The 93,843-nt window shown below is 61.3% G+C and carries 91 protein-coding genes and 4 tRNA genes (1 of these 95 only partly in view); 54 read left to right on the plus strand and 41 right to left on the minus strand.

The window, feature by feature from the left end:
* Together AC1Q80_RS23780 and AC1Q80_RS23785 are read left to right on the plus strand one after the other, a co-directional pair.
* Nucleotides 1-2,630 carry the 3' portion of an ATP-binding protein gene (locus tag AC1Q80_RS23780; protein ID WP_492362042.1) on the plus strand. The gene continues 832 nt to the left of window position 1, outside the view, so the window shows 2,630 of its 3,462 coding nt (coding positions 833-3,462); the start codon falls outside the window, past its left edge; its stop codon occupies nt 2,628-2,630.
* A 62-nt stretch (nt 2,631-2,692) separates the two neighbouring features.
* Nucleotides 2,693-3,091, plus strand: a complete 399-nt coding sequence (locus AC1Q80_RS23785; RefSeq protein WP_173419673.1) for a (R)-mandelonitrile lyase — start codon at nt 2,693-2,695, stop codon at nt 3,089-3,091.
* A 294-nt stretch (nt 3,092-3,385) separates the two neighbouring features.
* On the opposite strand, the gene AC1Q80_RS23790 is transcribed toward AC1Q80_RS23785, so the two are convergent.
* Nucleotides 3,386-3,461 (minus strand) — tRNA-Val (locus tag AC1Q80_RS23790).
* 727 nt (nt 3,462-4,188) lie between these two features.
* Here AC1Q80_RS23790 and AC1Q80_RS23795 point away from each other — a divergent pair.
* The 25 genes from AC1Q80_RS23795 (at nt 4,189) to AC1Q80_RS23915 (ending at nt 28,250) form a co-directional block, all read left to right on the plus strand.
* Nucleotides 4,189-4,265 (plus strand) — tRNA-Asp (locus tag AC1Q80_RS23795).
* 75 nt (nt 4,266-4,340) lie between these two features.
* A tRNA-Asp gene (locus AC1Q80_RS23800) sits at nt 4,341-4,417 on the plus strand.
* Nucleotides 4,418-4,712: 295 nt separating this feature from the next.
* Nucleotides 4,713-5,078, plus strand: a complete 366-nt coding sequence (locus AC1Q80_RS23805) for an NADH-quinone oxidoreductase subunit A (protein ID WP_112809915.1) — start codon at nt 4,713-4,715, stop codon at nt 5,076-5,078.
* A complete protein-coding gene (locus AC1Q80_RS23810) occupies nt 5,069-5,647 on the plus strand; it encodes a NuoB/complex I 20 kDa subunit family protein (protein ID WP_077498495.1) in 579 nt (192 codons plus the stop codon). Before AC1Q80_RS23805 ends, AC1Q80_RS23810 begins: the two co-directional genes overlap by 10 nt.
* 18 nt (nt 5,648-5,665) lie before the next feature.
* The gene (locus AC1Q80_RS23815) at nt 5,666-6,271 is read left to right on the plus strand and encodes an NADH-quinone oxidoreductase subunit C (RefSeq protein WP_173419674.1); all 606 of its coding nucleotides are present in this window, start codon (nt 5,666-5,668) and stop codon (nt 6,269-6,271) included.
* Between the two features lie 57 nt (nt 6,272-6,328).
* Nucleotides 6,329-7,519 (plus strand): NADH-quinone oxidoreductase subunit D, encoded by a 1,191-nt coding sequence (locus tag AC1Q80_RS23820; RefSeq protein WP_112809913.1) that lies wholly within the window; start codon nt 6,329-6,331, stop codon nt 7,517-7,519.
* Nucleotides 7,519-7,773 (plus strand): hypothetical protein, encoded by a 255-nt coding sequence (locus tag AC1Q80_RS23825; RefSeq protein WP_492362043.1) that lies wholly within the window; start codon nt 7,519-7,521, stop codon nt 7,771-7,773. Before AC1Q80_RS23820 ends, AC1Q80_RS23825 begins: the two co-directional genes overlap by 1 nt.
* A gap of 16 nt (nt 7,774-7,789) precedes the next feature.
* A complete protein-coding gene (locus tag AC1Q80_RS23830; RefSeq protein ID WP_173419676.1) occupies nt 7,790-8,917 on the plus strand; it encodes an NADH-quinone oxidoreductase subunit E in 1,128 nt (375 codons plus the stop codon).
* 11 nt (nt 8,918-8,928) lie between these two features.
* Nucleotides 8,929-10,233, plus strand: coding sequence for an NADH-quinone oxidoreductase subunit NuoF (gene nuoF / locus AC1Q80_RS23835; protein ID WP_173419677.1), 1,305 nt, complete (start codon nt 8,929-8,931; stop codon nt 10,231-10,233).
* Between the two features lie 5 nt (nt 10,234-10,238).
* Nucleotides 10,239-10,913: a helix-hairpin-helix domain-containing protein gene (locus AC1Q80_RS23840; RefSeq protein WP_173419678.1), complete on the plus strand. Its 675-nt coding sequence runs from the start codon at nt 10,239-10,241 to the stop codon at nt 10,911-10,913.
* 104 nt (nt 10,914-11,017) lie between these two features.
* Nucleotides 11,018-13,096, plus strand: a complete 2,079-nt coding sequence (gene nuoG, locus AC1Q80_RS23845) for an NADH-quinone oxidoreductase subunit NuoG (protein WP_173421003.1) — start codon at nt 11,018-11,020, stop codon at nt 13,094-13,096.
* A gap of 20 nt (nt 13,097-13,116) precedes the next feature.
* Nucleotides 13,117-14,160 carry an NADH-quinone oxidoreductase subunit NuoH gene (gene nuoH, locus AC1Q80_RS23850; protein ID WP_077498487.1) on the plus strand — a complete coding sequence of 348 codons (1,044 nt, stop codon included), beginning with the start codon at nt 13,117-13,119 and terminating at the stop codon, nt 14,158-14,160.
* Nucleotides 14,161-14,224: 64 nt separating this feature from the next.
* Nucleotides 14,225-14,716 (plus strand): NADH-quinone oxidoreductase subunit NuoI, encoded by a 492-nt coding sequence (gene nuoI / locus AC1Q80_RS23855; RefSeq protein ID WP_112809906.1) that lies wholly within the window; start codon nt 14,225-14,227, stop codon nt 14,714-14,716.
* A 137-nt stretch (nt 14,717-14,853) separates the two neighbouring features.
* Nucleotides 14,854-15,468, plus strand: coding sequence for an NADH-quinone oxidoreductase subunit J (locus AC1Q80_RS23860; RefSeq protein ID WP_173419679.1), 615 nt, complete (start codon nt 14,854-14,856; stop codon nt 15,466-15,468).
* Between the two features lie 28 nt (nt 15,469-15,496).
* Complete coding sequence (gene nuoK / locus AC1Q80_RS23865) at nt 15,497-15,805, plus strand: NADH-quinone oxidoreductase subunit NuoK (RefSeq protein WP_025426592.1); 309 nt, start codon at nt 15,497-15,499, stop codon at nt 15,803-15,805.
* A 7-nt stretch (nt 15,806-15,812) separates the two neighbouring features.
* Nucleotides 15,813-17,807 (plus strand): NADH-quinone oxidoreductase subunit L, encoded by a 1,995-nt coding sequence (nuoL, locus tag AC1Q80_RS23870; protein WP_173419680.1) that lies wholly within the window; start codon nt 15,813-15,815, stop codon nt 17,805-17,807.
* Nucleotides 17,807-19,318, plus strand: coding sequence for an NADH-quinone oxidoreductase subunit M (locus AC1Q80_RS23875; RefSeq protein WP_173419681.1), 1,512 nt, complete (start codon nt 17,807-17,809; stop codon nt 19,316-19,318). Before nuoL ends, AC1Q80_RS23875 begins: the two co-directional genes overlap by 1 nt.
* 19 nt (nt 19,319-19,337) lie before the next feature.
* Nucleotides 19,338-20,783 (plus strand): NADH-quinone oxidoreductase subunit NuoN, encoded by a 1,446-nt coding sequence (gene nuoN, locus AC1Q80_RS23880; protein ID WP_173419682.1) that lies wholly within the window; start codon nt 19,338-19,340, stop codon nt 20,781-20,783.
* Complete coding sequence (locus AC1Q80_RS23885; RefSeq protein ID WP_209791296.1) at nt 20,783-21,547, plus strand: biotin--[acetyl-CoA-carboxylase] ligase; 765 nt, start codon at nt 20,783-20,785, stop codon at nt 21,545-21,547. Before nuoN ends, AC1Q80_RS23885 begins: the two co-directional genes overlap by 1 nt.
* 23 nt (nt 21,548-21,570) lie before the next feature.
* Entirely contained in the window at nt 21,571-23,238 is a 1,668-nt protein-coding gene (locus tag AC1Q80_RS23890; protein ID WP_173419683.1) for a ribonuclease J, read from the plus strand.
* 68 nt (nt 23,239-23,306) lie between these two features.
* Complete coding sequence (mce, locus tag AC1Q80_RS23895) at nt 23,307-23,711, plus strand: methylmalonyl-CoA epimerase (protein ID WP_209791255.1); 405 nt, start codon at nt 23,307-23,309, stop codon at nt 23,709-23,711.
* A 127-nt stretch (nt 23,712-23,838) separates the two neighbouring features.
* Nucleotides 23,839-24,108: a DUF1467 family protein gene (locus AC1Q80_RS23900; RefSeq protein WP_025426599.1), complete on the plus strand. Its 270-nt coding sequence runs from the start codon at nt 23,839-23,841 to the stop codon at nt 24,106-24,108.
* Between the two features lie 779 nt (nt 24,109-24,887).
* Nucleotides 24,888-26,216: a proline--tRNA ligase gene (gene proS, locus AC1Q80_RS23905; RefSeq protein ID WP_209791256.1), complete on the plus strand. Its 1,329-nt coding sequence runs from the start codon at nt 24,888-24,890 to the stop codon at nt 26,214-26,216.
* Between the two features lie 20 nt (nt 26,217-26,236).
* Nucleotides 26,237-27,547, plus strand: a complete 1,311-nt coding sequence (locus AC1Q80_RS23910; RefSeq protein WP_492362044.1) for a lipoprotein-releasing ABC transporter permease subunit — start codon at nt 26,237-26,239, stop codon at nt 27,545-27,547.
* A 16-nt stretch (nt 27,548-27,563) separates the two neighbouring features.
* Nucleotides 27,564-28,250 (plus strand): ABC transporter ATP-binding protein, encoded by a 687-nt coding sequence (locus AC1Q80_RS23915; protein ID WP_077498476.1) that lies wholly within the window; start codon nt 27,564-27,566, stop codon nt 28,248-28,250.
* 267 nt (nt 28,251-28,517) lie between these two features.
* Here AC1Q80_RS23915 and AC1Q80_RS23920 read toward each other — a convergent pair whose 3' ends face one another.
* The 3 genes from AC1Q80_RS23920 to AC1Q80_RS23930 form a co-directional block, all read right to left on the minus strand.
* Nucleotides 28,518-28,985, minus strand: a complete 468-nt coding sequence (locus AC1Q80_RS23920; RefSeq protein ID WP_173419687.1) for a DUF5680 domain-containing protein — start codon at nt 28,983-28,985, stop codon at nt 28,518-28,520.
* Nucleotides 28,986-29,065: 80 nt separating this feature from the next.
* Complete coding sequence (locus tag AC1Q80_RS23925) at nt 29,066-29,638, minus strand: hypothetical protein (protein ID WP_209791257.1); 573 nt, start codon at nt 29,636-29,638, stop codon at nt 29,066-29,068.
* Between the two features lie 65 nt (nt 29,639-29,703).
* Nucleotides 29,704-30,159: a hypothetical protein gene (locus AC1Q80_RS23930; protein ID WP_492362095.1), complete on the minus strand. Its 456-nt coding sequence runs from the start codon at nt 30,157-30,159 to the stop codon at nt 29,704-29,706.
* Here AC1Q80_RS23930 and dnaE point away from each other — a divergent pair.
* Nucleotides 30,085-33,582, plus strand: coding sequence for a DNA polymerase III subunit alpha (gene dnaE / locus AC1Q80_RS23935; protein WP_492362045.1), 3,498 nt, complete (start codon nt 30,085-30,087; stop codon nt 33,580-33,582). The genes AC1Q80_RS23930 and dnaE overlap by 75 nt on opposite strands.
* A gap of 93 nt (nt 33,583-33,675) precedes the next feature.
* On the opposite strand, the gene AC1Q80_RS23940 is transcribed toward dnaE, so the two are convergent.
* From AC1Q80_RS23940 to AC1Q80_RS23955, 4 genes are all read right to left on the minus strand, one after another.
* Nucleotides 33,676-34,914: a L,D-transpeptidase family protein gene (locus AC1Q80_RS23940; protein ID WP_209791259.1), complete on the minus strand. Its 1,239-nt coding sequence runs from the start codon at nt 34,912-34,914 to the stop codon at nt 33,676-33,678.
* Nucleotides 34,915-35,018: 104 nt separating this feature from the next.
* Complete coding sequence (locus tag AC1Q80_RS23945; RefSeq protein ID WP_492362046.1) at nt 35,019-36,311, minus strand: DNA polymerase IV; 1,293 nt, start codon at nt 36,309-36,311, stop codon at nt 35,019-35,021.
* Between the two features lie 162 nt (nt 36,312-36,473).
* A complete protein-coding gene (locus AC1Q80_RS23950) occupies nt 36,474-37,115 on the minus strand; it encodes a hypothetical protein (RefSeq protein ID WP_492362047.1) in 642 nt (213 codons plus the stop codon).
* A gap of 2 nt (nt 37,116-37,117) precedes the next feature.
* Nucleotides 37,118-37,390 (minus strand): DUF3572 domain-containing protein, encoded by a 273-nt coding sequence (locus tag AC1Q80_RS23955; protein ID WP_492362048.1) that lies wholly within the window; start codon nt 37,388-37,390, stop codon nt 37,118-37,120.
* Between the two features lie 156 nt (nt 37,391-37,546).
* On the opposite strand from AC1Q80_RS23955, the gene AC1Q80_RS23960 reads away from it, so the two are divergent.
* Both AC1Q80_RS23960 and AC1Q80_RS23965 read left to right on the plus strand, forming a co-directional pair.
* Nucleotides 37,547-37,918: a response regulator gene (locus AC1Q80_RS23960; protein WP_025426610.1), complete on the plus strand. Its 372-nt coding sequence runs from the start codon at nt 37,547-37,549 to the stop codon at nt 37,916-37,918.
* 17 nt (nt 37,919-37,935) lie between these two features.
* Nucleotides 37,936-39,303, plus strand: a complete 1,368-nt coding sequence (locus AC1Q80_RS23965; RefSeq protein ID WP_209791262.1) for a PleD family two-component system response regulator — start codon at nt 37,936-37,938, stop codon at nt 39,301-39,303.
* Nucleotides 39,304-39,850: 547 nt separating this feature from the next.
* Here AC1Q80_RS23965 and rpmG read toward each other — a convergent pair.
* From rpmG to AC1Q80_RS24015, 10 genes are all read right to left on the minus strand, one after another.
* Nucleotides 39,851-40,018: a 50S ribosomal protein L33 gene (rpmG, locus tag AC1Q80_RS23970; protein ID WP_007626161.1), complete on the minus strand. Its 168-nt coding sequence runs from the start codon at nt 40,016-40,018 to the stop codon at nt 39,851-39,853.
* Nucleotides 40,019-40,111: 93 nt separating this feature from the next.
* Nucleotides 40,112-41,296 carry an MFS transporter gene (locus AC1Q80_RS23975; RefSeq protein WP_173419695.1) on the minus strand — a complete coding sequence of 395 codons (1,185 nt, stop codon included), beginning with the start codon at nt 41,294-41,296 and terminating at the stop codon, nt 40,112-40,114.
* Nucleotides 41,297-41,309: 13 nt separating this feature from the next.
* Nucleotides 41,310-42,014 (minus strand): NUDIX hydrolase, encoded by a 705-nt coding sequence (locus AC1Q80_RS23980; protein ID WP_173419696.1) that lies wholly within the window; start codon nt 42,012-42,014, stop codon nt 41,310-41,312.
* Complete coding sequence (locus AC1Q80_RS23985; protein WP_492362049.1) at nt 42,011-42,472, minus strand: DUF983 domain-containing protein; 462 nt, start codon at nt 42,470-42,472, stop codon at nt 42,011-42,013. Before AC1Q80_RS23985 ends, AC1Q80_RS23980 begins: the two co-directional genes overlap by 4 nt.
* A 32-nt stretch (nt 42,473-42,504) precedes the next feature.
* Nucleotides 42,505-44,874, minus strand: a complete 2,370-nt coding sequence (rnr, locus tag AC1Q80_RS23990; protein ID WP_492362050.1) for a ribonuclease R — start codon at nt 44,872-44,874, stop codon at nt 42,505-42,507.
* 2 nt (nt 44,875-44,876) lie between these two features.
* A complete protein-coding gene (gene topA / locus AC1Q80_RS23995) occupies nt 44,877-47,558 on the minus strand; it encodes a type I DNA topoisomerase (RefSeq protein WP_492362051.1) in 2,682 nt (893 codons plus the stop codon).
* Nucleotides 47,559-47,824: 266 nt separating this feature from the next.
* Nucleotides 47,825-48,976 carry a DNA-processing protein DprA gene (gene dprA, locus AC1Q80_RS24000; RefSeq protein ID WP_492362052.1) on the minus strand — a complete coding sequence of 384 codons (1,152 nt, stop codon included), beginning with the start codon at nt 48,974-48,976 and terminating at the stop codon, nt 47,825-47,827.
* Nucleotides 48,976-49,587 (minus strand): glycerol-3-phosphate 1-O-acyltransferase PlsY, encoded by a 612-nt coding sequence (gene plsY / locus AC1Q80_RS24005; RefSeq protein ID WP_492362053.1) that lies wholly within the window; start codon nt 49,585-49,587, stop codon nt 48,976-48,978. The genes dprA and plsY overlap by 1 nt, the downstream gene beginning before the upstream one ends.
* A gap of 27 nt (nt 49,588-49,614) precedes the next feature.
* Nucleotides 49,615-50,904, minus strand: a complete 1,290-nt coding sequence (locus AC1Q80_RS24010; protein WP_492362054.1) for a dihydroorotase — start codon at nt 50,902-50,904, stop codon at nt 49,615-49,617.
* Nucleotides 50,901-51,842: an aspartate carbamoyltransferase catalytic subunit gene (locus AC1Q80_RS24015; RefSeq protein ID WP_173419703.1), complete on the minus strand. Its 942-nt coding sequence runs from the start codon at nt 51,840-51,842 to the stop codon at nt 50,901-50,903. Before AC1Q80_RS24015 ends, AC1Q80_RS24010 begins: the two co-directional genes overlap by 4 nt.
* A 157-nt stretch (nt 51,843-51,999) precedes the next feature.
* Here AC1Q80_RS24015 and AC1Q80_RS24020 point away from each other — a divergent pair, with 157 nt between their 5' ends.
* Complete coding sequence (locus AC1Q80_RS24020) at nt 52,000-53,652, plus strand: acyl-CoA dehydrogenase family protein (RefSeq protein ID WP_173419704.1); 1,653 nt, start codon at nt 52,000-52,002, stop codon at nt 53,650-53,652.
* Here the strand turns inward: AC1Q80_RS24020 and AC1Q80_RS24025 are convergent.
* Nucleotides 53,634-54,569, minus strand: a complete 936-nt coding sequence (locus AC1Q80_RS24025) for an AEC family transporter (protein WP_492362055.1) — start codon at nt 54,567-54,569, stop codon at nt 53,634-53,636. The two genes, AC1Q80_RS24020 and AC1Q80_RS24025, sit on opposite strands and share 19 nt — an antisense overlap.
* A gap of 380 nt (nt 54,570-54,949) precedes the next feature.
* Here AC1Q80_RS24025 and AC1Q80_RS24030 point away from each other — a divergent pair, with 380 nt between their 5' ends.
* Complete coding sequence (locus AC1Q80_RS24030; RefSeq protein WP_173419706.1) at nt 54,950-55,288, plus strand: DUF6105 family protein; 339 nt, start codon at nt 54,950-54,952, stop codon at nt 55,286-55,288.
* Here AC1Q80_RS24030 and ruvX read toward each other — a convergent pair.
* Nucleotides 55,231-55,719, minus strand: a complete 489-nt coding sequence (ruvX, locus tag AC1Q80_RS24035) for a Holliday junction resolvase RuvX (protein ID WP_173419707.1) — start codon at nt 55,717-55,719, stop codon at nt 55,231-55,233. The two genes, AC1Q80_RS24030 and ruvX, sit on opposite strands and share 58 nt — an antisense overlap.
* A gap of 82 nt (nt 55,720-55,801) precedes the next feature.
* On the opposite strand from ruvX, the gene AC1Q80_RS24040 reads away from it, so the two are divergent.
* The 5 genes from AC1Q80_RS24040 (at nt 55,802) to AC1Q80_RS24060 (ending at nt 60,642) form a co-directional block, all read left to right on the plus strand.
* Nucleotides 55,802-56,506: a metal-dependent hydrolase gene (locus AC1Q80_RS24040; RefSeq protein ID WP_492362056.1), complete on the plus strand. Its 705-nt coding sequence runs from the start codon at nt 55,802-55,804 to the stop codon at nt 56,504-56,506.
* Nucleotides 56,507-56,616: 110 nt separating this feature from the next.
* The gene (gatC, locus tag AC1Q80_RS24045; protein WP_492362057.1) at nt 56,617-56,904 is read left to right on the plus strand and encodes an Asp-tRNA(Asn)/Glu-tRNA(Gln) amidotransferase subunit GatC; all 288 of its coding nucleotides are present in this window, start codon (nt 56,617-56,619) and stop codon (nt 56,902-56,904) included.
* Between the two features lie 52 nt (nt 56,905-56,956).
* Nucleotides 56,957-58,438: an Asp-tRNA(Asn)/Glu-tRNA(Gln) amidotransferase subunit GatA gene (gatA, locus tag AC1Q80_RS24050; RefSeq protein WP_429120449.1), complete on the plus strand. Its 1,482-nt coding sequence runs from the start codon at nt 56,957-56,959 to the stop codon at nt 58,436-58,438.
* Between the two features lie 113 nt (nt 58,439-58,551).
* Entirely contained in the window at nt 58,552-59,055 is a 504-nt protein-coding gene (locus AC1Q80_RS24055; RefSeq protein ID WP_492362058.1) for a GNAT family N-acetyltransferase, read from the plus strand.
* Nucleotides 59,056-59,175: 120 nt separating this feature from the next.
* Nucleotides 59,176-60,642: a GGDEF domain-containing protein gene (locus AC1Q80_RS24060; protein ID WP_492362059.1), complete on the plus strand. Its 1,467-nt coding sequence runs from the start codon at nt 59,176-59,178 to the stop codon at nt 60,640-60,642.
* A 39-nt stretch (nt 60,643-60,681) separates the two neighbouring features.
* Here the strand turns inward: AC1Q80_RS24060 and AC1Q80_RS24065 are convergent, their stop codons facing one another.
* Nucleotides 60,682-60,936: a YjhX family toxin gene (locus AC1Q80_RS24065; RefSeq protein ID WP_173419712.1), complete on the minus strand. Its 255-nt coding sequence runs from the start codon at nt 60,934-60,936 to the stop codon at nt 60,682-60,684.
* A 368-nt stretch (nt 60,937-61,304) separates the two neighbouring features.
* Nucleotides 61,305-63,293 (minus strand): DUF3857 domain-containing transglutaminase family protein, encoded by a 1,989-nt coding sequence (locus AC1Q80_RS24070; protein WP_492362060.1) that lies wholly within the window; start codon nt 63,291-63,293, stop codon nt 61,305-61,307.
* Nucleotides 63,294-63,697: 404 nt separating this feature from the next.
* Here AC1Q80_RS24070 and gatB point away from each other — a divergent pair, with 404 nt between their 5' ends.
* The 5 genes from gatB (at nt 63,698) to AC1Q80_RS24095 (ending at nt 67,403) form a co-directional block, all read left to right on the plus strand.
* Entirely contained in the window at nt 63,698-65,200 is a 1,503-nt protein-coding gene (gatB, locus tag AC1Q80_RS24075) for an Asp-tRNA(Asn)/Glu-tRNA(Gln) amidotransferase subunit GatB (protein ID WP_173419714.1), read from the plus strand.
* A 3-nt stretch (nt 65,201-65,203) separates the two neighbouring features.
* Nucleotides 65,204-65,701, plus strand: a complete 498-nt coding sequence (locus tag AC1Q80_RS24080; protein ID WP_492362061.1) for a GNAT family N-acetyltransferase — start codon at nt 65,204-65,206, stop codon at nt 65,699-65,701.
* 145 nt (nt 65,702-65,846) lie between these two features.
* A complete protein-coding gene (locus tag AC1Q80_RS24085; protein WP_209791274.1) occupies nt 65,847-66,317 on the plus strand; it encodes a GNAT family N-acetyltransferase in 471 nt (156 codons plus the stop codon).
* A 108-nt stretch (nt 66,318-66,425) separates the two neighbouring features.
* Complete coding sequence (locus AC1Q80_RS24090; RefSeq protein ID WP_492362062.1) at nt 66,426-66,821, plus strand: NADH:ubiquinone oxidoreductase subunit NDUFA12; 396 nt, start codon at nt 66,426-66,428, stop codon at nt 66,819-66,821.
* 129 nt (nt 66,822-66,950) lie between these two features.
* Nucleotides 66,951-67,403, plus strand: coding sequence for a DUF2155 domain-containing protein (locus AC1Q80_RS24095; protein ID WP_492362063.1), 453 nt, complete (start codon nt 66,951-66,953; stop codon nt 67,401-67,403).
* Between the two features lie 359 nt (nt 67,404-67,762).
* On the opposite strand, the gene aat is transcribed toward AC1Q80_RS24095, so the two are convergent.
* The 5 genes from aat to AC1Q80_RS24120 all read right to left on the minus strand — a co-directional run bounded on the left by aat (nt 67,763) and on the right by AC1Q80_RS24120 (nt 71,563).
* Nucleotides 67,763-68,377, minus strand: coding sequence for a leucyl/phenylalanyl-tRNA--protein transferase (aat, locus tag AC1Q80_RS24100; RefSeq protein WP_492362064.1), 615 nt, complete (start codon nt 68,375-68,377; stop codon nt 67,763-67,765).
* A gap of 9 nt (nt 68,378-68,386) precedes the next feature.
* Nucleotides 68,387-69,730, minus strand: a complete 1,344-nt coding sequence (gene accC / locus AC1Q80_RS24105; RefSeq protein WP_173419719.1) for an acetyl-CoA carboxylase biotin carboxylase subunit — start codon at nt 69,728-69,730, stop codon at nt 68,387-68,389.
* 12 nt (nt 69,731-69,742) lie between these two features.
* A complete protein-coding gene (gene accB / locus AC1Q80_RS24110; protein ID WP_173419720.1) occupies nt 69,743-70,207 on the minus strand; it encodes an acetyl-CoA carboxylase biotin carboxyl carrier protein in 465 nt (154 codons plus the stop codon).
* 23 nt (nt 70,208-70,230) lie between these two features.
* On the minus strand, nt 70,231-70,677 hold the full coding sequence (gene aroQ, locus AC1Q80_RS24115) for a type II 3-dehydroquinate dehydratase (RefSeq protein WP_173419721.1): 447 nt from the start codon (nt 70,675-70,677) through the stop codon (nt 70,231-70,233).
* A 118-nt stretch (nt 70,678-70,795) separates the two neighbouring features.
* The gene (locus AC1Q80_RS24120) at nt 70,796-71,563 is read right to left on the minus strand and encodes a DsbA family protein (RefSeq protein ID WP_492362065.1); all 768 of its coding nucleotides are present in this window, start codon (nt 71,561-71,563) and stop codon (nt 70,796-70,798) included.
* A gap of 300 nt (nt 71,564-71,863) precedes the next feature.
* On the opposite strand from AC1Q80_RS24120, the gene AC1Q80_RS24125 reads away from it, so the two are divergent.
* On the plus strand, nt 71,864-72,976 hold the full coding sequence (locus tag AC1Q80_RS24125) for a pyridoxal phosphate-dependent aminotransferase (RefSeq protein ID WP_492362094.1): 1,113 nt from the start codon (nt 71,864-71,866) through the stop codon (nt 72,974-72,976).
* 292 nt (nt 72,977-73,268) lie between these two features.
* On the opposite strand, the gene AC1Q80_RS24130 is transcribed toward AC1Q80_RS24125, so the two are convergent.
* Nucleotides 73,269-76,088, minus strand: coding sequence for an Rne/Rng family ribonuclease (locus AC1Q80_RS24130; protein WP_492362066.1), 2,820 nt, complete (start codon nt 76,086-76,088; stop codon nt 73,269-73,271).
* Nucleotides 76,089-76,927: 839 nt separating this feature from the next.
* On the opposite strand from AC1Q80_RS24130, the gene AC1Q80_RS24135 reads away from it, so the two are divergent.
* The 3 genes from AC1Q80_RS24135 (at nt 76,928) to prfB (ending at nt 82,131) form a co-directional block, all read left to right on the plus strand.
* The gene (locus AC1Q80_RS24135; RefSeq protein ID WP_412728392.1) at nt 76,928-78,091 is read left to right on the plus strand and encodes an N-acetylmuramoyl-L-alanine amidase; all 1,164 of its coding nucleotides are present in this window, start codon (nt 76,928-76,930) and stop codon (nt 78,089-78,091) included.
* A gap of 356 nt (nt 78,092-78,447) precedes the next feature.
* On the plus strand, nt 78,448-80,901 hold the full coding sequence (locus AC1Q80_RS24140; protein WP_173419725.1) for a penicillin-binding protein 1A: 2,454 nt from the start codon (nt 78,448-78,450) through the stop codon (nt 80,899-80,901).
* A gap of 98 nt (nt 80,902-80,999) precedes the next feature.
* Nucleotides 81,000-82,131 (plus strand): peptide chain release factor 2 gene (gene prfB / locus AC1Q80_RS24145; RefSeq protein ID WP_209791280.1). Its coding sequence is split into 2 segments (ribosomal slippage): nt 81,000-81,068 and nt 81,070-82,131, totalling 1,131 coding nucleotides; the frame shifts between segments, so codons are not numbered across the junction.
* Between the two features lie 193 nt (nt 82,132-82,324).
* On the opposite strand, the gene AC1Q80_RS24150 is transcribed toward prfB, so the two are convergent.
* Together AC1Q80_RS24150 and AC1Q80_RS24155 are read right to left on the minus strand one after the other, a co-directional pair.
* Nucleotides 82,325-82,834: a hypothetical protein gene (locus AC1Q80_RS24150; RefSeq protein ID WP_209791281.1), complete on the minus strand. Its 510-nt coding sequence runs from the start codon at nt 82,832-82,834 to the stop codon at nt 82,325-82,327.
* 106 nt (nt 82,835-82,940) lie between these two features.
* Nucleotides 82,941-83,714, minus strand: a complete 774-nt coding sequence (locus tag AC1Q80_RS24155; protein ID WP_173419728.1) for an NAD kinase — start codon at nt 83,712-83,714, stop codon at nt 82,941-82,943.
* A gap of 159 nt (nt 83,715-83,873) precedes the next feature.
* On the opposite strand from AC1Q80_RS24155, the gene AC1Q80_RS24160 reads away from it, so the two are divergent.
* A tRNA-Thr gene (locus AC1Q80_RS24160) sits at nt 83,874-83,949 on the plus strand.
* A 60-nt stretch (nt 83,950-84,009) separates the two neighbouring features.
* Here AC1Q80_RS24160 and AC1Q80_RS24165 read toward each other — a convergent pair.
* The 10 genes from AC1Q80_RS24165 to AC1Q80_RS24210 form a co-directional block, all read right to left on the minus strand.
* Complete coding sequence (locus AC1Q80_RS24165) at nt 84,010-84,270, minus strand: hypothetical protein (protein WP_492362067.1); 261 nt, start codon at nt 84,268-84,270, stop codon at nt 84,010-84,012.
* Entirely contained in the window at nt 84,263-84,700 is a 438-nt protein-coding gene (locus AC1Q80_RS24170) for an ASCH domain-containing protein (protein WP_492362068.1), read from the minus strand. Before AC1Q80_RS24170 ends, AC1Q80_RS24165 begins: the two co-directional genes overlap by 8 nt.
* Nucleotides 84,701-84,944: 244 nt before the next feature.
* Nucleotides 84,945-86,132: a tyrosine-type recombinase/integrase gene (locus AC1Q80_RS24175; RefSeq protein ID WP_492362069.1), complete on the minus strand. Its 1,188-nt coding sequence runs from the start codon at nt 86,130-86,132 to the stop codon at nt 84,945-84,947.
* A 116-nt stretch (nt 86,133-86,248) separates the two neighbouring features.
* Nucleotides 86,249-86,374 carry a hypothetical protein gene (locus tag AC1Q80_RS24180; protein ID WP_492362070.1) on the minus strand — a complete coding sequence of 42 codons (126 nt, stop codon included), beginning with the start codon at nt 86,372-86,374 and terminating at the stop codon, nt 86,249-86,251.
* Nucleotides 86,371-86,643, minus strand: a complete 273-nt coding sequence (locus AC1Q80_RS24185; protein ID WP_492362071.1) for a hypothetical protein — start codon at nt 86,641-86,643, stop codon at nt 86,371-86,373. The genes AC1Q80_RS24180 and AC1Q80_RS24185 overlap by 4 nt, the downstream gene beginning before the upstream one ends.
* On the minus strand, nt 86,640-86,939 hold the full coding sequence (locus AC1Q80_RS24190) for a hypothetical protein (RefSeq protein ID WP_492362072.1): 300 nt from the start codon (nt 86,937-86,939) through the stop codon (nt 86,640-86,642). The genes AC1Q80_RS24185 and AC1Q80_RS24190 overlap by 4 nt, the downstream gene beginning before the upstream one ends.
* A gap of 2 nt (nt 86,940-86,941) precedes the next feature.
* On the minus strand, nt 86,942-87,205 hold the full coding sequence (locus AC1Q80_RS24195) for a hypothetical protein (protein ID WP_492362073.1): 264 nt from the start codon (nt 87,203-87,205) through the stop codon (nt 86,942-86,944).
* Entirely contained in the window at nt 87,202-87,588 is a 387-nt protein-coding gene (locus AC1Q80_RS24200) for a hypothetical protein (protein WP_492362074.1), read from the minus strand. The genes AC1Q80_RS24195 and AC1Q80_RS24200 overlap by 4 nt, the downstream gene beginning before the upstream one ends.
* A complete protein-coding gene (locus AC1Q80_RS24205) occupies nt 87,585-87,884 on the minus strand; it encodes a hypothetical protein (protein WP_492362075.1) in 300 nt (99 codons plus the stop codon). Before AC1Q80_RS24205 ends, AC1Q80_RS24200 begins: the two co-directional genes overlap by 4 nt.
* Before the next feature lie 304 nt (nt 87,885-88,188).
* On the minus strand, nt 88,189-88,800 hold the full coding sequence (locus AC1Q80_RS24210; protein WP_492362076.1) for a helix-turn-helix domain-containing protein: 612 nt from the start codon (nt 88,798-88,800) through the stop codon (nt 88,189-88,191).
* Nucleotides 88,801-88,907: 107 nt separating this feature from the next.
* Between AC1Q80_RS24210 and AC1Q80_RS24215 the strand changes: the two genes are divergently transcribed.
* Genes AC1Q80_RS24215 through AC1Q80_RS24225 form a run of 3 tightly spaced genes read left to right on the plus strand, consistent with a single transcriptional unit; the run spans nt 88,908 to nt 90,576 of the window.
* On the plus strand, nt 88,908-89,135 hold the full coding sequence (locus AC1Q80_RS24215) for a helix-turn-helix domain-containing protein (protein WP_492362077.1): 228 nt from the start codon (nt 88,908-88,910) through the stop codon (nt 89,133-89,135).
* Nucleotides 89,135-89,965: a phage Gp37/Gp68 family protein gene (locus AC1Q80_RS24220; RefSeq protein ID WP_492362078.1), complete on the plus strand. Its 831-nt coding sequence runs from the start codon at nt 89,135-89,137 to the stop codon at nt 89,963-89,965. Before AC1Q80_RS24215 ends, AC1Q80_RS24220 begins: the two co-directional genes overlap by 1 nt.
* Before the next feature lie 59 nt (nt 89,966-90,024).
* Nucleotides 90,025-90,576 carry a hypothetical protein gene (locus AC1Q80_RS24225; RefSeq protein ID WP_492362079.1) on the plus strand — a complete coding sequence of 184 codons (552 nt, stop codon included), beginning with the start codon at nt 90,025-90,027 and terminating at the stop codon, nt 90,574-90,576.
* A 359-nt stretch (nt 90,577-90,935) separates the two neighbouring features.
* On the opposite strand, the gene AC1Q80_RS24230 is transcribed toward AC1Q80_RS24225, so the two are convergent.
* Entirely contained in the window at nt 90,936-91,574 is a 639-nt protein-coding gene (locus AC1Q80_RS24230) for a hypothetical protein (protein ID WP_492362080.1), read from the minus strand.
* A gap of 71 nt (nt 91,575-91,645) precedes the next feature.
* Here AC1Q80_RS24230 and AC1Q80_RS24235 point away from each other — a divergent pair, with 71 nt between their 5' ends.
* The 4 genes from AC1Q80_RS24235 to AC1Q80_RS24250 all read left to right on the plus strand — a co-directional run.
* Nucleotides 91,646-92,761 (plus strand): DUF7146 domain-containing protein, encoded by a 1,116-nt coding sequence (locus AC1Q80_RS24235; protein ID WP_492362081.1) that lies wholly within the window; start codon nt 91,646-91,648, stop codon nt 92,759-92,761.
* Between the two features lie 4 nt (nt 92,762-92,765).
* Nucleotides 92,766-93,161: a hypothetical protein gene (locus AC1Q80_RS24240; RefSeq protein WP_492362082.1), complete on the plus strand. Its 396-nt coding sequence runs from the start codon at nt 92,766-92,768 to the stop codon at nt 93,159-93,161.
* Nucleotides 93,158-93,445, plus strand: coding sequence for a DUF2312 domain-containing protein (locus AC1Q80_RS24245; protein ID WP_492362083.1), 288 nt, complete (start codon nt 93,158-93,160; stop codon nt 93,443-93,445). Before AC1Q80_RS24240 ends, AC1Q80_RS24245 begins: the two co-directional genes overlap by 4 nt.
* 6 nt (nt 93,446-93,451) lie before the next feature.
* The coding region (locus AC1Q80_RS24250) for a hypothetical protein (RefSeq protein ID WP_492362084.1) at nt 93,452-93,843 on the plus strand (392 nt) is incomplete at its 3' end.

A 93,843-nucleotide genomic window follows, 5' to 3' on the forward strand; every position in this document is an offset into this window, starting at 1 on the left:
CGTTGCGCCGACGCGACATCGAAATCGCGACCAGGCTGCGCCAGCTTGACGACGAAGCCCGGCGCAGGCAGGACGAACTGGAAGATCTGCCGCGAGACGAGGCGGCCCTCGTCCTGGCGGAACGTTTGAACGTGCTGCAGGAGACCGCGCTTGATGCACGGTATGTGACCGCGGCGCGCGACATGCCGGCACGGATCGACGAACTGTCGCGAACGAAAACCGAAATTGCCGCCTGCCTTGTCCGGCTCGGAGATCCCGGCGACCGGGATCCGGCGTCGCTGCTGCTGCCGGCGGCCACAAACACCCGGCTGCAGGAACTCTCCCGGCAACATTCGGCGCTGCAGGAGCGTGCGGCATCTGCCCGACAGGAGGCGGATGCGGCAAGGCGTGCGGAGCGGGAGGCAGCCGCCGAGCTTGTGCGGCTACAGGCCGAAGGCGGCCCGGGTGCTGATCCGACCATGCTTGTCGAGCGTCTTCGGCGCCTGCGGCAGGACGATTGCGGTCTGCGGCTGCATGCCGCAAGACAGTCGCTCGAGCGCCTGGATGCCGAGCTTGCCGATAAGCTCGAGGCTTTGAATCCGTTTTCCGGCAGCGCCGATGATCTGCTCGGTCTGCCTGTGCCGGCCGCTGGCACGATCGAGATCTGGCGACGAGAACTTGCGGCGCTGGACGAAAGGCGTCTGCGCCTTGCAGATCGCATCGGCAGCGAGACCGAGCAACTGGCTGGCGAGGCGGCCCGCCTCGACGCCCTGACGGCTTCGGGTGGGGCCATTGACGACAGGGCTTCCACCGAGCTTCGCCAGCATCGGCAGCATGCCTGGGAAAAGCACAAGGCTCGGCTGGATGCAACGACCGCCGTGATCTTTGAAGACGCCTTGCGGCGCGACGACGATGCAACGGCATTGCGGCTTGCCGAGGCGGCAAAGGTCGCAGATATGCACTCGCTCGCCTTGTCGATCGCCGAGCGCCGGGCGCGGCTCGATTCGCTTCGGGAACATCAGGTTTCCGTCGCCGGGGAATCGTCCGTGTTGCTGGAAGCCGTGCAGATGGCTGCGGCAGGCTGTGGATTACCTAGCGTCACGCAACTGACGCAGCTGGAGGCTTGGATTGCGGCTCGGCTTGCGGCGCTCGATGTTCGCACGCAGCAGCGCTCGACCCGGCTGGAGTTCGATCGCGCCCAGGCCGACGCGAAGGACGCGCGTGAAACACTCAAGGAATCACTCGCCGAGATCGGACTGACCGAACGTCTCCCGCCGCGGCTTGATGATCTCATGGCCTTTGCCGAAAATGCCATCGCGCAGGCACAGGCGGCCTTCGTTGCCGGCAAGGCGGCGCGCGAGGCCGCTCGACGTGCCGCCGACGGTCTGGAGCAGCGGCTGTCGACCTTGACGCAGGCCGAAGACGCCTTGTCGTCCTGGCAGGCGCAATGGGATGATCTGCTGTCGGGCACCTGGCTTGCTGGTCGGCCTGAGCGGCCGCTGCCGGATCAGATTGCGCCCATGCTCGCCGTCTTGCAGGATCTCGACAAGCTGGTGCAGCGCAAGGTGGATCTCGATCACCGCGTCACCGGCATGCGCAAGGACCAAGTGGCCTTTGAGACGGCGATCGCAGACCTTGCCGGCGCTTCGGCCGTCGACGATACGCTTGCGACCTTCGCCGCCATGAAGGCGCGCATCGCCGAGGCTGAAAAACACGAGGCTCGGCGCGCGGCGCTGTTGGCGGAATGTGTCCGGCTTGAAGAGGAGAAACGCAAGGTAGCTGCGGAGCAGGAGCTCCACGTTGCCCGCAAGCGCCTCGTGCTCGATTTTTTCGACTGCGAGACTTTGGATGAAGCAGGCTTGCGGCTCGACGCTTCCCGCGAACAGGAGAGGCTGTGCCAGCGCATCACCGAAGCGGAGGCCGACCTGGTGTCGCGCCTTGGCGTTGTCAGCATCGACGATGCGTTGGCGTTACTGGCCACGCTTGATGACGAGGCGGTAAGGCTGGAGTTGGTTCGCATCGAGGCGCTTCTTGAGGAAAGCGACCGCGATGTCAGCGAGTTGCATGCCGACATGCGAACGAAGGAAGCCGCGCTTGCAAATATCGCCGGCGATGACACCGTTGCAGCCCTCGAGCAGCGTCGCCGCACGCTGCTTTTGGAGATCGAGTCAAAGGCGCTCGGCTATCTCAAACTGAGGGCGGGTCTGATCGCTGCCGAACAGGCGCTCCGGCTCTTTCGCGAGCGCCACCGCAGCGCCATGATGCGGCGCGCCTCGGAAACCTTCAGCCGTATCAGTGGCGGAGAATATACGGGTCTGTCGGCACAGGCCGACAAGGGCCAGGAGTTCCTGATTGCCAACGCCGCTGCCGGCGGATCCAAGCTGGCACGCGATCTCTCCAAGGGCACGCGCTTCCAGCTCTATCTGTCACTCAGGATCGCGGGCTACCATGAAGTGGCCGCAGCGCGCGAAACCTTGCCCTTCATTGCTGACGACATCATGGAGACGTTTGACGACGGTCGTGCCGGTCGCGCCTTCGCGTTGATGGCGGATATGGCCCGCCTCGGGCAGGTGATCTATCTGACGCATCACGAGCATCTTTGCGACATCGCCCGGGCGGCGTGCCCGGAAGTGACCATCCACAGGCTTTGACGCTTGCTTAAATCGGCATGCTGTTGCCGAATGGTCGCCACGAAGAACTGGAGGAACGGCAGATGGATATCATACCCAGCGGTTCACGGCCCTCAACGCGGCCTCCGGCCGAGTATTTTACCGGAGCGGTCAGGCAGGACCCCGTGATCGAGGCGGCGGAGCCGGCTCGCGTGCGCGCCGTGAACGTGACGTTCGAGCCTGGGGCACGCACTGCGTGGCATACGCATCCGCTGGGCCAGACCCTGGTGGTCACCTCGGGCCGCGGGCTGGCACAGGTCTGGGGCGGGCCGGTGCGCGAGATAAAGACTGGGGACGTGGTTTGGTTTCCGCCGGGTGAAAAGCACTGGCACGGTGCCGCGCCGGATACCGCCATGGCTCACCTCGCCATTCAGGAAGCACTCGAAGGCAAGGCGGTCGATTGGCTCGAACATGTCAGCGAAGAGCAGTATCGCGGCGTCTAGCCGATTCTTTTGCGAATCGGCCGCGTTTGAGATGGGATGGCGAATCGGATTTGAGGAGTTCTTTCGCCGCGCGCCGCCAGAGCAAGGGCGCTTTCAAGAGAATCGGCTCCGCGACACGACTGAACGCCAAAGTGGTTTTCGCCGCTTGAGTTTGCCGGAAGCGCCAACAGCACGATGTTTTGATGCGTTGAGTCCGCGAGACGCTGGGCGTTCATCGCGCATTGCGGCATAAAGCACTGCGAGAGGCAGACACATGGCCTGAATTATCATCAACAATTACATGAGAAGAGAAAATGGTGGGCGATGACGGACTCGAACCGCCGACATCCTCGGTGTAAACGAGGCGCTCTACCAACTGAGCTAATCGCCCTTCAGCGTCCGGACCGGATGTGTCCGCCGCGTCGGTGGCCGTGATCTAGGCGTAACCGAAAAAAACCGCAAGAGCATTTCCGTCGTTTTTTCGATTTTTTTTGCACGACGCGACAGAAGTGCAGGAGTTGTCGGGTTCTCGCGTTGTGGAAAAAAACGGTGAACGGCGACTGTGGAAAACGACGATTGGTCTCACGGCGACTTTCGCTCGAATCCGTCGAGCAGGGACCAATACCAAGTCTCGATGATAGGAACCTATAGGATGGCTCACGGCTCATCGCCGGTCTCTGCCTCGGCGCGGTGCTGCATCGAGCAAGCATCGCATCGACGCCAGAGCCAGCCAGCATTACCTTCGGCAGGCTTCTCAAGCTTTCTGGCGGTGTCGAGATCCTTGACCGATGCACGAGCATCGCTCCGCGGATCTCTCCTTGCCAGAAAACCCGATCGAGCCTGTCCTATAGGTTCTTATCATCGAGACTTTGATGAACATCCGCGCACCGGCTCTCCTCATGGCGGGACGTCCGGCCGTGCAAAGGGAAGCGAGCCTCCTATGATAGGGGAGGGAAGAGCCGGCTTTGATCTTGCCTGTGGATCAAATTTGGCTCTGTCACGGATTTGTCTCCAAACACGCTTGACACCCAAATGCGAACCGCTTAGTTAGCCGCTCATCGAACGGGCAAGCCCGCTTCGGTGCCGGGGCGGAAACGCCCCAGCCACTTCAAGATGATGCGGGTGTAGCTCAGTCGGTTAGAGTGCCGGCCTGTCACGCCGGAGGTCGCGGGTTCGAGCCCCGTCACTCGCGCCATTCTTGACATGGTTTGACTTGAGGCATTTTCAGAAAATGCCGATGGTGGTAATACTGACCCCTTGGGTCATATGCGCGGGTGTAGCTCAGTCGGTTAGAGTGCCGGCCTGTCACGCCGGAGGTCGCGGGTTCGAGCCCCGTCACTCGCGCCATTTACCCCTTGATCCCTCCGATATAATATGATTGCGAATAGACTCTTTTGCAGTGCGGCAATCTGTCCTCCAAACTACGATTTTACCGTAAAGTCTGCCCATCCCTGCAAATCAGCGCTTTGCCGCGGCACGTCGTCCAATCCTGTGTCGCGAACCGGTTTAAATGCCCCTCGAAGGCTTGCGCGCAAGCGCGGGCTGCGCTAACCACTCTGGCGTTGCAACATATTTTTCGGCCTGCGAGATTTGTTGTTTGGCGCTCTCCCATGCGCCCTCCCGCAGGCAGGGACGGATAACAATGACTGAACTTCTCGGTTCCTATGTTCCGATCGCGATTTTCATTGGAATCGCACTTGTGATCGGTGTGGCACTTTTGATTGCCCCTTTCGCCGTGGCGTTCAAGGCGCCTGATTCGGAAAAGCTGTCGGCCTACGAATGCGGTTTCAATGCGTTCGACGACGCTCGCATGAAGTTCGACATTCGATTCTACCTTGTGTCGATCCTCTTCATCATCTTTGACCTGGAAGTCGCCTTCCTCTTCCCGTGGGCCGTTTCGTTCCATCAGCTCGGCTGGTTTGGATTCTGGTCCATGATGGTCTTCCTCGGTGTGCTGACGATCGGCTTTATCTATGAATGGAAGAAGGGAGCGCTGGAATGGAACTAGCATCCGGCACCACGCTCGTTGCGCCCAAGCCGAAGGGGATCATCGATCCCTCGACCGGCAAGCCGATCGGCAGCAATGATGCATTCTTCGGCGAGATCAACAACGAGCTCGCCGACAAGGGTTTTCTGGTTACCTCGACCGACGAGCTCATCACCTGGGCGCGCACCGGTTCGCTGATGTGGATGACCTTCGGTCTTGCCTGCTGCGCCGTCGAGATGATGCAGATGTCGATGCCGCGTTACGACGCTGAGCGCTTCGGCTTTGCGCCGCGCGCCTCACCGCGCCAGTCCGACGTGATGATCGTCGCCGGCACGCTGACCAACAAGATGGCGCCCGCACTCCGCAAGGTCTACGACCAGATGCCGGAGCCGCGTTACGTGATCTCGATGGGTTCGTGCGCCAATGGCGGCGGCTATTATCACTATTCCTATTCCGTCGTGCGTGGCTGCGACCGTGTCGTGCCCGTTGATATCTATGTGCCAGGCTGTCCTCCCACGGCAGAAGCGCTGCTTTACGGCGTGCTTCTGCTGCAGAAGAAGATCCGCCGGACCGGCACGATCGAACGCTAAGGGTAGGGGGTTCTGAACATGAGTGAAGCCCTGAACGAGCTTGCCTCCTATCTGCGCGAGACGCGCGGTCAGCTGATTTCGGACGCCGCGATCAATTACGGCGAACTGACGCTGACGACGACGGCTGCAAACCTGATCGAGCTGTTGACGTTCCTGCGTGATGACGTGCAGTGCGCCTTCATCAACTTCGTCGATGTTTGTGGCGTCGACTGGCCGCAGCGGCCGGATCGTTTCGACGTCGTCTATCACCTGCTGTCCCCGCGCCAGAATCTGCGCGTGCGCATCAAGGTTGCGACCGGCGAAGGCGAACCCGTGCCGTCGGCCACCAGCGTCTTTCCGGGCGCCGACTGGTTCGAGCGCGAAGCCTACGACATGTATGGCATCCTGTTTACCGGCCATCCGGACCTGCGTCGCATTCTGACGGATTACGGTTTTGAGGGGCATCCGCTGCGCAAGGACTTCCCGGTTACCGGGTTTGTCGAGGTTCGCTATGATGACGAAGCCAAGCGCGTCGTCTATGAGCCCGTCGAACTGAAGCAGGAATTCCGGAACTTCGACTTCCTCTCCCCGTGGGAAGGGACCGAATACGTCCTGCCCGGCGACGAGAAGGCGAAAGCACGGTGAGACTAAGTCGGCCCGCGGCGACCCCTAGAGGGCGCCGTCCGGCCTGGAGCAATCGGTATGACCGAACATAACGTCCGCAATTTCAACATCAACTTTGGTCCGCAGCATCCGGCGGCGCACGGCGTTCTGCGTCTGGTGCTCGAGCTTGATGGCGAAATCGTCGAGCGCGTCGACCCGCATATCGGCCTGCTGCATCGCGGCACCGAGAAGCTGATCGAAACCAAGACCTATCTGCAGGCTGTTCCCTATTTCGATCGGCTCGACTACGTCGCGCCGATGAACCAGGAGCACGCTTTTGCGCTTGCCGTCGAAAAGCTGACCGGAACAGAAGTGCCGATCCGCGGCCAGCTGATCCGCGTTCTCTACTCGGAAATTGGCCGTATCCTGTCGCATCTTCTGAACGTGACCACGCAGGCCATGGACGTCGGCGCGCTGACACCGCCGCTCTGGGGCTTCGAGGAGCGTGAAAAGCTGATGGTGTTCTACGAGCGTGCCTGCGGTGCGCGCATGCACTCGGCCTATTTCCGCCCCGGTGGCGTGCATCAGGATCTGCCGCACGAGTTGGTCGAAGACATTGGCAAGTGGATCGATCCGTTCCTGAAGACCGTCGACGATATCGATGAGCTTCTGACCGGCAACCGCATCTTCAAGCAGCGCAACGTCGACATCGGCGTCGTCAAGCTGGACGACGCCTGGGCCTGGGGTTTTTCGGGCGTGATGGTTCGTGGTTCCGGCGCTGCCTGGGACCTGCGCCGTTCGCAGCCCTACGAATGCTATTCCGACATGGAATTCGACATTCCGATCGGCAAGAATGGCGACTGCTTCGATCGTTACCTCATCCGCATGATCGAAATGCGCGAGTCGGCCAAGATCATGCGCCAATGCGTGAACCGCCTGCTCGGGGACGCCAAGGTTGGGCCGGTCTCGTCGATGGACGGCAAGATCGTTCCGCCGAAGCGCGGCGAGATGAAGCGCTCGATGGAAGCGCTGATCCACCACTTCAAGCTCTACACCGAAGGCTACCATGTGCCGGCAGGTGATGTTTACGCAGCCGTCGAAGCGCCGAAGGGCGAATTCGGCGTCTACCTCGTCTCCGACGGTAGCAACAAGCCCTATCGCTGCAAGATCCGTGCCCCAGGCTACGCGCATCTGCAGGCGATGGACTTCCTCTGTCGCGGACACCAGCTTGCCGACGTTTCGGCGGTGCTGGGCTCCCTCGATATCGTGTTCGGTGAGGTGGATCGCTGATGCGTTTCGCGCCCCTGGCAACGGCTGGATTTCTTGTGCTGGCAACGGCGGCATCCGCGCAGGAGTCCGCCAACAGCGAAGCGTCTGCCGGAATGCGTGGGGGCTCGATGGCCGAGCTCGTGGCCAACGGCTACGAGATCAAGGCAGCCGTGGCCAATGGCACGCGCTACATCGTATTTTTACAAAAAGACCAGTCGGCCTATGCCTGCGAGTTCGTTTCGGTGACGAAGTCGCGGTGTGGATCGATTAACTGATAAGGTGTCGTGAAGAATGTCTGTTCGTCGACTAGCCGAAGACAATGTCCAGCCGGCGGCTTTCGCGTTCAATCGCGAAAATGCCGCTTGGGCACAAATGACAATCCAGAAGTATCCGAAAGGCCGCGAGCAGTCCGCGGTCATTCCGCTGTTGATGCGGGCGCAGGAGCAGGACGGCTGGGTAACGAAGGCCGCGATCGAATCGATCGCCGACATGCTCGGCATGGCCTATATCCGCGCGCTCGAAGTTGCGACCTTCTATACCCAGTTCCAGCTGAAGCCGGTCGGCACGCGCGCTCACATCCAGGTCTGCGGCACGACGCCGTGCATGCTGCGTGGCGCTGAAGACCTGATCCGCGTCTGCAAGAGCAAGATCGCCCATGATCCCTTCACCCTCAACGAGAGCGGGACGCTGTCGTGGGAAGAAGTTGAATGTCAGGGCGCCTGCGTGAATGCGCCGATGGTCATGATCTTCAAGGATACCTATGAAGACCTGACGCCCGAGCAACTCGAGCAGATCATCGACCGCTTTGATGCAGGCAAGGGCGCCGAGGTTGCGACCGGCCCGCAGGTCGACCGCATCTTCTCGGCACCGGAAGGTGGCCCGACGACACTGGCGACTCCGGATGCACCGGTGAAGAAGGCTCCGGCTGCAGCCAAGAAGGCCGGCGAAGCGCCTGCCGTCAGCGTGCCGCCGTCGAATGCCGCACGCGTCAAGACCGATGCCATCGAAACCAGCGCCGCCGTGAAGACGCCGGCAACGGCAAAGGCGGCCGCGGCCGAAAATGCCAAGGTCGAAGGCGACACAGTCGACAAGTCGAAGCCCGCCAAGGCAGCCGAGATTTCCGGCAAGCCGTCGCTTGAAGACAAGAACCGCCCGGCAGGCATTTCGCGGCCCGGTTCCGTCGACGACCTCAAGCTGATCTCGGGCGTTGGCCCGAAGATCGAAGGCACGCTGCACGAACTCGGCATCTTCACCTTCGCGCAGGTCGCGTCGTGGAAGAAGGTCGAACGCGAATGGGTCGACAGCTATCTGAATTTCAAGGGCCGGATCGAACGTGACGATTGGGTCAAGCAGGCCAAGGCGCTCGCCAAGGGTGGCGAAGCCGAATACATCAAAGTTTTCGGCAAGAAGCCGCGGTAAAGAGGTGAACCATGCTCAGAGATGAAGATCGCATCTTTACCAACATCTACGGCCTCAAGGACAAGTCTCTCAAGGGCGCGATGAGCCGTGGCCATTGGGACGGCACCAAGCAGCTGCTCGAAAAGGGCCGCGACTGGATCGTCAACGAAGTGAAGGCATCCGGCCTTCGCGGCCGTGGCGGCGCCGGCTTCCCGACAGGCCTCAAGTGGTCCTTCATGCCGAAGGAAAGCGACGGCCGTCCGCACTATCTGGTCGTCAACGCCGACGAATCCGAACCAGGCACCTGCAAGGACCGTGACATCATGCGTCACGACCCGCACACGCTGATCGAAGGCTGTGTCATTGCCTCCTTCGCAATGGGTGCGCATGTGGCCTATATCTACGTGCGCGGCGAGTTCGTCCGCGAGCGCGAGGCGCTGCAGGCAGCCATCGACGAGTGCTACGCTTACGGCCTGCTCGGCAAGAACAACAAGCTCGGCTACGACATCGACATCTACGTGCACCATGGTGCCGGCGCCTACATCTGCGGCGAAGAGACGGCCCTGCTCGAAAGCCTTGAAGGCAAGAAGGGCCAGCCGCGCCTGAAGCCGCCGTTCCCTGCCAACATGGGTCTCTACGGCTGCCCGACGACCGTCAACAACGTCGAGTCGATCGCGGTTACGCCGACTATCCTGCGCCGCGGCGCCGGCTGGTACACGAGCTTTGGTCGTCCGAACAACCATGGCACAAAGCTCTATTCGGTTTCCGGGCACGTCAATCGTCCGTGCACGGTCGAAGACGCCATGTCGATCCCGTTCCATGAGCTCATCGAGAAGCACTGCGGCGGCATTCGCGGCGGCTGGGACAACCTGCTTGCCGTCATCCCCGGTGGATCGTCCGTCCCTTGCGTGCCCGGCGCGCAGATGAAGGACGCGATCATGGATTTCGACGGGCTGCGTGAGGTCGGCTCCAGTCTTGGCACCGCCGCCGTCATCGTCATGGACAAGTCCACCGACATCATCAAGGCGATCTGGCGTCTCTCGGCCTTCTACAAGCACGAGAGCTGCGGCCAGTGCACGCCGTGCCGCGAAGGAACGGGCTGGATGATGCGCGTGATGGAACGCATGGTTCAGGGTCGCGCCCAGAAGCGCGAAATCGACATGCTGTTCGATGTCACCAAGCAGGTGGAAGGCCACACGATCTGCGCGCTCGGCGACGCAGCCGCCTGGCCGATCCAGGGCCTGATCAAGCATTTCCGTCCGGAAATGGAAGCGCGCATCGACGAATACACGCGCAATGCGTCGTCGCATGGCGCGGTCCTGGAAGCGGCGGAGTAACGGTCATGGTCGGCGCACGCAAGGATGGACAGGTGAGGGGAGAGGCCGAGAGCGGCATTTCATCCGCACGTCCGCTTGGCGGCGATCCGGCCGATCCGTTCGGCATGGCCGAATGGATGAAGACCATGCCGCAGGTGCCGCTGCATCCGTTGATGGCGCATCCGGCAGGTGCTGTTGCGGCTGCAACCGCACTGGGTTTCGGTCTGTCGAGCCACATCGCTGGCGTCATGCTCGGTGCGATGCAGGGCGCGGTCGAAGCGTTGCAGAAGGGTTCGGCTTTGGCCGGCCAGATGCAGGCAGGCGTTCCGGCTGAAGTCGCTCCGATCAAGCCTGCTCCGGCCCAGGCGGAAGCAAGAGCGCAAGAGACCGTGAAGCCGACTGTGGCGAAGAAGAGCCCGGCCCCCAAGCCGAAGACAGAGAAGAAGTCGGTGGAGCCTGCAAAGGCTCAGGCTGCTTCGAAGCCGAGGGCTCGTACCTCCGACGATCTCAAGCGGATTTCCGGCGTCGGCCCGAAGCTCGAGCAGGTGCTGAACGGCAAGGGCATTCGGCGGTTCGCCGATATCGCCGCGTGGAGCGAAGCCGATGTCGCTCGCTTCGATGACGAACTGGGCTTTGGCGGGCGCATTCTGCGCGACGACTGGGTAAAGCAGGCTAAGGCGCTGAAAGGCGCGAAAGAATAAGAGGCGGTGACCTCAAGAGGTCACCACCGGCAAGCAGCATGGCTGTGTTGGAATTGTCCGTCGCCTCGAAGGTGGACGGATGGAAGACAGGATTGAGTACGAAGATGGCAAAGCTGAAAGTCGACGGAAAAGAGATCGAGGTCCCGGATCATTTCACGCTGCTTCAGGCGTGCGAAGAGGCCGGCGCCGAGGTTCCGCGCTTCTGTTTCCATGAGCGGCTGTCGGTCGCCGGTAACTGCCGCATGTGTCTGATCGAAGTGAAGGGAGGGCCGCCCAAGCCCGCCGCTTCCTGCGCCATGGGCGTGCGCGACCTGCGTCCCGGTCCGAACGGCGAGACGCCGGAAGTCTTCACGACCACGCCGATGGTCAAGAAGGCGCGCGAAGGCGTCATGGAATTCCTGCTGATCAACCATCCGCTCGATTGCCCGATCTGTGACCAGGGTGGCGAATGCGACCTGCAGGACCAGGCGATGGCCTTCGGCATCGACAGTTCGCGCTACCAGGAAAACAAGCGCGCCGTCGAAGACAAGTATATCGGCCCGCTGGTCAAGACGGTGATGAACCGCTGCATCCATTGCACGCGTTGCGTCCGTTTCACCACGGAAGTTGCTGGCATTGCCGAACTCGGCCTGATCGGTCGTGGCGAAGACGCCGAAATCACCACCTATCTCGAACAGGCGATGACCTCCGAGCTGCAAGGCAACGTCGTTGACCTCTGCCCGGTTGGCGCGCTGACCTCGAAGCCCTTCGCCTTTACGGCGCGTCCGTGGGAGCTGAACAAGACCGAATCCATCGACGTGATGGATGCGCTCGGTTCGGCCATCCGCGTCGATACCCGTGGCCGCGAAGTGATGCGCATCATGCCGCGCGTCAACGAGGACATCAACGAAGAGTGGATCTCCGACAAGAGCCGCTTCATCTGGGACGGCCTGAAGACCCAGCGTCTCGACCGTCCTTACGTCAAGAAGGATGGCCGCCTGCAGGCGGCCAGCTGGAGTGAGGCGTTCGAAGCGATCAAGGTCGCCGTTGCCGCGACGTCCGGCGACAAGATCGGCGCCATTGCCGGCGATCTCGCGTCCGTCGAAGAAATGTATGCGCTGAAGGAACTGCTGGCTTCGCTGGGTTCAGAGAACATCGACTGCCGCCAGGATGGCGCAGCACTCGATCCGTCGCTCGGCCGCGCCAGCTACATCTTCAACCCGACGATTCAGGGCATCGAAAGCGCAGACGCGCTGCTGATCATCGGCTCGAACCCGCGCTTCGAAGCATCCGTTCTCAACGCCCGCATCCGCAAGCGTTACCGGATGGGCAACTTCCCGATCGCCGTCATCGGCGAGCCGGGTGAACTGCGCTACGAATATGAATACCTCGGTGCAGGCACCGACACTTTGGCCGAACTCGTGTCCGGCAAGGGCAAGTTCGCAGCCACCTTGAAGGCGGCGCAGCGTCCGATGATCATCATCGGCCAGGGCGCCGTCGCAGGGGAGGGCGGTGCTGCCGTACTCGCTGCTGCGGCGAAGCTCGCAGGCGCCGTCGGTGCAGTGACGGCGGACTGGAACGGCTTTGCCGTTCTGCACACCGCAGCGTCGCGCGTCGGTGGTCTCGACCTCGGCTTCGTTCCGGGCAAGAACGGCAAGACGGCCGCCGAAATGGTGTCCGCCTCCGACGTTCTCTTCCTGCTCGGCGCCGATGAGATCGATCTGGCTGGCCGCAAGGGCTTCACGGTCTACATCGGCTCGCACGGCGACAACGGCGCGCACGCTGCCGACGTCATCCTGCCGGCCGCCACCTACACCGAAAAGTCCGGGACCTGGGTCAACACCGAAGGCCGCGTCCAGATCGGCAACCGCGCCGGATTCGCACCGGGCGACGCCCGCGAAGACTGGGCGATCATCCGTGCGCTTTCCGACGTTCTCGGCAAGAAGCTGCCCTTTGATTCGCTTGGCGAATTGCGCTCGAAGCTCTATGCGGCGCACCCGCATTTCGCCGATGTCGACGCAATCGTTGTCGGCAGTGGCGACGAAATTGCCGCACTTGCTCAAAAAGCCGGTGAGATGGGCAAATCCGTGTTTGCGTCTCCGGTCAAAGACTTCTATTTGACGAACCCGATAGCGCGCGCATCCGCCGTCATGGCCGAATGCTCGGCATTGGCACGCAACAACTTCAAAGCTGCGGCGGAATGAGCGCGAGGGAATAGAGTATCATGGACGCTTTCATTTCGACCTATGTCTGGCCTGCGATCATCATGGTCGCCCAGTCGCTGCTGCTGCTGGTCGCGCTGCTGCTTTTCATCGCCTACATTCTACTCGCCGACCGCAAGATCTGGGCTGCTGTCCAGCTTCGCCGTGGACCGAATGTGGTGGGCCCCTGGGGTCTTTTCCAGTCCTTCGCCGACCTTTTGAAGTTCGTCTTCAAGGAGCCGGTGATTCCGGCTGGCGCCAACAAGGCAATCTTCCTGCTCGCACCGCTCGTCTCCGTGACGCTGGCGCTGGCCGCTTGGGCGGTGATCCCGCTCAACGCCGGCTGGGTGATCGCGAACATCAACGTCGGCATCCTCTTCGTGTTCGCCATATCTTCTCTTGAAGTTTATGGCATCATCATGGGCGGCTGGGCGTCGAACTCGAAATATCCCTTCCTCGGCGCGCTCCGTTCCGCCGCACAGATGGTCTCTTACGAAGTCTCGATCGGTTTCGTCATCGTCACCGTTCTGCTCTGCGTCGGCTCGCTGAACCTGACGGATATCGTCAATGCGCAGAGCAACGGCATCGGCACGAACCTCGGTCTGCCCGCATCGTTCCTCGACTGGCACTGGCTGGCGCTGTTCCCGATGTTCGTGGTGTTCTTCATCTCGGCACTTGCCGAAACGAACCGTCCGCCCTTCGATCTGCCGGAAGCGGAATCCGAACTCGTCGCCGGCTTCATGGTCGAGTACGGCTCCACGCCCTACATGATGTTCATGCTCGGCGAGTACGCGGCCATCTGCCTGATGTGCGCGCTGACGACCATTCTCTTCCTTGGCGGCTGGCTGCCTCCGGTCGACGTCTGGTTCCTGAACTGGGTCCCGGGCATCATCTGGTTCGTTCTCAAGGCATCCTTCGTGTTCTTCATGTTCGCGATGGTGAAGGCTTTCGTTCCGCGTTACCGCTACGACCAGCTGATGCGTCTCGGCTGGAAGGTCTTCCTGCCGATCTCGCTCGCAATGGTCGTGATCACTGCATTCGTTCTCAAGCTGACGGGAGCCGCATGATGCTGGCTTTCGCTTGGTTGCATACCGCTGGCCGCTCTGAGGCCAGCAAGTCTGGAGGTAAATGATGGCCGGTCTTTCGCACGCCGTCAGCTCGCTGTTCCTCAAGGAATTCGTTGGCGCGTTCTTTCTGTCGATGCGCTACTTCTTCAAGCCGAAGGCGACGTTGAACTACCCCTTCGAAAAGGGGCCGGTCAGCCCGCGCTTCCGTGGCGAACATGCGCTGCGCCGTTATCCGAACGGCGAAGAGCGTTGCATCGCCTGCAAGCTCTGTGAGGCGATCTGTCCTGCCCAGGCCATCACCATCGAGGCCGGCCCGCGCCGCAACGACGGCACCCGCCGCACGGTGCGCTACGACATCGACATGGTGAAGTGCATCTATTGCGGTTTCTGCCAGGAAGCCTGTCCGGTCGATGCCATCGTCGAAGGTCCGAACTTCGAATTCGCCACCGAGACGCGCGAAGAGCTGTACTACGACAAGGACAAGCTCCTCGCCAACGGCGACCGTTGGGAACGGGAAATCGCACGCAACATCGCAATGGACTCGCCTTATCGCTGAGGCCGCTGCGTGGTGCCGCCCCTGAACGGCGGCACATGTGAAACAGTTTGGGGCAAAGGCCGGACACGCGTCCGGCTTTGCCAGTGGAGTGGGGCTGCAAGAGCCTCACGCCGTGCAAGACGAAAAAGGCACCGATCATGGGTCTGCAGGTTCTTTTTTTCTATCTCTTTGCCTTCATCGCGGTGGCATCGGCATTTATGGTCATTGCGGCCAGGAACCCCGTTTATTCGGTGCTGTTCCTGATCCTGACCTTCTTCAATTCGGCGGGCCTGTTCCTGCTGGCCGGCGCCGAGTTCCTGGCGATGATCCTGCTCGTGGTCTATGTCGGCGCGGTAGCGGTACTGTTCCTCTTCGTCGTCATGATGCTCGACATCGACTTCGCGGAGTTGCGCGCCGGCGTGCTTGAATATGCCCCGGTTGGTGCGCTGATCGGCCTGATCCTTGCTGCCGAGCTGATCATCGTTGTTGGCGGAGCGACCTTCTCACCGGAGATTGCCAAGGGCATTTCGATGCCGATCCCGGCGATTGCCGATCGGACGAACACGGCCGCGCTCGGCGACGTGCTCTATACCCACTATGTCTACTTCTTCCAGATCGCGGGCCTTGTGCTGCTGGTCGCCATGATCGGCGCCATCGTGCTCACGCTGCGCCATCGCACGAACATCAAGCGCCAGAGCATTCCGCAGCAGGTTGCCCGCACGCCCGAGACCGCCGTCGAGGTGGTCACGGTCAAGCCCGGGCAGGGCATTTAATTCGGACGCGAGGTCGAGGAACTAAAAAATGGAAATCGGAATTTCCCACTATCTCACCGTCAGCGCCATCCTGTTCACGCTTGGTGTCTTCGGCATCTTCCTGAACCGGAAGAACGTCATCGTCATCCTGATGTCGGTCGAACTGATCCTGCTTGCGGTCAACATCAACATGGTCGCCTTCTCGTCGTTCCTGAACGACATCACTGGCCAGGTGTTTGCCCTGTTCATTCTGACCGTCGCGGCCGCGGAAGCCGCCATCGGGCTTGCAATTCTCGTCGTCTTCTATCGCAACCGCGGCTCGATCGCTGTTGAAGACGTCAACATGATGAAGGGCTGATTGGGCTATGGATACCATCATCAAGGCTATCGTCTTCCTGCCTTTGATCGGCTTTCTGATCGCCGGCCTTTTCGGTAACTCGATCGGCGCCAAGGCTTCCGAATTTGTCACCAGCGGTTTGATGATCGTGACCGCCGCGTTGTCGTGGTTCGTCTTCTTCCACGTTGCGCTCGGCGAGCAGGAACTGATCAAGGTGTCGGTGCTGCGCTGGATCCAGTCCGGCAGCTTCGACGTCGAATGGGCGTTCCGTGTCGACACGCTGACATCGGTGATGTTCGTGGTCGTCAACACCGTGTCGACGCTCGTGCATGTCTACTCGATCGGCTACATGCACCACGATCCGCATCGTCCGCGCTTCTTCGCCTATCTGTCGCTGTTCACCTTCGCGATGTTGATGCTGATCACGTCTGACAACCTCGTGCAGATGTTCTTCGGCTGGGAAGGTGTGGGTCTCGCGTCCTACCTGCTGATCGGCTTCTGGTATAAGAAGCCGTCGGCGAACGCTGCCGCGATGAAGGCCTTCATCGTCAACCGCGTCGGCGACTTCGGCTTCGCGCTCGGCATCTTCCTCGTCTTCGTGCTCTTCGGCTCGGTCAACTTCGAGACGATCTTTGCTGCTGCCCAGACCTACCTGCCGGCCGAAGGTGCCGCAGCAGGGGAGGCGGTCATCACGCTGTTCGGCATGCACCTCGACAAGGCCGATGCGATCACCGCTGCCTGCCTGCTGCTCTTCATGGGCGCGATGGGCAAGTCGGCGCAGTTCCTGTTGCACACCTGGCTGCCGGACGCGATGGAAGGCCCAACCCCGGTTTCGGCCCTCATTCACGCCGCAACCATGGTCACCGCCGGCGTCTTCCTCGTCGCCCGCATGTCGCCGCTGTTCGAACTGTCGCCGGATGCGCTCACCGTCGTTACGCTGATCGGCGCGATCACGGCCTTCTTTGCCGCGACCGTCGGTCTCGTTCAGAACGACATCAAGCGCGTCATCGCCTATTCGACCTGCTCGCAGCTCGGCTACATGTTCGTGGCACTCGGCGTCGGCGCCTATGGCGCGGCCATCTTCCACCTGTTCACGCACGCCTTCTTCAAGGCGCTGCTGTTCTTGGGCGCAGGCTCGGTCATCCACGCCGTCGATGGCGAACAGGACATGCGCTACATGGGCGGCCTTCGGAAGCACATTCCGGTCACCTACTGGATGATGTTCATCGGCACGATCGCGCTCACCGGCGTCGGCATTCCCGGCACGGTCATCGGTACGGCCGGCTTCTTCTCCAAGGACGCGATCATCGAATCGGCGTTCGCAGCCCATAGCGCGGTTTCCGGCTTTGCCTTCTCGATGTTGGTCATTGCGGCTCTCTTCACCAGCTTCTATTCCTGGCGCCTGACCTTCATGACCTTCCATGGCAAGCCGCGCGCTTCCTCGGATGTCATGCACCACGTCCATGAATCGCCGCAGGTCATGCTGGTGCCGCTCTACATCCTGGCCATCGGTGCCCTGGTGGCAGGCTTCCTGTTCCACGACTATTTCTTCGGTCACCATTATGCCGAGTTCTGGCAGGGTGCCTTGTTCACCTCGGCCGAGAACGAGATCCTCGAGGAATACCACCACGTTCCGCTGTGGGTTAAGTGGAGCCCGTTCTGCGCCATGGCGCTTGGTCTGATCACCGCCTGGTACATGTATATCCGCCGTCCTGATGTGCCGAAGTACCTGGCAGAGCAGCATCGCGGCCTCTACCAGTTCCTGCTCAACAAGTGGTACTTCGACGAACTGTACGACTTCCTGTTCGTACGCTCGGCCAAGCGCCTCGGCGTCTTCCTGTGGAAGGAAGGCGACGGCCGGGTCATCGACGGCCTCGGCCCGAACGGGATTGCGGCACGCGTGCTTGATGTCACCGATCGTGTCGTCCGGCTGCAGACCGGTTACCTCTATCACTACGCGTTCGCCATGCTCATCGGCATCGCAGCGCTTGTTACATGGATGATGCTCGGGAGTTCCTTCTGATGACCGATTGGCCCGTACTTTCCGCGGTCACCTTCATGCCGCTCGTCGGCGTCCTGCTTCTCTTGCTGACAAGAGAAGACAGCGCCTACGGCCGCCGCAACATCCTGAATGTCTCGCTGCTGACGACGCTCTTCACCTTCGCCGTCTCGGTCTATATCTGGTACCAGTTCGACAGCTCGAATCCGGGCTTCCAGATGACCGAGAAGCACGACTGGCTCGGGACCGGGATTTCCTATCATCTCGGTGTCGACGGCATCTCGGTGCTCTTCGTCGTGCTCTCCGCGTTCCTGATGCCGTTCTGCGTGCTCGCAAGCTGGTTCTCCGTTGAGAAGCGGCTCAAGGAATACATGATCGCGTTCCTGATCCTGGAAACGTTCATGATCGGCGTGTTCGTGTCGCTCGACATCGTGCTGTTCTATGTGTTCTTCGAAGCCGGCCTCATTCCGATGTTCATCATCATCGGTGTGTGGGGCGGCAAGGACCGCGTCTACGCCAGCTACAAGTTCTTCCTCTACACGCTGCTCGGCTCGGTGCTGATGCTGCTCGCCATCATGGCGATGTACTGGCAGGCCGGCACGACCGACATCACCGAACTGCTTGCCTATAACTTCCCGCGTGAAATGCAGACTTGGTTATGGCTCGCCTTCTTCGCCTCCTTCGCGGTGAAGATGCCGATGTGGCCGGTACACACCTGGCTTCCCGACGCACACGTTCAGGCGCCGACGGCGGGTTCGGTCATCCTGGCCGGCATCCTTCTGAAGCTCGGTGGCTACGGCTTCCTGCGCTTCTCGCTGCCGATGTTCCCGCTGGCATCCGACTACTTTGCGCCGTTCGTCTTCACGCTGTCGGTCATCGCCATCGTCTACACCTCTCTGGTGGCGCTGATGCAGACCGACATCAAGAAGCTGATCGCCTATTCGTCGGTTGCCCACATGGGCTACGTGACGATGGGTATCTTCGCCGCCAACACACAGGGCGTCCAGGGTGCGATCTTCCAGATGCTGTCGCACGGTATCGTGTCGGGTGCGCTCTTCCTTTGCGTCGGCGTTGTCTATGACCGCCTGCACACCCGCGAGATCTCGGCCTATGGCGGTCTCGTCAACAACATGCCGAAGTATGCCGTCGCCTTCATGGTCTTCACCATGGCGAACGTCGGTCTTCCCGGCACCTCAGGCTTCGTCGGCGAAGTTCTGACCCTCGTCGGCGCTTTCCGCGCCAACACCTGGGTCGCGTTCTTTGCAACGAGTGGCGTGATCCTGTCGGCAGCCTATGCGCTCTGGCTTTACCGCCGTGTCGTGTTCGGCGCGCTGGAAAAGGAGAGCCTGAAGGCGCTGCTCGATCTCTCGGGACGTGAAAAGGCGATCCTTTATCCGCTGGTGATCCTGACGATCTTCTTCGGTGTCTATCCGGCACCAATCTTCGATGCGACCGCAGCCTCCGTGGATCTGCTCGTCAACAACTACTCCGCAGCCCTGCAGGCAGCGCAAAACGTTGCGCTTTCGGTGCAATGACCACAGGACGTGATTGGACATGACTGCTGAAACCCTCCTCGCTAGCCTGCAGCTCTCGATACCCGAGTTGATCCTCGCGGTCGGCGCGATGGCGCTCTTGATGATCGGCGTCTTCGCCGGTGAAAAGTCGACCTCGACCGTCACCGGCCTTGCGGTTGCCCTTCTCATCATCGCCGGCCTCTGGCTCGTCCTGAAGACGGGCGAGGGCGAAGCTTACGGCGGCGCCTTCCTGTCCGATCCCTTCGCCAAGTTCATGAAGGTGCTGGCGCTGATCGGCTCGATCACCGCCATGGTGATGACGGTCGGCCATGCCCGTTCGTCGCAGATCGACCGCTTCGAGTTCCCGGTGCTTCTGGTGCTCGCCACCCTCGGCATGCTCCTGATGATCTCGGCCAACGACCTGATGTCGCTGTACCTGTCGCTGGAACTGCAGTCGCTGGCGCTCTATGTCGTCGCGGCCATCAACCGCGACAGCATCCGCTCGACGGAAGCCGGCCTGAAGTATTTCGTCCTCGGTGCGCTGTCCTCGGGCATGCTGCTTTACGGCATGTCGCTGGTCTACGGCTTCACCGGTCATACCGGCTTTGACGAGATTGCGGCTGCCTTGACTTCGACCGGCACGCCGTCGCTCGGCCTCATCTTCGGTCTGGTCTTCATTCTGGCCGGCCTCGCTTTCAAGATCTCCGCCGTGCCGTTCCATATGTGGACGCCCGACGTCTATGAAGGCGCGCCGACGCCGGTGACCGCGTTCTTTGCCGCTGCTCCGAAGGTTGCCGCCATGGCCATCTTCGTTCGCATCGTCATCAACGCGTTCGAGCCTGTCGTCGTTCAGTGGCAGCAGATCGTCGTCTTCATCTCGATCGCCTCCATGCTGCTCGGCGCCTTCGCGGCGATTGGCCAGAAGAACATCAAGCGCCTGATGGCCTATTCCTCGATCGGCCACATGGGCTACGCGCTCGTCGGTCTTGCTGCCGGCTCGATGGCAGGTGTCCGTGGCGTCCTGCTTTACATGCTCATCTACATGGTCATGACGCTCGGCACGTTTGCCTGCATTCTCGCCATGCGCCGCAAGGACGGCGAGAATGTCGAAAGCGTCGACGATCTCGCGGGCCTATCGCAGACCAACCCCTTCATGGCCACTGTCCTGACGGTCCTGATGTTCTCGCTCGCCGGCATTCCGCCGATGGCAGGCTTCTTCGGGAAGTACTTCGTGTTCATGGCAGCGATCGAAGCGCACCTCTACGCGCTCGCGATCATTGGCGTGCTCGCATCGGTGGTCGGCGCCTATTACTACCTGCGCGTCATCAAGGTGATGTGGTTCGACGATGCCAAGGGCGAGTTTGCCCGCACGGCGGGCGAGCTTCGCCTGGTCTTCGGTCTCTCGGGCCTGTTCGTGCTTGGATACGTCCTGATCGGCGGTCCGCTCGGCGAAGCCGCTGAAGTCGCGGCTCGGACCTTCTTTTGATCGGCCTTGAAGGCGGCGGCCGGGGTTCGCTCGACGATTTCCGGCACGTCGCGCTCAATGAAGTCGGCTCTACAAACAGCGAATGCCTGACGAGGGCGCGCGAGGGAGACAGAGGAAACCTCTGGATCACCGCCGCCCGCCAGACAGGTGGACGCGGCCGACGTGGCCGGGCCTGGTTTTCAGAGCCCGGCAATCTCTATGCCTCGCTCCTCCTGATTGACCCGGCGCCGATCGAACTGCTGCACTCGCTGCCGCTGGCCGTGGCCGTGGCCGTTCACAGGGCCATCCGTCAGGTGATGCCGCTTGCCGGTGCGCCGGTCGAGATCAAGTGGCCGAACGATATTCTCATCGACGGCAAGAAGACCTGCGGCATCCTGCTTGAAGGCGAAAGCCTGGCAGACGGCCGTCGCGCGCTGGTTATCGGCTGCGGCATCAACATTGCTGTCACGCCGGACGAGGCGCTCTACCCGGTGACGTCGCTTCGCAACGAAGGCGCGTCGGTATCTCCGGACGAACTGTTTGCCCACCTGTTCCTGACTATGGCCGAAACGCTTTCCGTTTGGGACCAGGGCCGGGGTGTGGCACACATCATAGACCAATGGCGGGCGGCAGCGCGCGGCATCGGCGAGACCATTACGGTGAACCTGCCGGATAGGTCGCTTTCCGGCCGCTTTGCCGGTATTGATCAGGACGGCCGGTTGATGCTCGATACGGGCTCTAGCACGATGCAGACGATTGCCGCCGGCGACGTATTTTTCGGATAATCAAAACAAGGGCGCATCAAAACATGGCGCAAGAAGAAGAACTGGTGTTCTTGCCGCTCGGCGGCGTCGGCGAAATCGGGATGAACCTTGGCCTCTACGGCTACGGAAAACCCGGTAACCGGCAGTGGATAATGGTCGATTGCGGCGTCACTTTCCCGGGGCCTGAGCTTCCGGGCGTGGATCTGGTGCTGGCCGATATCAGCTTCCTGGCGGAAGAGCGCCGCAATCTCAAGGGCATCATCATTACCCATGCCCATGAGGATCACTATGGTGGTCTCAACGATCTCTGGCCGGGGTTGAATGTGCCGGTCTATGCCTCGCCTTTTACGGCGGGCATGCTGGAAGCCAAGCGCGACTTCGAAAAGAGCCGCGGCGAGATCCCGATTACGATCTTCAAGCAGGGCGACCGCATCAATGTCGGCCCGTTCGAAATCGAGGCGGTCGGCGTCAACCACTCGATCCCTGAGCCGATGTCGCTCATCATTCGCACGCCGCTTGGCGCGGTCGTTCATACCGGCGACTGGAAGATCGACCTTCAGCCGTCGCTCGGGCCGCTCACCGACGAGCAACGCTTCCGCAAGATCGGCGACGAAGGCGTGCTCGCGCTCGTCTGTGATTCAACCAATGCGCTTCGCGACGGCGTCTCGCCGTCCGAGCAGGAGGTTTCCGCCAGCCTGACCGAGATCATCTCCAAGGCCGAAGGGCGCGTGGCAATTACCACTTTCTCCTCGAATGTGGGACGTATCCGCTCGATCGCCGAAGCTGCGGAAGAGGCCGGCCGTGATGTGCTTCTTCTCGGTAGTTCGATGAAGCGCGTCGTCGCCGTCGCCCGTGATCTCGGCCTGATGGAAGGCATCAAGCCGTTCCTCGCCGAAGACGAGTTCGGCTATGTGCCGCGCGACAAGGTCGTCGTTATCCTGACGGGCAGCCAGGGCGAACCGCGCGCAGCACTTGCCAAGATCGCCCGCGATGAGATGCGCAACGTTGCCTTCTCGGCCGGCGATACCGTCGTGTTTTCGTCGCGCACCATTCCCGGTAACGAGAAGGCGATCAACGACATCAAGAACGGCCTGATTGAGCAGGGCATTCACATCATTACCGACAGCGAAGCGCTGGTGCATGTGTCGGGTCACCCGCGCCGCAGTGAATTGCAGCAGATGTACCAGTGGGTCCGTCCGCAGATCCTCGTGCCGGTGCACGGCGAAGCCGCACATCTGACGGCACACGGTGAGCTTGGGCGGCAATCGGGTATCGCCAGCGTCCCGCGTCTTCGCAACGGCGAGATGTTGCGGCTGGCACCCGGTCCGGCCGAGGTCATCGATACCGTGCCGCATGGCCGGATCTACAAGGATGGCTCGCTGATCGGCGACTTCGAGGAGATGGGCATCGGCGAACGGCGCAAGCTCTCCTTCGCCGGACATGTCTCCGTCAACGTTGTGCTCGACAATCGCTACGACTTCCTCGGCGATCCGGACCTTGTTGCCATCGGCCTGCCCGAGTTCGACGATGAGGGCGAAGACATGGAAGACACGCTCTATGACGCGGTGCTCGGTGCTGTCGAAAGCATTCCGCGTGCCAAGCGCAAGGATCTGGCCATGCTCCAGGAGGCTGTGCGCCGCGCCGTGCGCAGCACGACCAACCAGATCTGGGGCAAGAAGCCCGTGGTGACAGTGTTCGTCACCAAAGTCTGATTTTCTCTGAGCCCCGGGCGTTGTAAACGTCCGGGGCTCTCTCGTCGTCGGAAGGTTGGAGGATCGCGATGCTCGGACGGGTCAATCATGTGGCAATCGCCGTGCCGGATCTGGCATCCGCCACGCAAAGCTACCGCACCACGCTTGGCGCGACGGTGACTGAGCCACAGGCCTTGCCGGAGCACGGGGTTACCGTCGTTTTCGTGACGCTGCCCAACACCAAGGTCGAGCTGTTGGAACCGCTTGGCGACACTTCGCCGATTGCAGCGTTCCTGGCCAAAAACCCGTCCGGCGGCATGCATCACATCTGTTACGAGGTCGAGGACATCATTGCCGCTCGTGACGCATTGAAAGGGTCTGGCGCACGCGTCCTCGGTGACGGCGAGCCGAAGATCGGCGCCCATGGCAAGCCGGTGCTCTTTCTGCACCCCAAGGATTTTCAAGGCACCTTGATCGAACTTGAACAGGTGTGACAGTTGATCGCGCGATACCGGTTTGTGTGATCGCGCCCATGGCGTTATAAGCAGGCAGAATGTCGAGAGGATTGTTCCACAGAAGGCCAGTGTGCGCTTCGGGCGAGGTCCTCACCAGGAGCCGGAAATGCCGCTTTTCTCCACCTTTGCCATCTACTTCATTATCTGGTGGCTGACGCTGTTTGCCGTGCTGCCGCTTGGCGTGCGCACCCAGGCGGAGGAAAACGAGGTCGTTCCCGGCACCGTCGAAAGCGCACCGGCGCGGTTCCGTGCCAAGCGCGTTATCCTGTTGACGACGGCGATCGCGGCGGTCATCCAGCTCGCCTGGTACATCGTATCGGTGCGGCTCGGCTACGGCATCGACAGCATCCCGCGCTTCTATCCGAAGTTCTACTGAGGCAATCGCCCAGACGTGCGCGGTCGCGTAACGTCTGCGTTTTTCGGTCGATGCTGACCGCTCGCCAATAATCCCCAGTTAATTGTCCGGATTTTTCGACCGTGCAGGTCCAAGGAAGCCGCTCGGGCGGCCCGTCGGCTGAAACCCGGGCAATCCTACGATTGACCGCCCTGAAATTGACACAGTTCAAGAAGGTGTAGCTGCTTCGCTGTGGTCTCGCCTGGTGAAAGGCAAAAAAAAACAAGGCTGAAAGCCTTGTTTTTCAAGTATCGCGTGATCTCTAATCCGTTTCCGGCGGCAGCGACGAAGCGCGCCTAAGATCTTATCCTCCCAAGACTTGACCGCGAAAGTCGGCAAGAATTTAGACTTCATGCCTGTTTTGTGAGCCGAAATTAGCCCAAACATTGGGCGATGTCACCCTGTTTTTTTGCATTTTTGCTACAGTTGGATAAAATTTCTCCGTTGACAAGCATCGTCGCAATCCTGTTACTAGCGTGCTCTTTTGACGCAGCTTTTGGCCTGCGGTTTCTCCTTCAGATCTCTCTGCCCGCTCTGTGCTATTCCCACCGCAAGCAGGGTTTTCATCCGAGCGCGAAGCGGTTATGAACGCAGGGCTCGGATAGGTTCCAGCCGATTTGTCGGTGACGGAAATTTGAGAGCCGACCCCAAGAAGCAATGGTCGCCTTTGCCTGTTTTGGTGAGACCGGCGTGCCTGAGCTCAACGTCATTTCGCCCGAATCCGTCGATAGTGCGACGTTCATCAAGTTTTGGAACCCGTCATGCGCCTGTCCCGCTTTTTCATGCCCATCTTGAAGGAAAATCCGAAGGAAGCGGAAATCGTTTCCCACCGTCTTATGCTCCGGACGGGCATGATCCGGCAGCAGTCCTCGGGTATTTATACCTGGCTGCCACTCGGAAAGCGGGTTCTCGACAAAGTCAATGCGATCGTCCGCGAGGAACAGAACCGCACCGGCGCGAATGAGCTGCTGATGCCGACGCTGCAGTCCGCCGAGCTTTGGCAGGAAAGCGGCCGCTATGATGCCTACGGCAAGGAGATGCTGCGCATCAAGGATCGCCAGGACCGGCCGATGCTCTATGGGCCGACCAACGAGGAAATGATCACCGACGTCTTCCGTTCCTACGTGAAGTCCTATCGTAGCCTGCCGCTCAATCTGTACCATATTCAGCTGAAATTCCGCGACGAGATCCGCCCGCGTTTCGGCACCATGCGCTCGCGCGAATTCCTGATGAAGGACGCCTATTCCTTCGATCTCGACCGCGAAGGCGCCGAGCACGCCTATAACAAGATGTTTGCGGCCTACCTGCGCACTTTCTCGCGCATGGGATTGCGCGCCATTCCGATGCGGGCCGATACCGGTCCGATCGGCGGCAATCTCAGCCACGAATTCATCATTCTCGCCGAAACCGGTGAGTCCGAAGTGTTCTGCCACAAGGACTTCCTCGGCTTCGACATTCCCGGTGAAGACACCAATTTCGACGATGTCGCCGGCCTGAAGAAGATCTTCGACAAGTGGACGTCGCGTTACGCCGCCACCTCGGAAATGCATGACGAGGCTGCGTTCAACGAAGTCGCCGAAGGCGACCGCGTGTCGGCACGCGGCATCGAAGTCGGCCATATCTTTTACTTCGGCACAAAGTATTCCGAGGCGATGGGCGCCAAGGTTCTCGGACCTGATGGCAAGGAGCACACGGTCCACATGGGCTCCTACGGCATCGGCCCGACACGGCTGGTCCCGGCGATCATCGAGGCGTCGCATGACGACAACGGTATCATCTGGCCGAAGTCGATCTCGCCGTTCGATGGCGTGATCATCAACATGAAAGCGGGCGATGCCGCTTGCGACGCAGCCTGCGAGACGCTCTACTCGAAGCTCGGCGCTGCCGGATTCGACGCGCTGCTCGACGATACGGATGACCGCGCCGGCGCCAAGTTCGCGTCGGCCGATCTGATCGGCGTGCCGGTCCAGATCATCGTTGGGCCACGTTCGATCGCTAACGGCGAAGTCGAGCTCAAGGATCGCAAGACCGGTGAGCGCGAGACCATGACTGTCGAGGCGGCCCTCAACAAGCTGATCGCGACGAAGTAAGTGAGGCAAGGGGAGGCAGGATGACCGCCGTGACGGAAGATCAGGTGCAGGCTGCTGGCCAGTCCGCAAAGTCCGCCAGCCGCCCCTTTTCCGCCTTTGAGCGCATGGTCGCCTGGCGCTATCTGCGCTCGCGGCGCAAGGAAGCCTTCATTTCGGTGATCGCCGGCTTCTCGTTCATTGGCATCATGCTCGGCGTTGCGACGCTGATCATCGTCATGGCAGTGATGAACGGCTTCCGCACCGAACTCATCTCGCGCATCCTCGGCATCAACGGTCACATGATCGTCCAGCCGATTGATGGTCCGCTCAACAATTATGCCGATCTTGCCACGCGCTTCTCCGGCGTGAAGGGCGTGACCATGGCGATCCCGCTCATCGAGGGGCAGGTCCTGGCGCAGGGCGTCAGCGACAGTTCGACTGGCGCTCTCGTGCGCGGCATCCGCGCCGATGACCTCGGCAAGATGAAGTCGGTCTCCGAGCAGATCAAGTCCGGCGACCTCGTCGGCTTCGCGGCAGGCACCGGCGTTGCGATCGGCTCGCGCATGGCCGATCAGCTCGGCATCCAGGTGGGCGGCACCATCACTTTGACATCGCCGAACGGCGACGTGACGCCCATGGGCATGAACCCGCGGGTCAAGGCCTACACGGTTTCGGCGATCTTCGAGATCGGCATGTCGGAATACGATTCGTCGATCATCTTCATGCCGTTGGAGGAATCGCAGCTCTTCTTCAACGCCGAGGGGCTGGCACAGCAAATCGAAATCTTCGTCGAGCACCCGGATATGGTCGATGAGCTGCGCAAGCCGGTCGAAGATGCCGCCGGGCGGCAGATCTTCATCACCGACTGGCGCGACCGCAACAAGACGTTCTTTTCAGCGCTCGAGGTCGAGCGCAACGTGATGTTCATGATCCTGACGCTGATCGTTCTGGTCGCGGCATTGAACATCATCTCCGGCCTGATCATGCTGGTGAAGGACAAGGGAAGCGACATCGCCATCCTTCGCACCATGGGGGCGACGTCCGGGTCGGTCATGCGCATCTTCTTCATGACCGGGGCTGCGATCGGTGCTGCGGGAACCGTTGCCGGCGTGTTGCTTGGCGTCGTCGTCTGCCTCAACATCGAGTCCATCCGCCAGTTCTTCTCCTGGATTTCAGGGACGACGCTGTTTAGCCCGGAACTCTATTTCCTGAGCCAACTTCCGGCGGACATGAATGCTGATGAGACTATTCTCGTCATTGTCATGGCGCTCAGCCTGTCGTTCCTTGCCACCATCTTTCCGGCATGGCGCGCCTCGCGTCTCGATCCCGTGCAGGCCCTGCGGTATGAATGACAAGGACAACAACTGAATGAATGCGCGCGTGGCACTGCAGCTTTCGGGCATCGAGCGTACTTACGGGCAGGGGGACACCTTCCTGTCGATCCTCAAGGGGGCGGACTTCACGCTGAAAAGCGGCGAAACCGTCGCACTCGTGGCGCCGTCGGGCACCGGCAAGTCGACGCTGCTGCACGTCGCTGGCCTCTTGGAGCGCCCGGATGGCGGAAAGGTCGTCGTCAATGGCGTGACCTGCGATGGTCTCAACGATGACCGGCGGACGGCCATCCGCCGCAATGAGATCGGCTTCGTCTACCAGTTCCATCATCTGCTTCCGGAGTTTACCGCTCTCGAAAACATCATGATGCCGCAACTGATCGCCGGGCTCGGCAAGGCGGAGGCGGCCGAACGGGCAAGGGCGCTGCTCGATTACATGCGTATCGGTCATCGCGCCGATCATCGCCCGTCGGAGCTGTCGGGCGGCGAACAGCAGCGCGTGGCGATTGCCCGTGCCGTCGCCAACGCACCGCTGGTGTTGCTGGCCGACGAGCCGACCGGCAATCTCGATCCGGAAACCGCAGGCTATGTTTTCGAGGCACTCGAGGCCTTGGCGCGTCAGTCGGGTCTGGCGGCTCTGATCGCCACGCACAATCACGAGCTGGCATCGCTGATGGATCGGCGGGTGACCATCGAAGATGGCAAGGTCGTCGAACTGAAGTGATGCTGAGCGCGTTTGCGGCCCAGACGGGCCCGTGCAAACGCGCCATCGTTCTGCCTCGACGGATCTCCTAACGAAGCCGCGCTTTGCGCATTTTCCAAGGCGTGAAGCAGACAGCGTCAGCGTTTGATGCGACGGCCGAACTCCAGCATCCCGCTTTCACGTGGCTTCATGGAAGGCGGATAAGATGCCCCAGAATCAAAGTGTCGGTCCGTCCCTATTCCGTTCTTCAGCGTGCACGGCACTCTTTGCCAAGCGCCAGCTCACTGCCTACGGCACGATGAGGCCGCCGCGATAGTCGAGTTCATAGGCTTCGTCGCCGTCGACAAAGATAACCTCACGTCCGGAAAAGTGCTGCGTGTCGCCACGGCTGGTGTCGATGTAGGTGCCGTAGGCGTGGCGATATTGCATTCCACCGAGGAAATGCCGCTTTTCGCGATACATGGTTTCGAGCGCTGTCTTGATGACGATGCCGGCGCGCTCCGCATCGATCAGATCGGGCCGGACGACGTGACCGAAATAGTTCATGACCCAGCGGGTATCGTCCCCGAACCAAACCGTTTCCTGGCCGGCAAAATCCGTTCCACCGAAATAACTGTCGAGATACCTCCACCGGTCGCGCTGATAGCCGATATCGCGTGCGCCCGTGCGCGAAGGCGGCTGTGCGGTACCGCCGCCGACATACGCCTTCGATTTGGCTTCCACGATGAAGTCCTTGAGCTCGTCGATACTGGCCATGAGAACACCCTGTTTGTTCACACGCAGCATGCCGCGAGACATCCGTGATGTAAAGAACAAAAAGAGAACAAACGGCGCGATTACCGGATGCCGCAGGCGTGCTGTCCGCGGTCGTCGTTCCAGTCCTTGAGGAGCACCAATTCGCCCTTGGCGCTGACGGGCCTGTCGTTGGATTTGCCCTTGCCGGTCAGCACATTCAGGTCACACTGCGACGTGTTGCTGGGATCAAGGGTGTCGTAGGAGGCGTAGGTGTAACCGGCAACGACGAAATCGAAATTGCGGTAGGCAATCGTCAGCTTCTGTTCCCAGCGGTCGCGGCCGATCGCGTCGTTGTGCGTGGTAATCACCAGCGAGCCGTTCGGGAGCGCACTGACCGTCGGCGCCTGGCCGACCATGCCGTACTGCCCCCAGATCTTGTTTGGGATGGCTGACTTGAGCGTCAGCGGGCCATCTTCGCCAGCGAGATAGATGTAAATCGCATTGTCCTCGTCGGTCTCCTCGCCAGGTTTGACCAGCAGCGCCAGATCGCTCGTACCGTCCTTGTCCCAGTCGCCGGTCGCAGCCGACACGATGCGCCCGGGGTCGATCGCCTCTGCGGCGAAAGTGAGGGAAGGAAGCAGGAGGAAGAGGGGCAGGGTCAGGCGTGCAATCATGTCGCTGTTGCTCCGTGTGGTTGCTCTAGTCATAGGCGCGATGGGCGAAGTGCTCAAGCTTTCGGTTAATCACAGCGGACGACGATTGCCGGCGCGATTAACCATGCGCGGTGGAAAGCGGGCGCTCCGCTCAACAGTGATTGACGTGAGAACAAAAATGGAACAAAGTAAAAACATAACGGAAAAGGAGCCATGTTATGACTGATTTTGTTCGTGACCTCGCCGCCTTCACATCGATGGGCCTGTTCGTCGCAAGCATTGCCTTCATCGCTCTCGGGCTTTGATCCGAGGATATGTTTTCGAAGCGGCGTGACCCTGACGCGGGGTCGCGCGATACCATGCCGGCACTGCACCGTTGAAAAGAACGCCGGCCCATGTTGCAAAAACTGGACATGGCGGATGAGAAACGGGATATCCTGACGCCTGACAGGAATCAGGGTGTAAAGATGGCGGATCAAGGCGGCGCGGAACGGAACGAACAGACGGCTGCGGATCCACAGTTCGTGCATCTTCGTGTCCACTCGGCTTTCTCCCTGCTCGAAGGGGCGCTGCCCATCAAGAAGGTGATCGGCAAGGCCGTGGCTGACGCCCAGCCGGCAATCGGGATCGCCGACACTAACAATCTTTTCGCAGCGCTTGAATTTTCCCAAAAGGCGGCCGAAGACGGTCTGCAGCCGCTCACCGGTTGTCAGCTGTCGATCGACATGGAAGACGAGGCCGACGGCGACCGCCGCGGCCACGCGCAGCAACTGGCCAAGCTGCCGGCCATCGTGCTGATCGCTGCCACCGACGACGGCTACACGCGATTGGTCGATCTGGTCAGCCGCGCCTATCTCGGAGGCGAAGGCAGCCAGGTCACGAGAATAACGCGTTCGTGGCTGGTGGAGGCCGGCACGGATGGGCTGATCGCGCTTTCGGGCGCAAGCGGCGGCCCGATCGATATGGCAGTGAAATCCGGTTCGACGGCTTTGGCTGAGGCGCGTCTGGAAGCATTGCAGGAGCTCTTCGGCGATCGGCTCTATATCGAGTTGCAACGGCACGGCAATTTTGATCGCCGGCATGAGAGCCGGATGATCGACCTTGCTTACAAGTTCGATGTGCCTTTGGTTGCGACCAACGAGGCGTTCTTTCCCTCGCCGTCCGATTATGATGCGCACGACGCGCTGATGGCGGTTGCCCACAACGCCATGGTTTCGGACGACAGCCGTTTCCGGCTGACGCCGGATCACTATCTCAAGAGCCGGAAGGAAATGGCGGCACTTTTCGCCGACCTGCCCGAGGCGCTCGAAAACACCATCGAGATCGCGCGCCGATGCTCGTTCATGCTGAAGACGCGCGGGCCGATCCTGCCGCGCTTCACCGGTGCGTCCGACGACCCGGAGGAGGCCGAGCGCGCCGAATCGGGCGAACTGCGCCGGCAGGCGGAGGAGGGCCTCGACGACCGCTTGCACAAGCTCGGCATGGCGCCCGGCTATACTGAGGAAGAGTATCGCGAGCGGCTGGCATTTGAACTTAGCGTCATCGAGCGCATGAAGTTCCCGGGCTACTTCCTGATCGTTGCCGACTTCATCAAATGGGCAAAACAGCACGACATTCCCGTCGGCCCGGGCCGTGGTTCGGGCGCGGGCTCGCTGGTCGCCTATGCGCTGACCATCACCGACGTCGATCCCATGCGGTTCTCGCTGCTGTTCGAGCGCTTCCTCAACCCTGAACGCGTATCGATGCCCGACTTCGACATCGACTTCTGCCAGGACCGGCGCGAAGAGGTCATCCGCTACGTCCAGGCGAAGTATGGCCGCGAGCAGGTCGCCCAGATCATCACCTTCGGTTCTCTGCAGGCGCGCGCAGCGCTTCGCGACGTCGGTCGCGTGCTCGAGATGCCCTATGGCCAGGTCGACAAGATCTGTAAGCTCGTGCCCAACAACCCGGCCAACCCGACGCCATTGTCAAAGGCGATCGAGGAAGAGCCGCGCCTGCAGGAAGAAGCCGAGAAGGAGCCTGTCGTCGCGCGTCTGCTCGATATCGCGCAGAAGATCGAGGGCCTTTATCGCCACGCTTCGACCCACGCCGCCGGCATCGTCATCGGCGATCGGCCACTGTCGAAGCTGGTGCCGATGTACCGCGATCCGCGCTCCGACATGCCGGTGACCCAGTTCAACATGAAATGGGTCGAGCAGGCCGGCCTCGTAAAATTCGACTTCCTCGGCCTGAAGACGTTGACGGTGCTGAAAGTCGCCGTCGACTTCGTCAAATTGCGCGGCATTGAGGTCGACCTCGCCAGCATTCCGCTCGATGACGAGAAGACCTACGAGATGCTGTCGCGCGGCGAAACGGTCGGCGTGTTCCAGGTGGAAAGTGCCGGCATGCGCAAGGCGCTGATCGGCATGCGGCCCGACTGCATCGAGGACATCATCGCGCTGGTGGCGCTCTATCGCCCGGGCCCGATGGAGAACATTCCGGTCTACAACGCCCGCAAGCACGGCGAAGAAGAGATCGAATCGATCCATCCGAAGATCGATTATCTGCTCAAGGAAACGCAGGGCGTTATCGTCTACCAGGAGCAGGTGATGCAGATCGCCCAGGTCCTGTCGGGCTATTCGCTCGGCGAAGCCGACCTTCTGCGTCGCGCCATGGGTAAGAAGATCAAGGAGGAGATGGATAAGCAGCGTGCCCGTTTCGTCGACGGTGCGGTCAAGAACGAGGTGTCGAAACCGCAGGCCGATCTGATCTTCGATCTCCTCGCCAAGTTCGCAAATTACGGCTTCAACAAGTCGCACGCCGCCGCCTACGCCATCGTCTCCTACCAGACCGCCTATATGAAGGCGCACTACCCGGTCGAGTTCCTGGCAGCGTCGATGACGCTCGATATGGCCAACACCGAAAAGGTCAACGACTTCCGTCAGGATGCCGGACGCCTTGGCATCCAGGTGATTGCGCCGTCGGTCCAGTCCTCCTTCCGGCATTTTCAGACGGGCGAGAAGCGGATCTATTATTCATTGGCGGCCATCAAGGGCGTCGGCGAATCGGCGGTCGAGCACATCGTTGCCGTTCGCGGTGACCGCGAATTCGCGAGCCTTGAAGATTTCTGCCTGAGGATCGACCCGAAGCTGCTCAACCGGCGTGTGTTCGAAAGCCTGATTGCTGCCGGTGCCTTCGACTGCTTCGGCTACGACCGCGCCGAACTCGTCGGCGGCCTCGATCGAATTCTCGGCTTTGCCCAGCGTGCGCAGGAAAACAAGACCAGCGGACAGGGCGATATCTTCGGGGCAGGAGCTGCAACCGGACCGGAACGGATCTCGCTTCCTGCCTACACGCCGTGGCTCGCCTCGGAAAAATTGCACCGGGAATTCCAGGTGCTGGGCTTCTATCTCTCCGCCCATCCGCTCGACACCTACAATCCGCTGCTCGCCAAGATGCGAGTCCAGACGTTTGGTGATTTCGCCGGCGCCGTGAAGAAGGGCGCAACGGCCGGCCGTCTCGCCGGCACCGTGACGTCCAAACAGGAGCGCAAGACCCGGACGGGCAACAAGATGGGTATCATCGCCTTCTCGGATTCGTCCGGTCAGTTCGAGGCCGTTCTGTTTTCGGAGATGTTGCACCAGTATCGCGACCTGCTCGAGCCCGGGAAATCGCTTGTCATGACCGTGCAGGCGGAGGAGCGGCCGGAAGGTATCGGTCTTCGCATCCAGACGCTGCGCTCCCTTGAGGAAGAATCGCTGCAGATGCAGAAGGCGCTGCGCGTTTACGTGCGCGATTCCGGACCGCTGAAGTCGATCGCCGCCCACTTGAACGCGAGAGGCGAGGGGCTCGTTTCCTTCATCGTCATCAAGGACAACGGCCAGCGCGAGATCGAGGTCGAACTCAGCGAAAAATTCAGGATTTCGCCCGAGATTGCGGCAGCGCTTCGCTCCGCCCCGGGGGTGGTTGACGTCGAGCTCGTCTGATCCGCTCTGTGGTGGGTTGCTTGACGTTGCGTTGACCAGGGAAAGGCACGACGGTCAGACGTGACGGCCCGCTCCTGGTGGACGTCTATCGGCTCAGCCGCGTGGTGAAGCCCGTGTGATGGTGATGAAATCGGTTCCGTCGCCGGTTTCAAGTCCGCTTTCCATGTCGGAAATCGAGAGCGACGACCCGTCGGCAAGCAGGCTGCCGATGCGCTTGCGCACCTCGTCGGAGACAGTCAGGCGACCAAGCGTGCGCTGGGTGGCGTTGAAGGCGGATGGGTCGGCGTCGGTGCTGATTCCGAGCCGTTTTTTCGTCCCTGATGGCAGGTGGTTTTCGAGCGAAACGCCGTACCATTTGCCTTCGCCCTTTTCGCCGTCAACCTCATGAAATTGCAGGAAATGCGTGCCCAGCGCCTGCTCCGGCCCGTCGATTATGACGTCGCCTTCGAAGATCGGCTTGAAGCCCTGCCGCACAAGGATCACGCCATTGGCGGGAGTGTCGCGTCCAACCTTCTTGAAGATGGCATCCGTCAGTTCCGGCGTCAGCTTCCCATCGACGGCCAACCCCTCGGCGGTTTGAAACGCATTGATGGCGGCGGTCGTGTCCGGGCCGATGTGGCCGTCCGCTGCTCCGGCGACATAGCCGAGTTGGTTCAGTGCCGACTGGACGTCGCGCCGGATATCACGCTCGCCACGGCGGGTGATCAGCATCCGGATCGGCTCGCGGCTTTCCTCAGCGACGGTTGACGGAATGCTCGATGTCTCCGTCATGGCCACTTCGACCGGTCCGTTCTCGGCCTGGCTGATTGCCGGGCGAAGCGGCACGTCCGACAGCGGAGCGGGATTGTCGCCCGGCGCCGGCTGACGCTGGAAGAGCATGGCGCTCGACACTTCGGTGGGGCTGACCTGATGGTCTGTTATGAGGACATGCATGCCGCGCGACGTCATCTTGAAGAGGCTGGCGGCAAACTTGCTCGGCAGGCGCACACAGCCGTGGGAGGCGGGATAGGCAGGTACGTGATTGGAGCCGTGCAATGCAATGCCGGACCAGGTCAGCCGCTGCATGAAGGGCATCGGTGCGTTTGAATAGATGTTGGATTTGTGCTGACGCCGTTTTTCCAGGATCGAGAAGATGCCCGTCGGTGTCGAATGGCCAGCCTTGCCCGTGGAGACCGCCGATGTCGCGATCACCGCGTCGCCATCATAGACGACGAGCGATTGTTGGTTCTTCGAGACGATGATCTGCAGCGGCGCGCTGCTGCCGGCGAAACCGGCGGCAGGCGAAAACAAGACGACGACGACGCTGGCCGTGAGAGCGAAACGCGATACCATACACTCATCCCAACACGTAAACTGGCCGACGAGCTTAGACTGCAATCTTTAAAGAATTCGTCCGGATCGGGCCAAGGAAACGGCAAGCCACCGCCGATGACGCACTAGTGATCGCGCTTGCGGCTGCCGAACGTGTAGCCGGTTTCGACGCTTGCCTTGCCGAACTTGTCGCGTAGCCTGTTGATGGCATCTTCGGCGGCAGCGCGGCGGGTCGCTGCGGGATCGACCAGATCGGGCGGATCGGCGAGATCGGGGCTCGACAGATCGCTGACGCCAATGCCGATCAGCCGGTACTTCGTGCCGTCGATCTCCTTCTCCAGCAGTTGCAGCCCCGTGCGGAAGATGCGGTCTGCAAGCCGGGTCGGGCTGTCGAGACGGCGGTTGCGGGTCCTGGTCTTGAAGTCCGCGGTCTTCAGTTTCAACACGACCGTCTGGCCGGCCAGTTCGGATTTGCGCAACCGATGCGCGACCTGCTCACTCAACCGGCGCAGATGCGTGACGAGATCATCCTGACGGGCGAGATCGTCGTTGAAGGTCGTTTCGGACGACACGCTTTTCGCCTCGCCATCGATCTCAACGGTTCTCTCGTCGAGGCCGCGCGACAGGCGGTAAAGCCTCTGGCCCATGGTGCCGTAGCGGCGCATGAGGTCGGCTTCCTCCATGGCCTGGAGCTGGCCGATCGTTCGGATACCGTCGCGTTCCAGTGTGGTCGCAAACGCCTTGCCGACGCCCCAGATCAAGGTCACGGGCCGTTCTCTCAGGAATTCGAGCGCTTCGGCCTGGCCGATCACGGAGAAGCCGCGAGGCTTCTGCAGATCGGATGCAACCTTGGCGAGGAACTTGCAGTAGGAGAGCCCGACAGAGACAGTAATGCCGATCTCCTGTTCGATGCGGCGGGCGAAGCGCGCGAGCGTTCGGGCCGGGGGGTCGTGGTGCAGCCTTTGGGTGCCGCTCAGCTCCAGAAAGGCCTCGTCGATGGAGAGGGGCTGCACCAGCGGTGTCAGTTCCTGCATCAGCATGCGGACCTCGCGGCCGACGCGAACGTATTTTTCCATGTCGGGCTTGATGACCACCGCCTGCGGACAGGCCTCGAGCGCCTTGAACATCGGCATGGCCGAGCGCACGCCATGGATGCGGGCGATGTAGCAGGCGGTCGAGACGACGCCACGTTTGCCACCGCCGATAATCACCGGCTTGTCGGCAAGCTCCGGATTGTCCCGCTTCTCGACGGAGGCATAAAACGCATCGCAATCGATATGAGCGAGTGTCAGGTCGTAAAGCTCGGCATGACGCAGGATGCGGGGACTGCCGCAGGCAAGGCAGCGTCGCGCCGTTGCGCTCTGTTCCCGAAGGCAGTCACGGCAGAAGCCTGGAGTTTGAGAACCACTGTCGAGCATATCTGGAACAAATGTTGAACATTGCGACTTTACGCTCTAGGCTAGCGAGTCTCAAGGGAGGCCGCGTTGGAAATTGCCTTGCATGTCAGGTTGCCGACGCCAAGCCGCGGGTCGGGTTTCGAGTGCCTTCGTGCGGGTGCCTTGTTGTCGGGCCGGCTCTCGCTACCTTTGGAAATGCGCGCGAATTGCACTGGCAGCATCAGCCCAATCGGCAGCAATATGAACGCACGTATCTGGCGTCGGCGCGAGCGCGCGAAACTCGGCATTCGCCATCAGATTGATCAGCAGGCACGACGGCGCGTGCTCCTGCACCGATTGCAGGTTGCGGGCGATGTCGTCGATGAAAACAATGGGAAGTGCCCGTCCGGCATGCAGACGCTCGACGATCGGCCCCTTTGGGTCCTCGGAGGCGAGCAGAGGGTAAGGCAGTTCAAGGCGATCGAGCAGGGCACGGCGCGCGGCCGCATAACGTGGCGGCATTGCCGTCAGAAACACTATGTCCGCCTCAGTCGACAGGTCGCGAAGGGTTTCGACAGCGCCGGTAGCCGGTGTCTGCCAGCGATCCTGCGTGGCGTAGAAGGTGTCGAGCATGTCTTTGACGTCGTCCGCACTCGCTGCCTGCTCCGTTGTGCGATGGACGACGTTGCCGGTCAGCCGGAAAGAGCGCGGCACGAGGATATGGTCGCGGCTTTCGAGGAAAGCCCGAAAGGGGCTCAGGAATTCGAGCACCACCTCGTCGATGTCGCTGACGACGAGCGGGCGGTCAGTGAGGCGGATTTCATCGTCGAAGGCGGTGTTGCTCACGGTCAGCTGTCCTGCAGGTCGGCGGCGCCGGAGAGCTTCTCATGTGCACGCACGACATCCTGGGGTTCTGTGCCCGTTGCCTCGCAGAACGCGATCAGTGTCGGCTCATGGTCCATGAGAAAGGCGACGAGCCCGCCCATGAAGCCCGGCTCGCCGATTGCGTTGCGCAGGGAGGACGGATCCGATCCCGTCAGCGCCAGAAAACGGGACAAGAGGTCCGGCTCGCCGGCAAGCCAGGAAAGAATGTCGATGGCGATTTCGTCGGCGCTCTTCAATGTCTTGGCCTCCTACTGTTTTTACGCCCGGAATTACCTATTTTTCAACCAAATAGGTTTATCGTTGAACTCGAGGAAATGGGTCGAGTCGTTGGCTCTGCAACTTAGATGTCTTGATAAGACTTGCAAGAAGACGACTGGCAGCAAGGGATCGACATGCCCAAACAGGTAATGATTGTTGAGGATAACGAGCTGAACATGAAGCTCTTCCGAGACCTGATTGAGGCTTCCGGCTACGCGACGATCCAGACGCGCAACGGGATGGAGGCGCTCGAGCTGGCGAGAAAGTACCGTCCCGATCTGATTCTGATGGACATCCAGTTGCCGGAGGTCTCCGGGCTCGAAGTCACGAAATGGCTGAAGGAAGACGACGAGCTGCACGTCATCCCGGTCATCGCGGTGACCGCCTTCGCCATGAAGGGCGACGAGGAGCGTATCCGCCAGGGCGGCTGCGAAGCCTATGTTTCAAAACCGATTTCTGTGCCAAAGTTCATTGAGACGATCAAGACCTACCTTGGCGATGCCTGAACGGCGGGAAAATTGATATGACTGCGCGCATTCTTGTTGTCGATGACGTGCCTGCCAACGTTAAGCTTCTCGAAGCACGTCTGCTTGCGGAGTATTTCGATGTGCTGACTGCCGGCGATGGTCATACGGCGCTGTCGCTCTGCGAGACGACGCCGGTCGATCTGGTGCTGCTCGACATCATGATGCCCGGCATCGACGGTTTCGAAGTCTGCGAGCGTCTGAAGGCCAATCCGCGTACCGCCCATATTCCCGTCGTCATGGTGACGGCGCTCGACCAGCCTTCCGACCGGGTTCGCGGATTGAAGGCCGGTGCCGACGATTTTCTGACGAAGCCGGTCAACGATCTGCAGTTGATGTCGCGGGTCAAGAGCCTCGTCCGCCTGAAGAACGTCAGCGATGAACTGCGGCTGCGGGCCCAGACGGCGCAGACCATCGGCCTGCAGGAACTGGCGCGCCAGGATCGCCCGGACGAGCCGGGCAATATCCTCCTGGTCGATGGCCGCGGGTCCTCTCAGGAGCGGCTGCAGCGTGCGCTAACGCCGATTGCGGAGGTCTCCGTTATCTCCGATCCGCAGGCGGCTTTGTTCGAAGCCGCCGAGAACAATTTCGACCTCGTCATCGTCAATGCCAACTTCGACGACTACGACCCCCTGCGGTTGTGCTCGCAGCTGCGGTCTCTGGAGCGCACGCGCTTCATCCCGATCCTGCTGATCACCGAGCAGGGCAATGACGAAATGATCGTGCGGGCGCTCGATCTGGGCATTACCGACTACATCATCCGACCGGTCGATCCCAATGAACTCGTTGCCCGCTCGCTGACGCAGATCAGGCGCAAGCATTGCAACGACATGCTGAGAAAGAGTGTGCAGCAGACGATCGAACTGGCGGTCACCGATGGCCTCACCGGTCTGCACAATCGCCGTTACCTCGACAATCATCTGAAGCTGCTGCTCGATCGTGCTGCAGCGCGCGGACGCCCGCTGTCGATCTGCATGACCGACATCGACCGGTTCAAGCAGGTCAACGACACCTACGGTCATGATGTCGGTGACGAGGTGCTGCGTGAGTTTGCCGGCCGCATCCGCGCGACGGTGCGCGGCGCAGATCTCGCCTGCCGCTTCGGCGGCGAAGAGTTCGTTGTCGTGATGCCCGACACGTCGCCTGAGATGGCAGCGACAGTTGCCGAACGGCTACGGCATATCATCGAGAGCCAACCGTTCTCGATACCGCATGCGGACGGCGCACTGGTCATCACCGCTTCCATGGGCATTGCCGGTCTCAAGCTGGAAGGCGACACGACGGAAGCTCTGTTGAAGCGCGCTGATACGGCCCTCTATCAGGCGAAGAACGAAGGCCGCAACCGCGTGGTGGCAGCTGCAGCCTGAAGGCCGGAACCCACCGGCGACGTCATCCGCTGCCGGCGTGATGAAATTCCGGATCCCTCTTGCGACATGCCTTTAAAGTTGTATTCTTCGCCGCGCCGATGCTACCAAGGCGGTTGGTGGCGGCGGCGGCCGTGCATCTACCTGTATCAGGACGGTACGGAATTAACCATGCGCCGAGCAACACCGCTCCGCGCATTAAGAATTCGTTGATTTTTTTCTATTTTCAGGTGATGCTGATAAACGAGGGGGCATCGCTTCCGGCAGTTTCGGTTACCCCATGATGCTCAGGTCCGCCGCATCTCCTGGGTCGTGGGGTCGGTCGGTTGGCTTTTGACACCTGCGGAATCCTCGTGCCGCGGTTAGAAGCCAGCCGACCCCCATTCAAAGCGCCGTTCCGCAAGGGGCGGCGCTTTTCGATTCGTGCCGCTGTATTCTTGTCATTCGGGAGAGACGAAGGGGGAGGCCGGCGGCTGCTTCCGGGTGCACCAACGGAAAGGGGCGCCAAACCTTGCGGTTGGCGCCCCTTGATCCCACGAAACGTCAGATCTTACTTGATCTTGGTTTCCTTGAATTCGACGTGCTTACGCGCGACCGGATCATACTTGGTCTTGGTCATCTTGTCCGTCATCGTACGGCTGTTCTTGGTCGTGACGTAGAAGAAACCCGTGTCGGCTGTCGACAGCAACTTGATCTTGATGGTGGTGGCTTTTGCCATGGTCGTCCTGCCTTTATGAAATTGAACGCCGTGGAAAACCGGTTGCGGGCCACGGGCAAGGTTGGCGCGAAACTACAAATCGCGGCTGAAAAGTCAAGGCCGTTTTGGATTCAAAACGATCCTTACAACCGAAAGCGCGACGTAAAGACCGAAAAACCCGGCAATCGCCCAGGCAAATCCGTTGTTGCCAGCCACATCCATCGACGCGCCGATGACCTGCGGCCCGGCAACGGTACCGACCGCATAGGAGAAGACGAACGCTGCGTTGGCGGCGGCAAGGTCGGAGCCTTGCAGGCGCGAGCCGAGATGGCTGAGGCCGACCGTATAGAGGCCGGAGACGCAGCCGCCCCAGAACAATAGCACGACTGCCATCAGGAACCAGCTTTCCACCAGCATCGGCAGACAAAGGGCGCCGATGAGACCGATGACGGTCATGGCGGACAGCAATGTGCGCTTGTCCTTGATCTGATCTGACAACATGCCGAGCGGAATCTGGAAGATGAAATTGCCGACGCCCATCACGGTCAGCAGCAACGCCGCCTGTGATTCGGTGAACCCCGATCGTGTCCCGTAGACCGTAAAGAGCGACAACCCACCCGATTCGACTGCGCCGAAGATGAAGACGGCGGCCGTGGCCGTCGGCACCAGGAAAATATAGCGCATGAAGTGACGGTCTGGCTTTTCGTCGATCACCGGGCTCTCGTCCCGTGCGATGAAGATCGGCACGGCGGCGAGCAGAATGACGCCCGCACCGACCACGAAAGGCAAGACGCCCTCACTGCCGAGGATCGAGAAGAGCAGCGGCCCGCTCAGGAAGCCGAGGGATAGAACCGTGCCGTAGATGCCGAGCACGAAGCCCCGTTTCGCTGGCGGCGCGGTAGCGTTGATCCAGAACTCGGAGAGGATGAAGAGGACTGTGATGGCGCCATGGAAGACGACGCGCAGCGGAAACCAGAGCCAGAAGTTGGTAATGTAGTAGAAGCCGAACGCGCTGATTGCGGCAAGCAGGACGGCCCAGAGCATCGTCGGCGCAACACCGTGACGATGGGCGAACTTGGTCGTGAAGGACGCTGCGACCATGGATGCCACGCCGGCCATCGCCGAATTGAGACCAATCAGCGTCGATGAGATGCCGCGCTTCTCCATGATGCTCGAAAGCAGCGGCAGGCCAAGGCCGATTGCAATACCGACGGCGCTGATGGCGGAGACTGCCGCGATCAGCGACGGCCAGTGAATTTCGTCAACCGGTGCTGGGCACCCGGGCGTCGGCTGTGACATGCGACTGTGGTCCTTAGAGAAGCGTGCGGATGAACCGCCCACGGCGCGTGAAATAGAAAGGCACGGAGCGCCCATAGGGGAGCGATGGGTCCGCTTCAAGGCCGCTACGCAAATCCGAAAGGATGATGGCGGTTATCTCCGGTATCCGGAGCGAGGGGAGGTCGTTGACATCGATCCACTGCAAATCCTGGAGCTCCCGGCTTTCCAGAACCCGCGATGTATCGACCTTGGCTTCGTCCGCGAAAATCGCGAAGAAGCGCGTATCGAACCGCCTCGAGTGTCCCGGAGGAGTAATAGCCCGAGCCATATAGCGCAAGTTTGCGAGATCTGGAAGAAAGGGCAGCGGCGCTTCCGTCTCGGCAAGGGGCTGGCCCAGGGGGACGCCCGCCTCCTCGTAGAGTTCTCGCAGCGCCGCCAGCGCGAGCGCTCTGGCGCGTGCGTCGCTGACCGGCTGGCCCTCGACGCATTTCAGCGCCTGCAGAACGGCGGGATTGAGGTCCGTGGAAAAGGCAAGACGGTGATCCGTCGGGTCCCTGCGCCCGCCGGGAAAGACGTAGAGGTCGGGCATGAAGACATGCGCACTGCTGCGCCGGCCCATCAGCACGCGCACGCCGCCGCCGGTGCGGTCAAGCAGCATGATCGATGCTGCGTCACGCGGCCTTACGCGCCGCTCAGGGCTGGCGTGAGCAAGGACGACGCTTTCGCGCCCTGACGTCATGCGGAGGGATCTCGTGCAGGCAGTACGTCCTCGGGCGCATCCTCCTGTCCACCGAAGCCATGCATCCTCAGCGCCCATTGCAGGCCGATGACGGCGCCCTTGATCGGCTGCAGCAGTGCCAGCGAACTGATCAGCGTAATCGGTGTCCAGATCGCAAGGTGCTGCCACGTCGTCAAGGGCAGGATCATGTCGGTCATCATATAGCCGGCAAGCACCAGATGGCCGACGATGGTGACGACGATATAGGGCGGAAAGTCGTCGGCGCGCTGGTGATCCATGCGCTCGCCGCAGGCGGCGCAGGCATCGACTGATTTGACGTAGCTGCGGAAGAGCTTGCCACTGCCGCAGGCCGGGCAGGTGCCGAGAAATCCGCGCCGCATCGACCGGCCGACGGGACGTTCCTCAGTGGCATTGCCCCCGAGATGAAGCGTTTCCTTGTCCGTTGCCGTCATCTGCATTCTCTCCTTGTCGAAGCCGCTTGGCGTTTAGCCTAGCGCTTGCCGCGCGGCGGTCGGGTTCCCGGCATCTTGCGCGGGCCCGAGCGATCACGACGCCCCGACTTGTGGAAGGAGCGCGTGGCGGTCGGCATCTTACGCCCTTCGCTGATCATCTCGAAGCGAAGCGCGCCGGCAAGCGGCACGGCTTCGACCAGTTTGACCTGCACCTGATCGCCGAGACGGAAGCCGAGGCCGGTCTTTTCACCGGAAAGGGCCTGATGTGCCTCATCATAGATGAAGTAGTCTCGACCGAGCGTGGATATAGGCACGAAGCCGTTGGCGCCATAGGCCGGCAGGGTGACAAAAAGTCCCGCTTTGGTGACGCCGGCAACGCGGCCTTCGAATTCCTCGCCGATGCGGCCGTTCAGGTGATGGGCGATCAACCGGTCGACGGTGTCGCGCTCGGCGGCCATGGCCCGGCGCTCGAAGGTGGAGATTTCTGCGGCGATATCGTCGAGAACGGCTTCTTCCTGCGGCGTCAGCCCGCCTTCGCCAAGCCCGAGCGAGGCGACCAGCGCCCGGTGGACGATCAGATCGGCGTAGCGCCGGATCGGCGAGGTGAAGTGCGCATACTTCAAGAGGTTGAGGCCGAAATGGCCGATATTCTCGGGGCTGTAGATTGCCTGGCTCTGGGAGCGCAGCACCATCTCGTTGACCATGGTTTCGAATGGCTTGCCTTCGGCCTTCGACAGGATGCCGTTGAAGTGGTTGGAGCGCATGTTGCCGCCCTTGACCAGCGCGATGTCGAGCGTAGCGAGGAACTCGCGCAGGCTCTCCTGCTTGGCCAGCGACGGCTGGTCGTGCACCCGGTAGATCAGCACTTGACGCTTCTGCTCGAGCGTCTCTGCGGCAGCGACGTTCGCCTGGATCATCATTTCTTCGATCAGCTTGTGCGCGTCGAGGCGATCGGGCACGAAAACGCGATCGACGGTGCCGTCCGGCTTCAGGATGATCTTGCGCTCGGGCATGTTCAGCTCGAGCGGCTGGCGGCGGTCGCGGCCACGGGTGAGGATGCGGTATCCCTCCCACAGCGGCTTCAGGATCGTGTCGAGGATCGGCCCGGTCTTGTCGTCGGGATTGCCGTCGATGGCGGCCTGTGCTTGCTGGTAGGAGAGCTTGGCAGCACTTCTCATCATGATGCGATGGAAGGTGTGGCCCGCCTTGCGGCCTTCCTTGGAAAAGCGCATGCGCACGGCGAGCGCCGGCCGATCGACGCCTTCCTTGAGCGAGCAGAGGTCGTTGGAGATCCGCTCGGGCAGCATGGGCACGACGCGATCGGGGAAATACACTGAGTTGCCGCGCTTCAGCGCTTCGAGATCGAGCGCGGATTTCGGCCGGACATACCACGAGACGTCGGCAATCGCGACAGTGACGATCACGCCACCCGGATTGTCCTCCGACGGGTCCGGCTCCGCGTAGACAGCATCGTCATGGTCCTTCGCATCGGCCGGATCGATGGTGATCAGCGGCAGCGTACGCCAGTCTTCACGGTGGGCCATGGTGGCTGGGCCGGCGTCTGCCGCTTCCTGCAGGACACGCTCGGGAAAAACATGCGGTATGCCGTGGGCATAGATGGCGATCATCGAGATCGCCTTTTCCGAGGCGACCGAACCGACGACATTTTGAACCTGGGCGCGCGGCAGGCCGTAGCGGCCAAGGCGCGTAAGCTGGACCTCGATGAGATCTCCATCCTTCGCGTCGCCGACAAAGTCCGGATCAACAAGGATTTCTTCGCCGCGTTTCTCGATCGGCATCAGCCGCCCGCCACCGCCGGGTGTCGCACGGAAGACGCCGAGAACGGCGTCCTTGCGCTTGTCGAGCACCTTGATGATGCGAGCCGTGTAGGCAGGGCCGCCGCGGTCCTTGGCCGGGAAGATCTTGGCAAGCACACGGTCGCCGAGCCCGCCGACCGGCGTCTTGCCCTTGTCTCTGCCGACTGACGACTGCTTGATCAACACCGCCGGTGCGACACCGTCATCATCAAGCCATTCGGCCGGGCGGCCGATCAGTTCGCCATCGACGTCGCGCATGGTGATATCGAGCACGGTCACCGGGGGAAGGGCGCCGGGGCGAACGAGCGATTTGCGCTTCTTTTCGACCAGTCCGTCTGCTTCGAGCGAACGCAGCAAGGCCTTGAGTTCGACGCGCGTGTCGCCCTTGAGGCCGAAGGCCTTGGCGATTTCCCGCTTGGAGGCGCGGTCCGGGTTTTCGGCGATGAAGCGCATCAGCACGTCGCGCGGAGGAACCGCGCCGTGGATGATGGAGGTTTTCTCCGGTGCCGGCGCGGCCTTTGCCGCGCGGCCCTCTTTCCTGCCGGAGCCTTTTCCGGATCTTTGGGTCGGGTCGCGCGGTATTCTGGTCAAGATCAGTCCTTCTTGGCCTTCGCGGCCGTCTTTGGTTTTGCTTTGGCGGGCGCCTTGGCCTTGGTCGTCTTCTTGGCCGCACCGTCAGCCGCAGCCTTCGAAGACTTCGTCGCCGTTGTCTTGGCTTTTGCCTTCGTCGTCTTGCCCTTGCCGGTGCCGCTCTTGGCGGCACGCTCGGCAATGAGCGCCAGCGCCTCTTCCACCGTCACCGACTGCGGGTCCTTGCCCTGAGGCAGGGTCGCATTGACCTTGCCCCAGTTGACATAGGGGCCGTAGCGGCCATCGCGAACGGTGATCGCACCGCCTTCGGCGTGCTCGCCCAGTTCCTTCAGAGCGACTGCAGCAGCACGGCCACGACCGGCGCCGGCCTTGGACTGCTTGTCGGCAATGACGGAGACGGCACGGTTGAGACCGATCGAGAACACGTCTTCGATCGATTCGACGTTTGCGTAGGTGCCGTCATGCAGCACGAAGGGTCCGTAGCGGCCAAGGCCCGACGAGATCATCTTGCCGGTTTCCGGGTGCGGGCCGATATCGCGCGGAAGCGAAAGCAGGGCGACGGCCTTCTCGTGGTCGATCGTGGACGGCGTCCAGCCCTTGGGCAGGCTCGAGCGCTTGGCTTCCTTGCCGTCGCCGCGCTGGACATAGGGGCCGAACCGGCCGCTGCGAAGCGTGATTTCCTCGCCGGTGTGCGGATCCTTGCCCAGCGCCTGCGGCTCGTTCGAGACCGAAGCCTCGGCGTCGCTGTTGCCGTCGGAGGAAAGCTGGCGGGTGAAGTTGCATTCCGGATAGTTCGAGCAGCCGACGAAGGCGCCATACTTGCCGAGCTTCAGCGACAGCTTGCCGGTGCCGCAGACCTGGCAGATGCGCGGGTCGCTGCCGTCTTCGCGCTTCGGGAAAACAAGCGGTGCCAGTTCCTCGTTCAGCGCGTCGAGCACGTTGGTAACGCGCAGTTCCTTCGTTTCCTCGATCTGGGCGAAGAAGTCCTTCCAGAAGTCGCGAAGAACGTCCTTCCAGTTGACTTCGCCGGCCGAGACCTGGTCGAGCTTTTCTTCGAGCGACGCGGTGAAGTCGTAGCCGACATAGCGTGTGAAGAAGCTTTCCAGAAACGCGGTGACGAGCCGACCCTTGGCTTGCGGCACGAGCTTGCGCTTGTCGTTGGTGATGTAGTCACGATCGAGAAGCGTGGTTACCGTTGCGGCATAGGTGGAAGGACGGCCGATGCCGAGCTCTTCCATCTTCTTGATCAGCGTTGCTTCCGAGTAGCGCGGCGGCGGCTCGGTGAAATGCTGCGAAGCGTTGATCTTCTGCTTGGCCAGGCTTTCGCGGGCGTTGATCTCCGGCAGGCGGCCGTCTTCGTCGCCGTCGTCGGTCTGTTCGCCGTCTTCCTTGGCGTCGGTATAGGCGGCAATGAAGCCGTCGAAGCGAATGACCGAGCCGGTTGCACGCAGGCCGGCCTTGTTGCCGGCGTTATCAGCGGTGATCTCGGCGGTCGTGCGTTCGATCTCGGCAGACGCCATCTGGCTGGCGATGCCGCGCTTCCAGACGAGGTCGTAGAGCTTCAGCATGTCGCCGTCGAGGAAGCGGCGGACCTGATCCGGCGTCCGGTTGAAGTCGGTCGGACGAATGGCTTCGTGGGCTTCCTGGGCGTTTTTCGCCTTGGTGGAATAGATGCGCGGCTTTTCCGGCAGGTAGCGGTTGCCGAACTGGCTGCCGATCGCCTCGCGGGCGGCCTCGATCGATTCCGGCGCCATCTGAACGCCGTCGGTACGCATATAGGTAATGAGACCGACGGTTTCGCCGCCGATATCAACGCCTTCATAGAGCTTCTGCGCCACCTGCATGGTGCGCGATGCCGAGAAGCCGAGCTTCGACGAGGCGGCCTGCTGCAGGGTCGATGTGGTGAACGGCGGCGAGGGGTTTCGCTTGACCGGCTTTGCCTCGATGCTGTCGACGACATAGGTCGCACCGTCGAGCAGGGTCTTCAGTCGGTTGGCTTCTTCGCCGTTGCCGACCGCGCGCGGCGCCAGACGCTTGCCATCTGCCGAAACGAGGCGTGCCTCGAACTCATCGCCACGCGGCGTCTTCAGAAGCGCCGACAGGTTCCAGTATTCTTCGGAGATGAATCGTTCGATTTCCGATTCGCGATCGCAAACCAGCCGCAGCGTGACCGACTGGACGCGGCCGGCAGAGCGGGCACCGGGCAGCTTGCGCCACAGCACCGGCGACAGGTTGAAGCCGACGAGATAGTCGAGAGCGCGTCGTGCCAGATAGGCGTCGACCAACGGGATGTCGAGTTCGCGTGGATGGGCGATGGCGTCGAGCACGGCCTTCTTGGTAATGGCGTTGAACGCCACGCGTTTGACCGGCTTGTCGCCCAGCACCTTCTTCTTGCGCAGCAGATCGAGCACGTGCCAGGAAATTGCTTCCCCTTCGCGATCCGGGTCGGTCGCAAGAATGAGGCCGTCCGATTCCTTCACGGCATCGGCAATATCCTTCATGCGCTTGGCTGACGCGGCGTCAACCTCCCAGGACATCTCAAAATCTTCGTCAGGACGGACCGAGCCATCCTTGGCAGGCAGGTCCCGCACATGGCCGAACGATGCAAGAACCTTGTAGCCGGGGCCGAGGTACTTGTTGATCGTCTTTGCCTTCGAAGGCGATTCCACCACTACAACATTCATAGTCATTTTTCTGAGACAACCGGGTTTGGTCCTGCGTCAGCGCTGTTTGCACCGAGCGTCGCCGAATATCGATGCCCCGAAATGGACAGGGATTCGAGCGCGGTCAAGAGGTTTCATTCAAAATAGCGGCTGCGCGGCGATATGCATCCACAGAGAGAATATATAATTTTGTCTCTCTTTGGTTGAGTTGCTCGTGTTTTCTTCGTATCTGCGAATGTGCTTTCGTGGCATCGGTTGCCGACATGATCGTGCGCGCTCATGAAGTTTTATTGTTCGACGTTGAGCGACACGAGCCCCGACGCATGACGGTTGAGACGCCCGGCAAGATCAAGCTCGATCAGCGCCAGGTAGACTTCGGCCGCGGGCAGTCCGGTGTGGCGGATGACGTCGTCGATTTCAACTGGTGTCGGGCCGAGAGCATCAGTGATCGTTGCGCGGTCGCCGTCAGCGAGCCGCGCCGACTGTATTGAAGGCATCTCCTGCGCAGGCTCTCCGGCTCCCGTGGGAAAAGGCAAGGTGTGCTGGCTGAGAGGCGCAAGGCCGTCGAGAACATCATCCGATGTGGTCGTGACGATCGCACCCTGCTTGAGAAGGTCGTTGGTGCCGTGGCAACGCGGATCGAGTGGCGATCCGGGCACGGCGAACACCAGACGGCCGAAGTCGGCGGCATAGCGAGCCGTGATCAGGGATCCCGAGCGATTGGCTGCCTCGACGATCGCCACGCCGAGGCTGATGCCGGCGATCAGACGGTTGCGCCTTGGAAAATCTCGCGCGCGTGGCTCCCAGCCAAAGGGCATCTCGCTGACAGCCAGACCCTGGCCCGCCATGATGTCGTTGAGCAGCCCGACGTTCTCCGGCGGATACGGCCGGTCGATACCTCCGGCAAGCACCGCAATCGTCCCGCTCTCAAGGCTCGCCCCGTGAGCGGCGGTGTCGATGCCGCGCGCAAGTCCAGACGTGATCACGTAACCGGCGCGTCCGCCATCGCGTGCAATCATCGCTGCAAACTTGGCGCCGCTGGCCGAGGCGTTGCGCGAGCCGACGACGCCGAGGGACGGGCGGAAAGCGGCGTTGAGGTTGCCTTTGACGGCGAGAAGAGGAGGGGCGCCATCGATCTGGCGGAGGGCAAAAGGGTAGTTCGGTTCGCCGATGCCGATGAAGGTTGCGCCGAGGCGGTGGGCGATTTCGAGTTCGCGCTCTGCTTCGGCTGTCGTTGCGACACGGAACGTGCGGGCGCCGGCGCCGCGCCTGGAGAGTTCGGGCAGGGCGTCGAGTGCCCTCTCGGCAGTGCCGAAATGGTTGATGAGGTCGCGGAAAGTGACAGGGCCGACATTGTCGCTGCGGATGAGACGCAGCCAGGAGATCTTCTGTCGTTCGGTCAGTGCAACTCCGGTTCGTCGTGCACTGACCTCCAACATTATCCCTTGTCTCCGATCCGGCTCTCGGTGCCTGCAAGCAGCCGCTTGATGTTGGCGCGATGTTTGATCCAGGTGATCAGGGTCATTACCGCAAACAGCAGAGCGACTTTCTCGTGTCCTGTCAGATAGAGTACAACCGGAATGACTGCTGTTGCAACCAGTGCCGAGAGCGAGGAGTAACGGCTGATTTTCGCCATGGCCAGCCAGATCGCTGCGAAGACGAGAACCATCCAGGGCACGAGGCCAAGCAGCACGCCGATATAGGTGGCTACACCCTTGCCGCCCTTGAAACCCAGCCAGACCGGGTAAAGGTGGCCGAGGAAGGCGGCAAGACCAGCGGCGATGCCGGCTTCGACGCCCCAGAGCGAGGCGATCGCGGCCGCCGCCGTGCCCTTCAGGGCATCAAGCAGAAGCGTTGCCGCGGCGAGTTTCTTGTTGCCGGTGCGCAGAACGTTGGTGGCGCCGATATTGCCCGAGCCGATCTTGCGAACGTCACCGAGGCCGGCCATGCGCGTCAGGATCAGCCCGAAGGGGATCGAGCCGAGCAGATAGCCGAAGGCAAGGCTCAAGGCTGTTGAGGGCAGCCCGAGCTGCCAGGAAAAAAGATCCACCGAAACCTCCCGAGCGACCGCTGTCGCCTATGCCGAATGCACAAGCTTGCCGGCAACATAGGTTTGCACAACCCGTCCGGTAAAGCGCGCATTTTCGAATGGCGTGTTCTTCGACCGCGAAACGATCGCTTCCTTGTAGAGGACCCACGGCTCTTCGAGATCGATGACGGTGATGTCGGCCTTGGCGCCCCGCTTCAGCGTGCCGGCATCCAGCCCGAAGATCGCCGCCGGGCGCGTCGACATCGCATCGATGAGCCGCATCAGCGGCACCTGACCGCTGTGGTGCAGGCGCAATGCTGCAGCCAGCATGGTCTCAAGGCCGATCGCGCCGTTTTCGGCATCCGAGAACGGCAGGCGCTTGGTGTCGACATCCTGCGGATCGTGCGAGGAAACGATAATGTCGATGGTGCCGTTGGCAAGGGCGTCCACCATTGCGACGCGATCGTCCTCGCGGCGCAGGGGCGGCGAGAGCTTGAAGAACGTCCGGTACTCGCCGATGTCGTTCTCGTTGAGCGTCAGATGGTTGATCGAGATGCCGCAGGTGACGTTGGCGCCGCGGTTGCGGGCGGTGAGAACGGCGTCGGCCGATTCGGGAACCGAGATCTTGGCGGCGTGGTAGGCCGCCTTGGTCAGGCTGGCGATCCGCAGGTCGCGCTCGAGCGGGATGATCTCCGCCTCGCGCGGCACACCGGCAAGACCCAGCCAGCTTGCAAGCAGCCCCTCGTTCATCACGCCGTTGCCGAGATACTTGTCGCGCGTTTCAAGCGCGATGACAGCGCCGAATTCGCGGGCATAGGTCATCGCACGGCGCAGCATCAACGTGTCGTGGATCGCCCGGCGGCCGTTCGTAAAGCAGACTGCACCCGCTTCGCGCAGCAGTCCGAACTCGGTCATCTCTTCGCCGGCAAGACCCTTGGTCATCGCAGCCGCCGGATAGACATTGACGAGCGCCTTGTCGCGCGCCGTCTTCTGCATGAACTCGACCAGCGCGATGTCGTCGATGACGGGATCGGTGTCCGGCATCGAAATGAACGAGGTGACGCCGCCGACGGCCGCGGCGCGCGAGGCCGATTCTATCGTTTCGCGGTGTTCGGCGCCTGGCTCGCCGACGAAGACGCGCGCGTCGACGAGGCCGGGAACGGCCGTCAGTCCATCGCAGTCCTTGACGAAGGCGCCATCAGGCGTGCCCTGGTTGTGGGCATCCTTGCCGGCAGCGAGGATGCGGCCGTCGTCGCCGACGATGATCGTGCCGGTTTCGTCAAGACTGCGGGACGGATCGACGATGCGGAGGTTTCTAAGAACGAGCGGTCTGGTCATACGCGCGGCCCCTGGTTCTGCGAAAGAAGAAGTGTTTCCATCACCGCCATGCGCACGGCAACACCCATTTCGACCTGCTGCTCGATGACGCTCTGCGGCCCATCGGCGATTTCCGACGCGATCTCGACGCCCCGGTTCATCGGGCCCGGATGCATGACCAGCGCGTCGTCCTTGGCGGCTTTCAGCTTTTCGGCATCGAGGCCGTAATAGTGGAAGTATTCGCGCACCGAAGGCACGAACGAGCCGGCCATGCGCTCACGCTGCAGGCGCAGCATCATCACCACATCGGCGTCTTTCAGCCCCTCTGCCATCGAGTGGTAGACCTCGACGCCCATGTCGGCGATGCCCGACGGCAGCAGCGTTGCCGGCGCGACGACGCGTACCCGCGCGCCCATCTGGTTGAGAAGAAGGATGTTGGAGCGGGCGACGCGCGAGTGCAAGACGTCGCCGCAGATCGCCACGATAATGCGCGACAGCTTGCCCTTGATGCGACGGATCGTCAGGGCATCAAGCAGCGCCTGCGTCGGGTGCTCGTGCTGGCCGTCGCCGGCATTGACCACCGAGCAGGACACCTTCTGCGCCAGAAGGGCTGCCGCACCGGCTGACGAGTGGCGCACGACCAGAACGTCGGGGTGCATGGCATTCAGCGTCATCGCAGTATCGATGAGCGTTTCGCCCTTCTTTACAGAGGAGTTGCCGACCGACATGTTCATGACGTCGGCGCCTAGCCGCTTGCCGGCGAGTTCGAAGGAGGATTGCGTTCTCGTCGACGCTTCGAAGAAGAGATTGATCTGCGTCAGCCCGCGAAGGGTTGACGTCTTCTTCTCTCGCTGACGGGAGATCTTGACGGCTTCATCGGCACGATCGAGCAGGTGGGTGATGTCCTGCTCCGTAAGACCTTTGATGCCGAGCAGGTGGCGATGCGGGAAAGTGGTCATGGGCCGCCCTTGCGCTCTGGAATGTGGCTCGCTCTATAAGACGTGACCCCCGGCACGGCAAGCGGTGCGCAGGCCCGTCCGCAGAAAACTTGGGTGCGGCATCCTATCTTTCCCCGGCCCCGTTTCGTGGTCGGCAAACTTGCGCTAGAACCGGCCCATGAATCAGATGAACCGGACCGAACAGAAACTCGCCGAGCTGAACCAGCCCAAGCCCTGGTCCGGCATCAATGCCTATCGTTCCGATCCGCTGGTCGTGGACATCACCTCGGGCATGACGAAAGCGCTCCGCGACGAGTTCGATACGCTCGGGCGCTACGTGACTTCGCCCGAGGCTCAGGAACTGGCGCGCATGGCCAATGAAGGCGCGCCGAAGTTGAAGACGCACGGGCCCCGCGGCGAGCGCCTCGACGTCGTCGAGTTCCATCCGGCCTGGCATGCCCTGATGCGTCGATCCATGACATCGGGCCTGCACGCATCAGCTTGGGAAAACCTGCCCGACGAGCGCAACCAGTCGCACAAGACCAGGGCGATCCGCTTCTACCTGACGGCGCAGTTGGAATGCGGCCATCTCTGCCCGCTGACGATGACGAGCGCTTCGCTTGCCGCGATCACCGCATCGCCCGCAGTCCAGAAGGAGTGGGCGCCCAAAATCCTGTCGCGCAAATACGATTCGTCCAACAAGCCGTGGATGCAGAAATCCGCCGTCACCGTCGGCATGGGCATGACGGAAAAGCAGGGCGGCACCGACGTGCGCGCCAACACCTCGACCGCCGAGCGCGTGGGCGAGGGCATCTACCGCCTCAATGGGCACAAGTGGTTCATGTCGGCGCCGATGAGCGACGCGTTCGTGATGCTGGCACAGACCCGCGACGGCCTCGGCTGCTTCCTCGTCCCGCGACTTCTGGAAGACGGTGCCGCCAACGGCCTGCGCTTCCAGCGGCTGAAAGACAAGCTCGGCAACCGCTCCAACGCATCCGCCGAAGTCGAGTTTTCCGACACGTTCGGTTTCGTGCTCGGCGCGCCCGATGCCGGCATCCGCACCATTCTCGACATGGTGACGCTGACGCGTCTCGATTGCGCTCTCGCGTCTGCCGGCATCATGCGGGCTTCGCTCGCGGAAGCGGTCCATCACACGCGTGGCCGCAAGGTGTTCGGCAAGCCGCTCGTCAGCCAGCCGATGATGACCCGTGTTCTCGCCGACATGGCGCTCGACGTCGCTGCTGCCAGTGCCCTGTCGTTCCGTCTGGCGGATGCCTTCGACAAGGCCCATGCCAGCGCCGAAGAGGCAGCCTATGCCCGCATCATGACGCCGGTTGCGAAATACTGGTGCTGCAAGATCGCCCCGGCTCTGATCTACGAGGCAATGGAATGCCTCGGAGGCAACGGCTATGTCGAGGAGCGGGCGTTGGCGCGGCACTATCGCGAGGCGCCGGTCAATGCGATCTGGGAAGGTTCCGGCAACGTCATGGCGCTGGACGTCCTGCGCGTGCTGCTCAAGCGCAAGGACCTGTTCGAACAGCTGTTTGCCGTTCTCAGCCGTGACCTCGGGCCTGCCGGCCGCAAGACCATCGACGTGCTGCGTGCGGCGATGTCACTCTGCGAGCGTGACGAAGGGGCCGCCCGGATGCTGGTCGAGCAACTGGCTCTGGCTGCCGCTGCCGCCGAACTCTATCGGTTGGGCGCCGGTCGCATCGCCGATGCCTTCCTCGAATCGCGCCTCGCTGCCGGTTGGCGGTCGACCTACGGGATGCTCGATTCGCGCTTCGATTCGGCCTACATCCTCGACCTGCTTTACCCGGCCGCGACGTAAGCCGTCACGGACAGAACCAGCGGTATCGTGAAGAAGGAGACGACGGTCTGGACCGTCGCCACCGCCGCATACAGCTCGGCGTCGCCGCCCATCTGCTTTGCGAGCAGATAACCGTTCATTGCCGTGGGCACCGCCGCGCCGAGTGCGATGACGCAGAGCGCGTCGCCGCGGATGCCGAGCAGGAAGCTGGCGCCAACCATGAAGACCGGCATGACAATCAGCTTCAGGACGACGGCGAGCAACGCCGACCCGCTCGGCTTCAGGGCGTCGGATACGCGCAATCCGGCGCCGACCATCACCAGCCCGAGGCTGAGCGAGGCGCTCGCCAGCATGTCGATGGTCGTCATCACCGGCCCATAGACCTTGATGCCGACCAGGTTGAACAGGATCCCGAATACCGATGCGACGATTAACGGATTGGTGACGATCTTGGCAAAGAAACGCCGGAAATCCCGGTTGCCGCCGCCGAACCAAACCAGCACGCCGACGTTGTAGAGATTGATCGGGATGATCACGAGCGTCATCACCAGCGCCGTCAGTGTCAGCCCGATCGGCCCATACAGCTTTTGGGCGATTGCCAATGCCATGAAGCCGTTCCAGCGGGTTGCCGTCTGGAAGACCGAGGTGAAGGAGGCGCCCGAAACCTCTCTGTTGCGAAACAGCGGCCAGAGTAAAAGCACGAAGACCGACATCAGGCTGACGCTGCCGATCGTGGCAATCGCCGTGGCGTCCGCCTTCATGCCGGAAAAATCGGCCTGCGCCAGCGTCGAAAACAACAGGGCGGGGAAGAGGATGTAGTAGCCGAACTGCTCGAGGCCGAGCCACAGATTCTGATCGACCAGCGTCGTGCGTTTCAGCCATGCGCCGAGCAGCACCAGAAGGAAGATGGGAAGGATACTTTCAAAGACGATGATCATGGACGGGCCTGCGCGGGAAGAGGGCCCACCGTTACTGCATAATGTCTGAGACCGGAATCGATTTAAGACGAAATCACGCCGTGAGTTTCAAGTCTTGAGAAGCCATTCCGACCGCAGTCGGGCTGGGCCTGTGAAAATTAACCTTAACAAATGGTTTACATTGCGCGATCGACGGCGAGCGTGGACAGTGGTTGGGTAACGCAATGAAATCCGGAATGGAGCGGTTCGGTGAGAACTGGTCTTTTGATCATCATGATGATGTTTTTCGCCGGACTGGCGCTCGATATCGTGGTCCCTGCGGTGGTTCTGCTTATCTTGGTATTGGCAGATCGCGCACTCTATCCACTGTTGTATCGGCGCCTATCGGAAAGGGGGGCCGCATGAAGTGGTTTCTGATCCTGTGGGCATGCCCCGTCATGCTTTTGGCCGGCTGGTACGGCCTTTCCTACTACGACATGAGCTTCGGTTTCTTCATGCTGACGCGCCAGACCCATGACCTGGTCTTCCAGGTCTACGGCAACGTGCTTGGCATTCCGCCGGAAAGCATTCCGCCGCTCGTTGCGCGTGCCATCATTGTCGACAGCTTCATCGTTTTCGGCATCATCGCCTACCGCAAGCGCCGCGAGCTTGTCGCTTGGTACCGCCGCCGCTTCGGTGCCGCTCAGTCGCCCGAGGCGCCGTCCCTGGCAAGGGACGCCAGCCTGTCGAGTGCCCCCTGAAGAATGAAGGATGCGGCCGCCGAGTCTATGCGCTCGGCCCGCTTCTTGCGTGACACGTCCATCTCGATCAGCACCCGCTCGGCCGCAACCGTCGACAGCCTCTCGTCCCAATAGACGAAGGGTAGGGGCGTTTTCTCCACCATGTTGCGAACGAAGGCGCGGGTCGCCTGACACCGCGGTCCTTCGCTGCCGTCCATGTTGACGGGCAGGCCAATGACGAAGGCTGCGACCCTTTCTTTCTCCGCAACCGAGAGAAGCGTCACCGCATCGATGCCGAACTTGACCCTCTTGATCACCTCGCGCGGCGTCGCGATCCGGCGGCCAAGGTCCGACACCGAGATGCCGATCGTCTTGGTACCGAGATCGAGGCCGGCGATGGCCTGATTGGGCTGCAGCTGGCTCGCAAGCTCTTCGATGGTCAGAATTGTCATTTGGTTTGCCGATTCGATCTTTGCAGGGGTTCGTTTCGTTCCATATAGCTGGATCAACACGCAAATCATCTGGGAGAATGTCATGAAGATCAAATGGCTCGGCCATTCCGCCTTTCACATCGAAACGGCAACGTCGAAGATCCTGATCGATCCCTTCTTCACCGGCAATCCGGCGTTCCTTGACCGTGAACGCAAGGAGGTAACGGCGGGGCTCACCCATATTCTCCTGACGCACGGTCATGGCGACCATGTCGGTGACACCGTCGCGATTGCCAAGGAAACGGGAGCGGTGGTCGTTGCCAACTTCGATCTCTGCATGTGGCTCGGTCGCCAGGGTATTTCGGCGATGGAGCCCGGGAACACCGGTGGTACCATCCATCTCCCAGGCTTTTCCGCCACGTTCGTCAATGCGCTGCATTCCTCGGCGCAGATTACCGAAGACGGCGTTTCGCATTCGCTCGGCAGTGCGAATGGCCTCGTCCTTCATTTCGAGGACGAGCCGACGCTCTATCACATGGGTGACACCGACATCTTCTCGGACATGGCGCTGATCGAGGAACTGCACCAGCCCCAGATCGGGCTTGTTCCGATCGGTGACCGGTTCACCATGGGCGGTGCGGTCGCAGCGCTCGCCTGCCAGCGCTATTTCAAGTTCTCGACCGCCATTCCCTGCCACTACGGATCTTTCCCGATCATCGACCAGACGCCGGAAAACTTCGTCGTGGGCATGGACAGCGCCTCGACCAAAGTCGCGACACCAGTCGTTGGCGGCATCGTGACCGTCTGACTGCAAAGCCCGTCGGCACTGCCGCAGGCGCGCGATCGGGCGATTCCCCCGTTGCGCGCCTCGCCGCGCACCATTATAGCGGGGGAAAGTTCCAGAGACCGGAGACGACCATGTCCGTAGACCTTGCCACCGTGAAGCGCGTCGCGCGCCTCGCCCGCATCGCCGTCAGTGAAGATGAAGCCACGCGGATGGTGGGCGAAATCAACGGCATCCTTGGTTTCGTCGAGCAACTCTCGGAAGTGAATGTAGATGGCGTCGAGCCCATGACGTCGGTGACGCCGATGGAGATGAAGAAGCGCCTGGACGTCGTGTCCGATGGCGGCAAGGCCGACGACATCGTCGCCAATGCTCCCAATACCGATCGCAACTTCTTCCTCGTCCCGAAGGTCGTCGAATAATCCGACCGCCTGCCGCCCCGACGTACCCGATTTGCGAAAGCCCGATTTCACCATGACCGAACTCACCAGCCTGACGATCGCCGAAGCCCGCACCAAGCTTGCCGGCAAGGAAATCACCGCCGTTGAACTGACCGACGCCTATATCGCGGCGATCGATAGCGCCAACGAAGCGATCAACGCCTATATCGCCGTCACGCCCGACAAGGCGCGTGAAATGGCCAAGGCTTCGGATGCGCGCATCGCCGCCGGCAAGGCTGGCGCGCTCGAAGGCATTCCCCTCGGTATCAAGGATCTCTTCGGCACCGAAGGCGTGCACACGCAGGCCTGCAGCCATATTCTCGATGGTTTCGCGCCGCGCTACGAATCGACCGTCACCCAGAACCTCTGGAACGATGGCGCGGTCATGCTCGGCAAGCTCAACATGGATGAGTTCGCCATGGGCTCCTCCAACGAGACCTCCTACTACGGTGCCGTGAAGAACCCCTGGCGCGCCAAGGGCTCCAATCTCGATCTGGTCCCGGGTGGCTCGTCGGGTGGCTCGGCCGCGGCTGTGGCTGCGCATCTGTGCGCCGGTGCGACGGCAACCGACACCGGCGGCTCCATCCGCCAACCGGCGGCGTTTACCGGCACGGTCGGCATCAAGCCGACCTATGGCCGTTGCTCGCGTTGGGGCGTCGTCGCTTTCGCGTCGTCGCTCGACCAGGCCGGCCCGATCGCCCGTGACGTGCGCGATGCCGCGATCCTGCTGAAGTCGATGGCAAGCGTCGACGCCAAGGACACGACCTCCGTCGATCTGCCGGTGCCGAATTACGAAGCGTCGATCGGTCAGTCGATCAAGGGCATGAAGATCGGCATTCCGCGCGAGTACCGCGTCGATGGCATGCCGGAAGAGATCGAAGCTCTGTGGCAGCAGGGTATCGCCTGGCTGAAGGACGCCGGTGCCGAGATCGTCGACATCACCCTGCCGCACACCAAATATGCCTTGCCGGCCTACTATATCGTCGCTCCGGCTGAGGCGTCTTCGAACCTTGCCCGCTACGACGGCGTTCGCTACGGCCTGCGCGTCGACGGCAAGGATATCGTCGACATGTACGAAAAGACGCGGGCCGCCGGCTTCGGCCAGGAGGTCAAGCGCCGCATCATGATCGGCACCTACGTGCTGTCCGCCGGCTACTACGACGCCTACTACCTGCGCGCCCAGAAGGTTCGCACGCTGATCAAGCGTGACTTCGAACTGGCTTTCCATGCGGGTGTCGACGCTATCCTGACGCCGGCCACTCCGTCGTCCGCGTTCGGCATTGCCGACGAGGATCTCGCATCCGATCCGGTCAAGATGTACCTCAACGACATCTTCACGGTGACGGTCAACATGGCTGGTCTGCCGGGTATCGCCGTTCCCGGCGGCGTTGATCACAAGGGCCTGCCGCTCGGCCTGCAACTGATCGGCAAGCCGTTCGAGGAAGAGACCCTGTTCAAGACGGCGCATGTCATCGAACAGGCAGCCGGCCGCTTCACGCCGACCAAGTGGTGGTAATGCGTTGAAGGCGCAGCACCGCGTGTGCTGCGCCGCAATCGCGGCGACTGGCGCGGTCGCAAGCGCCGTGATCTACTGCGCAATGCGCCGTGGTGGCGCGCAGGAGCCGCATCGTGCCTTTGATCCGTCATGCCCGCCAGGATGAGGTCGGCGCTCTGATCGCCATCGGCCTGCGCGCCTGGGAGGGCGCGATCACAGGTCTTGCGGATGTGGGCCGGATGCGGCGCCTGGCGGAGAACGCCTTCGCCGACTTTCTTTCCATTCACTGGCTTGCCGTTTCACTGGTCGAGGTTGAGGGCAGGCCGCGTGGCTGGGCAGCCCGGGAAAACTTCGACGAGAGCATTTCCGACCTTTGGATCGAGCCCGAAGCCCAGCGGCGGGGGCATGGTGGTCATCTGCTCGCAGATCTCGAACGTCGCATCGCAAGCGACGGCTTCGAAGCCGCGCAAACCAGGACACATGCCCAGAACACTGCAGCCATCAGCTTCTTCCGCAAGCACGGCTATGGCGTCAGCTGGCTATCGACCGCCTATGCGCCGAAGCTGGACCGGGATGTCGAATTCATTGGCTTGAGCAAGCCGCTGGCGGCCACCGATCCCGACCTCTACGGCCGCTGAGCCGAGAAGACATGATGTTTTCTGCGAGATTTGGCCCCCGACCGAATATTCACCTCGCATTCATTCGACCCATGAAATATTAGGGGTATTGAAACTACGTGGCGACGCAGGGACCGTTCGTTGCAGATCTTCGAGAATACCGTAGAGCAATCGGCGTTTTATCGATCATCCGTTCGTCCGCTATGGATCGTCGGCCTCGGCCTGGTGGTCTTTGCCGCCTGCCTGCTCGGTATTTTCAGCCGGCCTTTCGGCATGCTCGCTTCCGTATGGCCGGCCAATGCCATCCTGCTCGGGTTGCTGGTGCGTCATCCCTCGTTGAGCCCACCAACCGCGTGGATATGCGCAGCGCTGGCGTACCTCATGGCCGACCTGCTGACGGGCTCGAGCCTTGGCGCCGCCGTCGCCCTCAATGCTGCCAATCTGGTCGGTGTCGGTGTCGGCTACATCCTCTTCATGCGCCTTTCCACCGAACATCGTCACCTGCGTCGCCCCCTTGCCGTGCTCTACATGTTTTCGATCTCGGCAATCGCCGGCGCCAGCGCGTCGATTGTCGGCGCACTCGCGGTCGCGCACTACTTCGGCGAGCCGATTTCACGCGCCCTTGTCGCCTGGTTGACGACCGAGCTGGTCAACTACGTCGTCATCCTGCCGGTGTTTTTGGCCATGCCGCCATTCGCCGACAGAGATCGGGTTGTGTCTGCGACGGGCGTCAAACCTTGGCCAGTCGTTTCTCTGGCGGCGTCCTGTGCCGCGGCGCTGCTGATCGGCGGTCCGGGAGCGATCGCATTTCCGGTGCCGTCGTTGCTTTGGTGCGCTTTGACCTACCGTCTCTTTGCCGTCACAGTGCTGATGGCAATCGCCTGCATGCTGGCGCAGGTTGCCGTAGCGTCGGGCGTGTTGCATCTTGGGGTCGACCGTCTCGCCGAGGCCACACTCCTCTCGTCCCGTCTTGGTATCACGCTTCTGGCGCTTGGGCCGCTGACGGTGGCAAGCATCGATGCCGCGCGCCGAACCTTGATCGCCCGGCTGTCCCACGCGGTCGACTATGATTTCCTGACGCAATGCCTTGCCCGTGCCGCCTTCATGGTGCGTGCGTCGGCGTTGATCGAGGCCGAAAATCGGAAAACACCGATCTTCGCCATGATGCTGGATATCGATCGCTTCAAGGTGATCAACGATACTCATGGTCATGCGGCAGGCGATCGCGTGTTGCAGGCCGTGGCGCTGACAGTCCGCATGGCGCTGCGCTCCGACGACCTCTTTGGCAGGCTCGGCGGGGAAGAGTTCGCGATCCTTCTTGTCCGGCAGACGCCAGCGAATGCCAACCGCGTCGCCGAGCGGATCTTGGCCGCCATCCGCGCACTCAAAGTCGACCTTGAGAATGGCGAGACGCTGTCTGTGACAGCCAGCATCGGCATTGCCGAACGGCTGCCGACCGGCCCTGAACTTGAGGGTCTGCTGTCGCAGGCCGACAGGGCCCTCTATATCGCCAAGGCGGAGGGGCGCGATCGTATCCGCGCCTTCGCCGATGGCACGTCCGCGTCCGGTGCGACCGCCGCTCGCTTCGACGCCGCGCGCCAACAATGACGCGCAGCGCCGGCCGGTTATCTTCGCCGGTCTGTCCGGCTACCGATTGTTGAGTTCCGACCGGACGAGGCGCAAGCCTCGCTCGGTGATGCGATAGGGTCTGCCTGCTGACGACGAGATCGCCTTCTTGCGCTTCAGCTTGCGGAAGAGTTCGAGGTCGAAACCCGGATAGACCCATCCGTCGCGCGTGAAGCATCTGATCTCGATGATTGTCTTGTCGTCGCGGGTGATTTCAATGCGGCCGCCCTGGGCCAAATGATGGAGAATGCGCTGCTCAGCGCGTGAGATATCCATGTCTGAATGTTCCGGAATAGCGTTCGTAAGAACGCACAAAAACGTTCCGCAAATCTTGGGAAAAGCGGGGCTACGTTTCCGGCCCGTGCGCGCAATCTTTAGGAGAAAGCGGGCAGGGGCCCTTACCGGGACTCAGACGATGAGAACATCAAAACTCCATAGAACGCGAAACGTCTAGAGGACCGAACCATGATCGTCAAGATTGCAGGCCGGTCCGATCCATCAATTTTCGCATGCGTAGAGACGCGGGTTCGAGGCGGTCGGCGAAAATGTCGCGGCTGGATCGTCCAAGGTTTGTTGGTGCCGGACGCTCGGGCCCAGTCGCTGCCCGTCTCCGGAACGGGCAAGCGGCTGCGCCGAGGCTGCGGCTATTGCCCATTCCCCCCAGCTTCTGCCGCATCGGCATAGGTGAAATCATACTGCCATTCCGACTTGTCGATGCTGTCTTCGATTGCGCGCAGATAGGGGGTGACCGCTTTGACCGCAACGCGCTCGGCCACGGTGCGAAAGTGCCATTGGAGTTGCATCTCGCCGGGAACGCTCGAAACGTTCAGTTTCAGCAGGAAGTGTGGGTTGAAGACATCCGGATCCACAGGCGGATCGAAGCGCGCCTTGAGGTTCGTCACGATGACCTTGTGGGTGTTGTAGGTCGGCAATCCGAGGAAAATGGGCCCCGTGCGCCCGACAGAGGTCGGGGTCGGCATGCCGCCAATGCCGAGGTCGGAACGCAGCGGAAACTTCTTGGCGAGGTCGTTCGCATGCAGAGCTTCGAAGGGAAGCTTGTAAGCTTCCCTTGTCTTGAGAACGTTCTGATCGCGGTCATCGACCGCTTCGAGCAACGCCGTGCTCTCGATGCCCGGATACCGCTGATTGTAGTACTGGACATAGTCATCGGTCAGTTTCGTCTTCGACGTGTATGCGAGTTTACGGCGGATCGTATCGGCATCGGCGTCGCGATAGATTGTTTCCACGGTCAGCACCAAGGGCTCACCGTCCTGCGCTGGAAACGCAAAACGCTCTTCCATCGATTTGGTCGGTTCAGCCAATTGCATCTTCGGAAGAGGCTCGAGCACGGTTCCCGAAGAAAGCAGCGGCAAAGCAAATCCATAGGTCGGTGGAACGATGTTTGCCGCGCGTCCGCCCTGCAGGTAGTCGGTTGGGTCAAGCCACCAGACGCGTTCGCCTATTTTGGCCTTGACGATCGCATGGTCGAAGGCCTGGAGGGCGGGGAGATTAAGGTTGAGCGCATATCCCTCGTCGATATCCGTGAGCGCGACTTCCGCGTCGATGCTCAGCCGGCGGAGCGCGGAAACCAGGAGCAGCGCCTTGTCCTTGCAGTCGCCGAAGCCGCTGGCGAGCACTGTCTCCGGGCGGCGCGGAAGGTAGGATCCTGATCCGATCGACAGGCTGACGTAGCGGATCTCGTCCTGGATCAGCCGCAACGTGGCGATGAGCCGATCCTCAGCCGCGGAATGGCGACGCTCGATCTCAATGAGCTTTGCCTCGAACTCGGCCGGAAGGTCCTGGGAGGGCTGATAGGAAGGAAGGAGGGCATCGGCAATCGATTGCCAGTCACGCTCCGAGGAAACTTCCACGAAACCGAAATTGGGAACGTCGGCCGGCAGATTGGTCTGGGACCTGGTCGGCGAAAGGTTGGTCGCTTCCCACAGATAGGTAGTCTCGCCGCCAGCCGTCGTCACGCCAGGTTTCATGTCGGTCTCGACGGCGCGCATGTAGAGCGGCTCGTTCGCCGGCCAGATTATCTTTTCGCGAACGTAACCGATCGGATCGCTCCATTCGGTATAGAACCGCGAAAAGAACAGGTCCTTGGCAACGGTCGGCGTGGTTTCACGCGTCGTGGAGTAATCCACGATATCGCCCACGCGTACATCGCTCAGTTCGGCGTGCGCCGTCAGCCGGCCGTCGAAAACACCCCGCTCGGCGTCCGTTTCCTGTCGGAAAACCTCGAATTTTGCTTCGCCAAGCTTGTCGATGTGGACATTGTTTCGAATGATCGTCACTCGGTTGACGATGAGGCGCTCGCGCGTGGGATCGAAATCGAAACTGAGCCGCGCGGCGTTTTCCAGGCCGCTGCGGTCCGTAACCCTGTAGACCATGCGCTGAGACATGGAGAACCCGTTGCTCCTGTGTCGCGTCTGGGTATCCATCAGCAGATAGGCTGTGCCGTTCCTGATCTCGACGGTGCGGGCGGGATCGAGCTCAGGAATACCTGCTACTTCGACCCAGCTTTCATTCGGCGCCTTGTGAACCTGTCCGTCGGCCCATGCAGCCGCGCGCGGCCCGGACAGGGCCAGGGAGAAAACAAGGCTGAAAACGACTGATCTGCAACGCGCCACGAACGCACCTTTTGTTGTATCGTTGCGCTTTTCCGCGCAACATTTGCGAGAATTGATTTGATCGGAAATGGATGAGGACAGACAGGGGAGCCCGTGTGAGGCTCTCCGAACGGCAATGCTGAAAGGGCGTGAGAGCCGCGGCCGGCCAGCGGAAACAGGGCAGACCCAGGGCAAGCACTGGCAGGGGCCGGTCAGGGCAGGGGCAGGCTTGAGATTGAGGGCGCGCGATCCTCCGTTCCAACGCTGGGATTTTCTAGAAGACGGACTTGTGAACGTCAAGGTTGCACCCTCCCGAAATGGCCGCCATCGCGCGCCGCATGTCGGTATGGCGCACAAGCCTTGCACCGGTGAGCCAATTGCTCTACCGAGAAACCAAGAATTCAGGCTTCAAAGAAGAGCATGATATGAGCATTGTCGACGTCCGCACCCCCGATTCCAAACGCTTCATCCCCGGCGCCACCGGTGACTGGGAAGTCATCATCGGCATGGAGGTCCATGCCCAGGTGCTTTCCAATTCGAAGCTCTTTTCGGGTGCTTCGACCGAATTCGGCAAGCCGGCGAACGCCAACGTGTCGCTGGTCGATGCGGCCATGCCCGGCATGCTGCCCGTCATCAACGAAGAATGCGTCAAGCAGGCGGTGCGCACCGGCCTCGGCCTCAAGGCCGTGATCAACAACCGCTCGATCTTCGACCGCAAGAACTACTTCTACCCCGACCTGCCGCAGGGCTATCAGATCTCGCAGTTCAAGGATCCGATCGTCGGCGAGGGACAGATCATCATTTCCGTCGGGCCGGATCGCCAGGGCCAGTTCGAAGACGTCGAGATCGGCATCGAGCGCCTGCACCTCGAGCAGGATGCCGGCAAGTCGATGCACGACCAGCACCCGTCGATGTCCTATGTCGACCTCAACCGTTCCGGCGTGGCGCTGATGGAAATCGTCTCCAAGCCCGATATGCGCTCGTCTGACGAGGCCAAGGCCTACATGACCAAGCTGCGCTCGATCGTGCGCTACCTTGGCACCTGCGACGGCAACATGGATGAAGGCTCGATGCGCGCCGACGTCAACGTCTCGGTCCGCCGCCCGGGCGAGGGCTTCGGCACCCGTTGCGAAATCAAGAACGTCAACTCCATCCGCTTCATCGGCCAGGCGATCGAATACGAAGCGCGCCGCCAGATCGGCATTCTGGAAGACGGCGGCTCCATCGACCAGGAAACCCGTTTGTTCGACCCGAACAAGGGTGAGACGCGCTCGATGCGCTCGAAGGAGGATGCGCATGACTATCGCTACTTCCCGGATCCAGACCTGCTGCCGCTCGAATTCGATCAGGCTTTCGTCGACGCGCTGAAGGCCGATCTGCCGGAATTGCCCGACGACAAGAAGGAACGCTTTGTCAGCGCAATGGGCCTGTCGGTCTACGATGCTTCGGTGCTGGTGTCGGAAAAGTCGATTGCCGACTATTTCGAGGCGGTCGCAGAAGGCCGTGATGGCAAGATCGCCGCAAACTGGGTCATCAACGACCTGCTCGGCGCCTTGAACAAAGCCGGCAAAGCCATTGAAGAGACTCCGGTTTCCCCGGCCCAGCTGGGCGGCATCATCGATCTCATCAAGGCCGAGACGATCTCCGGCAAGATTGCCAAGGATCTCTTCGAGATCGTCTGGAACGAAGGTGGAAATCCAGCCGAGATCGTCGAAGCACGCGGCATGAAGCAGGTGACGGACACCGGCGCCATCGAGAAAGCGGTCGACGAGATCATCGCCGCCAACCCGGATCAGGTCGCCAAGGTGCAGGCAAAACCGTCGCTGGCCGGCTGGTTCGTCGGCCAGGTGATGAAGTCGACCGGCGGTAAGGCCAATCCGCAGGCCGTTCAGGCTCTGGTCAAGGCCAAGCTCGGCATCGAGGAGTAAGCGGTGTTCTTCGTCCGAACGGCGAGCGAGCGCGATCTGGAGAAGGTTCGCGCGCTGCTCGTCGAGACGTGGCACGCGACCTATGACACATTCTATGGTGTCGAGAAGGTCAACGAACTGACAGGGCGTTGGCATTCGCTGCCGGCGCTGAAGGCCCGGCTGGAGCGCAAAAACGCGGAATTCCTCGTGGCCGACGACGGCCGCAATATCGGCGGCATGGGGTATGCATCCATGTCCGATACGTTGAAGAAGACCGTGATGCTCCATCAGCTTTACGTTCTGCCGAAACTCCAGGGTCAGGGTATCGGACGCGATATTTTCGCCGAACTCGAAACCTGCTTCCCGGATGCAGAACGCATGCGGGTCGAAGTCGAGCCGCAGAACCTTCATGCCCTTGCATTCTATCGGGCTCACGGCTTCAGCGAAGTCGGTCAAGTCAGCAATTGCGGCGACGAGCAGTCGGGGCTTCCGGCGCTCATTCTCGAGAAACCGCTCTCCTGACGCTTGCTTGCTCCCGATGCAGGTGCTTGTGAGCGGCGGTTTGTCATGGGTTGTGGAAAAGATTGCGTACGGCGTTGGCTGTCACGAGACCGTATCCTTGTGATGATTGACGCTTGGCGCTGATTTCCAGGCCGCGGGAGACCACATGGACGCGACAGTAGACTTCGATATCCGCAGGGCCGAACTGGCCGATCTTCCTGATATCATCGCGCTCTTTGCTGCCGACGAGGTTGGCGGGCATGGAGATACGACCGAGCCCGAAGCTTTCGCTGACTATCTTGCCGCTTTCGCGCGCATTGACACTTCCTCGCTTCAAACTCTCTACGTCGCCTGTCTCGGTGATGATGTCGTCGGCACGTTTCAGACAACACTGCTGACATCGCTTTCGGGGCGAGGGAAGCCAAGACTGCTGATCGAGGCCGTGCAGACCCGTGTAGATATGCGCGGCCGCGGCATCGGCGAACGCATGATGCGCCATGCGATCGAGCGGGCGCGTGAGGCGGGGGCCGCAAAGGTGCAACTCGCCTCGAACGCGACGCGCGCGGCGGCGCACCGATTCTATGAGCGTCTCGGTTTTGTGCGCAGCCATTTCGGCTTTCACATGCCGTTGAAATGACCGTCTTTACCTCGGAAACACTGGACAAGGCTGGAGTGGCGGGGCATAAGCGGGGACATAGTTTTGGTATCCGGCCGCCTTCCCAACGGTCGGTTGAGGACCGCATCCATGAAGCTCCTGCTGCAGATTTTCACCTGGTGGAACCAACAGACGATCGGAACGCGCTTTCATACCTGGCGTAACGGCCAGCGTGTCGGCGAAGACGAGCTCGGCAACGTGTATTACCAGGGCGGCAAGGACTCCGAAGGCCGCACGCGCCGCTGGGTGATCTACAACGGCTATGCTGAAGCCTCGGCTATTCCGGCTGGCTGGCACGGCTGGATGCATCACCGCACCGACGTTTCGCCGGCTGACGAGAAGTACGTCGCCCGCGAGTGGCAGAAGCCGCATCGCCCGAATCCGACCGGCACTGCCAACGCCTACCGCCCCCCGGGCTCAATCGCCGGCACCGGCGCTCGTCCGCGCGTGACGGGCGACTATGACGCCTGGACGCCGGGTTCCTGAGACGCTTGTCGTCGGACAAGCGTGCGCCGCTTCACCAAATGGTCCCGTGACCACGGGGCGGCCACATTTCATGTTTAGCGCCTGATATCCATCAACGGTGAATGCAAGGCGCGCGGGAGACAGGCGGGAATGGCGGGTTCTTATCTGCGGAAAACAATCGGCCAGATGTCGAGCCGGCTCTGTGTCGCTGCGCTTGCCGCGCTGCCGATGGTAGCCTCGACCGATACAGCCGAGGCCGCGCGGATTAACAATCCCGTCGCCGTGTTTTCCGGCATCGACAAGATCACCGGCCGTATCACCACCTTCGACGTCTATATCGGTGAGACCGTCCAGTTCGGCGCCCTGCAGGTAACGCCACGCGTCTGCTACAACAGGGACGACACCGAAGCGCAGAAGATCACGACTTTCGTTGAGGTCGACGAAATCACCCTCGACCGCAAGATCAGGCGGATCTTTACCGGCTGGATGTTTGCCGACAGCCCCGGTCTCAATGCCGTCGAGCACCCCGTCTACGACGTCTGGCTGCAGTCCTGCAAGGCGACGTCGGACCTGCCGCCACCGGATACGGCGTCCAAGAAATAATCTTGCCTGCCGAGCGTCCTTTAACGCGGCCGCGTTATCTCTCAATTTTTCTGTGCCGACGCCATTATCCGGTGCGCTTGAGTGAGCGTGCTAAAAGGGGGCGGGTAAGCACTCCTGCCGGCATCACGTCGCTTACGTTGGCATCGGGTGGTACCGAGACCAACCATGCGCAGCATCTTGCAAGTTCAGCGAGATGGCATCCGCAAAGAAATCCGTCAAAACAAAGCGATAGAGCGTTTGCACGACTCATTCTGTGAGCGGACGTCCCTCCGCGCGACATATCAATGCAACGCGATTGAGAAGGGTTGAGACGGGGCGAAAAGCGGCGTTCGCACTAGAGGCTCAGGTAGATGATGAGCTCAAAACGTTAGATCGGGCGAGTTCATCGCATCGGCGAGCATGATTTCATACTCGGCCTTCGGCACGTCGATTGCGCCGAACGATTTCAGATGCTCCGTGGTGAACTGTGTGTCGAGCAGCTCAAAGCCTTTTGCGCGCAGGCGTTCCACCAGTTGCACAAGGCAGATCTTGGAGGCGTTGGTGCGTCGGGAGAACATGCTTTCGCCGAAGAACGCCGAACCGAGCGTAACGCCGTAGAGCCCGCCGACGAGCACCCCATCCTCCCAGGCTTCGACGCTGTGTGCGTAGCCCATGGCGTGAAGCGTGGCGTAAAGGGCGCGGATCTTGTTGTTGATCCAGGTCGTCGGCCGATCGGGTGCCGGCGCGGCACAGCCTTCCATGACGGCCTCGAAGGCGGTGTTGAAGCGGATGTCGAAGTGGCTCTTGCGGATTGTCTTTGCGAGGCTGCGCGAGACGTGAAAGCCATCGAGCGGGATGACGCCGCGGATTTCCGGCTCGACCCAGAAGAGTTCCGGGTCGTCTGCCGAATCGGCCATCGGAAACAGGCCTATGGAATAGGCGCGCAGCAGCATGTCCGGTGTTACGTCGGGTTGCTTGCTGCGCGTCCCTTTCAATGCACGGTCCTATTCGGACGTCGTGGCCAGATGATGCTCCAGCCAATGGATGTCGTAATCGCCGTTCGCGATGTCCTGATTGTTGATCAGGTCCTGGAACAGCGGCAGCGTCGTTTTGATGCCGTCGATGACAAACTCATCCAGCACACGACGAAGGCGCATCATGCATTCGACGCGCGTGCGGCCATGGACAATGAGCTTGCCGATCAGGCTGTCGTAGTAGGGCGGGATCCGGTAGCCCTGATAGGCGCCCGAATCGACGCGAACGCCGAGGCCGCCCGGTGCGTGGAAATGCGTGATCGTGCCCGGAGAGGGGACGAAGGTGCGCGGATCCTCAGCGTTGATGCGGCACTCGATCGCGTGACCGGAAAACACGATGTCTTCCTGCTTGACCGAAAGTCCGCCACCCGATGCGACGCGGATCTGCTCGTGCACCAGGTCGATGCCGGTGATCGCCTCGGTGATCGGGTGTTCCACCTGCAGGCGGGTGTTCATTTCGATGAAATAGAACTCGCCGTTCTCGTAGAGGAACTCGATCGTGCCTGCGCCGCGGTACTTCAGCTTGCGCATGGCATCGGCGCAGACTTCGCCGATCTTCATGCGCTGTTCGACGTTGAGGGCCGGGGAGTTCGCCTCTTCCCAGACCTTCTGGTGGCGCCGCTGCAACGAGCAGTCGCGCTCGCCGAGATGGATCGCATTGCCTTCGCCGTCGCCGACGATCTGGATTTCGATGTGGCGCGGCTTGCCGAGATACTTTTCCATGTAAACAGCGTCATTGCCGAAGGCGGCAAGCGCCTCGGAACGAGCGGTCGAAACGGCTTCTTCGAGTTCGGCTTCGGTCTTTGCGACCTTCATGCCGCGGCCGCCGCCGCCGGCGGTTGCCTTGATCAGGACCGGGAAGCCGATCTTGCGCGCCACTTCGAGCGCATTTTCCGGGCGCACTTCGCCGTCGGAGCCAGGAACCACGGGGATGCCAAGCTCCTGCGCCGTCTTCTTGGCGGTGATCTTGTCGCCCATGATGCGGATATGTTCCGCGGTCGGCCCAATGAAGGTGATGTCGTGCGCTTCGAGGATTTCGGCGAACTTGGCGTTTTCCGACAGGAAGCCGTAGCCCGGGTGCACGGCGTCAGCGCCGGTGATTTCGCAGGCGGCGACGATCTGGTGAATGTTCAGATAGCTATCGCGCGACGGCGGAGGACCGATGCAGACGCTTTCGTCGGCGAGGCGCACGTGCATGGCGTCGCTGTCGGCCGTGGAGTGGACGGCCACCGTCGCTATGCCGAGCTCCTTACAGGCGCGCAGCACGCGAAGGGCGATTTCGCCGCGATTGGCAATGAGAATTTTCGAGATCATCGCAGCGCCGCCTTATTCGATTACGATCAGCGGCTCGCCATATTCGACGGGGGCTGCGTCCTGGACGAAGATTTCGGTCACCTTGCCCGAACGCGGGGCAGGGATCTGGTTCATGGTCTTCATCGCTTCGATGATCAGGACCGTCTGGCCTTCCTTGACCACGGTGCCAACCTCGATGAACGGGCGGGCGCCTGGAGCGGGTGCCAGATAGGCCGTGCCGACCATGGGAGCCGTTACGGCATTCTTGGAGGTGCGGCTGGTTTCCGCCGGTGCGGCGACAGCGGCCGGCTGCGCAGCGTGGACCGCCGGCTGAGCCTGATAGGCCGGCATCGAGACGGCGACCGGGGTGCCGGCGCGCGATACGCGGATGCGAAGATCTTCCTGCTCCACTTCGATCTCGGTGAGATCCGTGTCGTTCAGGATATTGGCGAGATCGCGGATCAGCGCCTGGTCGATACCGGGTTTCTTGTCAGCCATGGGATATGAGCCTCGTGTTCTTTTTATTTCGACGTTTCTGTCAGGTTCTTTAGCGCATGCAGCGCCAGAATGTAACTCTGCGCGCCGAAACCGCAGATAACGCCTTTGACCGCAGGTGCGATCATCGACTTGTGGCGGAATTCTTCACGCGCGTGGATGTTGGAAAGATGCAGTTCGACCACCGGGATGCCAATGGCGCGGATGGCATCGTGCAGCGCGATCGACGTATGACCGTAGGCCGCCGGATTGATTGCGACACCAGCGGCCTTTTCGCCGGCCTCGTGCAGCCAGTCGACCAGCGTGCCTTCATGGTTGGATTGTCGAAAATCGACTTCCAGTCCCAATGCCTTGCCTTCCGTGGTGCAGAGTGCCTCGATGTCGGCGAGTGTCTGGCCGCCATAGATCCCCGGTTCGCGCTTGCCGAGCGCATTCAGGTTGGGGCCGTTCAGCACGAAAATTTTGGTGGGCATGCGGGATTCCGGTCCAGTGATAGAGGGTTACCTATAGACTGATGGTCCCGCGAGGAAAAGCCCTTTGGGTCCTCGCGGGATTTGTCCACAGTTGGGACAGGTCGTTGAGTGCAGGCGCTCAGCAGGCGGTCTTGCCGCAGCTGCGCATGTTGGCCACTTTGGTGCTGATTTCTTCGGCGCCGACGGCACCGAAGACCGCCTCGTTGCCGATGACATAGGACGGCGTGCCGGTGATGCCGAGATCGTTGGCAAGGCTATAGGCCTCGCGCACCGCCGCGTCATGCGGCTCCTTTTCCATCTTGGCCCGCAGCTGCTTTTTGGTGACGCCGAGCTTGCCGGCAACGGCAATCGCCGTTTCCTCGGTTGCACGGTCCTCACCACCGAGCAAGGCCCGGTGGAACTCGCCAAATTTCTCCGGCGCGACGAGCCGGAAGGCGGCGCTGACCTTATGGGCAGCAAGCGAATCCGGACCGAGGATCGGCAATTCCTTCAGCACGAAGCGGACATTCTTGTCCTTGGTGAGGATATCTTCCATGTCGGTCAGTGCACGTTTGCAGTAGCCGCAATTGTAGTCGTAGAACTCGACGACCGTGACGTCTCCATCAGGATTGCCAAGGACCATGTCGTACTTGGAATTGAAGATCGCCTTCTTGTTCTCGGAGATCGCGCCTTCGGCGGCTTCCTGCTGCTTTGCGCGCTGCTTGTTCGCGAGCGCCTCCTGAACCTCGAGCATGATCTCGGGGTTGGCAAGCAGGTATTCCTTGATGAAGGCGCCAAACTCGTCCTTCTGCTTCTGGTCGAGCGCGAGCGCGTTTTGCGGCAAGCTGACCCCTGCCATGAGCGCGGCGAGCGCCCCGGCGGCAATCATTTTCGTGCTGAAATTCATTTTTACCTCGTTGTCTCTGCCTGCCCTGTCTGTCGTCCATGTCGCGATACGGCGTCAATGCGCGCGTGTAAAAGACAACAGGATTCTCCAACACCGCAACACGCGGGCAGCATAGGGTGGCCCCCGGTGAAACGAAACGGCAAAATCGGCGGAAATACGGCGCTCGCGGACTTGTGAAGCCTTTGGCGATCGGGCAAAGGGGCCGAATGGAGTATCAGCGTAGGTTGATACGCGCCGCTTCTTGAGGATATTGCCTTGGTGGAATTGTCGAACCGCAGCGCCGTCGAACCCTTTCATGCCATGGACGTGCTTGCGGAGGCCACGCGCCGCCGCGACGCCGGTCACCCGGTAATTTCAATGGCCGTTGGCCAACCGGCGCACCCGGCGCCGAAGGCTGCTCTCGATGCGGCACGCAAGGCGCTCGAACATGGCCGTCTCGGCTATACCGATGCGCTCGGCACGCTGTCGCTGAGAACTGCCATCGCCGCGCACTATCAGAAGCGCCATGGCATCGCGCTCGATCCGCAACGCATCGCGGTGACCACCGGCTCGTCGGCCGGTTTCAACTTGGCTTTCCTCGCGCTCTTCGATCCCGGCGACTGCGTGGCGATCGCGCGGCCCGGCTATCCCGCTTATCGCAACATTCTTGCAGCCCTCGGCCTGACGGTCGTCGAGGTGGAAGCCAATGCCGAAAGCGGCTTCACGCTGACGCCTGAAAACCTGGCGCGGGCTGCTGCCAAGATCGGGCGACCGTTGAAGGGCGTTCTTCTGGCAAGCCCGGCCAATCCGACGGGCACGGTGACGGGCAGGGCGGGTCTCAAGGCGCTCGCCGAGTATTGCCGCACTGAGAACATCGCCTTCATCTCGGACGAGATCTATCACGGACTGACTTTTGCCGGCGAGGAGGCAAGCGCTCTCGAGGTCACCGACGACGTCGTCGTGATCAATTCCTTTTCCAAATATTATTGCATGACCGGCTGGCGGATCGGCTGGATGGTACTGCCGGAAAAGCAGGTCCGCGGCTTCGAGCGCATTGCCCAGAGCCTCTACATCTCGCCTCCGGAACTATCACAGATCGCTGCCGAGGCGGCACTTGGTGCGCAGGTCGAACTCGACGGTTACAAGGCGGCCTATGCCGCCAATCGCGAAATGCTGCTGAAGCGCCTGCCGGAGATTGGCTTCACCATCGCTTCGCCCATGGATGGTGCGTTTTACGCCTATGCGGATGTCAGGCGCTTTACCAATGACAGCATGGCGTTCGCCCGCCGGATGCTAGCTGAAATCAACGTGGCTGCGACACCGGGCTTCGATTTCGATCCACTTGAGGGGCATCGGACGATGCGGTTCTCCTATGCCGGATCGACAGGAGACATGGTCGAAGCCGTCGACCGCATTGCCCGCTGGATTTCCTGAGTTTCAGTCATTTCAGGCGCCTGCGGCCGCTGGCGGATTCACTTTGACAGCGCCTTGATTCAAATTCTGAGGCAAACAGCCACCTGAAGCTTTCGCGAACGCGCGCGGAGATTTTGCGACGACGACATACGCGAGAACTGGAGCATCAGGTTCGGAGCGCGCACCTGTTGGGCCGCAGCGCACTCTCGCCATGGTCGCGGCGCACGCATGCTTTTGTCACCAGCCCCAAACGAAAAAAGCCCGGACCAAGCAAGGTCCGGGCTTTTCTGTTCTTCCGAAGGTCAGTCGTGGCTTAGAAGAAGCCGCGGCGCTGCCACCATCCGCCCTTCTTGGGCTTGGACTGGTCCTCTTCGGTGCTTTCGTTCTTGTTCGTGACCGTCGAGGTCAACACCGGTTCCGATGCAATCGTCGACAGGTCGCGGTTGGCACGGGCAGGCTTGCCTTCTTCGAGGTCGGCGGCCGCCTCTACGATTGCTTCCGGTACCGGCTCTACCGCGACTTCTGGCTGTGCCTCGACCGCGCTCTGTGCAGCCTCGTCAGCGCTGGCCACAGGCTCGTCGGCCTTGACGGCCTTCTTGCGTGTGCGCTTCGGCTTGGCGGCCTTCTCGACGACCGGTTCTACCTCTTCCGCTACGATCTCGGCTTCGGCAATCACAGCGACCGCTTCAACCTCGGCTGTTGCCGGGGCTTCGACGTCGCCTTGCTCGTCGGCCTCGTCGTCAGCGGATGCAGCAGCCTGCTCTTCGACTTCACCTTCGCCCAGTTCCGGACGGTTACGGCGGCCACCGCGCTTGCCGCGACGACGGCGCTTGCGCTTCTGTTCGCCGTCGGCTGTCAGCGCATCCGCATCGTTTTCGTCCTCGTCGCCATCGGTCTCCGTGGCGTCATCGCCTTCGTCTGCGGCATCGGCGTCCTGTGCGGTAGCACCGTCGGCCTGTTGGCTGCCCTTGCCACGACGACGGCGGCGACGCTTGCGCTTGCGGCCGTTCTGGTCGTCAGCCTGGGCAGCAGCCTTCGGCTGTTCCTGGCGCTGCTCGACGACCACTTCTTCTGCTTCTTCCTCGTCGAGATCCTCTTCGATCACGATGTCGTCGTCTTCTTCGGGCTCCGGCTCGAAGTGCAGGATCTGTTCGATCTTGACCGGGTTTTCGACCGGTTCGCCGCGGTCGATCGCAAAGTGCTGCGCGCCGACATGGGCGTCAGCCTCGATGATGATCGAGACGCCGAAGCGCTGTTCGTAATCCATGATCGTGCTGCGCTTCTGGTTGAGCAGATAGAGCGCGATATCGGGGATCGTGCGAACGGTGATGTTGTGCGTGGTGTTCTTGAGCAGGTGCTCTTCGATGCCGCGAAGGACATGCAGCGCGACCGAAGACTGCGAGCGGACGTGGCCCGTGCCGTTGCAATGCGGGCAGGTCTGCATCGTCGATTCGAGTACCGAGGCGCGGATGCGCTGGCGCGACATTTCGAGCAGGCCGAAGTGCGAGATGCGGCCGACCTGGATGCGGGCGCGATCGTTCTTCAGGCAATCCTTCAGACGCTTCTCGACCGAGCGGTTATTCCGCTTTTCTTCCATGTCGATGAAGTCGATGACGACGAGGCCTGCAAGGTCGCGAAGGCGCAGCTGGCGCGCAACTTCTTCGGCGGCTTCGAGGTTCGTCTGAAGTGCCGTGTCCTCGATCGAATGCTCGCGGGTCGAACGACCGGAGTTGACGTCGATCGAAACCAGAGCTTCCGTCTGGTTGATGATGATGTAGCCGCCCGACTTCAGCGTCACCTGCGGCTGCAGCATGCGGTCAAGCTGCGCTTCGATACCGGAACGCGAGAAGATCGGATGAACGTCGCGGTAAGGCTGAACCACCTTGGCGTGGCTCGGCATCAGCATCTTCATGAAGCCCTTGGCTTCCTTGTAGCCTTCCTCGCCCGAAACGACGATCTCGCTGATGTCCTTGTTGTAAAGGTCGCGGATCGAGCGCTTGATCAGGCTGCCTTCCTCGTAAACGAGGCAGGGTGCCGTGGAGTTGAGCGTCAGCGTGCGGACGTTCTCCCACAGGCGCATCAGATATTCGAAGTCGCGCTTGATCTCGACCTTGGTGCGGTTGGCACCGGCGGTGCGCAGAATGACGCCCATGCCCTGCGGCACTTCGAGGCCACGTGCGATTTCCTTCAGGCGCTTGCGGTCCTGCAGGTTGGTGATCTTGCGGGAGATGCCGCCGCCACGAGCCGTGTTCGGCATCAACACCGAGTAACGGCCAGCGAGCGACAGGTAGGTCGTCAACGCTGCGCCCTTGTTGCCACGTTCTTCCTTGGCGACCTGGACGAGCAGGATCTGGCGGCGCTTGATGACTTCCTGGATGCGGTACTGCTTGCGCGGCTTGCGCACGTGACGATCCGGAACCTCTTCCATTGCATCTTCGGCGCCGACGGACTCGATGATTTCCTTCTCGCCATCGTGGCTGTCGTCATCATCGTCGTCGTCATCGCGGCGTCGGCGGCTGTCGACGTCTTCCGAGATCGAATCGGTGTCGACCATGGCGGCCATCTCGCCACCATTGCCTTCTTCGCCGGCGTCCGCCTCTTCGGTTGCTGCAGCGGCTGCAGCGGCCTCTTCGGCGATCTTCGCCTTGGTCCGGCGCGGGCGCTTCGGCTTTGCCTTGGGCTTTTCGGCCGGCGCTTCCGCCTCGACGACTGCTTCGGCTGCAGTCTCGGTCACTTCCGTGACAACTTCCGTTTCGGCGGCAATTTCCAGATCAACCGGAACGCTGAGCGCGGGCTGTGTCGGCGTTGCCGTTTCGACGTGTTCGATGTCGTCGTCGCGGCGCGCTTCTTCGGCTTCCGCCTTCAACAGCGCCTGCCGGTCAGCCAACGGGATCTGATAGTAGTCGGGATGGATTTCGGCAAACGCCAGGAACCCGTGGCGGTTGCCGCCGTAGTCGACGAAGGCCGCCTGGAGCGAAGGCTCCACTCGCGTTACCTTTGCGAGGTAGATGTTGCCGCGTATCTGTTTCTTGTGTTCCGATTCGAAGTCGAATTCTTCTATGCGGTTCCCGCGAACGACAACGACGCGCGTCTCTTCAGAGTGAGACGCATCGATAAGCATTTTCTCTGCCATCTAAGTTGTGCTCCTCGACGCGACAGCGGAACGGGCGGCAGACGTTCTTCCATGGGAAGACTGCCACTCGCGTCAGTTGGTGCGTCGGATGTGAAAGGTCCTGTCTGGTGCAGGTGATGGTGCAGCAGCCAGATGGCAGCCGGAACGGTTACGTTCCGGGGCCTCTCTACTTCTGACCGATACCGCTGAGTCAACATCAATGACCAAACAAGAATGCCAATGTCAAAGGTCTCATAAAGACCCGATGAATGCGCCCGCTTGCGGGCTTGCCGGTGAAAAAATCACCGCTAAGAACTCCGGCCACCGCCGGAAATTTGCGATCCAGTGTACGGGGAGGAAATGCAGCGACGGCGGATGAACACCTTGCGGCCGCGGAAAGATGATACGGTTTCAACCGGCAATTCCGGCTCGATCACTCCCTGGCGCCAAGCTCTGGAATGCTCCGGCTGCCCGGCCGACGATTCTATCCCGTCAACACTTTCTCCTTGTGATGCTTTTATGTTTTCTATGTCACATTGGCAAGGGAAAAGCCTGTGCCGCCACAATAATGATCGATTCGCTTGCCCCGGTAGAGTAGGTCGGGGAACAGCGAATCGTATGCTTTGTCCGCGTTGCTTAAGGAGCGCTGTCAAGCTTTGGTTAACCATAAGGGTTCATTGATCAAGGGATGTCGCGGTGTGCGCGGGCGGATGCCTGGCGCGTTGACCGCTCGGATTTCGTGTATTGACGGAGAAACCGGGGTGAAGCCTTCGGCTGTTCATAGGGACGCTTCACTGTTGTCAGCACTGCTGCGCGGTGGCGCGCGTGTTGTGGCCTCAGCGTTCGTTGCAGGGGCATTGATGGTGCCTGGACCGGTGGCGAATGCGGCCGAGCCCGCGCCATTGCTGGCATTCGGCGCACGGGTTGCCGGCGACGACGCACGCACGCGCGTCGTCGTCGAGTTCGATCGGAAGCCCGACTTTTCGATCCATTACGTGGCGAACCCGATACGGGTCGTCGTCGATCTGCCGGAAACCGCCTTTGGTCTGAAAGCCGAGAGCCTTGAGCCGAGGGGATTGTTCGAGGCCATCCGCTATGGCGGCATGGGGGCTGGCAGTTCTCGCCTCGTGCTATCGGCAAAGGGGCCGGTCGCGGTCACCAACGCCGAGGTCATCGAGGAGGAGGGCGGCAAGAGCTATCGCCTGGTCATTGATGCCGAGAAGGTCGACCAGCCCCGCTTCGATGCGCTCCTGGGTGATCAGCAATGGACGGGTTCCGTTGTCGCGGCAAAAACAGACAGGCCGACAATTGCGCCCGCGGAAAAGGGTAGCGCCTTCGTGATTGCAATCGATGCCGGTCATGGCGGCATCGACACTGGAGCGATCGGCGGAGCCACCAAGACCGAGGAAAAACATGTCACGCTTGCCTTTGCGCAGGAGCTGGTTGCCACCCTCAGCCGTGAAAGCGGCATCGAAGCCTTTCTGACGCGCGACAAGGATGTCTTCCTGTCATTGCCGCAGCGGGTGCAGATCGCCCGCAACAAAGGCGCCAATCTGTTTATTTCGATCCACGCCGATACGCTCAAGCAGAAGGATATTCGCGGCGCCACCGTCTATACGATTTCCGACAAGGCCTCCGACCATCTGGCGGCCGACCTGGCGCAACGCGAAAACCTCTCGGACGAGATCGCTGGCGTACCGCTCCAGAGCGAGCCGGCGGAAGTCGCCGATATCCTTATCGATCTGACACGCCGCGAAACCCAGGCTTTTTCGGTCAATATGGCGCGCACCGTGGTGTCGTCCTTCGAAGGACAGATCAATCTCATCAACAATCCGCACCGTCATGCGGGCTTCCGAGTGCTGCAGGCGCCAGATGTTCCCTCAATCCTGCTCGAGCTCGGTTTCATGTCGAACAAGGACGACGAGAAGCTGCTGCTTGATCCGGAATGGCGAAAGAAAGTATCCGGTCTTCTTGCTGTTGCCATCAAGCGCTATCGTGATCAGGCCGTTGCAAACGGCGGCTAAGGTTTAGCCGCGACAAGCTGTTTGACGGCGTGGCATAGGAAGTGATTTGTGTCGCCCCGGTAACAGCGATATGCTTTTCAACAGGATGCGCACTCGATAATCGGTAACAAGCCCTATTTTACGCACAATCCGGGACCTATCCCGAATTGCGCCCGGATTTGTTGGGAAACAGTGTTGATGCCCGGTGCCCCTCGCCATATGAGGAGCTGGGTGGGCGCGCGTAGCTGCGATGCCAGATGATTTCTGATGGAAGCGTTTGGCCAGGCCGACGGAATGCGGACCGATGGGACGGGAAGCGTCCTTATCGGTTCCGCGGCCTGGCAATTGGACGATAATAAGGTACCGGTATCTGACTGATGATCAGACTGATTGGATATTTCTTCGGGATTGGTGCGTTTTTGCTGCTCGGCGTGGCTGCGGCCGCGGCGCTTTATTTGGGCGTTGTCACCAAGGACTTGCCTGACTATGAGGTGCTGGCGAAGTATTCGCCACCAGTGACGACGCGCTTTCATGCCGGTAACGGCGCGCTGATGGCGGAGTACGCCCGCGAGCGGCGCCTCTATCTGCCGATCCAGGCGATCCCGGACCGCGTCAAGGCGGCGTTCATTTCCGCTGAAGACAAGAATTTCTATCAGCATCCCGGCGTCGATATCACCGGCCTGGCCCGCGCCATCGCCGTCAACCTCCAGAATTTCGGATCAGGCCGCCGCCCTGTCGGCGCGTCGACGATCACCCAGCAGGTCGCCAAGAACTTCCTGCTCTCGTCGGACCAGACGATCGACCGCAAGGTCAAGGAAGCGATCCTCTCCTTCCGCATCGAGCAGGCCTATAGCAAGGACCGCATTCTCGAGCTCTATCTCAACGAGATCTTCTTCGGCCTCAATTCCTACGGCATCGCCGGCGCGGCGCTCACTTATTTCGACAAATCGGTGACGGAACTGACGATCGCCGAGACGGCATACCTCGCCGCGCTGCCGAAGGGCCCTGCAAACTATCATCCTTTCCGCAAGGCGGATGCTGCGATCGAACGGCGCAATTGGGTCATCGACCGCATGGTCGAGAACGGCTACGTCAGCAAGACCGACGGCGAAGATGCAAAGAAGCAGCCGCTCGGCGTCAATCCGCGCCGCGGTGGTGCGCATCTCTTCGCATCCGATTTCTTCGCCGAGGAAGTACGCCGGCAGATCATCCAGAAATACGGCGACAACGCCCTTTATGAGGGTGGCCTTTCGGTTCGCACCTCGCTCGATCCACGCATGCAGATCGCTGCGCGCAAGGCGCTGCAGGACGGGCTGCTCAGCTATGACGAGCGTCGCGGTTTCCACGGCCCGGTCAAGTCGATCGAGATCGGCGGCGACTGGGGCGAGCCGCTCGGCAAGGTCGTTGCCCTGGCCGACGTGCCGGAATGGAAATTGGCGGTCGTGCTCTCGGCCGATGGCCAGGGTGTCGAAATCGGCATCCAGCCGGACAAGGAAGCGTCCGGCAAGATCATCGCCGAACGCGTGACCGGTCATATCTCCGCCAAGAACATGCAGTGGGCCTATCGCTCCGCTGGTGGCGAACGCAAATCCGCCAAGTCGCCGGAAGGCGTGCTGGGCCCGGGAGACGTCGTCTATGTCGAGCCTCTGGCGGAAAAGGGCGAATATCGCCTGCGTCAGCCGCCAAAGGTTCAGGGCGGCCTCGTCGCCATGGATCCCCAGACCGGCCGCGTGCTGGCGATGGTCGGTGGCTTCTCCTACGGTCAGTCGGAATTCAACCGCGCGACCCAGGCGATGCGCCAGCCGGGGTCCTCGTTCAAGCCGTTCGTCTATGCGGCAGCGCTTGACAACGGCTACACGCCCGCGTCGGTCATTCTCGACGCTCCGATCGAAATCGTCGCCGGTGGCCAGGTCTGGCGCCCGGAAAACTATGGCGGTGGCTCTGCCGGCCCGTCGACGCTGCGTCTCGGCATCGAGAAGTCTCGTAACCTGATGACCGTTCGCCTCGCCAACGACATGGGCATGAACATCGTCGCCGAATATGCCGAGCGCTTCGGCATCTACGACAAGATGCCGCCCTTGCTGGCGATGTCGCTCGGCTCGGGCGAGACCACCGTCCTGCGCATGGTTTCGGCCTATTCGGTTCTTGCCAATGGTGGCAAGCAGATCAAGCCGTCGCTGATCGACCGGATCCAGGACCGCTACGGCAAGACGATCTTCCGTCACGAAGACCGGACCTGCGACAATTGCAATGCAGGGGATTGGGCAGAGCAGGAGGAGCCTGTGCTGACCGACAACCGCGAGCAGGTTCTCGACCCGATGACCTCCTACCAGATCACCTCGATGATGGAGGGTGTGGTCCTGCGCGGCACCGCCGCCGGAAAGATCAAGCTCGATCGCCCGGTAGCCGGCAAGACCGGTACCACAAACGACGAAAAGGACGCCTGGTTCGTCGGCTACACCCCTGACCTCGTTGCAGGCCTTTACCTCGGTTTCGACAACCCGGCCCCGCTCGGCAGGGGTGCCACCGGCGGCAGCCTTGCGGTGCCGATCTTCAACAACTTCATGCAGGAAGCCGTGAAGGGCTCGCGTCCCGGCAAGTTCGTGGTGCCGGAAGGCATGAACATGATCGCCGTCAACCGCAAGACCGGCATGGCCGCCTATGAGGGCGAGCCGGACACCATCATCGAAGCCTTCAAGCCCGGAACCGGTCCGGCTGACACTTTCTCGGTCATCGGTGGCCTCGACCAGTACGTGCCGCCGGAGGAGATCCTCAAGAATTCTCCGCAGGCCAACCAGGCCGTCACCTCCGGTTCCAACGGCCTGTTCTAGGCCCTATACTTCGTCTCGCAATGCCCGCCGCCTTTACATCAGCGGCGGGCATCGCTATTTGACGCTCACGTTAAATCGGGTTCACAAGAAGCAGGATCATGCGCAGCGAAATCGAGAACATTGTCGACGAAATCAAGCAGGCCATAAGCCTGCTGAGGAGGCATCTTTGACTGGGATCAGGCGGTAAGACGACTGGACTGGTTGAACAACAAGGCGGAAGATCCGTCGCTGTGGAATGATGCTGCCGAAGCGCAGAAGCTGATGCGCGAGCGCCAGCAGCTTGACGATGGCGTCAACGGCTTGCGCCGCTTCGAGCAGCAACTGCGCGACAACATCGAACTGATCGAACTCGGCGAGGAAGAGGGCGACGCTGCCATCGTTGCCGACGCAGAACAGGCGCTGCGCGAACTGCGCAACGAAGCGGCCAAGAAGCAGGTCGAGGCGATGCTGTCGGGCGAAGCCGATCAGAACGACACCTATCTCGAAGTGCACTCCGGTGCCGGCGGCACTGAAAGCCAGGACTGGGCCAACATGCTGTTGCGCATGTACACCCGCTGGTCCGAGCGCCAGGGATACAAGGTCGAGCTGATGGAAATTCAGGACGGCGAAGAGGCTGGCATCAAGTCAGCAACGCTGTTGGTCAAGGGGCACAATGCCTATGGCTGGCTGAAAACGGAATCGGGCGTTCACCGCCTGGTTCGTATTTCGCCTTACGACAGCAACGCCCGTCGCCACACGTCGTTCTCGTCGATCTGGGTTTACCCGGTTGTCGACGACTCGATCCAGATCGACATCAACGAGAGCGATTGCCGCATCGACACCTATCGCTCGTCGGGTGCCGGCGGCCAGCACGTCAACACGACCGACTCGGCCGTGCGTATTACGCACATGCCGTCCGGCATCGTCGTGCAGTGCCAGCAGGAGCGCTCGCAGCACAAGAACCGGGCCAAGGCCTGGGACATGCTGCGTGCCCGCCTTTACGAATCGGAACTGAAGAAGCGCGAAGATGCGGCCAACGCCGAAGCGGCTTCAAAAACCGATATCGGCTGGGGCCACCAGATCCGCTCCTACGTGCTGCAGCCCTACCAGCTGGTAAAGGACCTGCGCACCGGCGTCGAAAGCACGGCGCCTGGCGATGTGCTCGACGGTGAGCTGAACGAGTTCATGGAGGCTGCCCTTGCCCACCGCGTCAGCGGCGGCGCGGATGCCGCGGTGGACGATTTGAACTAGCGTCGAGTGCAGGCGGGGCTTTGCTCTGCGTGACGAAACGAATTCGAGACGATAAAGGCCGGGTGTTTGCATCCGGCCTTTGTCTTTGGCGTCTAACGCATCGGAATTTCTCGCAGACGTAGGCCGTGTTTGCTGGCCTTTCTCAGCGCGTGGTGTTGTCACAGACCGGGGATACTTTGTCGTGAGACACGGCTCAGTTCGATGCCCGCTCGACCTTGATGTCGCCGAGGTCGTCGATCAGCACGGTCCAGGTTTCCGGTTCGCGGGCAGCGGGATCGGTCTTCAAATAGACGGTCGCGAACATGCCGGGCTGTGCGGTAACGCCCGTCGAGGTTTCCGGCCTGATATCGGTGACATAGGCCTTCAGCGACGAAAACTCCTCGAGTTCTGCGGAAGAGACGACTTCCGGTCCGGCAGGTGTCGCCGCGATCTGCTGCAGGTGGATCTGCGCCGTGCCGTCCTGTTGCCGAAGGGCGATCAGCTTGTAATAGCCGCGCCGTGCGCCGTCGGCACTCCGCGGCTCTGTGGGTGTTTGCGCCTGCTCACCGTTCGGGTCCAGTGCCGAAAGCGGATCGCCGCTTTCTTCCCAATAGCCGGTACTGGTGACGAAGGTCACTTGCGGCGAAACCACATTCGCATCCTCGGCATGGGCGCTCGCGCCGGTCGTTGCGATAAGAAGCGCAAGGAGGAGGGGCTTGTGCATCGCTTTTGATTTCCTGTTCGTACCGCGACGCGGTGGATGTTCTAAAATTGATCCTTCGCCGGGCGCCCGGCGAAATCATACCATATCGCGCGTTGAGACCGGCTGCTCAATTGGAAAACTGCTCGGCCAGGATGCGATCCGACCAGGAGTGATCTGGATCCGAGAGGATGCGGGCGGTCATGTTCTCCGATTCGGCGATGCGTACCTTCGCCACCGACTTGACTTCCTGGTGGTCGGCAACGGCGTTGACCGGCCGCTTGTCAGCCTCGAGAATCTCGATCTCGACAGTTACGTGGTTTGGCAGGAGGGCGCCGCGCCACCGACGCGGACGGAATGGGCTGACGGGTGTGAGTGCCAGAAGAGGGGCTTCCAACGGCAGGATCGGTCCATGCGCCGAGAGATTGTAGGCGGTGGAGCCGGCGGGTGTGGCCAGCAGCAAGCCATCACAGGTCAATTCTTCAAGCCGGGTCTTGCCGTCGATGACCACACGCAGCTTGGCTGCCTGGTAGGATTGCCGGAACAGATAGACTTCGTTGATGGCGAGCGCCTTGAACGTTGCGCCTTGACCGTCGGTGGTCTGCATCTCCAGCGGACGAAAGGCATTTTCCACCGCGTTGCAGATACGCGCTGTCAGATTTTCAGTGCTGTAGCGGTTCATCAGAAAGCCGACCGAGCCCCGGTTCATGCCGTAGACGAGCTTGCCCGAGTTCATCGTCTGGTGCAGCGTCTGCAACATGAAGCCATCGCCGCCGAGCGCGACGATGACGTCGGCTTTATCGGCATCATGGTCGCCGTAAATCGCCTTCAGATCTGCCGCCGCCTTTTGCGCCTCTTCAGCTGGTGAGGCAAGGAACGCGAGTGAAGTGAACGTGCGGGCCATGAATTTTCAGTCCGTTCAACAGGTTGGGCATCGCCGCGGTGGCCGAGCCTAGGCTTCGTTTCTGGCACGACGTGGCGCCGAACGCATCTGAAAAATTGGGAGAATTCGCAATTTTGCTTTACACGCTGTGAGATTGTGATAACTCCCACCGCTGAAAGTGCCCTTATAGCTCAGTTGGTAGAGCACCTGATTTGTAATCAGGGGGTCGCGAGTTCGAGTCTTGCTGGGGGCACCACTTTTCAATTGCTTGCACTCTGAAATGTCGGAAACCCATCCGACATTTCAGACATTCAGACTAGGTATTGTCTGAAATGTCGGACGGCGGATATCCGCGATCGGCGCGCACGATCTCGTAGTGTTCCTTTGTGAAGCCGCCGTTTCGCTGAAACCATTTCCAGGCGCCTGGCTTGACCAGTTCCAACGCTTCGAGCCGGTCGACGACGCACCGCACGGAGACGTCAAAGAAGTCCGCGATGTTGATCGCCATGCGGCGAGTAAACATCGTATGTCCCGCCTTGTGGGCGGCGAATGCAGCGCGCAGCTCCTCGTCATCCATGGGGCGGCGCCCAGCGGATAAGAGCGCCTTCAAATAGGCGCTGGTGGCCGTGTGCCAGATCCCAAAACATAGCCATGTTAATCGCGGCCTGGTGGCTGTCGAGGTGCGGAGCGAGCAATGCAATGTGCTCCGGCGCAAAGCCGTCAGCGCTGGCAAATTCCTCGATCTCGTCGCGGTGCAGGTTGACGCCGGCGATCTCGATGCGACTGATCACGCCTGGCGTTGCCCGCTCGATCGCGATCGGTTCGCAGGCGAGGCAAACCGGATCAGGGATAATCTTGCGGCAATGCCTGGTCCGCTGGTCGGCATAGAGCTGGATAGGCTCGCCGGCCTCGGCGTGGCGTTTCCGGTCGGAGCGGACTGTCTGCCGCTTGGTGCCCGCGACGATCTGGGGGACGAAGAAGCTCTTGAAGGAATAGGCGACCATCATTCGGCCTTTACCGTTGGGGCTTGTATGGCGGCGCGGCCGACGTCCGTAAGGCGAAGCCCCTTTATGCTGTAAGGCCGGCCGGGGCCACTTTCCACCAACTCTACGGCGCCTAGGTCGCGCAGCTTCCCCTGTGTGACATAGTTCGGATAGCCAGCAGCAGAGAGATTGCAAAAGTTCTCAGTGCTTTTCTCACATTCGTTGGCGATGCGGCGCAGGCGGGCTCTCATAGCGGTTGTCAACTTGGTCACTTCATTTCCTCCTTGTCGTACCAGGTGATGAGCTTCGCGATCGCGCTGTCGGCCAACTCGGCATTGAGCGCGAGGTAATGTTTCAGGATGTCGTTGGCCGTCTTGAAGCTGTGGCCGGTGATCGCGCAGATCTGCGGGATGGTGCAATCGGCCATGGCAAGCCAAGTGACGGCGGTGTCACGCAGGTCCTGGTCGCGGAGCGTCTTGAGGCTCGCAAGCTTCTTGCCGGCGGCGCGGCGAATGTCCTGGAAACGGCGGCGGTAGCGATCGCTGGTGAACTTCTGCCAGCTCTCCTCGTTGAGCACGACATAGGGCGAGATGATTTCCGCCGTTTTGCGCCGCCTCTCGGCCGCCTGGAAGCGTTTCTTGAGTTCCGGGGCCTCTGGCATCGAGACAATGACTTTCGTCTTTCCCTGGCGAAGTGTGATGCGCCCGTGCTCCCGGCCGGCGAGCTGGAACTCGATACGGTCGCTCTGGCGCTGTCCGGACCAGACGGCGAGGATGAACATGTCGCCCATGTCGAACGAACCCATCTCGTCGGCCGTCTCGACCAGGACCTTCATTTCCTGCCTGGTGGCGAAGCGGACCCGGGGCGGCGGCGACTTCATCTTGAGCTTGTGCGCCGGGTTGACGTGCATGTCGGGAAACCGGCCGAGATCCATCGCCCACTGCAGGGCGATGCCGAGTATGCGCATGGCCCCGACGGCCGAGGCGTTGCCGGCCTTCTGCCGCAAGCTGTTGTAGATGCCCTTACAGATCGGCTTGGTGAGCGCTTCGGCCTCGGAGAGGTAGACGTCATAGGCGTGGTTCTCGAAGATCCTGGTCTTTTCGCCATAGTCGATGATGGTGCGCGGAGCGAGGTCGGCGAGATCCGCATTGATTTTCGGATTTAGCCAGTCCTTGAAAAGCTGATAGACGGGATAGGTGATCAGCGAGACGGGCGCCGCCGGCGACGGCGTCGACTGTTCCGGCGCGCTCTTCTGGCGGCGGACCTTGCGCTTGGCGGCCTCGATCTGTCTGACGAGCTGGTTCGACCAGTCGAGCGCTTCGCCGGCCGTCATCCAGCGGCCATCGGTTTTCAGGTCCTCGCCCTTGTAGCCGAGCTTGCGCAGCGTCGGCGACGGCTCGAAGCGGGGGCGGCCCTCGCGCCAGGCGATATGTCTGATCTTGGGATCGTTACTCATTGCGTGCTCCATACGCTGAACAAAAAAAGCCCGGCGGCTACGCGAAACAAAGGCCGCCGGGCTCGAAACCCAACCGCGTGTTGATGGGGGCGCGGCAGGGCAGGGAACTGGTGATGTCAGCCGCGCCGGCGCGCGCGGGTGAGCTTGTCGTGGCGGTAGGCCAGGAAGACCAGGCCGAAGCCGATCAGGTGGCCGACGATGACGGCGAGCGGCATTGCCGCGACCAGGTGGACGTCCGTCATTGCACGAGCCTCAGTTTCGGGCGGCGATAGCGGGCCAGTGCAACGATCTCGGCCTCGTGCTCGACGACAAGCGCGGCGGCCTCGACGATGACGGCTGTGCGCGCGGCACTGCCGATCGACTGCAGGCGGATCAGCCGCTCGATCTCTTCCCGGGCGTCGAGCGTGGCGCGAAGGGTTTCGACCAGGCGCAACATCAGCTCGTCCTGGTCCCCGGCCTGCAGCTCGAGCTGGCGCAAGAGGGCGTGCGGATCCTCGGGGGCGATGATCATGGTGCCACCTCGACAGTCATCAACGGCGCATAGCGCAGGCGAATGCTCTGCAGCTCGGCCTTACACAGTTCCCGGACGCTAGCGACCGCGTGCGGGTAGAGATCCCGAAAGAATTTATCGATCTCGTAGTGTGCTTCGTCGGCGCCGAGGGCTCGTTCCGCCGTCTTTGGGCGTGTCTCGACGCGAACGCCGGCGGCCACGATGTCCTCATTGGCATTGTTCAGCCAGGAGAGCGCTTCCTCCAGCGCCTTTGCGCGATGTGCATCCTTGCGGATTTGCTCGGCGAGGGCGTCCATATTCATTGACGGCTCCCCTTCAAGCGCTCGGCGGCGACCAGGCCCGCCTGGGTGAGTTGGATCCTGCTGCCGACCTTCACCAGCTCGTGGCGCTGCAGGCCCGCGATGGTGCGGATATGCACGCGCTTGTTGCCGATGCGCCAGCCACCGTTGGACGGCACCTGGTGCTTGAAGAAGTTGAGGGCGCCGAGCGCGTTCTGCTCGGCTTCCGTCAGCGTCTTGCGGGGATCCAGAACAGCCCGGTTCTCGGTGAGGGGGGTGCTCATGCCGTACCCCCTTCCACATTGCAGGCTGAGCACAGATCGGGTTCGACCCAGTGGCAAGGGCCGACGTCTGTCATGCAGGCCCGGTCGTCAGTGCAGCCGCATTCGCGGCAGGCGATGGTCTTTTCGTGCAGGTGCTCGCAGGCGACAACGAACTTGATGGCTGATGCGGCGACCTGCAGCGCCTCGCGGCATGCGTGGGCAACGTCATTGGCCTTCACCGCATCCCAAAGCTCGTCGAGCTCTTCCAGGATGACGGCGTAACCTTCGTGGGCGCTCGCGAAGCTGCCATGCTTCTCGTAGCTTGAGGCAAGTTCGACCAGGACCGCATCGACGACGTCGCCGGCGGCCTCGATCGGGTGTGCTTGTGGCTTTGCAATGCTCATGCGGCGTTGCTCCCGACATACTTTTCGGTGAGCGCCTGGCGATCGGCATGCACACGGATAGACGCGATACTTTTACCCTGTGCTGACGCGATCGCGGCTGCCTTCTTGTCACCGTAAGTTTCGAGCCAGCGCATGACGGATGCCCGCCAATATAGCCCGGAGGGCAGCTGCGCCGGAAAGCCTTCGGTGGCAATCAGCCTCTTCTTGTGCCGGGAGAATGTGTCCGGCATCCAGCCGATGAGGGCAGCGACTTCGCGCTGCGCCATCGTCGGCAGGTCACTCGTTGCTGGAACCATGGTTCGCGTCTCCATGTGAATTCACATCCGCAAATCAGATGCGAATTGGAGATTGAGTGAATTTCATGTGAAAAGCAAATGCAAATATGAAAACGGCAAAAAACAGAATGCGCACGATTGTTAATCAAGGTGTGAAAACCGTGATCGCGGCATGAAAAAGGCACGTGCCTGAATTCAAGGTTGTGCCAAAGAAAGGCACGTGCCCCAGTTCAGGGTTGTGGCGGGAATTGGCACGTGCCCAAATTCAGCGATGCGCCCATTGCGGGCACGTGCCTAAATTCAGCAGCGATGTCGCAAACGGGATTTAGTGGCGTAGACGGAAGCCGCCGACGATAACGCCGACAATAACGACATTCTCGTTGTCTACGATCTCTGGCAGGGCCGGCTCGCCGGTATCGGCGGCGGTCATGAGATAGGGGTGGCGAAAGACGCGGAAGAGCGTTTCGGCCGTGCCTCGGCGGAAATCATACTTCTGGGCGCAGACAGCATCGCCGTTGCGCGCGGTCTGCAGGTGGTCGACGGCTACAACCATACCGGGCGGGTAACCGATCGCTGCCAAGCTGTTGGTTTTCAATGTCCAAAGTTGAATATTGTTAGCTTCTTTGGTTGCCGCCTTGAGCGCCGTCTCGACCGGGTTGCTCGGGTTGTCCATGGCAATGAAGCGCTGCGCCTCTTCCTCGCTGAACCCTTGAATGACAGGGGTTTGCCGGCTTTCGTAGGCCGGAACGCGGGTAGCGTCCTCAATCTTCTTGACCGTTTTCGACGTCAGCGTGTGGCCGTTGTCGTTCTGGTTCTTGAAGCGAGTGAGGGACGACGGGTGCAGTTTTGCGGCCCTGGCGATCTCGGTGATCGTCAAGCCGCTGCTCTTCGATATGTGGTCCAGCCAAGCGATCTGCTGGTCGCGCAATGTCGTCATAGAGACTGATATCGCAGCACTCGCGATCATGTTCAAAACGCAATACCTCACTTGACTTTGCACACCAAATCACATGAGCATGTGAAAAGACAACTGGAATGTGAAAAATGACTGTGTATTCCTTCGAGGAAATTCAGGCGCGTCGTCTGCGCCTGGGTGTCACACAGAAGCATTTGTGCAGCGTAGCGGATGTGAATGAGACCACCTTTTCAAAGGCCAAGAATACCGGCCGCGAACCGACGTTGCGGATCCGCCGTCGGCTATCGAGCGCGCTCGACATCATTGCCGAGGAGCGCGGCGTGCAGATCGTCGAGCAAGGGGAGGGCCAGCACTGATGGCTGAAAACTCCGCTATCTCCTGGACGCGGCATACCTGGAACCCATGGATGGGTTGCACCAAGGTCAGCCCCGCCTGTGACGGCTGTTATGCCGAAGCGCTGATGGACAAGCGCTACGGCAAGGTCAAATGGGGACCGCATGGCGAGCGCGTCCGGACCAGCAAGCACAATTGGAATGAGCCGTTGCGCTGGCAGCGCCGCGCCGAGGTCGACGGCGATCGGCCGTTCGTGTTCTGCGCAAGCCTGGCCGATATCTTCGACAACCAGGTGCCGGCGGAATGGCGGGCGGATGCGTTCGAGGTCATGCGGCGGACGCCGAACCTCGTCTATCTGTTGCTGACAAAACGACCGCAGAACATCGTGAAAATGGCAGAGGCGGCAGGCGGCTTGCCGGCTAACGCAGCGCTCGGCACCTCGGTTGAGGATCAGAAGCGGGCGGATATCAATCTGCCGGCGCTGAAGGTCGCCGAGATCGAGCTGGAACCGATTTTCACCTTCGGTTCCTTCGAGCCGCTGCTGGGCCCCGTTTTCATCCAGCCCTGGTTCATGCCCGGCTGGATTATAGCCGGCGGGGAGACTGATCAGGGCGGGCACAGAGCCAGAGAACCCAAGCCTGAATGGTTCCGGAGCCTGCGCGATCAGGCCAAGGCGGTGAGCGTGCCGTTTCACTTCAAGCAGTGGGGCAATCATCGCCCGACGTCCGATGCCAACGGTCCTTACATGATGCACGTCAACCTCAGAGAGGCCGGCCGCCTCCTCGACGGTGTCGAGCACAACGCATTCCCCACCATTCCCACCATCTCGGGCGCCGCGCTTATCCGCGCGTAGCCATGTCTCCCCATTTCCTGCCGATTTGTTCCGCGTACGGCCTCTTAGCCAGGCTGATCATGCTCGATACCATTGTTGCCATAGATAACGCGATCGCCGCAGCCGGGCTCGAAGAGCTGGAAGTGCTGCAGGCGGCGCGCATGTGCCCGCGATATCTTTACCGCGTGCGGCGCGGATCAAAGCCGCTGACCGGCCGCACGGCGAAGCGCATCGATCTCGCCATTTCCGAGCTGAAGCGCCAGCGCCGCTTGGAAGGTCCGGACAAGGCGACCGACGGCAAGCGTCCGTGGGAAAGCCGATCGGCAGCGCAGTATCGCATGGCGATCTCCTTTGTCGCGCTGGCCGCCGGGGTCAAGCCCAGCTTCATCCTCTCGGCCGAGCCGGCCAGGCGCGCGACGGCGGATCCGCTGTGGCTGCGCGCTGCCCGGCTGCGCCGCATCGCCCTCTACATCGCTAACCAGTTTCTGCACGTCGCCCAGGCAGATCTCGCCCGGGCAGCCAGCATGAGCAAGGCAAACGTTTGCTACGCCCTCAAAGAGCTCGAAGACGAGCGCGGCGACGGCGAGATCGAAACCATTCTTTCCGCTGTCGAGGGGGCTTTTGAGGGATGAACTGGGAGCACTACCAGATCGGCCGAAGGGTCGTTTGCATCGCCGATATCGCCGCGTGCCTCGCAGCGGTCTGCTCGGTTTTGCCGGTCAAGGGCAGGGTTTACACGATCCGCGCCGTCAGCGTTGGCGAGAATTTTGAAGGCGAGGCAAGGGTCGCCCTGCGTTTCGCTGAGTTCGTCAGCCTGCGCGTCGGAGAGTTTGCCGAGCAGGGGGGAGAGTGGTGGTTTTCTGCCACCGATTTCCGGCCGCTCGACGAAACCCGCCTCGATCAGTTCCGCCAGTTCCTCGCCCCGCCGCCTACCGAGATCGCGACGCAGCGGGGTCTTTCTGTGGGAGAGCGGCACATTCTGGGGGCAACATTACGCTGCAATCAGCCTGTCGATGCGAGAAGTGTAGTCCTGCGCTGCTTGCAATATGGCGCCGTTATACTTCTGCACCTGCGCCAAAACTTCTTTGAACCCAGAGAGCTCAAATGCACTCAAGTCGGCGCCAAGGCTAAACATCTCAACGTCGTCAGCAATTTCCCTAATCTCGCCAATGCGGCTGACCGATCTAAACACGAACTCTTCTTCAAAGGCTTCAAAGGTGCTGTAGGAATACGCTTTGCGAAACTTCTTCGCAAAGCCCCTCACAGCTCGTTCGAAGCCTTTCTGGTCTTTAGCGATGGCCGCAGTCTCGATCCGGCCGATGTCTCTTTGCACCGCGGACATGAAGTGAACCATCGACTGAGCGTGCTCGTACTTGGATTGGGTCTGCAGGAAAAGCCCCTCCTTGTGATGACGGTTCGCGTCTTGAACCTGCTTGGAGAGGTAGAGGACGGTGGGGACGGCAGCGGCAACGGCCGCCCATCCGCCCAATGCCGAGACCCACTCGCGCAGACAGTGCTCGTCGGCCACACAGAAGGGCTCACGCCCGAAGAACAAGCGGCTGGCTCCCACCAAAATCACGCCACCAGGGATCAGCCACCCCCAACGGTCCCACTGTTTACGAAAGTCCATCGTCCACATCCCAAGCGTGTTCCTCATCAGACGCTAATCCGCCGCAGCGTGAGTCTGCAAGGTGGTGTTGCATGACCCGCGACAACGACACCGCGCTGGTCAAGGAAGGGCTGAAAAGCAGGATCGCCAGCCTGTGCGCGCAGCTGCTGCCGGACGGTCGCCGGCAGGGGCGGCTTTGGATCGCCCACAATCCCGTGACTGCCGACTACAAGCAGACGGCCGAATTCAAGGTGGCGCTCGATCGCGATATCGGCGCCTGGAAGGACTGGCGGACCGGAGAGAAGGGCGATGTCATCCGCCTGATCGAATATCTCCATGGTTGCGATTTCCGCCAGGCGCTGGACTGGGCGCGCGAGTTCCTCGGCATGCGCAACATGTCGCCCGATCAGCGCCGGCGGATGCAGGTCGAGGCGTGCCAAGCACAGAAGGACGCTGAGGACCGGGCGGCCGATCAGCTGCTCAAGCGCATGCGTGACGCCGAAAAACTGTGGCAGCGCGGCTTTCAGGACGGCGCCGGCAGCGCGGCCGAGGCCTATGCGCTTCGCTATTTCCAGGCGCGCAACATGCCGCTCGACAAGATCCCCAACCGCGACCGGCAGACGTTCCGGTTTTCGCCGGCGCAAGAATACTGGAAACGGGCCGAGTTTCGCCATGAGAATGGCCGGAGCGTCAAGGTTCAGAAGGGGCCGGAATATCCGGCCGTGCTTTCGGCCATGCGGCTGGCAACCGGCCAGATCGCGGCCGTGCACATGACATTCCTCGATCCGTTGGGACCGCGCAAGCTGCCGGTCTCCAAGGCCGACGATGAGAATGCCAAGCTCATGCGTGGGCCATCGGCCGGCGCCGTCGTCCGGATCTCCCACGGCCCGGAAGGCGAGCCGCCGGAGACGGCGCAAAAGCCCTATCCGCTGATCATGGGCGAAGGCATCGAGACGACGGCCAGCGTGGCGATCGGCGCGCCCGAGGCCCGCGCCTGGGCGGCCGGCAGCCTCGCCAACATGCTGACGGCGCCGGTCTGGCTCCCTTGCGTCTCGTCAATCGTGCTGCTGCGCGACCAGTTCAAACACCACACGACGGAAAAGCAGTTCCTGCAGGTGTGCGAAGCGATGGAGCGGTCGGGCAAGCCCTGGACCGCGATCGATAGCCATGTCGGCAACGATTTCAACGACTTGATACAGGAGGAATAGGGCGATGTCTTATGAAGCGTGGGGTGACGGTGACGATGGTGCAGATTGGCGCGACAACGCGATCGATAATGGGTGGTTCGCCCCCGAAGATCTGTCGCCGGCACTTCGTGACGTACTGAGGGAAGGCGACCGCCAGCGCCAGGTCGAGGGCTTCAGCGCCGAGCATGACGACGCGCACAAGAACTTCGAACTTGCCCGCGCTGGCGTCTGCTACGCCCAGTTCGCAACCTACAAAGATAAGACCCGGAAAGATGCTCTGAAGCGCACGTTCGCGCCGGGCACGTGGCCGTGGTCCCTTGAATGGTGGAAGCCGAAGGACCGCCGGCGCGACCTGGTGCGTGCCGCCGCTCTCATCATCGCCGAGATCGAGCGGCTGGACCGCGCCGAGGCGCAGCCATGACCTATCCCAGCAATAGCGGATCCGACGCGCACGGGATTGCCCGTGACCATCTGCGCGCCTTCGTCCAGCGCATCGAGCGCCTGGATGAAGAGGCCAAGGCCCTGAACGACGACCGCAAGGACGTCTACGGCGAGGCCAAATCCGTGGGTTTCGACGTCAAGATTTTGAAGAAGGTGATCGCCATCCGCCGGCAGGATCCGGACCAGCGGATGGAGGAGGAGGCGATCCTCGACACGTATTTGCAGGCCCTCGGGATGGTCCCGGCGGCAGCCGAAGAGGAGTGAGTGAACATGTCAAAGAGAAGGAAAGGCAATGCGCAAAAGCCAGCAAACCCACAGCCGCAGATTAGCAGCCCGGCAATTTCGCCGGCAGCAGTGGCACCGGAAACTGAAACGGCACTGGTTCTCGGTGGTGGTCATGCCACTGCAGCAGCAGGGCAGGAACACCAGGCTGCACCGGCTGATGCGGCGATCGTCGATACCGATGGGAATTCTGGGAGCGTGAGCGATGGGGAAGGTGCAAAAAGTGGTCTGGCCTCGGGGCAAGAACTTGAAGCCGGCGCCGAGGGGCAGGACGCCGGCGCAGGCGATACCGGGGCCGCGGCCGAGGTCGGTGCAGGAACGCCGGAAGAAGCAGGACTATCAGCTGGCGATCTCGTCGGGGCACTTTCCTCGGGGGGAAT

The organism is Ensifer sp. GW823-FHT05D09 (assembly GCF_058795755.1).

Excerpts from the sequence above, each read along its gene's own strand:
- AC1Q80_RS23940 (WP_209791259.1), bottom strand. The coding sequence starts at position 34,914 with ATGGTATCGCGTTTCGCTCTCACGGCCAGCGTCGTCGTCGTCTTGTTT.
- AC1Q80_RS23890 (WP_173419683.1), top strand. The coding sequence starts at position 21,571 with ATGGCGCAAGAAGAAGAACTGGTGTTCTTGCCGCTCGGCGGCGTCGGC.
- gatA (WP_429120449.1), top strand. The coding sequence starts at position 56,957 with ATGACCGAACTCACCAGCCTGACGATCGCCGAAGCCCGCACCAAGCTT.
- AC1Q80_RS24135 (WP_412728392.1), top strand. The coding sequence starts at position 76,928 with ATGGTGCCTGGACCGGTGGCGAATGCGGCCGAGCCCGCGCCATTGCTG.
- AC1Q80_RS23910 (WP_492362044.1), top strand. The coding sequence starts at position 26,237 with ATGACCGCCGTGACGGAAGATCAGGTGCAGGCTGCTGGCCAGTCCGCA.
- AC1Q80_RS23985 (WP_492362049.1), bottom strand. The coding sequence starts at position 42,472 with ATGCAGATGACGGCAACGGACAAGGAAACGCTTCATCTCGGGGGCAAT.
- AC1Q80_RS24185 (WP_492362071.1), bottom strand. The coding sequence starts at position 86,643 with ATGATCATCGCCCCCGAGGATCCGCACGCCCTCTTGCGCCAGCTCGAG.
- AC1Q80_RS24180 (WP_492362070.1), bottom strand. The coding sequence starts at position 86,374 with ATGACGGACGTCCACCTGGTCGCGGCAATGCCGCTCGCCGTCATCGTC.
- AC1Q80_RS24225 (WP_492362079.1), top strand. The coding sequence starts at position 90,025 with ATGCTCGATACCATTGTTGCCATAGATAACGCGATCGCCGCAGCCGGG.
- AC1Q80_RS23980 (WP_173419696.1), bottom strand. The coding sequence starts at position 42,014 with ATGACGTCAGGGCGCGAAAGCGTCGTCCTTGCTCACGCCAGCCCTGAG.
- AC1Q80_RS24130 (WP_492362066.1), bottom strand. The coding sequence starts at position 76,088 with ATGGCAGAGAAAATGCTTATCGATGCGTCTCACTCTGAAGAGACGCGC.
- AC1Q80_RS24020 (WP_173419704.1), top strand. The coding sequence starts at position 52,000 with ATGAATCAGATGAACCGGACCGAACAGAAACTCGCCGAGCTGAACCAG.
- AC1Q80_RS24125 (WP_492362094.1), top strand. The coding sequence starts at position 71,864 with ATGGACGTGCTTGCGGAGGCCACGCGCCGCCGCGACGCCGGTCACCCG.
- AC1Q80_RS23815 (WP_173419674.1), top strand. The coding sequence starts at position 5,666 with ATGAGTGAAGCCCTGAACGAGCTTGCCTCCTATCTGCGCGAGACGCGC.
- gatC (WP_492362057.1), top strand. The coding sequence starts at position 56,617 with ATGTCCGTAGACCTTGCCACCGTGAAGCGCGTCGCGCGCCTCGCCCGC.
- nuoN (WP_173419682.1), top strand. The coding sequence starts at position 19,338 with ATGACTGCTGAAACCCTCCTCGCTAGCCTGCAGCTCTCGATACCCGAG.
- AC1Q80_RS24015 (WP_173419703.1), bottom strand. The coding sequence starts at position 51,842 with ATGACCACTTTCCCGCATCGCCACCTGCTCGGCATCAAAGGTCTTACG.
- AC1Q80_RS23830 (WP_173419676.1), top strand. The coding sequence starts at position 7,790 with ATGTCTGTTCGTCGACTAGCCGAAGACAATGTCCAGCCGGCGGCTTTC.
- AC1Q80_RS23810 (WP_077498495.1), top strand. The coding sequence starts at position 5,069 with ATGGAACTAGCATCCGGCACCACGCTCGTTGCGCCCAAGCCGAAGGGG.
- AC1Q80_RS23825 (WP_492362043.1), top strand. The coding sequence starts at position 7,519 with ATGCGTTTCGCGCCCCTGGCAACGGCTGGATTTCTTGTGCTGGCAACG.
- AC1Q80_RS24165 (WP_492362067.1), bottom strand. The coding sequence starts at position 84,270 with ATGGATGACGAGGAGCTGCGCGCTGCATTCGCCGCCCACAAGGCGGGA.
- AC1Q80_RS24010 (WP_492362054.1), bottom strand. The coding sequence starts at position 50,904 with ATGACCAGACCGCTCGTTCTTAGAAACCTCCGCATCGTCGATCCGTCC.
- AC1Q80_RS23860 (WP_173419679.1), top strand. The coding sequence starts at position 14,854 with ATGGGTCTGCAGGTTCTTTTTTTCTATCTCTTTGCCTTCATCGCGGTG.
- nuoK (WP_025426592.1), top strand. The coding sequence starts at position 15,497 with ATGGAAATCGGAATTTCCCACTATCTCACCGTCAGCGCCATCCTGTTC.
- nuoL (WP_173419680.1), top strand. The coding sequence starts at position 15,813 with ATGGATACCATCATCAAGGCTATCGTCTTCCTGCCTTTGATCGGCTTT.
- gatB (WP_173419714.1), top strand. The coding sequence starts at position 63,698 with ATGAGCATTGTCGACGTCCGCACCCCCGATTCCAAACGCTTCATCCCC.
- rpmG (WP_007626161.1), bottom strand. The coding sequence starts at position 40,018 with ATGGCAAAAGCCACCACCATCAAGATCAAGTTGCTGTCGACAGCCGAC.
- ruvX (WP_173419707.1), bottom strand. The coding sequence starts at position 55,719 with ATGACAATTCTGACCATCGAAGAGCTTGCGAGCCAGCTGCAGCCCAAT.
- AC1Q80_RS24245 (WP_492362083.1), top strand. The coding sequence starts at position 93,158 with ATGACCTATCCCAGCAATAGCGGATCCGACGCGCACGGGATTGCCCGT.
- AC1Q80_RS23875 (WP_173419681.1), top strand. The coding sequence starts at position 17,807 with ATGACCGATTGGCCCGTACTTTCCGCGGTCACCTTCATGCCGCTCGTC.
- AC1Q80_RS24025 (WP_492362055.1), bottom strand. The coding sequence starts at position 54,569 with ATGATCATCGTCTTTGAAAGTATCCTTCCCATCTTCCTTCTGGTGCTG.
- AC1Q80_RS23805 (WP_112809915.1), top strand. The coding sequence starts at position 4,713 with ATGACTGAACTTCTCGGTTCCTATGTTCCGATCGCGATTTTCATTGGA.
- AC1Q80_RS24090 (WP_492362062.1), top strand. The coding sequence starts at position 66,426 with ATGAAGCTCCTGCTGCAGATTTTCACCTGGTGGAACCAACAGACGATC.
- AC1Q80_RS24200 (WP_492362074.1), bottom strand. The coding sequence starts at position 87,588 with ATGAGCATTGCAAAGCCACAAGCACACCCGATCGAGGCCGCCGGCGAC.
- AC1Q80_RS23820 (WP_112809913.1), top strand. The coding sequence starts at position 6,329 with ATGACCGAACATAACGTCCGCAATTTCAACATCAACTTTGGTCCGCAG.
- nuoH (WP_077498487.1), top strand. The coding sequence starts at position 13,117 with ATGGACGCTTTCATTTCGACCTATGTCTGGCCTGCGATCATCATGGTC.
- AC1Q80_RS23965 (WP_209791262.1), top strand. The coding sequence starts at position 37,936 with ATGACTGCGCGCATTCTTGTTGTCGATGACGTGCCTGCCAACGTTAAG.
- aroQ (WP_173419721.1), bottom strand. The coding sequence starts at position 70,677 with ATGCCCACCAAAATTTTCGTGCTGAACGGCCCCAACCTGAATGCGCTC.
- AC1Q80_RS24120 (WP_492362065.1), bottom strand. The coding sequence starts at position 71,563 with ATGAATTTCAGCACGAAAATGATTGCCGCCGGGGCGCTCGCCGCGCTC.
- AC1Q80_RS23785 (WP_173419673.1), top strand. The coding sequence starts at position 2,693 with ATGGATATCATACCCAGCGGTTCACGGCCCTCAACGCGGCCTCCGGCC.
- nuoI (WP_112809906.1), top strand. The coding sequence starts at position 14,225 with ATGGCCGGTCTTTCGCACGCCGTCAGCTCGCTGTTCCTCAAGGAATTC.
- AC1Q80_RS23840 (WP_173419678.1), top strand. The coding sequence starts at position 10,239 with ATGGTCGGCGCACGCAAGGATGGACAGGTGAGGGGAGAGGCCGAGAGC.
- AC1Q80_RS24175 (WP_492362069.1), bottom strand. The coding sequence starts at position 86,132 with ATGAGTAACGATCCCAAGATCAGACATATCGCCTGGCGCGAGGGCCGC.
- dnaE (WP_492362045.1), top strand. The coding sequence starts at position 30,085 with ATGGCGGATCAAGGCGGCGCGGAACGGAACGAACAGACGGCTGCGGAT.
- AC1Q80_RS24170 (WP_492362068.1), bottom strand. The coding sequence starts at position 84,700 with ATGATGGTCGCCTATTCCTTCAAGAGCTTCTTCGTCCCCCAGATCGTC.
- accB (WP_173419720.1), bottom strand. The coding sequence starts at position 70,207 with ATGGCTGACAAGAAACCCGGTATCGACCAGGCGCTGATCCGCGATCTC.
- nuoF (WP_173419677.1), top strand. The coding sequence starts at position 8,929 with ATGCTCAGAGATGAAGATCGCATCTTTACCAACATCTACGGCCTCAAG.
- AC1Q80_RS24205 (WP_492362075.1), bottom strand. The coding sequence starts at position 87,884 with ATGGTTCCAGCAACGAGTGACCTGCCGACGATGGCGCAGCGCGAAGTC.
- AC1Q80_RS23945 (WP_492362046.1), bottom strand. The coding sequence starts at position 36,311 with ATGCTCGACAGTGGTTCTCAAACTCCAGGCTTCTGCCGTGACTGCCTT.
- AC1Q80_RS24190 (WP_492362072.1), bottom strand. The coding sequence starts at position 86,939 with ATGGACGCCCTCGCCGAGCAAATCCGCAAGGATGCACATCGCGCAAAG.
- AC1Q80_RS23960 (WP_025426610.1), top strand. The coding sequence starts at position 37,547 with ATGCCCAAACAGGTAATGATTGTTGAGGATAACGAGCTGAACATGAAG.
- AC1Q80_RS24210 (WP_492362076.1), bottom strand. The coding sequence starts at position 88,800 with ATGACGACATTGCGCGACCAGCAGATCGCTTGGCTGGACCACATATCG.
- AC1Q80_RS24230 (WP_492362080.1), bottom strand. The coding sequence starts at position 91,574 with ATGGACTTTCGTAAACAGTGGGACCGTTGGGGGTGGCTGATCCCTGGT.
- proS (WP_209791256.1), top strand. The coding sequence starts at position 24,888 with ATGCGCCTGTCCCGCTTTTTCATGCCCATCTTGAAGGAAAATCCGAAG.
- dprA (WP_492362052.1), bottom strand. The coding sequence starts at position 48,976 with ATGTTGGAGGTCAGTGCACGACGAACCGGAGTTGCACTGACCGAACGA.
- mce (WP_209791255.1), top strand. The coding sequence starts at position 23,307 with ATGCTCGGACGGGTCAATCATGTGGCAATCGCCGTGCCGGATCTGGCA.
- AC1Q80_RS24030 (WP_173419706.1), top strand. The coding sequence starts at position 54,950 with ATGAAGTGGTTTCTGATCCTGTGGGCATGCCCCGTCATGCTTTTGGCC.
- AC1Q80_RS24220 (WP_492362078.1), top strand. The coding sequence starts at position 89,135 with ATGGCTGAAAACTCCGCTATCTCCTGGACGCGGCATACCTGGAACCCA.
- AC1Q80_RS24235 (WP_492362081.1), top strand. The coding sequence starts at position 91,646 with ATGACCCGCGACAACGACACCGCGCTGGTCAAGGAAGGGCTGAAAAGC.
- AC1Q80_RS24095 (WP_492362063.1), top strand. The coding sequence starts at position 66,951 with ATGGCGGGTTCTTATCTGCGGAAAACAATCGGCCAGATGTCGAGCCGG.
- AC1Q80_RS24040 (WP_492362056.1), top strand. The coding sequence starts at position 55,802 with ATGAAGATCAAATGGCTCGGCCATTCCGCCTTTCACATCGAAACGGCA.
- AC1Q80_RS24155 (WP_173419728.1), bottom strand. The coding sequence starts at position 83,714 with ATGGCCCGCACGTTCACTTCACTCGCGTTCCTTGCCTCACCAGCTGAA.
- AC1Q80_RS23975 (WP_173419695.1), bottom strand. The coding sequence starts at position 41,296 with ATGTCACAGCCGACGCCCGGGTGCCCAGCACCGGTTGACGAAATTCAC.
- AC1Q80_RS24195 (WP_492362073.1), bottom strand. The coding sequence starts at position 87,205 with ATGAGCACCCCCCTCACCGAGAACCGGGCTGTTCTGGATCCCCGCAAG.
- topA (WP_492362051.1), bottom strand. The coding sequence starts at position 47,558 with ATGAATGTTGTAGTGGTGGAATCGCCTTCGAAGGCAAAGACGATCAAC.
- AC1Q80_RS24085 (WP_209791274.1), top strand. The coding sequence starts at position 65,847 with ATGGACGCGACAGTAGACTTCGATATCCGCAGGGCCGAACTGGCCGAT.
- AC1Q80_RS23900 (WP_025426599.1), top strand. The coding sequence starts at position 23,839 with ATGCCGCTTTTCTCCACCTTTGCCATCTACTTCATTATCTGGTGGCTG.
- AC1Q80_RS24065 (WP_173419712.1), bottom strand. The coding sequence starts at position 60,936 with ATGGATATCTCACGCGCTGAGCAGCGCATTCTCCATCATTTGGCCCAG.
- nuoG (WP_173421003.1), top strand. The coding sequence starts at position 11,018 with ATGGCAAAGCTGAAAGTCGACGGAAAAGAGATCGAGGTCCCGGATCAT.
- accC (WP_173419719.1), bottom strand. The coding sequence starts at position 69,730 with ATGATCTCGAAAATTCTCATTGCCAATCGCGGCGAAATCGCCCTTCGC.
- AC1Q80_RS24240 (WP_492362082.1), top strand. The coding sequence starts at position 92,766 with ATGTCTTATGAAGCGTGGGGTGACGGTGACGATGGTGCAGATTGGCGC.
- AC1Q80_RS23925 (WP_209791257.1), bottom strand. The coding sequence starts at position 29,638 with ATGATTGCACGCCTGACCCTGCCCCTCTTCCTCCTGCTTCCTTCCCTC.
- AC1Q80_RS24215 (WP_492362077.1), top strand. The coding sequence starts at position 88,908 with ATGACTGTGTATTCCTTCGAGGAAATTCAGGCGCGTCGTCTGCGCCTG.
- AC1Q80_RS23920 (WP_173419687.1), bottom strand. The coding sequence starts at position 28,985 with ATGGCCAGTATCGACGAGCTCAAGGACTTCATCGTGGAAGCCAAATCG.
- AC1Q80_RS24140 (WP_173419725.1), top strand. The coding sequence starts at position 78,448 with ATGATCAGACTGATTGGATATTTCTTCGGGATTGGTGCGTTTTTGCTG.
- AC1Q80_RS24150 (WP_209791281.1), bottom strand. The coding sequence starts at position 82,834 with ATGCACAAGCCCCTCCTCCTTGCGCTTCTTATCGCAACGACCGGCGCG.
- AC1Q80_RS23915 (WP_077498476.1), top strand. The coding sequence starts at position 27,564 with ATGAATGCGCGCGTGGCACTGCAGCTTTCGGGCATCGAGCGTACTTAC.